This window comes from Chryseobacterium sp. FW101-FHT12H09, from assembly GCF_058790395.1.
Genome location: NZ_JBYTCP010000005.1, coordinates 436,295 through 551,637 on the forward strand (window position 1 = coordinate 436,295; position 115,343 = coordinate 551,637).

At 34.2% G+C, this 115,343-nt stretch carries 110 protein-coding genes, 8 tRNA genes, 1 other RNA gene and 1 riboswitch (2 of these 120 running past the window's edge); of the genes, 66 read left to right on the plus strand and 53 right to left on the minus strand.

The annotated features are described in order from the left end of the window. Positions 1–341, minus strand: the beginning of a protein-coding gene (locus tag AC3WRL_RS20975) for a trypsin-like serine peptidase (RefSeq protein ID WP_492331166.1). Its footprint begins 844 nt before the window's first position; only the first 341 of its 1,185 coding nucleotides appear in the window; the start codon lies at positions 339–341; its stop codon lies beyond the left edge, outside the window. 280 nt (positions 342–621) lie between these two features. Here AC3WRL_RS20975 and AC3WRL_RS20980 point away from each other — a divergent pair, with 280 nt between their 5' ends. The 14 genes from AC3WRL_RS20980 to AC3WRL_RS21045 all read left to right on the plus strand — a co-directional run bounded on the left by AC3WRL_RS20980 (position 622) and on the right by AC3WRL_RS21045 (position 12,579). Next, complete coding sequence (locus AC3WRL_RS20980; RefSeq protein ID WP_261509882.1) at positions 622–756, plus strand: hypothetical protein; 135 nt, start codon at positions 622–624, stop codon at positions 754–756. Positions 757–947: 191 nt separating this feature from the next. Beyond that, positions 948–1,226, plus strand: coding sequence for a co-chaperone GroES (locus AC3WRL_RS20985; protein WP_089027780.1), 279 nt, complete (start codon positions 948–950; stop codon positions 1,224–1,226). 97 nt (positions 1,227–1,323) lie between these two features. Continuing rightward, entirely contained in the window at positions 1,324–2,949 is a 1,626-nt protein-coding gene (groL, locus tag AC3WRL_RS20990; RefSeq protein ID WP_214828049.1) for a chaperonin GroEL, read from the plus strand. Between the two features lie 232 nt (positions 2,950–3,181). Further along, complete coding sequence (locus AC3WRL_RS20995; protein WP_492331167.1) at positions 3,182–4,174, plus strand: phosphotransferase; 993 nt, start codon at positions 3,182–3,184, stop codon at positions 4,172–4,174. A gap of 246 nt (positions 4,175–4,420) precedes the next feature. Then, on the plus strand, positions 4,421–4,627 hold the full coding sequence (locus AC3WRL_RS21000) for a hypothetical protein (protein ID WP_492331168.1): 207 nt from the start codon (positions 4,421–4,423) through the stop codon (positions 4,625–4,627). Beyond that, a complete protein-coding gene (locus AC3WRL_RS21005; protein WP_492331169.1) occupies positions 4,624–5,697 on the plus strand; it encodes a hypothetical protein in 1,074 nt (357 codons plus the stop codon). Before AC3WRL_RS21000 ends, AC3WRL_RS21005 begins: the two co-directional genes overlap by 4 nt. Positions 5,698–5,928: 231 nt before the next feature. Continuing rightward, positions 5,929–6,942: a hypothetical protein gene (locus tag AC3WRL_RS21010; protein ID WP_492331170.1), complete on the plus strand. Its 1,014-nt coding sequence runs from the start codon at positions 5,929–5,931 to the stop codon at positions 6,940–6,942. A 169-nt stretch (positions 6,943–7,111) separates the two neighbouring features. Next, positions 7,112–8,419 (plus strand): SMEK domain-containing protein, encoded by a 1,308-nt coding sequence (locus AC3WRL_RS21015; protein WP_492331171.1) that lies wholly within the window; start codon positions 7,112–7,114, stop codon positions 8,417–8,419. Positions 8,420–8,538: 119 nt separating this feature from the next. Next, positions 8,539–8,946 carry an XRE family transcriptional regulator gene (locus AC3WRL_RS21020; RefSeq protein WP_492331172.1) on the plus strand — a complete coding sequence of 136 codons (408 nt, stop codon included), beginning with the start codon at positions 8,539–8,541 and terminating at the stop codon, positions 8,944–8,946. A gap of 16 nt (positions 8,947–8,962) precedes the next feature. Further along, positions 8,963–9,727, plus strand: a complete 765-nt coding sequence (locus AC3WRL_RS21025) for a hypothetical protein (RefSeq protein ID WP_492331173.1) — start codon at positions 8,963–8,965, stop codon at positions 9,725–9,727. Between the two features lie 102 nt (positions 9,728–9,829). Then, the gene (locus tag AC3WRL_RS21030) at positions 9,830–10,921 is read left to right on the plus strand and encodes a Kelch repeat-containing protein (protein ID WP_492331174.1); all 1,092 of its coding nucleotides are present in this window, start codon (positions 9,830–9,832) and stop codon (positions 10,919–10,921) included. A gap of 57 nt (positions 10,922–10,978) precedes the next feature. Beyond that, the gene (locus AC3WRL_RS21035; protein ID WP_492331175.1) at positions 10,979–11,644 is read left to right on the plus strand and encodes a DUF4919 domain-containing protein; all 666 of its coding nucleotides are present in this window, start codon (positions 10,979–10,981) and stop codon (positions 11,642–11,644) included. Between the two features lie 44 nt (positions 11,645–11,688). Beyond that, positions 11,689–12,126 (plus strand): NAD(+)--rifampin ADP-ribosyltransferase, encoded by a 438-nt coding sequence (arr, locus tag AC3WRL_RS21040; protein ID WP_261509898.1) that lies wholly within the window; start codon positions 11,689–11,691, stop codon positions 12,124–12,126. A 75-nt stretch (positions 12,127–12,201) separates the two neighbouring features. Next, a complete protein-coding gene (locus AC3WRL_RS21045; protein WP_492331176.1) occupies positions 12,202–12,579 on the plus strand; it encodes a VOC family protein in 378 nt (125 codons plus the stop codon). Positions 12,580–12,602: 23 nt separating this feature from the next. On the opposite strand, the gene AC3WRL_RS21050 is transcribed toward AC3WRL_RS21045, so the two are convergent. Continuing rightward, the gene (locus AC3WRL_RS21050) at positions 12,603–13,010 is read right to left on the minus strand and encodes a winged helix-turn-helix transcriptional regulator (protein WP_492331177.1); all 408 of its coding nucleotides are present in this window, start codon (positions 13,008–13,010) and stop codon (positions 12,603–12,605) included. An 89-nt stretch (positions 13,011–13,099) separates the two neighbouring features. Between AC3WRL_RS21050 and AC3WRL_RS21055 the strand changes: the two genes are divergently transcribed. The 19 genes from AC3WRL_RS21055 to ribB all read left to right on the plus strand — a co-directional run bounded on the left by AC3WRL_RS21055 (position 13,100) and on the right by ribB (position 27,607). Next, the gene (locus AC3WRL_RS21055) at positions 13,100–13,480 is read left to right on the plus strand and encodes a nuclear transport factor 2 family protein (protein ID WP_492331178.1); all 381 of its coding nucleotides are present in this window, start codon (positions 13,100–13,102) and stop codon (positions 13,478–13,480) included. A gap of 66 nt (positions 13,481–13,546) precedes the next feature. Beyond that, positions 13,547–14,074, plus strand: coding sequence for a hypothetical protein (locus AC3WRL_RS21060; RefSeq protein WP_492331179.1), 528 nt, complete (start codon positions 13,547–13,549; stop codon positions 14,072–14,074). Between the two features lie 158 nt (positions 14,075–14,232). After that, entirely contained in the window at positions 14,233–15,189 is a 957-nt protein-coding gene (locus AC3WRL_RS21065; RefSeq protein WP_492331180.1) for a DUF2157 domain-containing protein, read from the plus strand. Beyond that, positions 15,179–16,252: a DUF4401 domain-containing protein gene (locus tag AC3WRL_RS21070; protein ID WP_492331181.1), complete on the plus strand. Its 1,074-nt coding sequence runs from the start codon at positions 15,179–15,181 to the stop codon at positions 16,250–16,252. The genes AC3WRL_RS21065 and AC3WRL_RS21070 overlap by 11 nt, the downstream gene beginning before the upstream one ends. Further along, the gene (locus AC3WRL_RS21075; protein WP_492331182.1) at positions 16,239–16,727 is read left to right on the plus strand and encodes a GDYXXLXY domain-containing protein; all 489 of its coding nucleotides are present in this window, start codon (positions 16,239–16,241) and stop codon (positions 16,725–16,727) included. Before AC3WRL_RS21070 ends, AC3WRL_RS21075 begins: the two co-directional genes overlap by 14 nt. Before the next feature lie 92 nt (positions 16,728–16,819). Beyond that, a complete protein-coding gene (locus AC3WRL_RS21080) occupies positions 16,820–17,482 on the plus strand; it encodes a DUF2461 domain-containing protein (protein ID WP_492331183.1) in 663 nt (220 codons plus the stop codon). A gap of 90 nt (positions 17,483–17,572) precedes the next feature. Continuing rightward, positions 17,573–18,151: a peroxiredoxin family protein gene (locus tag AC3WRL_RS21085; RefSeq protein WP_261509908.1), complete on the plus strand. Its 579-nt coding sequence runs from the start codon at positions 17,573–17,575 to the stop codon at positions 18,149–18,151. Between the two features lie 18 nt (positions 18,152–18,169). Beyond that, positions 18,170–18,715, plus strand: a complete 546-nt coding sequence (locus AC3WRL_RS21090; RefSeq protein ID WP_492331184.1) for a dihydrofolate reductase family protein — start codon at positions 18,170–18,172, stop codon at positions 18,713–18,715. A gap of 5 nt (positions 18,716–18,720) precedes the next feature. Further along, positions 18,721–19,074 (plus strand): DUF2200 domain-containing protein, encoded by a 354-nt coding sequence (locus AC3WRL_RS21095; protein WP_492331185.1) that lies wholly within the window; start codon positions 18,721–18,723, stop codon positions 19,072–19,074. Positions 19,075–19,169: 95 nt separating this feature from the next. Beyond that, positions 19,170–19,925 carry an SDR family oxidoreductase gene (locus tag AC3WRL_RS21100; RefSeq protein WP_214827966.1) on the plus strand — a complete coding sequence of 252 codons (756 nt, stop codon included), beginning with the start codon at positions 19,170–19,172 and terminating at the stop codon, positions 19,923–19,925. Positions 19,926–19,993: 68 nt separating this feature from the next. Continuing rightward, positions 19,994–20,341 (plus strand): YciI family protein, encoded by a 348-nt coding sequence (locus AC3WRL_RS21105; protein ID WP_214827964.1) that lies wholly within the window; start codon positions 19,994–19,996, stop codon positions 20,339–20,341. 14 nt (positions 20,342–20,355) lie between these two features. After that, the gene (locus AC3WRL_RS21110) at positions 20,356–21,591 is read left to right on the plus strand and encodes an RNA polymerase sigma factor (RefSeq protein ID WP_261509911.1); all 1,236 of its coding nucleotides are present in this window, start codon (positions 20,356–20,358) and stop codon (positions 21,589–21,591) included. Positions 21,592–21,780: 189 nt separating this feature from the next. Continuing rightward, entirely contained in the window at positions 21,781–22,362 is a 582-nt protein-coding gene (locus tag AC3WRL_RS21115; RefSeq protein ID WP_492331186.1) for a TetR/AcrR family transcriptional regulator, read from the plus strand. A 27-nt stretch (positions 22,363–22,389) separates the two neighbouring features. After that, complete coding sequence (locus AC3WRL_RS21120; protein ID WP_492331187.1) at positions 22,390–23,235, plus strand: sialate O-acetylesterase; 846 nt, start codon at positions 22,390–22,392, stop codon at positions 23,233–23,235. Between the two features lie 152 nt (positions 23,236–23,387). After that, entirely contained in the window at positions 23,388–23,888 is a 501-nt protein-coding gene (locus AC3WRL_RS21125) for a DinB family protein (RefSeq protein WP_492331188.1), read from the plus strand. Positions 23,889–24,053: 165 nt separating this feature from the next. Beyond that, positions 24,054–24,674, plus strand: coding sequence for a hypothetical protein (locus AC3WRL_RS21130; RefSeq protein ID WP_214827952.1), 621 nt, complete (start codon positions 24,054–24,056; stop codon positions 24,672–24,674). A 153-nt stretch (positions 24,675–24,827) separates the two neighbouring features. Next, on the plus strand, positions 24,828–25,613 hold the full coding sequence (locus AC3WRL_RS21135; RefSeq protein WP_261509915.1) for a hypothetical protein: 786 nt from the start codon (positions 24,828–24,830) through the stop codon (positions 25,611–25,613). A 131-nt stretch (positions 25,614–25,744) separates the two neighbouring features. Continuing rightward, entirely contained in the window at positions 25,745–26,524 is a 780-nt protein-coding gene (locus AC3WRL_RS21140; RefSeq protein ID WP_261509916.1) for an alpha/beta fold hydrolase, read from the plus strand. 215 nt (positions 26,525–26,739) lie between these two features. After that, a riboswitch (FMN riboswitch) is annotated at positions 26,740–26,865 on the plus strand. Positions 26,866–26,956: 91 nt separating this feature from the next. Then, positions 26,957–27,607, plus strand: coding sequence for a 3,4-dihydroxy-2-butanone-4-phosphate synthase (gene ribB / locus AC3WRL_RS21145; protein WP_214827945.1), 651 nt, complete (start codon positions 26,957–26,959; stop codon positions 27,605–27,607). 75 nt (positions 27,608–27,682) lie between these two features. On the opposite strand, the gene AC3WRL_RS21150 is transcribed toward ribB, so the two are convergent. Next, entirely contained in the window at positions 27,683–29,770 is a 2,088-nt protein-coding gene (locus AC3WRL_RS21150) for an outer membrane beta-barrel protein (RefSeq protein ID WP_492331189.1), read from the minus strand. A gap of 205 nt (positions 29,771–29,975) precedes the next feature. Here AC3WRL_RS21150 and AC3WRL_RS21155 point away from each other — a divergent pair, with 205 nt between their 5' ends. The 5 genes from AC3WRL_RS21155 to AC3WRL_RS21175 all read left to right on the plus strand — a co-directional run bounded on the left by AC3WRL_RS21155 (position 29,976) and on the right by AC3WRL_RS21175 (position 35,598). Continuing rightward, on the plus strand, positions 29,976–30,728 hold the full coding sequence (locus AC3WRL_RS21155) for a DUF3575 domain-containing protein (RefSeq protein WP_492331190.1): 753 nt from the start codon (positions 29,976–29,978) through the stop codon (positions 30,726–30,728). Between the two features lie 99 nt (positions 30,729–30,827). Further along, the gene (locus AC3WRL_RS21160; protein ID WP_214827935.1) at positions 30,828–31,505 is read left to right on the plus strand and encodes a response regulator transcription factor; all 678 of its coding nucleotides are present in this window, start codon (positions 30,828–30,830) and stop codon (positions 31,503–31,505) included. Next, on the plus strand, positions 31,502–32,770 hold the full coding sequence (locus AC3WRL_RS21165; protein ID WP_214827932.1) for a sensor histidine kinase: 1,269 nt from the start codon (positions 31,502–31,504) through the stop codon (positions 32,768–32,770). Before AC3WRL_RS21160 ends, AC3WRL_RS21165 begins: the two co-directional genes overlap by 4 nt. Positions 32,771–32,871: 101 nt before the next feature. After that, complete coding sequence (locus AC3WRL_RS21170; RefSeq protein WP_214827929.1) at positions 32,872–34,284, plus strand: porin; 1,413 nt, start codon at positions 32,872–32,874, stop codon at positions 34,282–34,284. A 21-nt stretch (positions 34,285–34,305) separates the two neighbouring features. Further along, positions 34,306–35,598, plus strand: coding sequence for an MFS transporter (locus AC3WRL_RS21175; protein ID WP_214827926.1), 1,293 nt, complete (start codon positions 34,306–34,308; stop codon positions 35,596–35,598). 61 nt (positions 35,599–35,659) lie between these two features. On the opposite strand, the gene AC3WRL_RS21180 is transcribed toward AC3WRL_RS21175, so the two are convergent. Next, positions 35,660–35,875, minus strand: coding sequence for a hypothetical protein (locus tag AC3WRL_RS21180; protein ID WP_251040529.1), 216 nt, complete (start codon positions 35,873–35,875; stop codon positions 35,660–35,662). Between the two features lie 393 nt (positions 35,876–36,268). Between AC3WRL_RS21180 and AC3WRL_RS21185 the strand changes: the two genes are divergently transcribed. From AC3WRL_RS21185 to AC3WRL_RS21215, 7 genes are all read left to right on the plus strand, one after another. Continuing rightward, positions 36,269–37,120, plus strand: coding sequence for an alpha/beta fold hydrolase (locus AC3WRL_RS21185; RefSeq protein ID WP_214827925.1), 852 nt, complete (start codon positions 36,269–36,271; stop codon positions 37,118–37,120). Continuing rightward, a complete protein-coding gene (locus tag AC3WRL_RS21190; RefSeq protein ID WP_214827916.1) occupies positions 37,120–37,593 on the plus strand; it encodes an RNA polymerase sigma factor in 474 nt (157 codons plus the stop codon). Before AC3WRL_RS21185 ends, AC3WRL_RS21190 begins: the two co-directional genes overlap by 1 nt. Next, on the plus strand, positions 37,580–38,173 hold the full coding sequence (locus tag AC3WRL_RS21195) for a hypothetical protein (protein ID WP_214827914.1): 594 nt from the start codon (positions 37,580–37,582) through the stop codon (positions 38,171–38,173). Before AC3WRL_RS21190 ends, AC3WRL_RS21195 begins: the two co-directional genes overlap by 14 nt. 73 nt (positions 38,174–38,246) lie before the next feature. Further along, positions 38,247–38,861, plus strand: coding sequence for a class I SAM-dependent methyltransferase (locus AC3WRL_RS21200; protein ID WP_261509921.1), 615 nt, complete (start codon positions 38,247–38,249; stop codon positions 38,859–38,861). 60 nt (positions 38,862–38,921) lie between these two features. Next, positions 38,922–41,285: a patatin-like phospholipase family protein gene (locus AC3WRL_RS21205; RefSeq protein WP_261509922.1), complete on the plus strand. Its 2,364-nt coding sequence runs from the start codon at positions 38,922–38,924 to the stop codon at positions 41,283–41,285. 22 nt (positions 41,286–41,307) lie between these two features. Next, positions 41,308–41,997 carry an aspartate/glutamate racemase family protein gene (locus tag AC3WRL_RS21210; RefSeq protein ID WP_214827907.1) on the plus strand — a complete coding sequence of 230 codons (690 nt, stop codon included), beginning with the start codon at positions 41,308–41,310 and terminating at the stop codon, positions 41,995–41,997. 105 nt (positions 41,998–42,102) lie between these two features. Beyond that, on the plus strand, positions 42,103–43,884 hold the full coding sequence (locus tag AC3WRL_RS21215) for a GEVED domain-containing protein (RefSeq protein WP_492331191.1): 1,782 nt from the start codon (positions 42,103–42,105) through the stop codon (positions 43,882–43,884). Between the two features lie 63 nt (positions 43,885–43,947). Here AC3WRL_RS21215 and AC3WRL_RS21220 read toward each other — a convergent pair whose 3' ends face one another. The 3 genes from AC3WRL_RS21220 to truA form a co-directional block, all read right to left on the minus strand. Further along, complete coding sequence (locus tag AC3WRL_RS21220; RefSeq protein WP_214827903.1) at positions 43,948–45,711, minus strand: ABC transporter ATP-binding protein; 1,764 nt, start codon at positions 45,709–45,711, stop codon at positions 43,948–43,950. A 207-nt stretch (positions 45,712–45,918) separates the two neighbouring features. Beyond that, positions 45,919–46,263, minus strand: a complete 345-nt coding sequence (locus AC3WRL_RS21225) for a hypothetical protein (protein ID WP_214827901.1) — start codon at positions 46,261–46,263, stop codon at positions 45,919–45,921. Between the two features lie 23 nt (positions 46,264–46,286). Beyond that, a complete protein-coding gene (truA, locus tag AC3WRL_RS21230; protein WP_492331192.1) occupies positions 46,287–47,078 on the minus strand; it encodes a tRNA pseudouridine(38-40) synthase TruA in 792 nt (263 codons plus the stop codon). A 49-nt stretch (positions 47,079–47,127) separates the two neighbouring features. Here truA and lpxK point away from each other — a divergent pair, with 49 nt between their 5' ends. The 6 genes from lpxK to AC3WRL_RS21260 all read left to right on the plus strand — a co-directional run bounded on the left by lpxK (position 47,128) and on the right by AC3WRL_RS21260 (position 52,705). Continuing rightward, positions 47,128–48,165, plus strand: a complete 1,038-nt coding sequence (gene lpxK, locus AC3WRL_RS21235) for a tetraacyldisaccharide 4'-kinase (RefSeq protein WP_261509924.1) — start codon at positions 47,128–47,130, stop codon at positions 48,163–48,165. Continuing rightward, on the plus strand, positions 48,137–48,952 hold the full coding sequence (locus tag AC3WRL_RS21240; protein WP_492331193.1) for a purine-nucleoside phosphorylase: 816 nt from the start codon (positions 48,137–48,139) through the stop codon (positions 48,950–48,952). Before lpxK ends, AC3WRL_RS21240 begins: the two co-directional genes overlap by 29 nt. A 106-nt stretch (positions 48,953–49,058) precedes the next feature. After that, positions 49,059–49,574, plus strand: coding sequence for a TlpA family protein disulfide reductase (locus AC3WRL_RS21245; RefSeq protein WP_492331194.1), 516 nt, complete (start codon positions 49,059–49,061; stop codon positions 49,572–49,574). A 14-nt stretch (positions 49,575–49,588) separates the two neighbouring features. Continuing rightward, positions 49,589–50,050, plus strand: a complete 462-nt coding sequence (locus tag AC3WRL_RS21250) for a GNAT family N-acetyltransferase (RefSeq protein ID WP_261509926.1) — start codon at positions 49,589–49,591, stop codon at positions 50,048–50,050. A 41-nt stretch (positions 50,051–50,091) separates the two neighbouring features. Further along, on the plus strand, positions 50,092–51,189 hold the full coding sequence (gene dinB, locus AC3WRL_RS21255) for a DNA polymerase IV (protein ID WP_492331195.1): 1,098 nt from the start codon (positions 50,092–50,094) through the stop codon (positions 51,187–51,189). A gap of 43 nt (positions 51,190–51,232) precedes the next feature. After that, complete coding sequence (locus AC3WRL_RS21260) at positions 51,233–52,705, plus strand: alpha-amylase (protein ID WP_492331196.1); 1,473 nt, start codon at positions 51,233–51,235, stop codon at positions 52,703–52,705. A gap of 294 nt (positions 52,706–52,999) precedes the next feature. On the opposite strand, the gene AC3WRL_RS21265 is transcribed toward AC3WRL_RS21260, so the two are convergent. The 4 genes from AC3WRL_RS21265 to AC3WRL_RS21280 form a co-directional block, all read right to left on the minus strand. Then, a complete protein-coding gene (locus tag AC3WRL_RS21265; protein ID WP_261509928.1) occupies positions 53,000–53,284 on the minus strand; it encodes a hypothetical protein in 285 nt (94 codons plus the stop codon). Between the two features lie 37 nt (positions 53,285–53,321). Then, complete coding sequence (locus AC3WRL_RS21270) at positions 53,322–53,579, minus strand: hypothetical protein (RefSeq protein ID WP_214827871.1); 258 nt, start codon at positions 53,577–53,579, stop codon at positions 53,322–53,324. Between the two features lie 307 nt (positions 53,580–53,886). Beyond that, positions 53,887–55,221, minus strand: a complete 1,335-nt coding sequence (locus AC3WRL_RS21275) for a carboxylesterase family protein (RefSeq protein WP_261509929.1) — start codon at positions 55,219–55,221, stop codon at positions 53,887–53,889. A 170-nt stretch (positions 55,222–55,391) separates the two neighbouring features. Further along, positions 55,392–56,294, minus strand: a complete 903-nt coding sequence (locus AC3WRL_RS21280) for a helix-turn-helix domain-containing protein (protein WP_214827867.1) — start codon at positions 56,292–56,294, stop codon at positions 55,392–55,394. A 131-nt stretch (positions 56,295–56,425) separates the two neighbouring features. On the opposite strand from AC3WRL_RS21280, the gene AC3WRL_RS21285 reads away from it, so the two are divergent. Together AC3WRL_RS21285 and AC3WRL_RS21290 are read left to right on the plus strand one after the other, a co-directional pair. After that, the gene (locus tag AC3WRL_RS21285) at positions 56,426–56,833 is read left to right on the plus strand and encodes a cupin domain-containing protein (protein WP_492331197.1); all 408 of its coding nucleotides are present in this window, start codon (positions 56,426–56,428) and stop codon (positions 56,831–56,833) included. Positions 56,834–56,863: 30 nt separating this feature from the next. Continuing rightward, positions 56,864–57,916 carry an NAD(P)-dependent alcohol dehydrogenase gene (locus tag AC3WRL_RS21290; RefSeq protein ID WP_214827863.1) on the plus strand — a complete coding sequence of 351 codons (1,053 nt, stop codon included), beginning with the start codon at positions 56,864–56,866 and terminating at the stop codon, positions 57,914–57,916. Positions 57,917–57,998: 82 nt separating this feature from the next. On the opposite strand, the gene AC3WRL_RS21295 is transcribed toward AC3WRL_RS21290, so the two are convergent. Continuing rightward, positions 57,999–58,373, minus strand: coding sequence for a winged helix-turn-helix transcriptional regulator (locus AC3WRL_RS21295; RefSeq protein ID WP_261509932.1), 375 nt, complete (start codon positions 58,371–58,373; stop codon positions 57,999–58,001). Between the two features lie 170 nt (positions 58,374–58,543). Between AC3WRL_RS21295 and AC3WRL_RS21300 the strand changes: the two genes are divergently transcribed. Next, entirely contained in the window at positions 58,544–59,428 is an 885-nt protein-coding gene (locus AC3WRL_RS21300) for an NAD(P)H-binding protein (protein WP_492331198.1), read from the plus strand. Positions 59,429–59,499: 71 nt separating this feature from the next. Here AC3WRL_RS21300 and AC3WRL_RS21305 read toward each other — a convergent pair whose 3' ends face one another. After that, positions 59,500–60,780: an alkaline phosphatase family protein gene (locus AC3WRL_RS21305; protein WP_492331199.1), complete on the minus strand. Its 1,281-nt coding sequence runs from the start codon at positions 60,778–60,780 to the stop codon at positions 59,500–59,502. 233 nt (positions 60,781–61,013) lie between these two features. Here AC3WRL_RS21305 and AC3WRL_RS21310 point away from each other — a divergent pair, with 233 nt between their 5' ends. The 5 genes from AC3WRL_RS21310 (at position 61,014) to AC3WRL_RS21330 (ending at position 70,571) form a co-directional block, all read left to right on the plus strand. Further along, the gene (locus tag AC3WRL_RS21310; protein ID WP_492331200.1) at positions 61,014–62,549 is read left to right on the plus strand and encodes a T9SS type A sorting domain-containing protein; all 1,536 of its coding nucleotides are present in this window, start codon (positions 61,014–61,016) and stop codon (positions 62,547–62,549) included. A gap of 10 nt (positions 62,550–62,559) precedes the next feature. Further along, on the plus strand, positions 62,560–66,168 hold the full coding sequence (locus AC3WRL_RS21315) for a hypothetical protein (protein WP_492331201.1): 3,609 nt from the start codon (positions 62,560–62,562) through the stop codon (positions 66,166–66,168). Positions 66,169–66,172: 4 nt separating this feature from the next. Beyond that, a complete protein-coding gene (locus tag AC3WRL_RS21320) occupies positions 66,173–69,598 on the plus strand; it encodes a DUF6443 domain-containing protein (RefSeq protein ID WP_492331202.1) in 3,426 nt (1,141 codons plus the stop codon). Beyond that, entirely contained in the window at positions 69,588–69,992 is a 405-nt protein-coding gene (locus tag AC3WRL_RS21325) for a hypothetical protein (RefSeq protein ID WP_492331203.1), read from the plus strand. Before AC3WRL_RS21320 ends, AC3WRL_RS21325 begins: the two co-directional genes overlap by 11 nt. Positions 69,993–70,205: 213 nt before the next feature. Next, positions 70,206–70,571 (plus strand): helix-turn-helix transcriptional regulator, encoded by a 366-nt coding sequence (locus AC3WRL_RS21330; protein ID WP_492331204.1) that lies wholly within the window; start codon positions 70,206–70,208, stop codon positions 70,569–70,571. 66 nt (positions 70,572–70,637) lie between these two features. On the opposite strand, the gene AC3WRL_RS21335 is transcribed toward AC3WRL_RS21330, so the two are convergent. The 8 genes from AC3WRL_RS21335 to AC3WRL_RS21370 all read right to left on the minus strand — a co-directional run bounded on the left by AC3WRL_RS21335 (position 70,638) and on the right by AC3WRL_RS21370 (position 76,993). Then, positions 70,638–71,492, minus strand: coding sequence for a GNAT family N-acetyltransferase (locus AC3WRL_RS21335; RefSeq protein WP_214827840.1), 855 nt, complete (start codon positions 71,490–71,492; stop codon positions 70,638–70,640). A gap of 326 nt (positions 71,493–71,818) precedes the next feature. Continuing rightward, complete coding sequence (locus AC3WRL_RS21340; protein WP_214827837.1) at positions 71,819–72,568, minus strand: T9SS type A sorting domain-containing protein; 750 nt, start codon at positions 72,566–72,568, stop codon at positions 71,819–71,821. 3 nt (positions 72,569–72,571) lie between these two features. Further along, complete coding sequence (locus tag AC3WRL_RS21345; RefSeq protein WP_214827830.1) at positions 72,572–73,099, minus strand: ankyrin repeat domain-containing protein; 528 nt, start codon at positions 73,097–73,099, stop codon at positions 72,572–72,574. Beyond that, on the minus strand, positions 73,096–73,641 hold the full coding sequence (locus tag AC3WRL_RS21350) for a YceI family protein (RefSeq protein ID WP_492331205.1): 546 nt from the start codon (positions 73,639–73,641) through the stop codon (positions 73,096–73,098). The genes AC3WRL_RS21345 and AC3WRL_RS21350 overlap by 4 nt, the downstream gene beginning before the upstream one ends. A 12-nt stretch (positions 73,642–73,653) precedes the next feature. Continuing rightward, positions 73,654–74,004, minus strand: a complete 351-nt coding sequence (locus tag AC3WRL_RS21355) for a c-type cytochrome (RefSeq protein WP_214827823.1) — start codon at positions 74,002–74,004, stop codon at positions 73,654–73,656. Between the two features lies 1 nt (position 74,005). Beyond that, positions 74,006–74,848, minus strand: coding sequence for a DUF5777 family beta-barrel protein (locus AC3WRL_RS21360; RefSeq protein ID WP_492331206.1), 843 nt, complete (start codon positions 74,846–74,848; stop codon positions 74,006–74,008). Positions 74,849–74,982: 134 nt separating this feature from the next. Then, positions 74,983–75,627 (minus strand): Crp/Fnr family transcriptional regulator, encoded by a 645-nt coding sequence (locus tag AC3WRL_RS21365; protein ID WP_214827816.1) that lies wholly within the window; start codon positions 75,625–75,627, stop codon positions 74,983–74,985. Positions 75,628–76,015: 388 nt separating this feature from the next. Then, entirely contained in the window at positions 76,016–76,993 is a 978-nt protein-coding gene (locus tag AC3WRL_RS21370) for a helix-turn-helix domain-containing protein (protein WP_214827812.1), read from the minus strand. Positions 76,994–77,203: 210 nt separating this feature from the next. Here AC3WRL_RS21370 and AC3WRL_RS21375 point away from each other — a divergent pair, with 210 nt between their 5' ends. The 4 genes from AC3WRL_RS21375 to AC3WRL_RS21390 all read left to right on the plus strand — a co-directional run bounded on the left by AC3WRL_RS21375 (position 77,204) and on the right by AC3WRL_RS21390 (position 81,425). Further along, on the plus strand, positions 77,204–77,662 hold the full coding sequence (locus tag AC3WRL_RS21375; protein ID WP_214827809.1) for a transposase: 459 nt from the start codon (positions 77,204–77,206) through the stop codon (positions 77,660–77,662). Further along, positions 77,649–77,975: a helix-turn-helix domain-containing protein gene (locus tag AC3WRL_RS21380; protein WP_214827806.1), complete on the plus strand. Its 327-nt coding sequence runs from the start codon at positions 77,649–77,651 to the stop codon at positions 77,973–77,975. The genes AC3WRL_RS21375 and AC3WRL_RS21380 overlap by 14 nt, the downstream gene beginning before the upstream one ends. A 28-nt stretch (positions 77,976–78,003) precedes the next feature. Continuing rightward, entirely contained in the window at positions 78,004–78,921 is a 918-nt protein-coding gene (locus tag AC3WRL_RS21385; RefSeq protein ID WP_492331207.1) for a hypothetical protein, read from the plus strand. A gap of 305 nt (positions 78,922–79,226) precedes the next feature. Beyond that, positions 79,227–81,425 (plus strand): T9SS type A sorting domain-containing protein, encoded by a 2,199-nt coding sequence (locus tag AC3WRL_RS21390; RefSeq protein WP_492331208.1) that lies wholly within the window; start codon positions 79,227–79,229, stop codon positions 81,423–81,425. A gap of 355 nt (positions 81,426–81,780) precedes the next feature. On the opposite strand, the gene AC3WRL_RS21395 is transcribed toward AC3WRL_RS21390, so the two are convergent. The 31 genes from AC3WRL_RS21395 to rpsU all read right to left on the minus strand — a co-directional run bounded on the left by AC3WRL_RS21395 (position 81,781) and on the right by rpsU (position 110,273). Further along, entirely contained in the window at positions 81,781–82,089 is a 309-nt protein-coding gene (locus tag AC3WRL_RS21395; protein WP_089027859.1) for a DUF3467 domain-containing protein, read from the minus strand. Positions 82,090–82,175: 86 nt separating this feature from the next. Beyond that, on the minus strand, positions 82,176–86,441 hold the full coding sequence (gene rpoC / locus AC3WRL_RS21400; protein ID WP_214827793.1) for a DNA-directed RNA polymerase subunit beta': 4,266 nt from the start codon (positions 86,439–86,441) through the stop codon (positions 82,176–82,178). An 80-nt stretch (positions 86,442–86,521) separates the two neighbouring features. Further along, positions 86,522–90,343, minus strand: coding sequence for a DNA-directed RNA polymerase subunit beta (gene rpoB / locus AC3WRL_RS21405; RefSeq protein WP_214827789.1), 3,822 nt, complete (start codon positions 90,341–90,343; stop codon positions 86,522–86,524). A 547-nt stretch (positions 90,344–90,890) separates the two neighbouring features. Then, a complete protein-coding gene (gene rplL, locus AC3WRL_RS21410) occupies positions 90,891–91,256 on the minus strand; it encodes a 50S ribosomal protein L7/L12 (protein ID WP_034710359.1) in 366 nt (121 codons plus the stop codon). 48 nt (positions 91,257–91,304) lie between these two features. Continuing rightward, the gene (gene rplJ, locus AC3WRL_RS21415; RefSeq protein WP_214827786.1) at positions 91,305–91,904 is read right to left on the minus strand and encodes a 50S ribosomal protein L10; all 600 of its coding nucleotides are present in this window, start codon (positions 91,902–91,904) and stop codon (positions 91,305–91,307) included. A 17-nt stretch (positions 91,905–91,921) separates the two neighbouring features. After that, positions 91,922–92,614: a 50S ribosomal protein L1 gene (gene rplA / locus AC3WRL_RS21420; RefSeq protein ID WP_214827784.1), complete on the minus strand. Its 693-nt coding sequence runs from the start codon at positions 92,612–92,614 to the stop codon at positions 91,922–91,924. Between the two features lie 11 nt (positions 92,615–92,625). Beyond that, positions 92,626–93,069 (minus strand): 50S ribosomal protein L11, encoded by a 444-nt coding sequence (rplK, locus tag AC3WRL_RS21425; protein ID WP_214827780.1) that lies wholly within the window; start codon positions 93,067–93,069, stop codon positions 92,626–92,628. Positions 93,070–93,337: 268 nt separating this feature from the next. Then, the gene (locus AC3WRL_RS21430; protein ID WP_214827777.1) at positions 93,338–94,006 is read right to left on the minus strand and encodes a hypothetical protein; all 669 of its coding nucleotides are present in this window, start codon (positions 94,004–94,006) and stop codon (positions 93,338–93,340) included. A gap of 8 nt (positions 94,007–94,014) precedes the next feature. Continuing rightward, positions 94,015–94,662, minus strand: a complete 648-nt coding sequence (locus AC3WRL_RS21435; RefSeq protein WP_214827774.1) for a hypothetical protein — start codon at positions 94,660–94,662, stop codon at positions 94,015–94,017. A gap of 14 nt (positions 94,663–94,676) precedes the next feature. Next, the gene (locus AC3WRL_RS21440; RefSeq protein ID WP_214827771.1) at positions 94,677–95,309 is read right to left on the minus strand and encodes a hypothetical protein; all 633 of its coding nucleotides are present in this window, start codon (positions 95,307–95,309) and stop codon (positions 94,677–94,679) included. Positions 95,310–95,643: 334 nt separating this feature from the next. After that, positions 95,644–96,186 carry a transcription termination/antitermination protein NusG gene (gene nusG / locus AC3WRL_RS21445; RefSeq protein WP_214827761.1) on the minus strand — a complete coding sequence of 181 codons (543 nt, stop codon included), beginning with the start codon at positions 96,184–96,186 and terminating at the stop codon, positions 95,644–95,646. 17 nt (positions 96,187–96,203) lie between these two features. Further along, entirely contained in the window at positions 96,204–96,410 is a 207-nt protein-coding gene (gene secE, locus AC3WRL_RS21450; RefSeq protein ID WP_172280674.1) for a preprotein translocase subunit SecE, read from the minus strand. Positions 96,411–96,422: 12 nt separating this feature from the next. Next, positions 96,423–96,493: transfer RNA gene (locus AC3WRL_RS21455), tRNA-Trp, on the minus strand. 54 nt (positions 96,494–96,547) lie between these two features. After that, positions 96,548–97,759: an elongation factor Tu gene (tuf, locus tag AC3WRL_RS21460; RefSeq protein ID WP_214827758.1), complete on the minus strand. Its 1,212-nt coding sequence runs from the start codon at positions 97,757–97,759 to the stop codon at positions 96,548–96,550. Positions 97,760–98,257: 498 nt separating this feature from the next. Next, the gene (locus AC3WRL_RS21465; RefSeq protein WP_492331209.1) at positions 98,258–99,343 is read right to left on the minus strand and encodes a hypothetical protein; all 1,086 of its coding nucleotides are present in this window, start codon (positions 99,341–99,343) and stop codon (positions 98,258–98,260) included. Positions 99,344–99,351: 8 nt separating this feature from the next. Further along, positions 99,352–99,912, minus strand: coding sequence for a hypothetical protein (locus AC3WRL_RS21470; RefSeq protein ID WP_214827751.1), 561 nt, complete (start codon positions 99,910–99,912; stop codon positions 99,352–99,354). Positions 99,913–100,106: 194 nt separating this feature from the next. After that, positions 100,107–103,205: an efflux RND transporter permease subunit gene (locus tag AC3WRL_RS21475; RefSeq protein ID WP_492331210.1), complete on the minus strand. Its 3,099-nt coding sequence runs from the start codon at positions 103,203–103,205 to the stop codon at positions 100,107–100,109. 50 nt (positions 103,206–103,255) lie between these two features. Next, positions 103,256–104,338, minus strand: a complete 1,083-nt coding sequence (locus tag AC3WRL_RS21480; RefSeq protein ID WP_214827747.1) for an efflux RND transporter periplasmic adaptor subunit — start codon at positions 104,336–104,338, stop codon at positions 103,256–103,258. A gap of 4 nt (positions 104,339–104,342) precedes the next feature. Next, entirely contained in the window at positions 104,343–105,584 is a 1,242-nt protein-coding gene (locus AC3WRL_RS21485; RefSeq protein WP_214827745.1) for a TolC family protein, read from the minus strand. Between the two features lie 77 nt (positions 105,585–105,661). Beyond that, complete coding sequence (locus tag AC3WRL_RS21490; RefSeq protein WP_214827742.1) at positions 105,662–107,026, minus strand: ATP-binding protein; 1,365 nt, start codon at positions 107,024–107,026, stop codon at positions 105,662–105,664. Next, a complete protein-coding gene (locus tag AC3WRL_RS21495; protein ID WP_214827740.1) occupies positions 107,027–107,707 on the minus strand; it encodes a response regulator transcription factor in 681 nt (226 codons plus the stop codon). A 135-nt stretch (positions 107,708–107,842) separates the two neighbouring features. Continuing rightward, positions 107,843–107,914: transfer RNA gene (locus AC3WRL_RS21500), tRNA-Thr, on the minus strand. Positions 107,915–107,954: 40 nt separating this feature from the next. Beyond that, positions 107,955–108,027: transfer RNA gene (locus AC3WRL_RS21505), tRNA-Gly, on the minus strand. A gap of 87 nt (positions 108,028–108,114) precedes the next feature. Further along, positions 108,115–108,195: transfer RNA gene (locus AC3WRL_RS21510), tRNA-Tyr, on the minus strand. 20 nt (positions 108,196–108,215) lie between these two features. Then, positions 108,216–108,289 (minus strand) — tRNA-Thr (locus AC3WRL_RS21515). Between the two features lie 88 nt (positions 108,290–108,377). Further along, positions 108,378–108,450, minus strand: a tRNA-Gly gene (locus AC3WRL_RS21520). A gap of 87 nt (positions 108,451–108,537) precedes the next feature. After that, positions 108,538–108,618 (minus strand) — tRNA-Tyr (locus tag AC3WRL_RS21525). Between the two features lie 16 nt (positions 108,619–108,634). Continuing rightward, positions 108,635–108,708 (minus strand) — tRNA-Thr (locus tag AC3WRL_RS21530). A gap of 108 nt (positions 108,709–108,816) precedes the next feature. Then, a complete protein-coding gene (locus AC3WRL_RS21535) occupies positions 108,817–109,107 on the minus strand; it encodes an HPF/RaiA family ribosome-associated protein (protein WP_214827737.1) in 291 nt (96 codons plus the stop codon). Continuing rightward, positions 109,104–109,991, minus strand: a complete 888-nt coding sequence (locus tag AC3WRL_RS21540; RefSeq protein WP_261513103.1) for a tyrosine-type recombinase/integrase — start codon at positions 109,989–109,991, stop codon at positions 109,104–109,106. Before AC3WRL_RS21540 ends, AC3WRL_RS21535 begins: the two co-directional genes overlap by 4 nt. A gap of 84 nt (positions 109,992–110,075) precedes the next feature. Next, on the minus strand, positions 110,076–110,273 hold the full coding sequence (gene rpsU, locus AC3WRL_RS21545) for a 30S ribosomal protein S21 (protein WP_045501128.1): 198 nt from the start codon (positions 110,271–110,273) through the stop codon (positions 110,076–110,078). 244 nt (positions 110,274–110,517) lie between these two features. Between rpsU and ssrA the strand changes: the two genes are divergently transcribed. Both ssrA and AC3WRL_RS21555 read left to right on the plus strand, forming a co-directional pair. Further along, positions 110,518–110,920: a transfer-messenger RNA gene (gene ssrA, locus AC3WRL_RS21550) on the plus strand. Positions 110,921–111,260: 340 nt separating this feature from the next. After that, positions 111,261–113,492, plus strand: coding sequence for a reprolysin-like metallopeptidase (locus AC3WRL_RS21555; RefSeq protein ID WP_492331211.1), 2,232 nt, complete (start codon positions 111,261–111,263; stop codon positions 113,490–113,492). Between the two features lie 127 nt (positions 113,493–113,619). On the opposite strand, the gene AC3WRL_RS21560 is transcribed toward AC3WRL_RS21555, so the two are convergent. Beyond that, a complete protein-coding gene (locus tag AC3WRL_RS21560) occupies positions 113,620–114,753 on the minus strand; it encodes an acyltransferase family protein (protein ID WP_492331212.1) in 1,134 nt (377 codons plus the stop codon). Positions 114,754–114,864: 111 nt separating this feature from the next. Between AC3WRL_RS21560 and AC3WRL_RS21565 the strand changes: the two genes are divergently transcribed. Next, positions 114,865–115,343, plus strand: partial view of an AraC family transcriptional regulator gene (locus tag AC3WRL_RS21565; RefSeq protein WP_492331213.1) — the 5' portion only. Its footprint extends 370 nt past the window's final position; only the first 479 of its 849 coding nucleotides appear in the window; it begins with the start codon at positions 114,865–114,867; the stop codon falls past the right edge of the window.

The following is a 115,343-nucleotide window of genomic DNA, read 5'->3' on the forward strand; positions in this document are numbered from 1 at the left end:
TCCGGAACAAAAGCTTCAGCTTCGGTCACTTTTATTTTCTCAGACTTGATTTTAGTCTGAAGTTTTTCCATAGAAATAATTTCTTCCGTTTTACCTGGAATCCCCCAGTCAAATGGGGAGATCTGATCTAACTGACCTAATTCCTTATTCAGTTTTGATACCGAAAGCTTTGCTGAATCTTTTACCTTTTCAGTGAGCCTAAAACTTTTGGCAGCATCTGTAATAAAAAGATTTCGATCCAATTCTTTAGTTGGACGTGGGTTCTCCTGTTCCAATAATAACTCCTTAGGAATTGGTGAGTCGGCTGGAACACCTTGAAAGATTTTTTTTAATTTTTCCATTTTTTTTAATTTTATGATGGTTTGGTTTAACAAAGGTGAAGCAATGCAACAGCAAATACTCTAGTGGTATCCCTGCTTTTACTCAGTACAATCCCCGCAATCGATCGCAGTATAATCCACAGGATATCAATTTATTATATTTTATTTTTTTTCTATGTAAAGAGAAAATTACTTATATTAGAAGAACCAAAAAACAAATACTGTTTAACTCGCTAAACAGATAGTCAAAAGTCCCAATTGACTTTAAATGTTTGGGGTCATCAAAACAAAATATTTACTTATGAAAAATGCTAAATTACTAAGCAGAGACGCACAAAAATCCATTCAGGGAGGTGCCGCGAGACTTGTTTGTTGCGAACGCGACGATAACGGAAAATGTACTCTTTGGATCGGACCAGGGCAAAATTGTCCTTAATCAAAAGACCATTACAGTTAAATACAGGCCGGAATTTTTCCGGCTTTATTTTTTATTGTTCTGCCAAAATTTCACACCCGAAATAAAACTCTGCCATTTTTAACTGTCAATGATGAACAATGAACCCTGAACTTCATTTGGCACACATTTAGAGAATTTGAATGCAGAAATAATTAAAAAAAAGATATATTATGTCAGTAAACTTTAAACCACTAGCAGATAGAGTTTTGATCGAACCAATCGCTGCAGAAACTAAAACAGCTTCAGGTATTATTATTCCGGACACTGCAAAAGAAAAACCACAAGAAGGTACAGTAGTAGCAGTAGGTCCTGGTAAAAAAGATGAGCCTACAACTGTTAAAGCAGGTGACAAAGTTCTTTACGGAAAATATTCAGGTTCTGAATTAAAATTAGACGGGAAGGATTACTTAATTGTAAAGGAAGGAGATCTATTAGGAATTATTGGATAAGATTCCAGATTTCAGATTTTAAACTGAATAAAAAATTAATTTAAAAATAATGCTTGGCGTCTAATATCTGACGTCTAACATCTAATATCTAAATAAAATGGCAAAAGAAATTAAATTCGATATTGAATCAAGAGACGCTTTAAAGAGAGGGGTTGATGCATTAGCAAATGCGGTAAAAGTAACTTTAGGACCAAAAGGTAGAAACGTTGTGATTGAAAAATCTTTCGGTGCTCCACACGTAACTAAAGATGGTGTTTCTGTAGCAAAAGAAATCGAACTTGAGGACAGAGTAGAAAATATGGGAGCGCAAATGGTAAAAGAAGTAGCTTCCAAAACCAATGATATCGCAGGAGATGGTACAACTACCGCTACTGTTTTAGCACAGGCTATCGTAAGAGAAGGTCTTAAGAATGTAGCTGCTGGTGCTAACCCAATGGATCTGAAAAGAGGGATTGACAAAGCAGTAACAGCTGTTGTTGCAAGTTTAAAAGCTCAATCTAAAGAAGTTGGAGATTCTAAAGAAATGGTGAAGCAAGTAGCTTCTGTTTCTGCAAACAATGACGAAACAATCGGATCTTTGATCGCTGAAGCTTTCGGAAAAGTAGGTAAAGAAGGGGTAATCACTGTAGAAGAAGCTAAAGGTATCGATACAACAGTAGATGTTGTAGAAGGTATGCAGTTTGACAGAGGATACCAATCTCCTTACTTCGTGACTAACCCTGAAAAAATGTTAGCTGAAGTAGAAAACCCTTACATCCTTTTAGTAGAGAAAAAGATCTCTTCAATGAAAGAATTGCTTCCAGTTCTTGAACCAATTGCACAAAGCGGAAAATCTTTATTAATTATCTCTGAAGAAGTGGAAGGTGAAGCTTTAGCTACTTTAGTCGTAAACAAATTAAGAGGTTCTCTTAAAATTGCTGCTGTAAAAGCTCCAGGATTTGGTGACAGAAGAAAAGCAATGCTAGAAGATATCGCGATCTTAACAGGTGGACAGGTTATTTCTGAAGAACAAGGTTTCACGATGGAGAACGTTTCTTTAGATATGCTTGGAACTGCTGAGAAAGTAACAATCGATAAAGACAATACAACGATCGTAAACGGTGGTGGTGAAGAAAGCAAGATCAAAGGTAGAGTAAACCAGATCAAAGCTCAAATGGAAACAACTACTTCTGACTATGATAGAGAAAAACTACAGGAGAGATTAGCTAAATTAGCTGGTGGTGTTGCCGTACTTTATGTAGGTGCAGCTTCTGAAGTTGAAATGAAAGAGAAAAAAGACAGAGTAGATGATGCACTTCACGCTACAAGAGCAGCTGTTGAAGAAGGAATCGTTGCAGGGGGTGGTGTTGCTTTAGTAAGAGCGATCACTGCTTTAGAAAACCTTACAGGAATTAACTCTGACGAAACGACAGGGATCAAAATCGTAAAAAGAGCGATAGAAGAGCCATTAAGACAAATCGTTGCTAACGCAGGAGGTGAAGGTTCTGTAATCGTTGCTAAAGTTGCGGAAGGAACTGGAGACTTCGGATACAATGCTAAAACTGACGAGTATGTAAACATGCTTGAAGCAGGAATCATCGACCCTACGAAAGTAACAAGAGTTGCCCTTGAAAATGCAGCTTCTGTATCAGGAATGCTTCTTACTACTGAATGTGTAATCACTGAAATTAAGAGCGCAGAACCTGCTATGCCAATGGGAGGTGGAATGCCAGGAATGATGTAACAGCGCAGCGTGTCGCTGAGACTATTTAATATACTAACCGCTCTATTTTATAGGGCGGTTTTTTTTGTTTAGATTATGGTTTCTCGTAAGGAAATAGTATATTTTGATTAATGATTTACAAATGGATAAAATTAAAACAATTTTAGCGCAATTGTATATTGGTGCAATGCGTAAATTTGGATGTTAATCCTCATTGTAAGACCGACCGCAATCATAGACAAATAAAGAATTAATGACAGAGAAATTTCCCACAATAAACAGCACACTTTCACCAAACGGACTTGGCAAACTTATTCAACAAAGATATGGGCTAAGTGAAAGAATCGAATGTAGCATATTTCGACTTGCAATGAACCATTTATACATTGTTCAAGAAGGTGAACAAAAATATGTTTTTAGAGTTTACACTTATGGTTGGCGGACAAAATTAGAAATTGAAGAAGAGTTAAGACTTTTACTTCACTTACAAGAAAATGACCGACAAGTTGCTTATCCAATAAAGGACAAATCAAACGAATACATTCAAGAAATTGAAGCGCCAGAAGGAAAAAGATTTGGTGTTTTATTTTCATATGCAAAAGGAATAAAGACCGCAAAATTTTCAGCTGAAACAAGTTTTCTAATCGGACAGGCATTAGCCAAAGTTCATCAATCAACAGAAGGTTTTAAACTAAATAGGTTGTCTTACAATAGTCAAAACTTGCTTATAAAACCTGTTTTAAAAACAAAAGAATTCTTTAATAAAAACATCAGCGAAATTGAATTTTTAGAAAAACTTTCTGCTTTTTTAATACTGAAAATCGACGACATTGACCAGCAGAAAATAAGATATGGAAGTGTACATCTTGACATTTGGTTTGACAATTTGCATATTGACAATGAGAATGAAATAACATTTTTTGACTTCGATTTTTGTGGTAACGGCTATTTATGTTTTGACATTTCTTACTTTCTATTTCAGTTGCTTGCGACAAATTTAAATGAAGAGGAATATCAATTAAAAGCAGACCGTTTTTTAAAAGGATACGAAACAGTAACAGAAATTAGCGACGAAGAAAAAAAGTTTTTGCCTTTTGCCTGTTTAGCAATTATGACCTATTACATCAGTGTTCAGTGCAACAGATTTGAATATTGGACAAATATTTTCCTGAATGAAGACCATTTGAAACGAATGGTCGGAAACTTAAAACGATGGATTGCTTACCATAAAATTGAAATAGAATAATGAGTGAAGAAAGACGAATCTGCTATGCCAATGGGAGGTGGAATGACTGGAATAATGTAACAGCGTGTCGCTGAGACAATTTAATATACTAACCGCTCTATTTTATAGGGCTGTTTTTTATTTAAATTATGGTTTTCCATAAGGAAATGTTATTAATTTAGTAATATATTTAATAATATAAAATTATAGACTATTCTAGAGCACATCTCGCTCTTACCAAAAAATATATTTATAAAATAAAACAAGATGATTAATCCAGAAAATTCGAAAGAAATTATAGATGAAGTAAAAGCATTAACTACTGAAATTTATACAGATGTAGCCACACCCGTCTTAGGAATGTTATGGGGCTGGGAAAGAATTGAAGAGCTTATCGAAGAACGAGTTAACAAAAATATAATTAAAATTCTTTTTTCTCCATCGTCTATACTTTCTTTATTCTATATTATATGAGGCATTTCAAAAAAATTACAATTTCAGTTATTATAATAGCAACATTATGTTTTATACTCATAACTTTTTTTACATATAATGTAATTTCAGAAGAACAAGAAAGAACATTTAAGCTTGATTTTATTAACAAATATGACATAATAAGTAGTTATGCTACCCTTATATCAGGATTATTAACATTTTTATCAATTCTATTTGTTATTTATGCATTAATAAGCCAAAAAAATGAACTGCTTGAAAAAGAAAATAGTGAAAGTAAATTGAAACAAAAAGATTTACTAGAACACTATAACGTATTATTATATTACTTAAAAACTCTTTTAGATTCTTTAGAATTATTAAATGAGAGTTTAAAAGAGTATATTAAATTTGAATTGAGAGACCCAACAATTAATAATGCCTTATTAATTGAAATAAATAAAAATTTTACTAGAATAGTTGACATGGATGTAAAATCAACATTCAAATCTTTCCAATATATATATAATACTCAAAATAATGAAATAGATTTTGTAAATCTTTATAAATATATTGACTTTTATAGTGAATTATATTTCTCCGTTAAAAAAGATTATGAGGATACTAAAAAATTTAAATATGATAAATTAGTCGAGTATGGATTCGAAGTTTTAGAACTTTACAACAAAAAAGCTGATATGATTGATAGTTATAAAGATGAATTTCCAACAATTTATTTACACAAACCTTGGGTAGAAAAAGCAAATAAATCGATTAATGATTATTATAGATACATTGATGATTGCGAAAGAAATAAACAACAGAATAATTTCGATTATATAAGTGAGAATATATTTAAAACCTTTATCGAATCAGCATTAGATTTAAGAGCTAGCATAGGCTATCAAGGACACAATGAAAAGGATATTTTAAGGATGACATCCACACTAAGAAAAAAACTTTTCTACATAAAAACTAGAATTTATAATAATGCTGAAACTTTAGAAAATATAAGAAGTACATATTTAGATGGAGATAGTCAGCATATTAAAAAATTTAGGGAACTTATTCAAAATATAGAAAAATCATCAAATGATTATAATTTAACTTGAAAACTATATTATAACATACCCACACCCCTGTCTATCGGACGATTGTATCGTGTGGCTTTGGCTTCTAGATTATATTATTAGAATGTTTAATTAATACTTTAACCACACGAAGGATTCGTTCGGTAGCGGGAAAATCATAGCTTTTTTTTATACTCTTAAAAATACCATTAGATAATATTCAATACACTTTATTAGTATAATACATAGATTTGTCTATTGAATAAAATATTTATGAAAAAAACTAATCAACCAAAATTAGCAAAGATATTTTCTGATTGTTCAGAAATAGCGAAAAGAAACACCAATGATTGCTATTTTCCTGGTTGCACTAATAAGTCCATAAATTCTCATATTTTACAAAAGAACGGAATTCTCTCATCAATTGCTATTGATAGTCATTTATGGAGTTATCAAGTTAACCATTTTGATGATGATTTATTTGTTTTCAAAAAAGTTGGAATTAATAAGATTTATACATTCTTAGGGTTTTGCAATGAACATGACACAAGCTTATTTAAAAAAATAGAGACAGGCACAATTGATTTTAATGATTATGAAAGTAGTTTACAATTTTTATTAAGAACATTATATAACGAAAAATGGCTAAAAGAAGTTGCAATAAAAATGCTTGAATGTTCCCTTGGTAATCCTGATATTGATGGAGATAAAGAATTTATAGAAGTAAACATTAACCAAAATAAAATTGGACTTGACGATTTAAAATTCTTGGAAGATGAAGTTTGGAAAGATATTAATACAAAGAGTGAAAATTTTGTTTTTCATTGGAATGAATTTTCCTTACAAGAATTCTGTTTGAACGCATTTTATACATATGACACTTCTGAAGAACGTTCGATCCATTTCAATAAATATGGCAAAGATATTGAAAGGTTATCACAAATATTTATTACTTTTTTCCCTTACAATGGTAAGTCCATACTAATTATGGGATATCATAAAGATGACGAAGAAAAAGTAAAAGGATATGTAATGACTTTTTTTAAAGAAACCGAAAAACGTACCTTAAGAAAAATAACAAACTTCGCATTATTTCATTGCGAAACTTGGGTAGGTTCTGAAAAATTTCATAGGAGAAATTTTGAAGGTATTGAAGAGTTATTTCCAAAATTAACAGACTATTCAATATTTAAAATAACAAATGAAAGAAGAATATTTGCTTTGAATATGTTTATAAATAATTTTAAAGTTGAAGCTGTAAAATGGACAAAGAGATACATAGGTTAACATCTTTAAAAATAAAATTCAAGATTAATACAAAATAAATAATTAGAAATATTTATCAGCTTATGTATTTCCAAACCCACATTTTTTAATAATTTAGTTTGAGGTAAGAGTGTTTGCAAATAATTCTTTTTAGATACATAAATTATAAAAAAATACACCTAAATATAAGATGCTTCAAACTGGAAAATTAATTGAGACTATTATTCAAAATTTAAATTATTTTCGAGAAGAAATAAAATCTAATTCAAAAATTGGATTGAATAATCAGCATATACACGCTGAAAATTTTGTCAAAAAAATTCTAAATATTGTTTTCGATTTACAATTAGAATCTTTAAATGATGGAACTGCTAATTTTCCAGGTTTAGATTTAGGCGATAAAAAAAACTCAATTGCATTTCAAATTACTGGTGATAAAAGTTCAAAAAAAATTAATAAAACAATTCTGAACGTCTTAAAAGAAAAGCATTATTTATCTTATAAACAAATAATGTTTTTTATACTTTCTAGAAAACAAAAAAAATATACCTTAGCGAACAATACATCTCCTCATTTTCATTTTGATGTAAATAATCACATTCTAGATTTTGATTTACTATTTGGTGAAATAAAAAATTTGGAATACAAAAAACTTAATAACTTATCGAATTTAATAGAAATTGAGCTTCCATACTTATCAAAAAATTCAAATTCTTTTTGTAGCGAATTACCTGAATTAATAATTAACATAGAAAATGATTTCAAAATAGATTTAACAGATGAAGAACTAGAAATATATTTAATGGAAATCTTCCATGAATTAAAAACTAGTTCATCCAATTTTCACAAAATAACAATAAGACAAGAATATTTTATAGAGGAAAAACTTGACACTCTAAACTCTCAAAATAAGACAATTGAGGTACGGAAAGAAATAGTTGAATTAAAATCTATATTGGTTAAACTTTCTGATTTAAAAAATGAAATTAACGAGAAAATTAGAATTTTTTATTTTTCTGAAAAATTTCCAATTTCAACAAACTATAAATTATTAGTATTGGCATTAAAAGAAATCATTAATAAACTATCTTATCCCCATTCATTAATTGATGAAACCACTTACAAAAATTATTTTAAAATAAATACGAATAAAAAAGCAGAAAAATTTAACGGCAATTATAAATTTGATATTTTTAAAGATCATTTATCTGGTAAAAGATTAGGCTGTTCAGTTTGGTTAACTCGTAAAGAAATCATCCAAATTAAAAATAAATTATCTTTCTTCAGTAACATAAAAGAGGAAGAGTTTTTCAGTAATTACTTACTTTTATTTAGTTTCGAAGAAATGGATTTTGATGAAAAAATCCTATCTACTAAAGTACTTCCTTCTTTTGTGGACAGATTTTTCGATTTTAGAAATAATCATTACAACTATATTAGCCGTAATGATTTCACTAGTTGGACCGATTTGATAAATTATAAAGTTGCATTAGGTTAATATAAAAAATATACTCACTCACTAGTGTAGTTATCTTGTTGCCGTCCTAAACACTCTCATTCCATTCATTTCCTATCCTCCAACTTTTACCTATATTTGTTTCTATAACTTACACAAATATGCAAAACAAAAAAATACATCAAGGCAGAAATATCAAGCGTTTTCGTGAGATGTTGGGCATTAAGCAGGATGCTTTGGCTTTTGATCTTGGCGAAGATTGGAACCAAAAGAAGATTTCACTTTTAGAACAGAAAGAAAATATTGAAGAGGATATTTTAGAAAGGATTTCCAACATCCTGAAGATTCCGGTGGAAGCTATTGAAAATATGGATGAAGAACAGGCGGTCAATATTATTGCTAATACATTTGATAATGGTTCTATACTTAATGGTATCAATTACAATCCTTCATTTCATCCTATTGATAAAGTTTTGAAACTACACGAAGAAAAAATTGCCCTGTACGAAAGAATGCTGAAAGAAAAAGATGAGATGATGGCAGAGTTGAAAAAACTAATGGAAAAATAGCACAATTTCTCTTACAATGATGAAGTTCAAATTTTTATTTCTGTTTATACTAATATCTATAAAATTTTTAGCAACCGGCCAGCAAACTAATTTTATCACAATACAAGGGAAAAAGTATAAACTACTGAATGATCCTTTAGAAAGTTATTTTGAGAAACATCCAGAAGATCATCCTGTTTATGGAGAAAAGTTTGTACGAAAAAATGAAAATGGAGATGAAACATTTTCAATGACTACCGCAAACCATCGTGGGTATATTGCTTATTTTGAAATAATAGATAATGAATTATTTCTGGTTGATCTTACAATAACGGACCCTGACAGTGATTCAGACATACAAATTTCAATGTTCAACAAAATTTTCCCCAATAAAAAAACTAAATTGAACTATTCGGGAATTCTTACTGTACCGAATGGAGATTTTATTGATTCTGATAATTTTGGTTTTTCAAGCTACTATTCAAGTTATCTCATTCTTACTTTACGCAATGATACCTTAACTAAAAGCAAAGAGTTACAAAACGAGGAGTACATCAAGTTTAAAATAAAGCAGTTCAAAGAATTTCAAAAAACTAAAGAATATAGAATTGCATATAAAAACTATCTCAAAAGTAACAAAGAGGACAAAGAATGGGATCTATCCTATGAAAACACCAAAGAATTATCAAAAGAAGAAATTAAAGAGATAAAGAAACAATATTCAAAGAAACCGACAAAAGATCAAATTGACAATTTTTTATTTATGATGTCGAATCTGGAAAAGGTGTATGTTGATTATTAACAATAACTTTATGAAAATATGAAATCAAAATTATTACTCCTTATATTTTTTGGCTCATTGTTAGCTCATTCACAAACGCTTACATTTCAAAATCTCAAAAATATGTCTGTAGGCAGAGGTGCCATAACCAGTGTAATCGTGAATGATAATATTTATGTAAGCAATGGGTATCAGGAAAAAGCAAGTGATGCAAAGTATATTGAGAAATACAATATCACTGATAACAGTTGGAGTGTTCTTAATTCTACTCTACTTCCCAAAAGATTTGCTAATTCGGAGACTTACAATAATAAAATTTATGTTTTTAATGGTTGGGGAAACAGCCATCTTGAAATTTTAGACCTTGCCACCAATACCATAACGAAGGGGGCTGTTAATCGTTCCTATACAGGAAATGCAGGTTCTGCAATCTATAATGGCAAAATATATGTGTTCGGTGGCAGCGGACTCAATGGAGCTGCAAAGACTGTATTTTCTAATAAATTCCAGTATTATGATATTGCTTCAAATACCTGGAATCCATTACCCAATATGCCCACAGCGAGAGAAGCAAAGGGCAAAATTGTTAATGATAAGCTTTATGTAATTGGTGGTTTTAATGGCACACCGTCTCGTCTGATCAATGTTTACGACCTCAACACTAATCTTTGGGTCGATCAATATACGATGCCTGCTGCTATATCCGGACACTCTTTAGCGGTATCCGGTGATAAGATTTTTATTGTAGGTGGTTTTAATAATCAATCTTTTCTGGCCTATTTTGATACTACAACTAATAAATTACATCAGCTATCATCCAATATGATTCCCAGAAGACACTCTGCGGCGGAAGTATATAACAATAAATTATACATCATCGGTGGAAGTACAACGTCTCTAACCAGTTCAGCTATTAAAAGCATACAAGTAGCAGATATTAGTGAAAATATACTCTCTGGAAAGATAACGATGGAAGATCAAGTATTGAAAACAAAAGCCTTCGTCAATGCCTATAGAGACGGTTTTGTAATCAGTAATAAAAATAATAGCAATCAATTTGAATACACCATTTTCTCAATAGATGGAAGACAAATCACCAAAGGTTTTACCTACTATAATAAAAATATAGATTTATCAAAAGTACGAAAGGGAACTTATATTTTTCGTTTTAAAAATGAAAAAGGAATTTTAGAAAGCATTAAAATTGTGAGATAATAAACCTACAGCTTCGCAAAATTTCCCACCTTTGTATAATTCAATAATGAAACAATAATGAAGCGAACAGTATATACTTTTTTCTTAAGTTTTTTATTTACTTATTCATTTGCACAGATTGATGTGAATCTGATCAAAAAAAATGCAACTGAAAATCCAAAAGATAATTATTATCCGTTATTGGAAAAATTCAAAGTTAATCCCAATGATCTGTCCCAGGAAGAGCTAAATCAGCTCTATTACGGAAGTAAATTCATTAAAAACGAATATAGCATAGGTGATTATAACAGTGATTATGAAAAAATATGGAAGAAGACTCAAAATAAATTATCAAAAATGAAGGCCGATAAAATAATCATTGAAGCCGAACCGAAGTATATAAAAAACCCTTTGAATAAATTTGTTTTAGAGGGAATGCTTTATCTATACACTGCAAGTGAGGATGAGAAAAAATTAAAAATTGTTAAGGAGCAATCGGATTTAATTAAAACCACTATTGAAAAAAGCGGAGATGGAAAATCGGAACAAACTCCCATTTGTGTTATAAATCCTGGTGATGTGCATGCTCAACTTGGCAAATTCCGTTTTATAGACCGAACTAAATTCGAACAAAAAACCAAGCAACTTGAAGATGGAAGTATTTTAAGTATATATAAAATGGGAGATGAAGTTTATTATGTAAAACTTGTTGGTGGATATTACTTTTCCAGCGACCGACTTTGAGCCATAAAATAAATTAATCAACCAATAGCTTATATATTAACACAATGGAAAATAACAAAAATGAACCGTTTACTAGTGATGTTTTAGACAATGGACCATTTTATCACGGAACGAAGGCAGATCTACAGATCGGAGATTTGCTGACTGCCGGATTCGGATCCAATTATTATCCTGAAATAATCATGAACCACATTTATTTTACCGCTTTAAGAAATGGCGCCGGACTTGCTGCTGCTTTGGCACAGGGTGATGGTCAGGAGCGCATATACATTGTAGAACCTACAGGAGCTTTTGAAAATGATCCTAATGTAACAGACAAAAAATTCCCTGGAAACCCTACCCGATCTTATCGTAGTAAAGAACCTTTAAAAATTGTAGGCGAATTGACAGACTGGATCAAACTGACAGATGAAGAGCTTCAAAGATGGCGGGAAAATATCGTGAAGATACGAGAGAACCCTAATGCTGAAATTATAAATTAACTCATTAAAATACGATAGCCATTCTGCCTCTTCAGAATGGTTTTTTGTTATATTTACGTTTATTAAAAAGAATCAATGAAGGCAACATTGGGCACGATAATATTGTATGTTAGAAACGTTGAATTACTTAAAAACTTTTATGTTGACAACTTTAACCTGAAAGTGACTGAAGAAGATCCTACCTGGGTTCTCCTTAATGCGGGAGCAATCAATATTGGTCTCCATACAATTGGAGAGCAATTTCTTAAAGAAATAGATGATGATTACAAGTTCGGCAACAACACCAAATTAGTTTTTGAAATCGATCTTGATATAGAATCGGCAAGGAGCGAATTTATATCAAAAAATATTCTCATGCGGGAAATCAAAACATTTGAGAATTATGATTTCTGGTTATGTGATGGAACAGATCCTGAAGGAAATGTCTTTGAGTTAAAGAGTAGAAAACAATAATAAAGGCTTATTCTATTCTGGAACTATTTAACCCTCGCCTTTAATACCTTGGTCAACTCCTGAATAGCTTCGGCTTTGTCTTTTTTGATTTTTTTCCCCAATTCTTTCCGTGGACAATTAGCATTGTACTTTGCCCCCCAATCCATTATCTCAATGACGATAGGCAGTAGATCAACTCCCTTCTTTGTTAAGCTATATATAAATTTTGACTTGTTAAGTGGTGATACTTCTTTAAGCAAAATTTTCTCAGACTCCAGAATCCCCAGCCTGTTAACAAGTATATTGGATGCAATCCGCTCTTCTGAATTTAAAAATTCACTGTAAGACATTTTACCTCTCAGCATAATATCTCTAATTATTAAAAGTGACCATTTATCTCCGAAAACATCAAGAGAACAACTAATTGGGCAATCCGACCTATGTTTATCCATAAAAAATATCTTATTGCATAATGCAATAACTTTTATATATTTGTACTTGCATAATGCAACAACAAATATAACCACAAAATTTTAATAAAATGGAAAATCAAGCAACAACAAGACAACTTCTTGAAATTTACTACAAAGGTTTTGCTGAAAAAGCAAACTGGGAAAGCACGATAGCCGATGACTTTGAATATATTGGCGGTGATATGAACAACACAACCCCTATCGTTGGAAAGCAAGCCTATATTGAAATCATAAAGCGATTTTCTCAGCGCTTTGAAGCAATGAGCGTAAAGGAAATGATAATTGAGGGGGATAAAGCAAGTGTTATTGGTAACTATGACTTTCAGTTCCCAAATGGTTTTAAAATTAATGGGAATGTTTCAGAAAATTGGACGGTAAAAAATGGCAAACTGCAATCTTTAACCCTTTATTTTGACACCCTGACTTTTATGGCAAACCTGAAACCATAACTTTCGATTATTGAGTGGAACGAAACGGTAGAATTGCTTAGCTTTAGCAAATGAATTAATTTTTTAATGAAGATAATAATTACAATCAGCTGTATAGTTTTGGTGTTGACTTTTATTTACTATCCTGCTTTCGACAGTGTAGGAATATCTTACTTCATTACTTTTTCTTGCTTTGTTGCGCTTTGTTTTTCAATTGCTAAAGTATATGCTCCTGATGATAAAGAGGTTTATGCTTCTGTTGAAAAAGAGGCCGATAGATTAGAGAAGTTTGATGGGGAATTTCAATATATAAATGACGGATTTTACCACAAAAATAAGAACCCATTGGAACTTATCAAGTGGGATGAAATTGTTTCAGTACATTCATTTAGTATTCCAGTTCCGGGTAGTAGCAGACAAACAGGCTTAGAAATAATTACCTATAAAAAACATTATGAATTGAATAGTGAAACCCCGGGAATGAAAAAATTAACCAATGAATTGTCTGATCATCTTCCAGATTGGCACCTCGATGCTCCTACTATTAGAGTCAATAATTATGGACTTGAAAAAACAAAACTGTACGAACGAAAGGATGTCGAAAGAGAAAAATGAAGAATAAGTTTTCATTTTCCAAAGTACCTTTCCTCTCTCTTGCCTTACTACACTCATAAAATCACAATTTCAATTCCTCTTAATTTTTTTGTAGTTTCGTTCTATTGACTCCTGACGAAATAAATCTTTTGTATAAGGTTCAATTAAAAAAAACATCCATGAAAAACCTGCAACGGGAAGATATCCAAATTATCAGCCGCCACAGTAATGTGACCGAACAGGGCATTGAAAGAGCCTTAAAAGAAAACATTTACAATGATAAAGAAACATGGCAAAAATTCCTCCGCCTTTTCCTTATCACTCTCGGTATTGGTTTTACGACAGCAGGAATCATTTTCTTTTTTGCCTATAACTGGGCGGATCTGAATAAATTTATAAAACTTGGATTGATCGAAGTACTCATTGTAGCAACGACCATTATGGTCTTACTTCCAAAGATAAAAAGTGGAACCAAAAATATTATTCTTACGGGTTCTTCATTTTTGGTAGGGGCTCTATTTGCCGTATTCGGACAGATTTATCAGACAGGTGCCGATGCCTATGACTTCTTTTTAGCCTGGACCTTATTTATAACGCTATGGGTTATTGTTTCCAATTTTGCTCCGTTATGGCTGCTGTATATTGTTTTAATCAACACCACATTTTTTTTATATACAGAGCAGGTTGCCAAAGATCTGCCTGAAATCCTTGTTATTACATCATTGTTTTTGTTTAATACAGCAATACTTATTGCATCCGTTCTATTGGATCACTATAAAAAGATTGAAAATATTCCGAAGTGGTTTACCTACATTCTGGCTTTAGGATCGGTTACCTTCGCGACGATGGGAATTGTTTTTGGAATCTTGGATGATAATCCACCTTTATTTCCCCTTTTGATTTCAGCTGTTATACTGGTTTTTGCCCTTGGAATCTGGCACGGAATACGTTCGAAAAATACATTTTATCTTTCAATCATTCCATTGAGCCTTATCATTATCATTACCATCTTATTATTTAAAATATCAGATGAAATGATCATGTTTTTAATTGTCGGCATATTTATCATTGTAAGTGTTACTTTGGTTATTATGAGTCTGCTTAAACTTCAAAAAAAATGGACCAATGAGAAATAAAGAAGAGATAAAAGAAGTATTGGATTATTTCCAAACAATGGATGATAAAGAATTGAAATTTGATGAAGAAGCTATTTTAACCGCATATCAGAAAAAAGAAGATCATCAGTCTTTAGCCATAAAAATCCTATCCATTTTTGGTGGAATTTCAGCAGGTCTTGTTTTTCTGGGAGCGTTGTTTATTACGGGGATATATGATTCAGATTCAGGATTATTAGCATTTGGAGTAGTGGCTATTATTGGAGGTGTCTTCATTAATAAGTTCTTTGATAAATTAATTATTGATACCATCAGTGTTTCGTCTTATATTATTGGGTTTATTCTTTTAGGTGTAGGTATGTTTAAAATGGAAGCGAGCGAAAATACGGTGTGCTTTCTGTTTATTCTGATAGCCATTGCATCATTACTGATCGTTCGGAGTTATATTATTTCCTTTATTTCGGTATTGATCATTAATGGATCTATTTTAGCACTACTCCTACTCAATAACAATTTTTTTGGTATTCAGATGTACACTTGTGTTCTTGCCATCATGGTAACTGTTGTGTTCCTGAAAGAGGCAAAAATAATTTCTATCCATCCAGCATTTTCAAAATTATACAACCCTGTTCGTATAGGACTGATTTTTTCATTCCTTGGAGGATTGGTTCTTCTTAATAAAAGTGACATTCCCGATATATCAATAAACTACCTTTGGATATCATCGGCAGTGATTATCCTGACCATACTATATGTACTTTCCTACCTTTTTGAAGTATTGAATATTTCACAAACGAAACAAAAGGCCGGAATATATATTGTAAGCACGGTCATATTGCTATCTACCCTATTATCTCCAGGGGTATCGGGTGCTCTTTTAATTATTCTTCTAAGTTTTCTGGTCAACTATAAAACCAGTTTTGTTATTGGCATTATTGCCTTCATTTGCTTTATTTCACAATATTATTACGACCTTCATTTTACACTGCTTACCAAATCTATATTTTTATTTTCGTCAGGTGTTTTATTTCTGGGTCTTTATCTATTAACTCACAAAAAACTGACATCAAATGAAAAAGTATAAATGGATTATTATCGTACTAAACCTCATCGTCTTACTGATCTATTTTAATTTTTCAGTATCTAAAAAGGAAGCCGTCCTAAAAGACGGAAAGTTGGTTCTTTTACAGCTTGCTCCGGTTGATCCACGTTCTTTAATGCAGGGTGATTACATGAGTTTAAGGTATCATATAGCACAAAATATAAATATGGATCATATTCCTAAAAGAGGATATTGCGTTGTTCGTCTTGATAAGAATGGAGTCGCAGATAGAGTAAGGCTTCAAAAAGAGACAACACCACTGAATAATGGTGAATATCTTATTAAATATTCTTCACCTGAACAGTGGACCATCAATATTGGAGCAGAATCTTTCTTTTTCCAGGAAGGACAAGCCGAAAAATATGAAAATGCCAAATATGGTGGTGTGAAAATCGATGAAAACGGCAACAGCGTGTTAGTGGGACTTTATAACGGGCAACTAAAAAACATAAAATAAAAACGTTATCACACAAGATTACAAAATATATGATCTGACTACAGATCAAGAAACCTACTTAAACTTTTAATTTCCAGCATTTATATAACATCATGAAAAAGGCACTTGAATTTCTTAAAAAGATCAATGAAAATAACAATCGCGAATGGTTTAATGAACATAAGCATGAATATGATTTAGTTGTAAAAGAAAACAAAGTCTTTTTTAATGAGATCTATAGTGAGCTACAGCAGTATGATAATTTAAAAGGCATCCATATTTTCAGGATTTACAGAGATGTTCGTTTTTCTAAAGATCAATCTACGCCTTATAAAACTAATTTCGGAGTTGGATATTCCCGTTCAAAACCTATGTTAAGAGGCGGGTATTATATTAACCTGGAACCAAATAACAGCTTCGTGGGAGGTGGATTCTGGGGTCCTGAGGCTAAAGATTTGCTCCGTATCCGCAAAGAATTTGAGCTCAATACAACAGAAATTGAAAAGATAATGTCTGATGAAACTTTTATAAAATATTTCGGAGAAATCAAAGGTGATGCCGTAAAAACGGCTCCAAGAGGTTTTGATAAAAATCATCCTGCCATTGATCTCATCAGAAAAAAGCAATATGTTGTGATGCGAAAATTCACGGATAAGCAGGTTCTGTCTGGTGATTTCCAGAAAGAAGCCATTCTGACCTTATTAGCCATGCGGCCTTTTTTTAATTATATGAGTGAAGTTCTTACAATGGATTTAAACGGAGAACCTTTATTTTAAAAGTCAGCTCACCTGTTATCAAAGCCTTCCTGTTTTTAGAAAGTCTTTTTTGTTATATTTACTCTCATTTAAAATTCTAATATAACCAGCATGAAAAAAATTTTAGCCCTTTTTGTGATTTTATCTATACTTTCCTGTGAAAGCGAAAAGGAAAAAAAAGAAAGAATTTTTAAAGAATTCCAAAAGGAGGCAAAAGAATTGAAAAAAAATCAGATTGACTTCTTTCTTAATGCAAAGCCCAAATATTTTTCGGCTAAAACAATTAATGGAAGTGTTTTCAATTCACAAAATTATAAGGGTAAAAATCTGGTCATTTTTGTTTACGATAAATCTTATCTAAAAAAGAGTGCATCTTATGATATGCCAGAAGAGTTTAATGCGCTGTATAAAGAATTTAAAAACGAGGCCAATTTTATTGGTATTGTAGAAGGATTTATAGAAAATGAAAAAGAACTAAAAGATTATCTGAGCCAGTCAGATATTTTGTTTGAACAGATTGACAATACCAAGTCATATAGTAAATCCGAAAAATTAAACTACAACCTGTTTTGCAGTCCGGCAAAAATACTCATCGACACCAATGGAAAGGTGATCCATTCTTCTTGTGGTGGTGGAAACAATTCAGAAATCGAACGAAAGCTGGACAGCATAAGATCTGCTGTAAAATAATTAATTTTATCTTTAAAAATGAAAAAAGTAATATTAGATCTGGCGACTACTTTAGACGGATTCATCGAGGGACCGAACGGTGAAATCGATTGGTGTATTATGGATGATGATATGGATTTCAATGGTTTTCTTTCAAGTATAGATACTATTTTTTACGGGAGAGTGAGCTATGATGCCTGGGGAAATTATCAGGCTGGTGAAAATGCAACTCCAGAAGAACAGAAACTCTGGGAGGCCGTTCATTCTAAAAATAAATTTGTGTTTTCCAGTCAGGACAGAGAAGATAAAAATGCCATTTTTATTAATACGGATATTGAAACAAAAGTTTCAGAGATAAAAAATCAAGGCGGAAAAGATATTTGGCTGTATGGTGGTGCCAGTCTTATTAAAACTTTTATTCAGCATAATTTGATTGATGTCTACAGAATATCTGTTCATCCTATTGTCTTAGGAAGTGGGAAACCTTTATTTGAAGATCTGAACGAAAGATTACATTTAAAACTCATGACAACCAATGTCTTCAAATCCGGAGTAGTACAGCTTATTTATGAACCTGTAAAATAAAATTCATGCAAAATAACGACAGAGTTTATAATATGTCTTTTGCAGGAGTTTATCCTCACTACATTCAAAAAGCAGAAAAAAAAGGACGTACAAAAGAAGAAGTTCATGAAACTATTTTCTGGCTGACTGGTTATAATGAAAAAGATCTTCAGGAAATACTAAATAACAAAACCAACTTTAGAGATTTCTTTGAACAGGCTCCTCTGATAAACCCTAATGTTTCCTTAATAAAAGGCGTTATTTGTGGCTATCGCGTTGAAGAAATTGAAGATGAGCTGATGAGAAAAATTCGTTATCTGGATAAGTTAATTGATGAATTGGCGAAGGGAAAATCCATGGATAAAATTCTGAGACGATAAAATATTTTTAAATTTCTAAATAATTTTTCTCCATCTTTTGTCCAATTTCGAAAACTCGATTGTCATTAGAGTATAAACCCATAAAATTATACATAATGAAAATCACAGTAATTGGTGGTACTGGCCTTATCGGTAGCAAACTTGTTAGTAGTCTTAAAAATTTAGGTCATGAAGTTTTAGCGGCATCTCCCAATTCAGGAGTCAATACCTTAACAGGAGAAGGCCTTGACAAAGCTTTGGAAAATGTAGATGTTGTGGTAGACGTTGCCAACTCTCCTTCTTTTGCAGACGATGATGTCATGAAATTCTTCAAAACATCAGGTGAAAACTTAATTGCAGCAGAAAAAAAAGCAGGTGTAAAGCATCACATCGCTTTATCGGTAGTAGGGACAGACCGTCTACAGGAAAGTGGATATTTCAGAGCAAAACAGGTTCAGGAAGATCTTATTAAAGAGTCTGGAATTCCTTACACGATCGTTCACTCTACTCAATTTTTCGAATTTGTTGGCGGTATCGTTCATTCCAGTACAGTTGATCACAAGATTTTAGTTTCTCCAGCATTAATCCAGCCTATCGCTTCAGATGATGTGGTAAAATCAATGACTGAAGTTACCATCAATCCTCCTAAAAATAATACCGTAGAAATCGGAGGTCCTGAAAAAATAAAACTGGATGATTTGGTAAGAAAATACACATCGATCATGAAGAATCAGGATGAAGTAGTAACAAATCCGGAGGCTACTTATTTCGGAGCTCCATTAAATGACAGCACTTTAGTGCCAAATAACGATGCAAAATTAGGAAGTATCCGTTATGAAGAATGGATTTCAAATCCTGAAAATCAGAGATAAGATCCAAGCAGGATTTTTTATTATTAAATTTATAAAGTAAAATACATTTTATTTAAAATTACAACATCATGAATGAGTTTTTAATCGCCATACACCGGGATATTATTAATAAAGACGCAAGTCCTTCACCAGAGCAAATGCAGGCTTCTATTCAGCCTTTTCAAGACTGGTTAGGAAGTATTGCCGCTCAGAATAAACTCGTTTCTCCACCCAAAAGATGGGACCTTGGCGGAAGAGTGGTAAAAAACGACACTGTTATTAATGGACCTTATGCAGAAATCAAAGAATCTATTGGCGGGATGTTCATCATCAGAGCTAATGATTATGATGAGGCGGTAGAAATAGCAAAAGGCTGTCCTATCCTTCAATGGGGAGCCAGTGTAGAAGTTAGGATGGCAATTCCACCAGCGCAATAAATTATTAAAATTTAATGCAGGAGCATTCATTAATACCCAATTTATTCAGAACAGAGTACCGGAAAATTGTTTCGGTGCTCTGTTCTGTATTTGGCATCAATCATATTGAAATTGCAGAGGATATTGTAAGTGACACTTTTCTTACTGCTACTGAAACCTGGAGTATTAATGGGATTCCGGAAAACCCTACCGCTTGGCTCTACACTGTTGCCAAAAACAAAACCAAGAACTATTTTAAAAGAGATGCTTTGTTTCAACAAAAAATCTCAGATGAAATCAAATATTCAACTTCTGATCAGGAAGAATTTGAAATAGATCTTTCCGATAAAAATATTATTGACAGTCAGTTGGCGATGATGTTTACAGTCTGTAATCCTTCTATTTCAAAAGATTCTCAAATTTCATTAGCCTTAAACTTACTTTGTGGATTCGGAACCCAGGAAATTGCCGATGCTTTTCTGGTTAATAAAGAAGTGATCTATAAAAGATTGAAACGGGCAAAAGAGAAACTAAAAGCCCAGGGAATAAAAATTGAACAACCTTCAGTTGTTCAGATTCATTCAAGCCTGGAAACAGTTCTTACGACTTTATATTTATTATTTTCAGAAGGCTACTATTCAACATCACAAAATGCTATTCTAAGAAAAGACCTCTGTCTTGAAGCGATACGGTTAACATTATTACTTCTTAAAAACAAGCTTACCAATACTCCATCTACTCACGCATTATTATCTCTCATGTATTTTCATTCCTCAAGATTCAATGCGAGGATTAATGATAAGGGTGAAAGTATTTTATACGGGGAACAGGATGACACTTTATGGGATCTGGAATTGATTAATAAGGGGATTAAACACCTGAACCAAAGTGCTTCAGGAAATTCTTTAACCAAATTTCATTTGGAAGCAGCCATCGCCTATTGGCACACAAAGAAACAGGATCAAGATGAAAAATGGGAAAATATTCTGCAATTATACAATCAGCTTTTACAGGTTGAATATTCTCCAATGGCTGCTCTCAACCGAACTTTTGCCTTTGCAAAGGTGAGAGGAAAAGCTGCGGCAATTATTGAGGGCGAAAAGCTGGAACTCATTGACAATCCTTTTTATTATTCCCTTTTAGGACATCTTTATACCGGTATTGATGATTTAAAAGCGATACAACATTTTGAATCGGCCATAAAGCTTTCTAATTCGCAATCCGTTATGAAAACCCTGAAAAGGTATATTGATACTTTGAAAAGAAAATAACGTCATCTAATAGATATTTGTTCTCTTAAGTAGTTTTGAAAACCCATTATTTGATTTTTAACGCATACGCTCTTTGCATATATTCTAAAATACTATACATTTGCATTTATAATTAAATGAATATTCATTTAATTATAAATAACTGATAATAAAATAAATATGCGTAACCGGGATTCTACCAAAGAAAATATGATTAAGCAAAAGGCTATTGAAATTATTGTAAAAGATGGATTGGATGGTTTTACGATCAACAAATTGGCGAAAGCATGCAATATATCTGTAGGTACCCCTTATGTATATTATAAAGATAAAGATGACCTCATCGTTAAACTGGTTATTGAGGAAGGAAATAAAATGGAAACACTGATCAATGAAGGATTTGATCCGGCTTCTTCTCTTGAAGAAGGACTGCGTGTACAGTGGACGAACAGATATCATTATGCTATCAAAAATCCCCTACTCCTTCCTTTCTTTGAGCAGATCAACAATTCTCATTACAGCCAGCAATTTGTTCAAATGTTTAATGAAAAACCAGGGATGTTTATGAGCGAATTCAAAAACAATCTTTTAAATTTTATCTCCAATACGGTGCAACGGGGAGAAATGGAAGAAACTCCATTTGAAATTTACTGGTCAATTGCTTTTGCTCCATTATATACCTTATTACGTTTTCATCAACAGGGAAAGAACATTAGCGGATTACCTTTTGTCTTAACCGATGAAATGTTATGGTCAACTTTCAACAAGGTTTGTAAAGCCTTAAAAAATTAATAAAAGAATCATAATTCAATACGCACAATGACACATTCATTTTTAATGATCGGACAATCCAATATGGCAGGTCGGGGGTTCCTGAAAGACGTTCCTTCTATTCATGACGAAAAAATTAAAATGTTAAGAAACGGAAGATGGCAGATGATGGCGGAACCTATTAATTTTGACCGATCTACTTCAGGAATCAGTCTGGCAGCTACTTTTGCTTCTTCATGGCGATTATTTCATAATCAGGAAGATGATATTGCATTAATTCCATGCGCCGATGGAGGTACAAGCCTGGAAGATTGGTCTGTAGAAGGTCCGTTATTTCAAAATGCAGTTTCTCAGGCAAAAGCTGCACAAAAAATAAGTAACCTGAGTGGAATTCTCTGGCATCAGGGAGAAAGTGATAGCTATGGACAAAAACATCAGCTCTATAAAGAAAAATTAAGTCTGATTATAGAAACCTTGAGAAAAGAACTTAATGCTCCGGATATCCCTCTGATCATTGGAGGATTGGGAGATTTTTTACGAGACGGTATCTATGGTCAGTATTTTAATGAATATAATGAAGTCAATGCAGCTTTAATTCAATTCGCAGAAGATCATGATCACACCTACTTTGTATCTGCAGAAGGTTTAACAGCCAATCCCGATAACATTCATTTTGATGCTATTTCTCAAAGAAAATTTGGAATCAGGTATTTTAGAGCTTTCGAGCAAAAAAATCATATTCTGGGAAGATTACCAGATGAAGATCAAATTATAGAAATGATCAATAACCGTCCACTGACGAAAAATGAAAAGCATGAATTGCTCCAATTTCAACTAGCAATGGGGGTTATAGAGGTGGAGGAATTTCAATCCCAATTAGCGAAACTTAATTGATCAATAGATCTTACTAATCATAAGAAATAATAAATCCGGTCTTTTTTCAGACCGGATTTTATTTTATACAAACTCAATTAATATTTTATTTATTTTTATTTTGAAATAATATATTTCAACAAACAAAAACAACATCAAAAAATAAAATAATTATGAGCTTAAAAACATTAGTCACTAAAAGTGTTCAGTACAACAATTGGGTCGTTAATAAATACATTGATTGGCTTTCTGCCAAATCGGATGAACAGCTTAATCAGGAGACGATCTCAAGCTTTCCGACCATCTTAAAAACATTACATCACATCTGGCAAACTCAGCAATACTGGTGGAGCCATATTGCCGAAAACAATGATTTTGATTTTGCTACAACTTCAGCAGTAAATACTAAGGAAGAAATTTTCAGTGCCATTAAAAACAATTCCGAAATGCTGTTGAAGTATGTGGAAAGCCTGTCTGAAGAAGATTTAACCAAAAATGTAAAAATAGAATCTCAGTGGTTTCAGTGTGATTTCTCCAAATATGAATACATCCAGCATGCCATCATTCATGGAACTTATCACAGGGGACAAATCGTAACCATGGGGAGAAATGTCGGAATTACAGATGCACCGATGACCGACTACAATTTTTGGAATATTTATAAAGATCAGTAATAAGTGAAATTATTTATTCCAATAAAGACTAACTTCAAACTAACCATTCTAAAATTTAGGATGGTTTTTTATTTTCTGAACAAACTAAAAAGTACACAAAAGAGTAATTGATTCATAATCATGGGCAGGGTAAATTTGGTATATAAATTAATAAAACAAACGACCATGAAAACACTATTTAAAACATTTTTTATCTTGCTAGTCTCCATTAATCTTATTCAGGCACAAGATCCACCAAGGAGTTGTGAGCATTCAGTAAGTTTATTCGACGCCATTATAAAAGGAAAGATAACGAGCCAGGTTCGTACAGCACATCAGTATTATATGAACAGTTCAGATCCAAATGCAGGAAGCACCTACGAAGAAAGAACTGCTAATTTACAGAAGGAAATAGCCAAAACATTTCAGGCTTTTATGAAAGTCCGCAGAGAGGAATACAGAAAAACTATTTGTCATTACTACAAAACAGATTGGAATAAACCAGGCAACAGCAGCTATAGAACGCTAACCGTCCAACCCGGGTTCTATCTCTTGGTCAATACTCTGAAGCGTACAACAAATGGCGACTGGAAAGGAGGCCCAATATGGCAGCCCGATTCAACTGCTCCCACTTCAATTAGATGGAAAACCGGTGGGCACAGGAGAAGTGAAACTTTTGTAGATATCCAGGCCATGTATGGGGAAAGTTATATAAAAACAACGATTGTTAATGAATTAAACCTGGTACGAAAAGAACTTAATGACCTTGGTATACCCACTGAAATTCCCCCATTCCTCGAAGAATAAACCGTTGAACTTTAACTCTGGAGAATTATCTCAATAAGAATTTCACTAATATCAATATAAAACTGTTCTGATTTTCAGGACAGTTTTTCATTAAGCACCAATCAAATATGTATATTTGAATATAATATACATCACTATCTGTCCCCGCACAAAATGAAAAAAAACCTACTCCTTACTTTCACTTTTATATATACTCTTTATTTCTCCCAGAATAAAATTTCGCTTTCTCACGCGTCCCAGTATGATGATTTTATTGAGATCGGAATAGAAATAGACAAACCAGTCAGTAAATTTGATTTAATTGATCTGGATACCTTAATTATCAGTGATACTAAGAACAATATCCTAAAAGAGAATTGGGAATATCCGCTAAATTACAACTATAACAATGGCATCACCAAAGTAAGACGTTTTTACATCCCGGATAAAAAAATTAAAACCGCTGATATAAAGGGTGTATTTAACTATTTTACACCTTCTAAGGAAACCAATACTTACTTTGATTTGGGTACCCTTAAAGATATCAAGCGAAATGTAAATCTCATTGATAGGAAAATTACAGATAAAAATCCATACCTCCATTTCAGTATTGTTGATTCCACAGAGATCAAAAAAGTTTTTCCTGATTTCGAATATAAAGAGGGTGATGAGAAAGAATACAAAAAAATTAATTTCAAAGATTTTGATTTTATATATGCCTACAGATATAATAATAAACAAAAATTAGTTTATTTCTTTAATGATAATCCTGCCCCCGGATACCACACCTTCACCATGAGAGATAAGAAGACAAGAATTAATTATATTCTAATCAAATTAAAACGTGATATCACTCCTTCCGAACTGGGTAATGTCAGAATTGAACTGATGATAGAAAATGAAAAGTCAGTGAGAAAAATACCTTTTGAATTGAAAAACGTAGTTATTGAGAAGAAATAGACATTGAGATAATTAAGTTTGAAATTTGGCAATTAAAGTATAGATTATTTCAAAAATACATGACCCATATTAGAAAAAAAATTCCCAAATTTATATTCTTAGAAAATAATACAACCATTTTACTTATACCAATGGAAAAATACGCAACATCTTCGGACGGTCAGAAAATTCATTACAGAGAATCAGGTAAAGGAAATATTTCAATTATTTTTGTCCATGGATGGTTGGGCAATGTGGATTGGTGGATCACTCAAGTAGATTATTTGAAGAATCAATTCAATATCATACAAATTGACCTGGCCGGACATGGAAAGTCAGACAAATCAAGGCAAAACTGGACGAGTGAACAATATGCTGATGATATCAAAGCAGTAGCCGATCAGATCGATTCACAAGATATTATTCTTGTAGGGCATTCGATGTCGGGTGCATATGTTCTTGATGCTTCTTTGAAAATTCCTGCAGTAAAAGCACTTATTTTAGTGGATACGCTGAAAGATCTTGATGAATACTTTAATGAGGAGATGGCCGAAGAATTTTTATTTGTACACTATCGAAATGATTATAAGAACGCAGTTGAAAATATTCTTCCGCAATATCTTTTTGTTGAATCGACTCCAGGTACAGTAAAGGATAGATTACAAACGGAGTTTCTACAAAACACGCCAGAGATGGCTATCAATCTTCTTAAACCATTATACAAAAGGGACTTCAGAAACGTTGCAAAACAAATTCAGATTCCTGTAAGGGCTATTAATTCTGATGGATCACCAACCAATACAGAGTCGAACAGAAAGTATTTTAAAGATTTTGATTATATAAATATGGCAGGGGTTGGTCACTACCCTATGCTTGAAAAGCCGGATGAGTTTAATATAATCCTTGAGGATGTCATAAAGCACCTGATTTAAAAACGTCCGTTTCAATAAAACCAAATAAACCGTTCCAATTCTTAGAGCGGTTTTTATTTTTAAATCTATTCTAAATTCTTTAAGGTACATTGATAAAAAGCATGAAAAATATTTTCTCCATTTCAAAAACTTCCCGAAATTAGCAGTCTGTGCGTTAAATACAAAATCAATGAACTAAAGAACAATTAAACAAACATACAGTAAAACTTAGTATAAGTTTTCTTCGGGGCAGGGTGTAATTCCCTACCGGCGGTTACAGTCCGCGACTCCTTTTTTATTAAAGGACTGATTTGGTGAAATTCCAAAACCGACAGTTAAAGTCTGGATGGGAGAAGAAAATGAAACGATCAATAAGGCTACCTTATGGACTTATTGTGTTGTATTTCATTTCCATGTACCGAAGTGTATTTTAACTTTTTAAAGTAAAATAACATGGAAAAATTATTAGAAAAATTCGGAGTTTCCTCCAGAGAACGTGTAGAAAATGCACTTTTAAAATTACAACAAGGTAAAGGAATCCTTTTAGTAGACGATGAAAATCGTGAAAACGAAGGCGACATTATCTTTCCTGCCTCCACCATTACAGAACAGGATATGGCACTTTTGATCCGCGAATGCAGCGGCATCGTTTGCTTGTGTATTTCTGAAGAGAAAAGCAAACATCTAAATCTCCGTCCGATGGTGGAAGCCAACAACAGTAAAAATCAAACCGCATTTACCATTTCTATTGAAGCTAAAGAAGGTGTTGAATCCGGCGTTTCAGCAAAAGACCGTGTGACAACGATCAGAACTGCTGTGGCAGAAAATGCTTTAGCAGATCACATTGCAAGTCCGGGGCATGTCTTTCCTTTAATTGCTAAAAAAGATGGTGTTTTCGAAAGAAGAGGTCACACTGAAGGCAGTGTAGATTTAGTAAAAATGGCTAACCTTGGTGACGATGCTGTACTTTGTGAACTCACTAACGAAGATGGTTCTATGGCCAGACTTCCGGAAATTGTAGAGTTTGCGACAAAAAGAGAAATGAGTGTGGTGACCATTGAGGATATTTATTCATATCGTAAAATGATGATCAGCCAGAACTAAACCAGAATAATTTAACGCACAGAAAATCTCCCACGACTTTGTCATGGGAGATTTTTATTGTAAATAGAATGATCATTAGAAAGTCGCTGCAGGAGCGGTTGAATTATTCAGTTTTTTCTCAAGATCCGTTTTCTTACCCCTAGAAAAATCATAGCTTAATCCCAGAACAAACATCGATTTATTGTTCATGATCTGACCAACCTTTGAATAGTTAACCAAACTTTCAGGAAGGCTTTTTGTTTTATATTCCGAAGGCATTCCTATCCAGTACATTCCCGTAGAAAATGTCCAGTCTTTATGTTTATAACTGACAAAAATGTGATTCTGGTTTTCGTTTGAATTAAGAAACGCTCCACTAAGCATATAAACAGGAATATTCAACTGATACTGTATTGAGAATGACTTATACTCTGAAGATAGCTCCAGGTTATTGGCTATATAATTGTTTTTGATCAATGCTCCTTTGCTGGTTCTTACCGTTTCTGATGAAGGAGCAACCATCGCTTTGATCACGAGAAGGTTGTTTCCAAAAGGTTTATAGGAACCCGTAAGCTGTATACCATACTGTTTCGAATTTTTTGCATTCTCATAGGTAAGAGCATAACCTCCAAAAGTGTCATCTAATACATAAAACTGATTAATGGTACGGCGCGTATCCGAATAAAATAAATTGGCATTGAAATCAAAATGCTTATTATTTAATGAATAAATCAGGTTATTTCCCCATGTCAACTGTGATTTAAGAAATGGATTTCCTTTTTGCACAATATTGGGTGCCATCTGAACGACATTACTACTTAATGCAGCACTCCATGGACTTCTTGGTTTATAACTACTGGTCAAACGCAGACTCTGATTTCCTTTCAGCTGATATCCTAAAATGATTTTAGGTGTAACAGACCACTCATCAAATGTAGTTTCGGCACTTTTATTATGAATATTGGTAAGCCCTGCTCCGATTCGATATGAGAATTTTTTAATCTTACCTGAAAATTCTGTATAAAAATACTGTTCTAAATAATTCACCTTATACTGTGAGAAACCTGCAAGGTTTTGGAGATCATTCGAGATTGATGTATTGGAAATACGATAACCTGAAGAAAGTTTTCCTGCTTCAAAGTCATGCGTGTGGGCAATTTCTCCAACAAAACCGGTTTGTTTAGTGTTAAGGTTCATATCATTGTCAAAAACAGGATTCCCAGTATTGGTAACCCATTCTTTTGTAAATTCGGATGTATCGGTTGTAAAGTGGGAACCTACAAGATTCACACTTAATTCATCTTTTTTACTCAGGTTTTTGGAGAAATAAAGATCAAGCGTTGGGGTCACATAATCTGTAGAACCTCTTTTCATCATCGTATGATCCTCCATTAAATTATCTTTTGAAAAAGAACTTTCTCCATTGCCTTTAACGAAACTATTAAGAATATCCATATTCAATTTTGCCTGAAATGAATAATTATCGGGAACCATGCGGGTGTATCTCAAAGCAATATTTTGATCGGTATATCCAAAATGATCTTTTTTATTTTCATCTGAAAGATAATGAGTATTATCCAGCTGGTAGTCGTAGATACTATGTACTTTTCTGTTATTATAATCTCTTAAATTAATAGAATATTCTAACCCGAAGTTATTTTTACCTTTGGTAAAATTGGCATAGGCTGATCCGTTCACAAACCCGGTATTCAAGGCTGTTCTGGCATCGGCTCCAAAAACATATCCCGTCTCGTTAGACCGGGTAATGATATTAATCACCGTATCTGCTCTTGTTGCCCATCTTGCTGGTGGAATATCATAGTATTCTACTTTTACCACTTCACTTGGTGCCACACTTCGGATCTGCATATCCGTGGCCTCAATTCCATTGATGAGAAATAAAGAGGTTCCACCTTTGGTGCTTTTAAGCTTATTTTCAACAGGGTCGAGTTGCAGCTCCGGTAATGTCTGCAGGAGATCTTTTGCATAGCGGGCTTTGTCTAAAGCATCTTTATCAAAGGTATAAACAGCCTTATCGGCAAATTGTTTTTTACGCTGAGATTTAATAATTACCTCCTGGATTTCGGCGGTTTTCGTTTTATCGATAGTATCATTTGTTACGGCCTCTTGCGAAAACACAAAAACCCCACAAAGAAAAAACACAGCACCTATGGTCTTTTTCATATCAGAATTGGAATAATATAAATAGAACAAGCAGGATCAGAAATTCATTACATAGTAATCGAATCCTAATTTCTATTAAAAGCTTATAAAACTTAAAATGAAGAGCTTATTTTTACTCAATTTTGCTTTTTGATTAATTCTTGCCCGTTTTTTGCTTCAACTTTTACGAACACCATCGCCTAATATTTAATGAAAATTTAAAGTCATGAAAAAAGGTCTTTTACTCTTCTTTTCTTTCCTTATTTTGAAAGTTTATGGCCAGGAAATCAGTGAATCTCCGTCGAACAAAATGAACATTATTAAAACCAATGTAACTGCATACGCCGTCAGAAATATTAATTTATCTTATGAAAGAGCTATTAATCAATGGTTTTCTATTAATGTTGGATTTGGGACAATGCCTGAAGGAAAAGTTCCTTTCATTAATGCATTTCTAAAAGACAAAGATGAAGACCGTTTCCAAAATCTGCGAGTTAAGGCTACCAATTTCACCGTAGAGCCTCGTTTCTATCTCGGAGCAGGCTACGGAAAAGGCTTTTATGTTGCTCCTTATTACAGATATTCTAAAGTAAGTTCCAATACTTTTGATTTCTATTATGATTTTAAACCTGTTAATGGAGTTACTTATCAGATTCCATTGCAAGGAACCGGAAGTACTAACGGTAACAGTGGTGGATTGATGGTTGGGGTTCAGTTTTTTCTCACCCGAAGCCAGAATTTAGTTTTAGATCTCTGGATTGCCGGAGCACACTACGGCAGTGGAAAAGGTGACTTTAGCCTTAGCAGTGATTTTTTACTTACCCCTGAAATGCAGCAGCAGCTTAAAAAAGAGATCGAAAACCTTGATATTCCTTTCGTAAAATATACCGTTGAAACCAATGCCAAAGGAGCTAGAATAAAAGTGGATGGGCCTTGGGCTGGTTTTAGAAGTGGACTATCTTTGGGATATGGGTTCTAACAATATGAAAATGACCCCCTAAGAAACCATTCTCATTTTTTAGAATGGTTTTTTTATATCTTTAAGCCCGCAATAATGTATTTTGATTAATATTTTCACATGAAAATCCTTATCATCGAAGACCATAAAGATCTGGCTACCAACATTACAGACTATCTTAAAAAAGAAGATTACGTCTGTGAAGTGGCTACCAATGCAAAAGAAGCTTTAGAAAAAATTGAGCTTTTTGAGTATGATTGTATCCTTTTGGATCTTATGCTTCCCGACGGAAATGGATTGGAAATTCTTAAACATATTAAAAATGATGCGCCGGAATCAAGTGTTATCATTGTTTCAGCAAAAAACTCCTTAGATACAAAACTTACAGGCTTGGATGATGGAGCTGACGATTATATTACAAAACCATTCTCACTACCTGAATTACATTCCCGAATAAAGGCCGTTCTCAGAAGAAAAACCCCGGAAGCCCATCGTATTCTCAGTTTCAATGAATTTACAATCGACCTGGAATCCAAGGAATGTAGAGTCAATGACCAATTGCTGAATCTGACAAAAAAAGAACTGAATCTACTGATCTACTTCATCAACAACCAAAACAGGATGCTTTCCAAGCAAGCCATTGCCAGCCACCTTTGGGGAGATTACACCTATAGTGTTGATAACATAGACTTTGTATATCAGCATTTAAAGAACCTTCGGAAAAAGATTATTGATGGTGGTGGTAAAGATTATTTACAGACCGTTTATGGATTGGGTTATAAATGGATTGACAAATGAATTTAAGTTTTCGTTTTGCAAGAGCATTTACCATCTTGGTATTTTTCGTCCTTACGACGGGATTTACAATTCTATATTTTGCCTTTGAAAGAGCTACTATGCGTTCTGCCATTCTAAAGCTTGAAGATCTGAATGTTTATGTCGCCAAAAAACTGGAGCAAGACTCTGCTTATGATTATCTTAATTCTCACCATCGGCAGACTCAGGTTAAAATCCTTCCCGCAAATTATAAGAATACCAAAGAAAAGATTATTGAAGAAAAATACATCTGGAATAAGAGCGTACAATCTTATATCAACAAAATTACGGTGATCACCTATCCAGTAATTCATCAAAAAAGATATGCAATAACAAGTGTCCGATATATTACCATCATAGAAAATCATTTCCTCATAAGCATCATTATGGTTGTTGCATGGATTATGGTCTTTCTTATTATTCTGACCATTATTGTAGGAGTTCTGGTTTCTAAAAAAATTCTTGAACCTTTTTACCATGCTATAGATGAGATCAAAAAGTTCAGTCTGAAAGACAATCGTTCTATGAGCTTAATGAAAACACAGACGGAAGAATTTAAATCATTAAATACCTTTCTACTTAAAATGTCTGAGAGTTCAAAAAAAGATTATCACTTATTAGAGGAACTTTCAGAAAATACTTCTCATGAATTACAAACCCCTTTGGCCTCTATTAAAGGGAAGATAGAATTATTGATGGATAGTGATCTTTCCGAAAAGCAACTCCTTACGCTTTCTTCAATGAATGATGAGCTGGATAGACTTTCTTCCATTAATCAATCCCTTATTCTTTTAGCCAAGCTGGAGCATTTTGAAAAAAATGATTCACATCATATTAATTTTTCAGAACTGCTTACTGAAAGGCTTTATTATTTTGAAGACTTATTCGAAATTCAGAATCTTACACTGACGAAAGAAATCCAGAAAGAAGTTTATCTTAATTTTGATGAAAACTTAGCCATCATCGTTATCAATAACCTCATCAATAATGCTAAAAGACACAATATTGAAAATGGAAAGATCGCTGTAACACTTACAGAAAGCTATTTTCAGATTTCAAATACAGGAAATCCGCCTACTATTCCTACTGAAGAATTGTTCAAAAGATTCAAGCGTGGAAATCCAGATCAAAACTCGATTGGTATCGGTCTAGCGCTCGTGAAGAAGATTTTGGAGATTTATGATTCTGAAATCTCTTATCATTTTGAAAACAATCAGCACATATTAAAAGTCAATTTCACAAAATAAACGACTGAATTTCAAAAACATAACAACAAATATTGAATTTTGATTAAAACTTCAGAAATTCTTCAGAATTTATCTATTGTTTAGGTGCAAATAAAGCATCAATGAAAAAACTTCTCATTATTTTAGGTTTAGCTGCTATACAATATACCTATAGCCAGGATACTCTTAAAGTCGATAAGAACCCTGAAGAAATTGTGACTGAAAAAGATCCTTTGGATATCGGCGAGCTTAAAATCAATCTGAATTCAAAAGGAGACAAATGGCTGAAATTTGGTATTTCGAGTCAGATTTGGCTACGTAGTATTGATAATAACCCTGGAACTTTAGTGAATGGGGTTCCTCAAGAACAAACCTATGATGCCGGAATCCGAAGAATGAGATTAACGATTCAAAGTCAACTGACACCGTTTTATTCTATCTTTTTACAAATGGGAATCAACAATCAGTCTTTTATTTCGGGAGGTGGAACGGGTACTGGAAATAATGGTGCCGGAAAAAAAGCCCCATTCTTTTTTCACGATGCTTATAATGAATTGGCCATTATTCCGAGAAATGATTTTCAGACTGGAAAGCCCAATAAAAACAATTTGTATCTGGGAGCAGGACTTCACTCATGGAATGGTGTCAGCAGATTAACCAATGCAAGTACTACGAAAATGCTGGCTGGTGATATTCCGGTTTTTAATTTTCCTGCTATAGAAATTGCCGATCAGTTTTCAAGACAATTTGGTATTTTCGTTCATGGAGAATTTGATAGATTAAATTATAGATTTAGTGTGAACAAACCTTTTGCAACTAATTTAAAACCTGCTATTGGAGGACCTGCTGTAGATAATAATCAAAGTGGGAAATTGTCTTATTCAGGATATGCATTTTATCAGTTTTTTAATAAAGAAACTACCGTAACCTCTTTTCTTCCCGGAAATAATCTTGCAGCTAAAAAAATATTAAACTTTGGAGCAGGCTTTTATACCACTAAGGATGCCACTCAATCTCAACCTTCAGAAAATGTTTTTGAATCTCATGATGCCAATGTTTTTGGCGCAGATGTTTATTCAGAACTTCCATTAGGAAATAAGAATAAGGAAATGGGATTAACCTTATATTCTGTTTATTATAATTACAACTATGGTCCGAATTATTTAAGGGTAAGCGGGCTTCTGAATCCAGGTACTCCAGATCCACAATTTACAGGACAAAAGGCATTAGAAGGAGCAGGAAATAACAGAGTTTTGATGGGAACAGGAAATATCTGGTTTTCTCAAGTGGGTTTTGTTCTTCCTAAATTCAGTAAGATCCTGAAAGTACAGCCCTTCTTTAACTATGCATTGAAAGATATGAAAGCGCTTAACCAAAGTGGAAGCTATTATGATGTGGGTGCCAATTTCTATTTATATGGTCAGAATGCAAGAATAGTTGCGCAATACAGCAGCAGACCACTATATGATCTGACATCGAAAACAATTTTTGACAGAAAAGGAGAATTCTTATTGTCTTTGCAAATTATACTTTAAAAAATTTAATATATTACCCCTATGAATACGACTCAAATTACAACCGCCCAAAGGATCAAAGCCATCGTTGGTGGTTCCATTGGAAATCTTGTAGAATGGTATGATTGGTATGCCTATGCAGCCTTTGCCATTTATTTTTCCAATTCATTTTTCCCGGATTCGGATCTTAATGCTCAACTGATGAATACTGCAGGGATATTTGCAGTAGGATTTCTAATGCGTCCTATTGGAGGATGGCTTTTTGGAAGTATTGCCGATAAGATCGGAAGAAAAAAAGCAATGACCCTTTCCGTTTTACTGATGTCATTTGGTTCTTTGCTTATTGCCCTTACCCCGACCTATGAAACCATAGGTATTTTGGCACCCATCTTACTTTTAATTGCTAGATTATTGCAAGGGTTAAGTGTAGGTGGAGAATATGGAGTTTCAGCAACGTACCTCAGTGAGATGGCCACCGAAGACAGACGGGGCTTTTATTCAAGCTTTCAATATGTAACGCTTATTGGTGGTCAGCTGATTGCACTGGGAATTCAGTTGGTTTTACAAAAATTGCTTTTAACGGAGGCACAGTTGGAAGATTGGGGTTGGAGGATACCTTTTATCATCGGAGCAGCCCTATCGATTATCGCTTTATATTTACGGGCTAACCTTCATGAAACGGAAGCTTTTGAAAATAAAAAGGAAGTAAGCGATAAGAAAAAAGGAACTATTACTGAGCTTCTTAAACATCCCAAAGCTCTTCTTACTGTTGTAGGGTTAACTTTAGGAGGAACATTAGCTTTCTATACCTACACTACCTATATGCAGAAATTCCTTGTGAATACCGTTCATCTCACAAAAGAACAATCTACACTGATCTCTTTTATCTCCTTATTTATTTTCGCATGCCTCCAACCGGTTTTTGGTGGCTTATCAGACAGGATTGGAAGAAGACCATTGCTTTTAGGATTTGGAATTTTAGGAACCCTTTGTACTGTACCCCTGCTTACTGCCTTGAGTACAACAACTTCCATGTGGGGTGCATTCTTTTTAATTATGATCGCTTTAATTATAGTAAGTGGTTATACTTCGATTAATGCTGTAGTAAAGGCAGAACTTTTCCCATCCGAAGTACGGGCACTTGGCGTTGGTCTACCTTACGCTTTAACAGTCGCTATTTTTGGAGGAACGGCAGAATATATTGCTCTTTGGCTTAAACAATCTAATATGGAGTCTTACTTTTATTGGTATATCACAGCGTGTATATTCTTTTCATTGGTTGTATATGCCCGAATGAAAGACACCAAAGAAACATCAACATTAAATAAGGATTAAATACATATCCCATTAATAAGACGCGCCACAGAAATTCTGTGGCGCGTCTTTTATTTTTATTTTAGCTATAAGCTTGTCTGAATTTGACGATAAGATCATCTAAATTGTGACGCTGCACATAGATTGTTTTCACCTCCTCATATTTGGGAGACTTATAAAATACTTCATGAAAGTCCATGCTTCCATTTCCTACTTTTACTACTTTTTGTACTTCGATATTCAATTTTCTCAATTCGTCTTTTAGAACTTGAAATTCGTCTTGTATATTGTTCATCATATTTTTGGATTTAATTAAAAAAACGGCTACTTTATTTACAACACCCCCACTATCTTCATGGGGCAATTATAAATTCTTACTAAATTTAGTGAATTTTCTAATACAAACACTAGGTTTCACTAAAATTTTATTAATTCCTATACGATGCAAAAACTATACCTATTATTATAGGGATTACATAATATTTTTAAAAAAACCGAAGTTAACTTACAGGAAATGAGGACTAACAACCAAAACTTGACTTTACTTCATTAAATGTGATTTTAAAATTTCCAGAATCCAAGGGCATTTCCAAGCATTTCACATAATATTTTAAATTAATTTAAAAATTTTGTAACATTTTAAAAGGTGTCGTATCTAAAAGATAAATTAACCATTAAAAATTAGAAAAAAATGAAAAAACTAACTTTCTTAGCCGTGATATTATTATTTCTAGCATTATGTGCTAATGTATTTGGACAGATAAAATCATTTCCATTTGAGGTAAAAAAAACAGGACAGGGGAAACAATCATTAATTTTCATTCCAGGTTTTGCTTCTTCAGGTGATGTATGGAAAGAAACAACAGCAAAATTCGAAAAGAACTTTACATGTTATACATTAACAATGGCAGGATTCGCAGGAGTAAAACCACAGTCTGACGCTACTTTTAAAAACTGGGAAAGTAAAATTGCAGAATATATTGCAGATAATAAGATCGATAAACCCATTATCATTGGCCACAGTATGGGTGGCGGTCTGGCATTGGCTCTTGCTGCCGACTATCCAACATTAATCGGCAAAATAGTAGTGGTGGATGCTCTACCCTGCTTATCAGCATTAATGAACCCTTCTTTTACATCTAAAGAAAATAATGATTGTTCCCCAATGATCAGTAAAATGACTGCTATGACAGATGAACAGTTTCACCAAATGCAGGTAAAATCCATTCCACAGCTTTTGGCAGATACTACCATGCAGGAGACTGTTATTGGTTGGAGCGATCGATCAGACCGAGAAACTTTTGCTAAAATGTATTGTGACTTTTCAAATACAGACCTAAGGGAAAAAATAAAAACCATTCAGTGTCCTTCCCTTATTTTATTAGAATCTTATTTTGCTAATTTTAAGCCAGCCATGGAAGATCAATATAAAAATATGAAAAATGCTAATTTACTATACTCTACAAAAGGATTACACTTTATTATGTACGATGATAAAGAATGGTATTTCACCCAATTGAATAATTTCTTATTACCAAAGTAATGGCATTTGAAGAGATTTATCAGCTGTATTGGCAAAAAATATTCCGCCTATGCATGGGATATGTGAACGATTCTGATTCTGCCCAGGATCTGGCTCAGGAAACATTTATCATCGTCTGGCAGCAACTTCCAAAATTTAGAAATGAATCCAGTATTGGAACCTGGATATTCAGGATAGCTTCAAACAATTGTCTGCGACAGATTGAAAAAGAAAAGCGGTTTACAAAAGGTGATCTGCCCATCAATCTGGAGGAGAAAAAACAAGAGTCTTTGGAAACCGAAATACAGCTTCTTTATCAATTTATTTCAGAACTTCCGGAAACAGACCGTATCATCATTTCTTTGGAATTAGAAGACTTAAAACAGGCGGAAATAGCTAATATCGTTGGACTTTCAGAATCCAATGTAAGAGTAAAAATTCATAGGATAAAAGAAAAATTAACTCAAAAGTTTAAGGAACATGGAACCCACTAATATAGATTTTAAAAACATCTGGCAAAAACAAAAGGTCAGTGAGCCCAATTTTGAAGATTTGCTACGAAAATTAAAACAGTTTAAAAATAAAAGTTTGCGGAAATTGATCATTACAAACATTTTATTACTGTTGACAAGTGTCGGTATTGGCTTGATCTGGTATCATTATCAACCCCAGATGATCACTACAAAAATTGGAATTGTTCTTATTATTTTGGCTATGGCTATTTATCTATTTGCTTATAATAAACTATTTTCACTTTTCTATGTAACTGACAGCACGCAAACGAACAGCGAATATTTACAAAGTCTTTATGTACTGAAAAGCAAACAGGGATTTATGCAAACAACGATGATGAATCTGTATTTCATCATGTTATCGACCGGAATATGCTTATATATGTATGAATATGCTTCACGAATGACTATTTTCATGGCTGTTTTCGCTTATGGGGTTACCTTGATCTGGATAGGATTTAACTGGTTTTATGTAAGACCAAAGACTATAAAAAAACAACAGACCCAACTTAACGAATTAATTAAAAAATTTGAAGATATCAACAAACAACTAAAAGACTAAAAATAGTTTGATTAAAATATTTTCTTTCATGATGTCTTTTGTAATTTAGTCCCTGCTAAAAACATCATTACTTATGGGCTCGCCAACGAATAAAAATCACTGGGACACAGTATATGAAACTAAAAACCCTGATCAAGTAAGCTGGACGCAGGAAAGACCTGAAACTTCACTCAACTTTATTGCTTCTTTTGGACTTGGAAAAGATGCTAGAATAATTGACATTGGCGGTGGCGACAGTAACCTTATTGACTGTTTACTTGATGAGGGATATCAGGATATTACTTTACTTGACATTTCTGAAAAAGCATTGGAAAAAGTAAAAATCAGATTGGGAGACAGAGCAAAAAAAGTAACATTTATTGCGACAGATATAACAGAATTCAAGCCAGATCATCACTATGACATTTGGCATGACAGAGCTACTTTTCATTTTTTAACGGAACAAGAACAAATTTTGAAATACCTCAGCATTACAGAAAAAAATGTAAAAGGATTTTTAATATTGGGTACTTTTTCAAAAAATGGACCGACAAAATGCAGTGGATTGGAAATTAAGCAATATGATGAAGAATCTATGACAGGACAATTTGAAACTCATTTTGAAAAAATAGAATGTACTTCAATAGATCATACTACTCCTTTCAATACGATTCAAAATTTCACATTCTGTAGTTTTAAAAAACAATAGCAGGACACATTTCGTTATAATGTTTCTCGTTCTCGCTATTTTTCAAGTAATATAATCAAAATGAAAAATTTTCTTCTTGTCTTTTTTTTATCTGTATTTTCTTTGTTTTCTGCTCAGGATTCGATAAAAGCCCCAACACCTATTACAAAAGATACAAAATTCGGACTAGCACTCAGTGGGGGTGGCGCCAAGGGATTTGCACATCTAGGAATATTAAAAACGATAGATTCACTCGGTATAAAAGTAGATTATATTACCGGAACCAGTATGGGTGGAATTCTTGGTGGGCTTTATGCAATGGGATACAATGGAGATCAGTTAAAAAAAATGGTGTATGGCATGAACTGGAAAAGGATTCTAAGTAATAAAATTCCATATAACCAGGTCAATATAAGTGAAAAAGATGAGTACAATAAATATATCCTTGAATTTCCCGTTAATGATGGGCGCCCTTCTTTGCCAAGTTCTTATATAGAAGGTCAGTACATGAGTGAAGTACTTAATACGCTTACTTTTCCTGCAAAACATATCAATGACTTCAGCAAACTACGTATTCCTGTAGAGCTTACCTCATCGGACATTGTAAATGGAGGATTGGTTATGCAGAAAAAAGGGTCTCTCGCATTGGCTATACGTTCTACATTGGCTATACCCGCAGCTTTTGCGCCCGTTTATATTGATGGAAAACTTCTTGTAGATGGAGGACTTGATAGAAATTTTCCCGTAAAGGAAGTAAAAGATATGGGCGCTGATTATATTATCGGTGGTTACACGGGATTCAGGCTTTTCACAAAAGAAGAAATCAAGAACCCAATGAAAATGATCTATCAGACTCACGCATTTCATTCTGTTCAGGACTTCAATGAACAAAAGAAAACCTCTGATATCCTCGTCGATTTTGTAACACCGCTTAATGATTATACCACCAAGGATTTCAGAAAATATAAAGAGATCATTAAAATAGGTGAACAGGAAGCTAAAAGACATCTTCCTGAATTTGTAGCCCTTGCCAATGAACAGCGAAGACTGGGAATTATTTATGATCATCAGCTTATCGAAGAGGTAAAAAAGCCAACTATACAATTTACATATAGTGAAGACAATGGTACACCAATCACTAATCTATCAGAAATTGAAGCAATAAAAAGCCTGATGGGATTAAAGGAAGGCATATATTATGATGCAAAAACAATTAATGCAGCAATTGACAGAGTTTTTGGAGTGCGACAGTATGATAGGGTTTATTATACCTACACCGATTCTGAAAATGGATTAATTATGAATATTTTCGTAAAAAGATCGGCTCCCAGCAACCTAAAATTAGCCCTTCATTACGATAATGAACAATCTGTAGGGATTATATTAAATTACACTTACCGGGATTATGCGGAAGGAAAATTTCGAGCATTGGCTACTGTTGATATTTCAGAACGTTTTAAAGCACGCTTACAGTTTCAGAAGTTTCTGGATACTGATTATCACTGGTGGGTAAGTATGGAAGGGAATATTTCATTTTTAAAAAGTAATGATCTCCTGCTAAGATTTTCTGATAACAATGACGCAGAGAATAATTTGTTTTTTCCAAATTATATTTATAGAAACATCAAGGCTAATACAGCCATAAATTATTCTATCCATCCAAATACAATGGCTTCATTTGGATTAGAGTTCAATGCAGAAAAGCTGAACAGATCTGTCGACAGAATTAGTCAGACCTTTACCGATTTATACAGCAAAAAAGTCTACTATCACACCAATCTCGATCTATTCTTTAAATTTAATCAAAACAGTTTTAATACAAGGTATTATCCAACCTCAGGAAATAATTTACAGTTTATTACAAAATACTATTTCGGAGATCAGCACGATTTATACGATCTAAAGGAAATACAGCCGCAATTATATGAATATTTAAACCCGGGAACTGATGGATATTATAAACCGAAGAATCTTATTACTTTAACCCTTAATGAGAATTATATCATTCCCATCAATAAAAAGGTATCTGTAAAGGCAAGTGCTTTTTTAGGAACCAATTTTTCACCTCAGACTTTAGGATCTTCAGAAGGTATGCCTTACCTATTTCTGAACCAGAAATTTAACCTTGGTGGAAGTGAATTTAATTTTGATGGTATGAGTCCTGAATTTAATGGTTTCAGACAAAAAGAGGTTCCCATAAATTCTGTTGCGAAAGTTGGACTAGAAGTTCAATATAGATTTTACCATAAGTTATATCTTACCCCTTCTTTTCATTATGCAGCGATTAGTGATGAGCTTTCTCCTTTTAAAAGTAATGCCAAGCTAATTGGTTATGGACTAAATCTTGGTTATGAATCTATTTTAGGACCTATTAACTTCAATATATCAAGAAATGATGCTCTTAATTTCTGGAGGGCTTATTTCAGTATTGGTTTTAAATTCTAATTTTCACCTTAGCAATTAAAAAATGAAATTAAAGAAGATCGGATTGGTAGGCGGAATCAGTTGGGTATCCACCTTAGATTATTATACATTCATTAATGAGGGAATCAATAATAAGTTGGGTGGATTAAACTTTGCCGAATGCATCATTTACTCATTGAACTTTGGGGATATCCAGGAAAAAACCTGGGAAAATTCTTATGAACTTCTGCTTAATGCCTGCGAAAGCCTAAAGAAAAGCGGTGCTGAAGCAATTGTTTTATGTGCTAATACAGCCCATTTATTTGCTGATAAATTAGAAGAACAGATTCAATTGCCATTCATAAACATCATCTCTGAAACTGCAAAATCTATTAATAAGGCTGGCTTGAAAACCATAGGACTTTTAGGCACCAAATTCACGATGGAAATGGATTTTTACAGCACTAAATTAGAAAGCTTTGGAATACAGGTACTGACCCCTGAAACACAAGAAGTGCGAGACTATATTCAACATACCGTAAAGGAAGAATTGGGAAGAGGAATTGTAAACCATCATACTAAAGAAAAATATCTGGAGATCATCCAGGATCTGATTAAAAGAGGTGCCGAAGGAATTATTTTAGGCTGTACAGAAATTCCTTTACTTCTTAACCAAAATGATTTTTCAATCCCTGTTTTTGACACTACAAAAATTCATTCTGAAGCCATTATTGAATATGCAATATCTTCCTAATATCACCTCTTAGGCACTTCAGAGGGCTTTTAAATTATTTCCCATAGTATTGATATTTTTGTTTAATTTTAATAATATTTTATTAACACCATTAACAAATATATTATGAAAAAACTATTATTCTCTGTTATTCTTGGTTTCTCGTGCACTACTTTTTATGCACAGAAAACCGAGTTAGTAGAATGCGGAACCGATGAATTAATGCGAAAACATTATCAGAGATTTCCGGAAGAAAAAGCCAGAGACAATGCTTTTAATTTAGAATTATCAAAACTGATCAAAAGTGGAAAACTAGCATCAACTATCGACAAAAATCAAGTCTATGAAATTCCTATCGTAGTTCATGTCGTAGGCGACGGAAGTGCTATAGGTACGGTAAACAACAAATCCGATGCTGATATTATTGCTTGGGTAAATTACACGAACGGTGTTTTCGCAGGAAATTCCTCCAGCGGTATGTCACCTTCCAGTGCTATATTGCCTGTAAAGTTTGTTTTTGCTAAAATCAGCCCCAGTTGTGCAACAACGAATGGAATCAACAGGATCAACGCATCAAATCTCCCTAAGTACGTAAGTGGCGGCGTAAATAATGACAATACCACCAATGCCGTAACTGCATCTGAAATTACAGCCATGGGAATGTGGGATACCAGCAAATATTACAATATCTACGTCGTTAAAAAATTAGCATCCAACTCTGGAACTCTTAATGGTTTTGCCTATTATCCTGGCGGAAGCAATGATTATGCATTTATGTCCACCAGTGCATCTGCTGTTAATGCCCAAACATTGGCACATGAATTTGGACACGCCCTAGGACTTCGCCACACTCATGAAGGCTTTAATGACTCCACTGGCGCATGTCCCACCAATACAGATTGTACATTACAGGGAGACCTGGTATGCGATACAGAACCTATGAAGAGCCTCTATCATTCTTCTGTTCCTTTTACGTGTCAGACAGGACAGATCAATCCTTGTACAAGTCTAACCTATGCAGGAGGTGAAAGAAATGTAATGTCTTATACTTTCTGTTTCAGGGATTTATTTACCAACGGCCAATCTGACAGGGCAACAGCACAGCTTTTACAATACAGACAATCACTTATAAATTCTCCTGTAGGTAATGCAACTCCTCCTAACAACACGGTATCTTTAACAACAGCTTGTGTACCGACAGCCATTACCAATCCAGGAAATTTCAATATCGGAATTACATCCGTTAAGTTTGGAAGCATTAATAATTATTCAACCAATTTTAAGGCCGTATCTAACAATTTCTATGAAAATTTCACAGGAAATTATTGCTTAGGCGTATCAAAAACATCCATACCTTCAGGCTCTCCAACAACCCTCACGGTTGCTCCCGGAGCAAATAACCCACATATAATTAAAGCATACATCGATTATAATAATGATGGCCAGTTCAATGAAACAACAGAATTGGTTCTTAACCAGAGTAATATAGCAAGTGGAGCTACTGCGACTGCAGCTGTTACTCCACCATCGAACGCTGTCGTTAATAAAGCTTTAAGAATGCGTGTGATCGGTGAATATAATGGTACTGCGGTGACTTCATGTTATACCCCAAAATATGGACAGGTGGAAGATTATTCAGTTATTATTCAGCCCCGAACTTTATCCACTAAAAATAATATGATTGAAAACAGGACAACTATTTCCCAGATAGAAAATACAGTCCAAATAAATAGTGATATAAAAATTGTTTCACTCACCATCTATGATTCTTCAGGAAGAATGCTGATCAACCAAACCAACATCAGATCAACTGAAGTAACGGTTCCAATTAATGCTAAAAATGTTGTCGTTATAGTACGTGCAACACTGGAAAATGGAAAAGTGATCACCCAAAAATTAAGATTCTAAAAACACAAAAAAAAGAGAGCTGGTTTTCAGCTCTCTTTTTATATCTATTAAATTCTATTTATTTTATTTTGAAGCTTCACTCTCTGCTTCCATTTCAACCTCATGCCTCAGCTGAGCTTTATACAAAGTAGAATAATATCCATTTTTATTAAGCAATTCCATATGCTTTCCCTCCTCAACAATTTTACCATGCTCCATGACAATGATCTTATCTGCTTTCTCAATTGTTGAAAGCCTGTGGGCAATGATAATAGAAGTTCTGTTTTTGGTAATTTTTTCGGTTGCCCTTTGAATCAGCTTCTCACTTTCATGGTCAATAGAAGATGTAGCTTCATCAAGGATAAGAATTTTGGGATCTGATAAATAAGCCCTTAAGAAAGACAACAACTGTCTCTGACCTAAAGATATCGATGAACCTCTTTCACTTACTACATAATCATATCCACCCGGAAGCTGCTGAATAAATTCATCTACTTCAATCTCTTTAGCACCTGCTTTTATTTTTTCTAATGTAACAGAATCATCTCCGAATGCAAGGTTTTCAAAGATACTTCCGTGGAATAAGAAAACATCCTGCAATACCACCCCTATATGACTTCTTAGATTATATAGCTCATAATCTTTAAGTTCCACATCATCAATAAAAATTTCCCCGGAATTAATATCATATAGTCTTGTGATCAAACTGATGATCGTAGATTTTCCAGCTCCAGTAGCTCCCACAATCGCTACAGTTTCTCCAGGATTTACTTTAAAATTTATTCCTTTTAAAACTTCCTGTTTCTCATCATAGGCAAAACGAACATCTTTAAACTCGATTTTACCATCAAAATGATCTTTCTTAATGGTACCATGATTAGGCATTGCATAATCTTCATCCATTACCCCCAAAACCCTTTCTGCTCCAACAATTCCACGTTGAATATTATTAAAACGATCCGCTATTTGTCGCAACGGACGAATCAACATTGAGATATATTGAATAAACGCAATAACTACCCCTGCACTAATTGTAATGTATCCACCATAAAAAAGAATGAATCCGATAAATAATGAAGAAATAAGTTCTACTACAGGAAAGAATAATGAGAAAATGAAAACAGTTTTCAATAAAGCGCCTTTCAGCGTAATATTGATATCATCAAATTTTTTGAATTCTGCTTGTTGCCTGTTGAAAACCTGAATAATGGGCATCCCTGCTAATCTTTCCTGAACAAAAGAGTTTTGGTTCGCTGTCCATGTTCTTTCATCTCCAAAAGCTTTTTTCAGTCTCTTTTGAAAGAATCTAGTGATCAAAACCATTAAAGGGAGAATTGCAAGGGTAATATAACTCAAATGAACATTGGTACTGAACATCATCACCAATACAAACACAATTCTCAGTATATCTCCAAAAACCATCAGGAAACCATCTGTATATACAGTAGCAATGGTTTCAACATCACCAACAGCACGTGTTACCAATTGCCCAATTGGAGTTTTATCAAAAAATGATGTCCTGAAATAGATAAGTTTAGCGTATAGCCTTTCTCTTATATCCCTGATTACATTCTGAGAAATATAGTTGGAGAAATACACCAAAAAGAAATTTAAAACAGTTTCAGCAAAAACCAATCCCACTAAAATGTAGATATGCTTCATCATTAAAGCTTTATCCTGCAGTTTCGTGATATCGTTATCTACAACCTGCATTGTAAGATAAGGTCTGTAAGTAGAAACTATTGATAGTATAATAGAAATTATTAGGGTAAGGATAAACCAAGAACGAAATTTCATTCCGATAAAGAAGAGCCTTTTAATAATTCCCCAGGTATCTTGTTTTTTCATTGTACAAATTGAAGAAAGAATTCAATTAAATTCTTTGCAAAAATAACACTTTATAATTTGAAAGCGGGAACAACTTATTCAAATAGTAATAGAAAATTTCTGATACCTATTATTTAAAATATGAATATCCTGTCATTACATATTCGTCATTTTCAACCCAAATATCCATCACACATACGATGGATAAATACAATGACAGATAAGTATTTATATATTTTCTTTAATGCCTATTTCTTCAATCTCTAAACTAGGTTTCTTCATAACTTCTTTCTTAAACTTTTTTTCAAGAAGTTGATAAATACCCCAGACCGCAACTATAGCAAATATCCAGCTTATAACATTAACCAGTGTAAAACCACTATAGTTATTATCTTCCAGAGAACCGGGATTCGTAATCGCAGTATAAACGCCGTAGCATAAAAGAAACACTACCTGAAATCCCAAGTAGATACCAATCGCCAAAAGCCCAAAATGCCATTTTGTTTTTCCAAATTTCTCGGCCAGCCCCGCGTAATATCTATAGGCTCCTATCAGAATAAAAATTGACATCATAGTTATTATTTTTTAGTTTTATTTTAAAATTCGTAGCCTACATCAACAAGAAAGAGACCCTGAGCCGGAGCAGAAGTTCCAGCAGAATTACGGTTTTTATCTTCAATAACTTTTCTTAAATCTTCGGGTTTTATTTTTCCGGCACCAATCTCTACCATTGTTCCAACAATTGCCCGTACCATATTTCTGAGAAAACGATTGGCAGAAACAGTAAACTTTAATTCATTCCCGTTTTGCTCCCATTCTGCTTTATACATTTTGCAGATATTGGTTTTATTATCTGTTTTCAATTTAGCAAAACTTGTAAAATCTTCGTATTCAAATAAAATTTTACAAGCTTCATTCATCGCCTCCACATTTAAAGATCTTCTCCACATCTGCCATGCAGAATCTATTGTAAAAGGATTTTTTTCCAAAGAAATATAATACTCATAAGTTCTATAAGTAGCATCAAATCGCGCATGGAAATCATCTTTTACCGGAAAAATTCTTTTAATGGAAATATCTGGTGGAAGAAAGCTGTTTAGTTTATGGGAAAGCTGATCATTTAAAACTTCTTCAGTATCAAAATGAGCAAACATTTTTTTAGCGTGAACACCAGTATCCGTTCTTCCGGCACCCGTAATTTTAATTTCTTCCCTTAAAATTGTGGAAAGTGCTTTTTCTAATTCTTCCTGTACAGAATTAGCATCCGGCTGGATCTGATAACCGAAATAATTTTTCCCGTTGTAAGAAAACTCTATAAAGTACCTCAATGTAATAGAATAACTCCACAAAAATACTTTAATTTTATTAAATATTTGTTGAAAAGTCATTGAGAATATTAAACAAAATCCTCTTGAAAATTACTATTTTTGCAATCGTATGAAAAGATGGTACCTTTATCCCTTCTCTGTAGGTTATCATTTGGTAACGGGTATCCGAAACACAATGTATGATCTGGGGATCTTTAAATCTACGAAATTCAAAACACCGATCATCAATGTCGGTAACTTGTCTGTTGGCGGAAGTGGAAAATCACCAATGGTGATGTACCTTGCCCAATATCTATCTAAACATTATAGAACCGGTGTTCTTTCACGCGGCTATGGCAGACTTACAAAAGGTTATGAAATAACGAATTATGACAGCAACTATAAAATGGTTGGTGATGAAGCTATGCAGTTATTCGAACGTTTTAAGAACCGGTTTGTAATTGCCGTTTCTGAAGAAAGAGTTCCTGGTGCTAAAAAAGTGATTGAGGATATGGATCTCGATGTTTTGGTGCTTGATGATGCACTGCAGCACAGAGCGATCAAAGCTGGTTTCAATATTTTGATGACCGATTTTAATGATCCTTATTTTAAAGATCATCTTCTTCCTGCAGGAGACTTAAGAGAATCGAGAGGCGGAGTAAAAAGAGCAGATATCATTATGGTCAGTAAATGTCCTGATGAATTGACTGAGGAAACCAAACAGTATTACATTTCGAGAATAAGACCTGATCGTTATCAGAAAGTATTCTTTTCATCTATCGGATATGACGAAAATGTATATGGGAAAGAAAAAATGCTTCCTGACAACAACCTTAATTATTATGATATTCTTTTAATTACAGGAATTGCAAATCCAAAACCTCTATTAGAACATTTGGCTAAATTTTCCAATAGAGTAAAACATCTAAAATTCAGGGATCATCATAATTTTTCTGACGACGATATCAAAAAAATTGTTGCTGAATATAAAAAATTAGGTGAATACAAATTAATCCTTACAACGGAAAAAGATTATGTCCGTTTAAAAAGCTTTGACTATCTTAGAGATATTGTTTACTACTGGCCTATCAATGTGATCATTGATAAAAAGGAAGAGTTTAACCAAATCATCTTAGATTATGTTAGAAAAAATCACGGAAACCGTTAATTTCATTAAAAATATTATTCGGGATACCCCTGAATTTGCTATTGTTTTAGGATCGGGATTAGGAAAACTACAGGATGAAGTTGAACCTATTCATATATTAGAATATAAAGACATTCCCAACTTTCCTCAAACTACCGTGGCTGGTCATGAAGGTCAATTAATTTATGGAATTTTAGAAGGTAAAAAAGTTTTGATGATGAGTGGTCGTTTTCATTATTATGAAGGCTATTCTATGGAAACTGTTGTATTTCCTATCCGTGTTTTTCATCTATTAGGAATCAAAAACCTTCTTCTTTCTAATGCTGCAGGAGGAGTAAATCCCAATTATAATGTAGCAGATATTGTAATTTTAAAAGACCATATCAATATGATGCCTGAGCATCCTCTTAGAGGCAAAAACATTGATGAATTCGGACCTCGCTTTGTTGATATGAGCGAGCCTTACAATAAAAAAATGATCGCTGTAGCAGAAAAGGCAGCTTCTGAACATAATATTAAAATTCATCAGGGAGTTTATGTAGGTCTGCAGGGTCCAACTTTTGAAACGCCTGCAGAATATGGAATGATAAAAGCGATAGGTGGTGACATGGTGGGAATGAGCACCGTTCCTGAAGTCATCGTTGCCAAACATATGGATATGAATGTCTTTTGTGTTTCTATTATTACCGATCTTGGAGGCCCGGATGTTGCTTTCGCTGTATCACATGAAGAAGTTCTGAATGCAGCCAACAAAGCAATGCCTAATGTAATTACGGTTGTAAAAGGCTTGGTTAAAAACTTTCAATAATTCTTTTATTGAATTTTCAAATTTCTTAAATTTTTTCTAATTAATACAGAAAGCAATTCATAACTTCGTTTCATTGTTTAGATTTGTAAAAAAAATGAAATTGAAAATGAAAAAGCTATTCTTATTTTTTATGTTAGGAAGTTTTGGACTTTCTTATGCACAGCAAACTCCAAAAGTTCTGAAAACCAGTTTTTCTAAAGAAGCTTTACAACAAAAGCTTGAAAATGAAGACGGAAAAAATATTACGATGCAAGATATTCTTGATCAGCATAAAGGGAAAGTTGTTGTGATTGATTTCTGGGCCGGATGGTGCAGAGATTGCCTGAAGGCACTACCAAAAGCTCAGGAATTGGAGAAAAACAATCCGAATATAGATTTCGTATTTCTTTCATTAGAAAGATCTAAAGAGGGTTTTGATAAAAGCCTTGAAAGATTTGATATGAAGGATAAAGATAATTACTGGTTTGCAACGGGATGGAAAAATGATTTCAATAACTATATTGACCTCAACTGGATCCCAAGATATATGGTGATTGACCAAAAATCTGCAATTGCAAAATACTATGCGATCACACCGGAAGATCCTGAAATTCAAACTACCATAAATAAGCTTTTACAATAGAATAATATACTGTTATGACTATAAGAGAAGCTACGAAAGAAGATTTGAAAGTTCTTTTAGAATTTGAACAAGGTATTGTTGATTCTGAAAGACCTTTTGATAAAACTTTAATTGATGGTGAAATCCATTATTACGATTTAAATTTTTTGATTAGTTCAGAAGATGCTTTATTAGTTGTCGTTGAAAAAAACAACGAAATTGTTGCCTCAGGATATGCCTTGATCAAGGAAACACAAAAAGATTACAGCAATTTTAAAAAATATGCCTACCTCGGTTTTATGTTTGTAAAACCCGAATATAGAGGCCAGGGAATCAATCAATCTATTGTTGATAAATTGATTGAATGGTCAAAAGAGAAAGGAATGTATGAAATAAGGTTAGATGTATATGATAAAAATGAATCGGCAGTAAAAGCTTATGAAAAGGCCGGTTTCGAACCCCTGCTTCTTACGATGAGATTAAAAAAAGAATCTTAATTCACTGAAAAATAGAAATAAATGAATCCATATCTTTGTATATGGATTTTTCTTTTCCCATCCGCAAAATTATTCATGTTGATATGGATGCATTTTATGCTTCTGTAGAGCAGCATGATAATCCTGCACTTCGGGGGAAGCCCATCGCAGTAGGCGGTGAACATCGCGGGGTTGTTTCAGCTGCAAGTTATGAAGCAAGGAAATTTGGAGTCCGTTCTGCCATGCCCAGTAAAACGGCAAAAGAAAAATGCCCCCATCTTATTTTCGTTCCGCCACACTTCGCACGATATAAGGAAGTTTCAAAAAAGATCCGAGAAATCTTCCATGAATATACAGATTTGGTAGAACCTTTATCTTTAGATGAAGCTTATCTGGATGTCACTGAAAATAAAAAAGATATAGAATCTGCTAATGAGATCGCAAGAGAGATCCGTCAGAAAATATTTGAACAAACCGGCCTCACGGCTTCAGCAGGAATTTCTGTCAACAAATTTTTAGCAAAAGTAGCTTCTGATATTAATAAACCCAATGGCCAGAAAACAATACATCCTGATAAGATCGAAAGTTTCCTGGAAGAATTACCTGTAGAAAAATTTTATGGAGTTGGAAAAGTGACTGCTAATAAGATGTTTACTTTGGGGATTTTTAAAGGAAAAGATCTAAAGAAGAAAACACTTCCGGAACTTGTCAGTCTTTTTGGTAAATCAGGAAGTTACTATTATAATGTAGTCCGTGGCATTCATAATTCTGAAGTTAAACCTCATCGAATTCAAAAAAGTGTAGCTGTAGAACGTACATTTTTTGAAGATCTTTATGATGAACAGCAGATCAATGAAAAATTAAAAAGCTTAAGCGAGGAATTACATCAAAGATTACAAAAGAATAATATTCTTGGAAGAGCACTTACTTTAAAGATAAAATATAAAGACTTTTCGCTTTTTACCAGAAGTATGACAAAAGAAGAATATTATATTTCCGATGAAGAATATTTCAAAACAGCCCAAAAGCTATGGGAACTTAGACCTTTTGATAAACCGGTCCGTTTACTGGGATTATCCCTCTCCCACCTTAATACGGAAGAAAAAAAACAAATCTCCGTTCAACTAAAAATCCCGTTTGAAGAGTTTGGAAATCAATAGTTATAAATTTTCACTACATTGTAGTAAGTAAACCTTATAATGTATGAATTCAACAATGATTCAGTTTTTTCACTGGTACTCAGATGGAAATCAAATGCTTTGGAAGGAGGCTCAAAATCAATCCGAATATCTTGCAGAATTAGGAATTACATCAGTATGGTTTCCACCAGCTTACAAAGGAACAAGCGGCGGGTATTCTACAGGATATGACGCTTATGATCTTTTCGATCTCGGAGAATTTGATCAAAAGGGAGGAATTCCTACCAAGTATGGTATAAAAGACGACTATATAAAAGCAATTCAGGCTTTAAAAAAACAGAATATCCAGGTTATTGTTGATATTGTTTTAGGACATAAGGCAGGGGGTGATGAGCTTGAAAAATTCAAAGCTGTAAAAGTGGATGAAAACAATAGGGAAAAAGTAATTTCTGATATTATTGAAATAGAGTCTTATACTAAATTTACCTTTCCCGGAAGACATAAAAAATACTCTGATTTTGAATGGAACTTTACCTGTTTCAGCGGTGTAGATTATGCGGAAGGAATGGATTCTCATATTTTTAAAATACAGTCTGAATATGGAAATGACTGGGAAGAGATGATAGATGATGAAAAAGGAAATTATGATTATCTGATGTATAATGACATTGAACATCGTAATCCTTTTGTTCGTGAGGAACTTAATAGCTGGGCAAAATGGTATTTTGATCAAACTGATTTTGATGGAGTGAGACTGGATGCTTTAAAACATATTTCTTTTGATTTTTATAAAGAATGGCTTACGCTGATCCGGTCCAACTCAGGGAAAAATATTTTTGCTGTTGGAGAATATTGGGCGCCGGGATACTTACATCTACTTCAAAAATACATTGACGTCACGGAAGGATGTATGAGTTTGTTTGACAGCTCTTTACAAAATAATTTTCATAATGCGTCTAAAGAAGGAGGTTCTTATGATTTAAGAAAAATATTTGATGAGACCTTGACCCAGGCAGATTCTTTACATTCGGTAAGTCTTGTTGATAATCATGATACTCAGCCACTACAGGACCTTGAAGCTCCTGTTGAAGAATGGTTCAAACCGATCGCATATGCTTTGATCCTATTAAGAGAAGATGGGTATCCATGCGTATTTTACCCCGATCTCTATGGTGCTCATTATGTTGATAAAGACAGGGAAGGGAATGATCAGGAAATTTTCCTGAATAAGGTAGATGGAATTGAAGAATTACTGAAAGCCCGAAAGGAGTATGCCTATGGGATTCAAAAAGATTATTTTGAAGATTCCAATTGCCTGGGATGGATTCGTGAAGGAAATGATGAGCATGCAGGCTGTGCCATTGTTCTAAGTAATAAAGAGGCCTACAATAAGCCCATGGAAATGGGTGAAAAATATATTGGACAAACTTTTTACGATTTACTCGGCAGATTCGACGAAAAAATAATCATTGATGAGAAAGGCTGGGGAAATTTTCCGGTTCCTGCAGGAAATGTAAGTGTATGGATCCCTCAATAAATTTTCAAAAAAGAGCATACATGGCAGGAAAGGTTATTCCTTCTGTCATGTATGCTTAAAAGTGGAATCTTTTAATTAGTTTGTAGATCCTAACACTGTATATATCTACAGTTCCATATGTCCGTAGCCCATTCGCAACATTGGTTGTCTTCGTTTGAAGTACAACAAACCTTACCCCGGGTAATGTCTCCTGCTTTTATAGTTTTAAGTTCCTGTCTGTCGAGCTGTCGAACACGACGCTGTTGTAAAGTATTATTTTTCATTTTGAAATATTTTTGATTGATAAAGTAAAGTTTAATCGCTGAAACAGAAATTCGGACAAGGATCCGAAGTCACATAATTGTAAGTCCCACAATAGCAGGTATGTGTTGACCCTGTGCCACCTCCACCTCCTGTACTACCACCAGTGGAAGGATTATAAGGTACACATCGTCCATTATCACATATCTCACCAGAGCCACAGCCACCCTCTCCAGGGCCACCTCCTGAAAAACAATAAGCAGGCTCTCCGGGAGATCCGGCCAGTAGATTCTTTAGTGTATCTCTACTCAGTTCATTCCATTGAAATTTGGTATTCATGATCTTTTAATTTGGTATTAGTAGTTACTTTTTTGGTTTATGTTGTTTGTTCAGGATCTGGTCCACCTAGACCACCACCAGTTCCTCCTCCGCCACCACCAGAGCCACCTGTACCAGTACCTCCACCGGAACCACCACTACTTCCGGAAAGTTCACATCCATATAATCCACATACATAAGGATAAAGACATTCCTCACCTCCTCTGGCGGATACATTAGTACAGCCTTCACCACCAGCTAGTACTGTTTTCAGAGCTGTTCTGCTCAACTGTTTTTGAAAAAGTTTTGTTTTCATATTTATTACATTTAAGACTTGATTACTCAAATATAACAAAATATTAAACGTATTATTGAATAAAAATCACTAAATAAAGAATTAAAGCTACCAAAAACACATTTTGATTTCTTCTTTAAACACAAATCTTTAGCACAAATGTTTACAAATAGATTTTGTAGACCTATCAAAAGTCTCATTCTATTGGTTACATTTCTGACATCTTTTAATTCAAATGCAATGGCTTAGATTTTTAAAGCTCAGTATTCCCAAATAAATATCGGTGTGATTCGTGAAATCATTAGTGTTATTTGTGTTTAGATCTAAACTACATTCTTTGGATTTTTAAGATCTCCGGTTTTTCCGAATCATCGGAAATATGCCCGTTCCGAGCAAACTCCGCCCACAATGCTCTTAGTTTTCTTCCGTTTTCATGAATATACTCCCAAGGAATATCTTTTAATAATCCTGCAGATCTCCATGCACCTTCATTTCCAAATAATAAGGGTAAGTCAATGCTATGAGCTGCGCCGATATGATTCGTTTCCAGCGTCGAGTAAATCCTGAATAAATAAACATTACCTCCCGCCAACGCATAATTCTCAGCAAAAAGCTCTGCTGGTTTCCCATAGATCTTTTCTGTGGTTAAATGAACTGTTTTATTGATGAGTTTCTGTCCAAAACCCTTACCGAAATAGGTATTTAATGCTTCAGATGTTTTAAGGTAAAAAGCGGTTTCATCATTATTTAATCCTATTAAAACATCAAATTTATTTGCCCTGGTATTCCATCTTTCTTCTGCTTCATCTTCTCTGCATAAAGGTGGAAATCCATATTGAAGGCCAAATGGCATTACCGCTTTCAGTCCGTATTTTATGACAGAGGGAACTTCTTTTTTGTATGCTAACATCATTTTTAAAACATCAGCTTCATTTTTTATGCCGTCTGTTCTCCTGAGAAATTCAGCAGACATTTTTTGCCTGCCATGACGAAGTCCTAATGGTGCACTTTGAATAATAACGCGTTGGAATAATCCTTCAATACCGTCTGAGATCATTAAATGGGCAATCACATCACCTCCGGAAGACTGTCCAAAAAGGGTAATATTTTCTGCATCGCCACCAAAGCTTTCGATATTCATTTTGATCCATTTTAATGCTTCAATGACATCAAACAAACCAAGGTTTGCAGGTCTTTCTTCATTCCCTCCTAAAAACCCAAACATCCCTAACCGGTAAGAAACTGAAACAACGATAATATCCTGTTCTTTCACCCATTCACTGGCATCTGAAGTGGGAATATCTCCACAGCCTATTTCGTGGGAGCCTCCATGAATCCAAACAACAACAGGGAGTTTATTTTTTTCACCTTCAGAACGAACAACAGAAAGATACTGTGTAGATTCATCCACTTCAAAGTTGTCAAGATTGGTATGTCCAATCATTTTTTCAATAAGAGGGCTAATGCTCTGTGGACAAACAGGTGTTTGATCCGGGAAAATAATTTCAGCAGTTGATGGCTGAATAGGAACAGGCTTTTTAAATCTTTCGGAACGGGCATAACGGATACTTCTGGCCCTGATAACGCCATTTTCTCTAAGTGCTATTATTCTTCCGAAAGGAGTTTGAAAGACATAAGTGCCGATCTGCTGCTGTGATTTCATCTCAAAAAACTTCTTTATTAAAATTAAAGCAGTTTTTTTTAAATCTCGAATTTATTTGAAAGAAAATGACTATTCTTTTAATTTACTTAAACACAAATGCCACAGATTTTTTAGCACAAATGTTCACAAATAATAAATATAACAATTAGTGCTATTAGTGTCAAAAAAGATTAATTCAACGATTTATATTCACTGGGAGACACTCCCACCTTAGCCTTAAACAACCTCGTAAAATGTTGTGGATATTTGAATCCCAGATCATAAGAAATCTCACTGATTGACTTGCCGGGATTAAAAATCTCCTCTTTAGCGACATCGATCAGTTTATTATGAATAAATTCCTGAGCTGAAACACCCAATTCTTTTTTAATTAAATCTCCGAAATAGTTGGCCGAAAGATTAAGTTGTTCTGCAAAATAATTAACCATTGGAAATCCAATGCTTTTAGGCTTATCAGATTTCAAGTATTCATTCAGGAGATTTTCAAATTTACCAATAACACCTTGGTTAATATGATCTCTAGTGATAAACTGGCGATCATAAAACCGCATACAATAATTTAAAAATAATTCAACATTATTAACGATTAAAGATTTGCTATGTTTATCGATAGACTGTTCTAATTCAAGTTTGATATTTTTAAAACATTCAAGAACAATTTCCCTTTCCTTCTCAGAAAGGTGTAAAGCTTCATGAACATCATATGAAAAGAAAGAATAATCTTTGATGTTTTTACCCAGATTGGTTCCCTTTATTAAATCGGGATGAAATATCAGAGCATATCCTCCAGGCTGGGTATACGTTCCATCATTGTTGATCCCATACACTTGTCCGGGGGCTATAAAAACCAATGTCCCCTCCTGATAATCATAATTATTCTTTCCATAATACATATCTCCACACATAACATCTTTTAGAAACACAGTATAAAAACCATAACTCCTTCTGTATTGGGAAATAGGATCTGATTTAGAAAAATCTACAATACTTACCAAGGGATGTAAGGTCTCATGATTCATCATTTTATTATAATCCGAAACACTGCTAATTATCTGAACCTCTTGATTTTCCATAAAACACCCTTTTAATCTTATCCAAAATTACCACTTTCTATGCTACTTTTTATAAGGTCTGTAAAATTGGTACATGTTTCTGTAATCTGTATAAGTCCCGTTTGATTAAAAGTATCGACTTTTGTATTGTTATGGAAACATCAGAAAACAAAAACATTTTTCCCAAAGGAGAAAAAGCACCTTCCAAATATTTTTCGGGAGGAACAGCCTGGGTACAAATTCTAAAGCCTAATACAGACGAACTAAATTGCCAGATCGGAAATGTAATCTTCGAAGCTGGCTGTAGAAATAACTGGCATTCTCACGGTGGCGGACAAATTTTAATTGTAACTTCAGGAACCGGTTATTATCAGGAAAAAGGAAAGCCTATACAAATTCTAAATCCCGGCTATGTCGTGAATATCCTTCCTAACATCATTCACTGGCATGGTGCCAGTCCCAATAGTGAATTTACCCACATCGCTGTGAATCCAAATACTCAGAACGGTATTGTGGAATGGATGGAACCGGTAACCGACGAAGAATATAACAATTTATAAACTAAAACATAACTTAAAATTAAAAATCAAATGAACACATTCACTGTAAAAGCTTACGGAGCAGAGTCTACTACGGCAGATCTGAAAGAAATGAATATCGAAAGAAGAGAAATAACTCCTAATGATGTAGAAATCGAAATTCTATATTGTGGGGTTTGTCACTCTGATCTTCATACTGCAAGAAACGATTGGGGCGGAACTATTTACCCGGCTGTTCCGGGACACGAAATTGTCGGAAGAATCACAAAAACAGGAAGTAATGTTTCTAAATTTAAAGTTGGAGACCTAGCAGCAGTTGGCTGTTTAGTTGATTCTTGTGGAACATGTGACAGCTGTAAACAAGATTTGGAACAATATTGCCTAAACGGATTTACCGGAACCTACAATGGAAAAGATGTACATTTAGGAGGGCATACTTTTGGTGGTTATTCTCAAAAAGTAGTGGTAGATGATCACTTCGTATTAAAAGTACCTGAAAATTTAGATCTGGCCGCTGTAGCTCCTCTTCTTTGTGCTGGAATTACAACTTGGTCTCCATTGAGACACTGGAACGTAGGACCTAACTCAAAAGTGGCTGTTGTAGGATTGGGAGGATTAGGACACATGGCTATTAAATTAGCCAAAGGACTGGGAGCTGAAGTAACTCTATTTTCAAGAACTCCTGGAAAATCTGAAGATGCAAAACAATTAGGAGCAGATCACGTAGTGATTTCTACAGAACAGTCTGAAATGGATTCTGTAAAAGGAAAATTTGATGTGATCATCGATACTGTTCCTTACGTTCACGATGTGAATCCTTATGTAGCCACTCTAAATATCAGTGGAACATTAGTTGTTGTTGGCTATTTAGGTGGATTGGAACCCATCTTAAATACAGTTCCAATGATCATGGGAAGAAAATCGGTAGCAGGTTCTGTCATCGGTGGAATTGCTGAAACTCAGGAAATGCTTGATTTCTGTGGTAAACACAATATTGTCTCTGAAATCGAAATAATCAAAATGAACGAAATCAACGAAGCTTATGAAAGAATGTTGAAAAGCGATGTTAAATATCGTTTTGTCATTGATATGCAATCTTTGTAATTCTTCGGATATTTTTTAATAGAAAGGCCCCTCAATTGAGGGGCTTTTTTGCTATACTTTTAATTTTCTCTTAACGTTTTAATTACACTGGTTTCCAATTGTGCTCTCCTTTCATATCCTGAAAAGCCCAATCTGCCATCGCATCGATCACAGGAGCCAGTTTATTGCCTGCTTCACTTAGCTCATACGTTACATGAGGTGGAACAACAGGCTTCGCCGTTCTAATGATTAAACCATCAGCTTCCAATTGTTTTAAATGCTGGATCAACATTTTTTCTGTTACTTCGGGAATGGCTCTTTTTAGCTCACTGTATCTTTTTCCTCCTGTTGACAACTGAAATAGAATAATAGGTTTCCAAAAACCACCAATCTTTTCCATAACGTACATTACGGGACATTGATCCAGTATATTTCGTCTGTTTTCCTGGATGGTTGAACTTTCTTTAATTTCTGCCATGATACATACTTTAGGGTAAGTACTTGTATAAAAGTAAGTACAAATATAACTTTGTTCTCAGAAATAAAAAAATATTTACATATGAAATCGCAATCACTTGATCAATTCATAAAGACTAATCAATATTCAACGATTACATATGACCATTAAAAACAATAAAAATTTTACATATGAAAATTATAATCACAGGTTCATTAGGAAATGTAGCCAAACCATTAGCTCAACAATTAATTACAGAAGGACATGATATTACTGTCATCAGCAGTAATGAATCTAAAAAAAATGAAATTGAATCATTAGGTGCAAAAGCAGCTATCGGCTCTATTACAGACTTAGATTTCTTAAATAAAACATTTGAAGGTGCAGATGCCGTTTTTGCCATGACCCCTCCAAATATGGGTGGTGTAAATATTGTTGAAGAAACTGCAAATGCAGGAAAGAATTATGCAGAAGCAATCAGAAAAGCAAACGTGAAGAGACTTGTCATGTTAAGTAGTGTAGGTGCAGCTTCTCCAATAGAAACTGGTCCTATTAAAGGTCTTCACCGTATCGAAAAATCATACAATGACTTAGAAAATACAGCTATCACTTTCTTACGTGCCGGATATTTTTACATCAATTTTTTCAATGATATTCCATTGGTTAAAAATGCAGGAATCATAGGTGGCAATTATCCGGAAAACGCAAGCATTCCGTTGGTACATCCAACAAATATTGCTAAAGCAGCGGCAGAAGAACTGGTTAAAAGTCCTGAGGGTAAAAATATAAGATATGTCGTAAGCGATGTGCGCACTCCATCAGATTTTGCTGCCGTTCTGGGTTCATCGATTGGAAAACATGAATTGCCTTGGGTAGAATTTACAGATGAAGAATATTTGAACGGAGCACTTCAGGGAGGCCTTCCCCAGGAAATGGCTGAATTATATACCGAAATGGGGAAAGGAATGAGGACGGGAGTGGTACAGGCCGATTTTATTGAGCGTGGCTCACCTGTTTCAGAAGGAGTTAAATTAGAAGAGTTTGCGAAGGAATTTGCAGTTCAATTTAATTCCTAGATTTTTTATCAATAAAACAGTTTCGGCGGACCAAAGGTCCGCCGAAACTTTATTTTAATCGGATCTTAATCTTATTTATCTTTTAAAGTTCCCTTTAAAACTTTCAATTTACCATCAATTGGCTGGTCATTTTTCAATCCCAAGATTTCAGTCACTAAAGGATAGACATTCACATTGGTAAATTCATCAATAACCAGATTATTTTTGAACTGTGGGCCCCAGGCAAAGAACGTTGCTTTCATCTCCGGAACAAGTCTTGGGTTATATCCATGTTTTCCAACCGATGTCTTCTTTCCTTTTTCTAAAAATATTTTAGGAGCTCTCGGTATTAAAAGAATCTGTCCTATTCTGTGATATTGATCATCTTTAGCTCCAAAATGCATGTATTTAGGAAGCCTTTTATCTAAGTAAACTTCGTAATCGTCAGTTTTCTTTGCTTTAAGTTCGTTATAAACTGTTTTAGTTTCTGCGGGATTTTTTACCACAACCCTTAACAAGGTCTGAGAATTAAAGAAATCGAATCTTTCTTTATTAAAAAGCATCTCAGGGATTTCTAAAGGAGTCCCTCCATCTACTTTTATCATTCCATGATCAGAAACAAAAATGAAATTTACATTTTTTAATCCCAGATTATTTACTTTCTGAACCAGTTCTCCGATTGCATTATCCACCAGATGAACGGCTACTTCCGTTTCCTTAGCATCAGGTCCAAAATGATGTCCGCTTCCATCTACTTCCGGAAAATATAATGTAATAAAATGCGGCCTTTTATCCATTGGCAATTTTAACCAGTTAACCACTTTATCCACTTTTTCAGAAGGAGTGAACTTTTCATGATAAGGATAATAATAGGTTGGCCTCTTTCCTCCTGCATCACTCGCAGAACCTACCCACATCATAGTGGCAGAGATCATCCCCTGTTTTTCAGCCAGCCCCCAAAGTGGAGTTCCACCATACCAACTTCCATCTTCAGCATTCTTTTTATCACTCATCGCATAAAACTCTTTCCTTTTATAATCGTAGAAAAAGTTATCAATTAATCCATGATGTGCAGGATACAATCCCGTGATTAAACTCCAGTGATTTGGAAATGTAATACTTGGATAACTTGGAATCATTGCTTTGGCCTGAACTCCATTAGTAGATAATTTTAAAAGATTCTCAGCATTATATTTTTTAGCATAATCATACCGGAAACCATCTGTAGAAATCATAATCACATATGGCTTTGTTTGAGCATCTACACTATTATATCGATTAGGGATAACGACCTGTGTCGTATCAACTGGTGCTTTCTGAGCAAATTCCATTACCGAAATAAAAAGGAGTAAAATTTGTATTCCTCGCTTCATTATAAAATTTTTGGCAAAGTTACATCCTATGTTTTTCTCTGAAAAGTTTAATAGATTAAAAGTATATTAAAGAATACTTGTTATTACGACAAGTTCTGTCGTTTCAGAGAATTAGCTTTGTGTAATTAATGAAGATTTTAATTAAATCTTATTCATAAATCTTTCCGCCGTGAAGTAAAAAGATTACTTTTGCGGAGTTATAAAATATACTAATATTCAATTAAATATAAGGCATGAAAAAACTCTACATGAGTGCACTTTCACTGTGCATGATGGCTGTATCTGCCCAGCAGGTCATTTGGCAAAAAGATATTAAATCCAGTACACAGGATTTCTTAAGTCAGGTTACCACAACCATAGATCAGCAATATCTAATCACTGGAAGCGCAATTCAGCCTTCTAAAGTTCAGAAAGAAGCCAAACAAAATAATGGCTACGATTTCCATTTGGTAAAACTTAACCAACAAGGTGATCAGGTTTGGGAAAAATACTTCTCAGGACAAAATCATGACTATTTATCTGCTACAGTGACTACTCAGGATGGAGGATCACTTTTGGGAGGTACCTCGTACTCAGGGAAAGGTCTGGATAAAAAAGAAGATTCCAAAGGTGGATCAGACATTTGGTTGATCAGAATCAATGAATTCGGTGATGAATTATGGCAGAAAACTTTAGGAACTTCATCTGATGAAGAAGCCAGAGCTGTTATTCAAACAATCGATCTTGGATTTTTTGTGGCAGGTAATGTTCAAAACTCACCTAAAGGCTATGGCTCAAAAGATATCTTAATCATTAAACTTGATAAAAACGGAAAAGAAACCTCACAACTTATTTTAGGTGGAAAAGAGCTTGATGAGGTAGAAAAAATGATCCCTACGAAAGATGGTGGAGCATTATTAGGTATTTATTCCAGAAGTAATATTGGTGGATCAAAGCAAACTGACAATTTTGGAGAAGGTGATTACTGGATCATCAAACTTGACAAATCTGGAAAAGTAGAATGGGAAAAGAATTATGGCGGAAAGGGCGATGATCATTTAAGAACTCTCGCTTTAACCTCAAATGGATATATCATTGGAGGCGAATCAAGAAGTGAAAGATCAGGAAACAAAACAGTAGGAATCGAGGAAGGAACTGATGTTTGGTTAATCTCTTTAAATGAAAGGGGCGATGAAGAGTGGCAGAAATCCTACAACTTCAAAAACAGAGATGTTTTAATGGGAATGAGTGTGATTCACTCGGCAGATGATAAAACAAAAGGAATTCTATTAGGTGGTTATACTCAAGCAGAAGGAAGAATAGAAACTGACGATGAGAAATTCTGGATGCTATATCTGGATCAAAACGGAAATGAACAGTGGAGGAAACATGTGGAAGGGGAGTCCAGAAAGAGAGAAGAAAGATTATCTGATATCAAACTCAACAGAGATGGTTCAATCATCTTGGCAGGAACCAGTGCAGAGGAATTAGGAAAGGAGAACTGGAAGATTATCAAACTAAGTGACAAACAATTGGATCAGTTAATAGAGAAACAAGATATCAAGATTTATCCAAATCCGGTGTCAGATTATGCCTATGTGGAAATTGGTTTTGACTTTAAAGACGCAGATATCATATTATATGATATGGGTGGAAGACAATTGCAGAGTTTGAAAACGAAGAATAAAGTAACGAAGATCAATACTCAGGCATTGATACAGGGAGCATATTTGATAGTCATCAAAACAGATACTAATAAAACGGCTAATGCTAAATTAATTAAGAAATAGAACATAAATAATGAAGAAATATTTTATAATAATTTTAACATTTATATATAATATCGGATTTTCACAGATTTACAAAAATCCAAATAATATATTTCCTTACACCCCTGAAACAAGCAGCCTTTTGAAATATCAGGAAACACCTGTTTCCAATTATACAGGAATTCCAAACATCTCTATTCCAATATATACTATGAAATCAGGAAGTGTAGAAGTTCCAATCAGTTTGAGTTATCATGCAGGCGGAATCTTGGTTTCTGAAACAGCAAGTACAGTAGGTTTAGGCTGGTCAATTAGTACTGTAGATCCAATTACAAGAAAAATTAATGGGTTAGTTGATGAAAATGGGGTGATGGAAAATAATGCTGATAATATAGACAGTTTTTTAAATAATAATCTGCTTAATCAGCAAAATTTATTACATGCGGTCAGTAACCCACAAAACAATTTACCTCTTTCAGATCTTATGCCAGATCAATTTAATTTATCCTTAGACGGTTTTTCAGGAAGTTTTTTTTACAATCCAAAAAATAAAAAAATAGTGACATTTCCTATGGCAGACTTGAAGATTGATTATAATAAAAGGGGCACTCAAATAAAAATAATTGATACAATAAATGTTATTACAAGCAATGGAATTAGATATACATTTGGCGGTGATGGGACTGAAACATTTTTCAACACTGCTTCATATTCCAGTAATTTCTATGGTGCTAACGCTTGGAAAATAAAAAAAATAAAGGGAATTGATAATAACATAATTAATTTTTCATATTTATCTCACAATATTATCAAAAGAGTTATTACACCACAGACAAAGCTTTTTCCATATACTCTTTATTTATCATCCCTTGGATGTACTCCTGTTAGTTCAGGTACGGGTATAAATCCTGTTGAAACTGACACACAGTTTTCATCAATGGAATCACTTCTAGAAAAAATAGAAACTTCAGATGCGACTGTGAATTTCATTTATTCTAACAGGTTAGATTTCAATGATTTAAAAAAACTAGACAAAATTATTGTTAAAAACAAATCGGGTCAAATAATTTCAGAAAAAAGATTTAATTATGGGTATTTTGAAACTATTCCAGAAGCTGCAGGAGTTTCGGACTCTACTGAAGATGTTACCAAAAGATTGAAATTACTATCTTATCAGGAATGTGATAGAGACGGAAAGTGTACAACCACTTCTTTTGAGTATTATGAACAAAATAAAATGACACAGAGGAATTCTTATTCTTCTGATCATTGGGGATATTTTAATGGTAAGCTGAATAATTATGGCTATCCTAATGTACCTATTAAATATTATAAGCCCATGGGGACTTCATTTATAACTGTTGACGGATTTACAAAAGATCTTGAGTCTCCAATAGTTAGAATAGCCAATAAAGAAGTTGACCCCATATACACACAGACTTTTTCTTTAAAATCTGTTACTTATCCCGAAGGAGGAAAGAATGAATTTATTTATGAGCCTAATACAGCTAGCTCTCTATTATATAGGCCAAATGATGAACATTACTTTTTAAAAACAAAGAAAGTACTTGAAAAAGGTGATTTTTTTATGATAAGTGGTAGTGTAGAAGGATCAGATATTAATTATTCTCAGCCGCCAACAATAATCAATAACTATACGAAAACTTTTGTGAGAGAAATTGATCTTACAAATTATGATAAGAAGTTAAATCTAAAAATAACACGAGCTTCCACTTTCAAAGCTTCCACTTTTTCAAATTTTTTAAATAGTAACTATCTATATGCACTGTTAAGTATTTATTATTTTGAGAACGGGGTTAAAAAATATTGGATTTCAGATGTTTCTTTAGATAGTGAAACTACCTTGGATTTTCATCAATATAATAATCAAAATGTCCCTACTCAAAAAGTATATGCAGAAATTAAGCATATATATTGGGGAGGATTAAACCCTACAGGTAATATATCTAATTATATGTATTTTTATTCCCAAGTTAGTTTTAGCTGGGAGGAATCTGATCCTAGTGCAGTGGATGCTCCTATTATACTTGGAGGCGGAATACGTATTAAAGAAATTAAGCAGTATGACAATGGTCAATACAAGTATTCTACAAAATATTCTTACACAAAGGATGGGAATCCTCTGCTTTCAAGCGGAATTTTATTTGATATCCCAATGTATACTAAAAATAACAGAAGGGGACTCATCACCAGCGGAAGCTGTAGTGGTAGTTCAGGGGGCCCAGTTGGTGTGGGTAAATCGGTGGAGGATGCTATTGAGCTTTCAGTAAACCCTGTAATTACAGGAATGAGAACACAAGGAAAAACCATTGGATATACTAATGTCGAGGTGATAAAAACCGATGCCAATAATAATCCAAAAGGAAGAGAAGTATTTCAATATTATGTAGAATCTCCATTACAAACAGGAGATAATTTTCTCGCTACTAATGAAAGCACTTCAGCAAGGTACGAGTTTATGGAAAGTAGAGACTGGAGAAATGGACAATTATTAAAATATTTGGCCTTCAACAATACAAATGATACCATAAAAACAGTAGAAAGAAGCTTTTATCTTTCAGGAGCACCTAAAGCAACAGCTAATTATCTACAAGAGAGAAATGTAAAGATGATCTTATACAATTTAATTTCACCAGTTGACTATGTACCAGGAGCTATTACACTCAGAGATTATGGAGCACCAGGATCATTTGCAACTGAATTATCTATAAACGGCGTATTCCCTTCTTATATTGGAATGAATACAAATCTCAGTCCTGCACCTTTTCCTATATTTGTTAAGCATAATGATGCATTTTTATTACAAAAAGAAACCACATCTGATTATTTTAGTAATGGTAGAAAGAAATCGAGGTTAACAGAATATTTTTATGATGAACCACTTTACCCCACTAAATTGACTTCAAAAAAAGAAACTTTCTTAGGAGAAAATGTTGCATCAAATACTTATTTAAAATATGCATATGAGAAAGGGAATCAGTTAATGATTGATAAAAATATAATAGATATTCCATTAGAAACAGAAACTACACAAATTACAAATGGAATTACAAAAACTTTATCAAAAATAGAAACTATTTATCCAACAAGTCAATCAGAGGCTAATACTAAAACATCAGGATTAGTATTACCAACTTCTGTAAAATCTTATGACTTACTAAATACCACAAATGGGTCTACCGAAGTTACTTATGATAAGTATGATTACAAAGGAAACATTCAACAATATACCACAAAAGAAGGAATGCCAACTACTATTGTTTGGGGATATAATGGAAGTCAACCTATTGCAAAAATACAAGGTGCTACTTATGACCAGTTAGTGAGTTTAGGACTTATTACTGCCATAGTAAGTGCTTCAGATTCAGACGCAGCTAACCCTGCTAATGAACCAGCACTTATTACTGCATTGGATAACTTCAGAAAGAGCTCAGGTTTATCTGCTTATCAGGTTTCCACTTATACTTATGATCCATTAATTGGAGTAACAAGTATTACTCCACCTTCAGGAATTAGAGAGGTTTATATCTATGATACTGCTAACCGATTAAAAGAAGTGAGACAGGATTCTAAAACAGGGACTCTTGTAAAAGAGTTCAAGTACAATTATAAAAACTAAGACGATGAAAAAGATACTCATTCCAATAGGAGCATTGCTCCTGGCAAGTACGGCTCATGCCCAGCTTTCTCCTACAGAAAACTATGTATATTCAAAAACCTATCTTGATTATAATACGAGTAACGTAGCTACTAAGATTTCAGAAACGGTTCAGTATTTTGATGGACTGGGAAGACCCAAGCAAGTTGTTAATATAAAAGCTTCTCCCACAGGAAAAGATGTAGTAACTCCTATCGAATATGATGGTTTTGGAAGACAGGTAAAAGATTATTTACCAATTCCACAGGCTAATACATTAAATGGAGCAATTGTTCCCAATCCTTTAACTAATGCTACCCAGCCAGCCATTTACGGTCAGGAGAAGATCTATGCTGAAAAGAAGCTTGAAGATTCTCCTTTGGACAGGCTGTTAGAGCAAAAACAAGTTGGAACAGCATGGAATGATAAACCTGTAAAGTTTCAGTATGATGCCAATATCCATGAAGACTATGTTAGAAAATATGAACCAACAACAACATGGGATCCAACAGGGAAAATGACAGTAACTACTCTTCAGTTGCTTCAGTATTTCCTACCTAATAGTCTCTATAAAAACACCGTTACTGATGAAGATGGAAACAAAACCATAGAATTTAAGAATGGAAGAGGGCAGGTTGTATTGGTGAGAAAGGTAATCAGTGCTACAGAAAATGCCGACACTTATTATGTTTATAATGAGTATAATCAGTTGGCCTTTGTGATTCCACCCGGCTCACCAGCCACACCCGATGATACAGCATTAAATAATTTCTGTTATCAATATCGATATGATGGAAAAAGCAGACTGGTTGAGAAAAAGCTTCCTGGTAAAGGATGGGAATATATGGTGTATGATAAAGCAGACCGATTAGTAATGACTCAAGATGCTGTTATGAAGCCATCAGGGAAGTGGTTATTTACTAAATATGATAAATTTTCAAGAGTAGTTTATACTGGGATAGCTAATATTGGTGCTCAGTTTGTAAGAATTCAGGTTCAAGATAGTGTAGATTATTATATCAATCAGGGACAACCTTCTAATGAAGATCGTAATACGACAGGATTTACAAATAGTGGAATGTCTGTGTATTATGGGAATGCAGTATATCCTACTACCATAGATAAGGTTTTAAGTGTTAACTACTATGACACCTATCCTGCATACAGCTTTAATCCTACTTTTCCGTCTAATGTTTTTGCCCAAACTGTTTTAACCGACAATTCTTCTGCAAACTCTGTAAGCACAAAAGGTCTTCCTGTAATGAGTTTGGTTAAAAATATAGAAGATGATAACTGGACAAAGAACTACACTTATTACGATACAAAAGGAAGAGCGATCAGCTCTCATTCCATTAATCATTTAGGTGGATATACTAAAGCCAGCTCAGATCTTGATTTTTCGGGAACAGTTAAGCAAACTTTAGTAAGGCATACAAGGTTAGCCACAGATACAGAAAGATCAATAAGGGACGTGTTTACTTATGATACCCAAAACAGGCTTTTAACTCATACCCATCAAGTGGGTACTGGAACCATTGAATATCTTTCTCAAAACAAGTACAATGAACTTTCTCAGTTGGAATCTAAAAAAGTAGGTGGTAGTATAGCAAATCCACTTCAGCAGGTAGATTACAAATACAATATCAGAGGCTGGATGACCCAAATCAATGATCCTACTACTTTAGGAAGTGATTTGTTTGGATATGCTATCAGATATAATAATCCCATTGACCCAGGAGGTCAAGCTAGTTTTAATGGAAATATAACAGAAATAGACTGGAATACAAAAAGTGATAATACTTTAAGAAGATATGATTATTATTATGATACTTTAAATAGATTTAATTATGCTCAATATAATAAGCCTAATTCAACTGTCGTAACAACAGGATCATATAATGAAGGGCTCTTCTATGATTTGAATGGAAATATAAAAGGTATGTCAAGAACTGGCCAACAGGACACTAATACCCCAATTGTTATTGATAATTTACAGTATACTTATTCTGGAAATAGACTACTTTCAATCAAAGACCTTTCACAAAACCTTTCAGGCTATCCTTATTTAGCAACTCCGAATACTATTAGTTATGATGATAATGGAAATATGATAGATCACTTGGATAAAGGCATCAATAAAATCAATTATAATTTCCTTAATTTACCTAACAGCATAAAAAAAGGCACCGGAGTACAGGGAGCCACAACCAACTACATTTATAGAGCAGACGGTACCAAACTTAGAAAAAACTTTATAGCTGGATTAACAAATTCTCAAACTGATTATTTGGACGGTTTTCAATATCTCTTAAATGATTCTGGATTTGGTTGTGTAGGCTGCCCTCTTCCTGCTGTTGAACTGCAATTTGTTCCTACATCAGAAGGTTATTATGATTTTGTAAAAAATAAGTACATTTACAATTATACTGATCATCTAGGAAATGTTAGAGTAAGTTATCTTAAGGGAACACTGGGATTAGAGGTCATTGAAGAAAATAATTATTATCCATTTGGATTGAAGCATGAAGGATATAATGGATTAGCCGGAAATCCTGCTTATCAGTATAAGTACAACGGTAAGGAGCTGCAAACAGAAACTGGAATGTATGATTATGGAGCGAGATTTTATATGCCGGATATTGGAAGATGGGGAGTTATTGATCCATTGGCGGAACAATATCGTAGATGGTCACCTTACAACTATGCAGTAAATAACCCTATCCGATTTATAGATCCAGATGGACGCGGTGTTGAAAAATTTGATGAAAAAGCTGAAAAGATAGCTAAAGGAATAGAGAAGAATATAGATAAGCAATTAGATAGATTGAACAAAAGTGATGCAAGTGATAAAAGTGACAGAATTGCTGAATTAAAAAAGTCAAAACAAGATATTTCCGATATGAGAAATGATGAAAAAAATACATATTCATTTGCAAAATCTAAAGATAATCCAAGTGGAGGTGTTCCTCAAACAGTAAGGACAGGAGAAGGACAAATCACAATGTATACAGATGATTTTGATAAACAAATACATGAATCAAGACATGGAGGACAAATAGCAAGAGGTGAATATGATTTTAATACAAATGGCAGTTTAAAAAGTGGATCTTTTGGTATTGGTCAAGAAATAGATGCCTATAGAGCTCAATATGCTTATGCGGGAGAATTGAAATTTCCTACTCTTCCCAGGGGGACATATGAGTTTATAGGTAATTCACAGGTTGCAAGTGTAAATCGAGAATTGATGAATACAAATCAATTACCTATAGGAGCTCAAATTAGTACAGTAAATAATATTAATGGTGTCAATGCCGCAGCTGTTAAAAGTATGGTGGAAATTTTTCAATATCCTGGAAATACTAAACCTAGTATTCCTGCTGGAAATTATTTAAGAGATGTTTATGGGTTTTAAAAAATATTATCATTTACTATTTTTATTTCTTTTCTTAATTGTAAGTTGTAAATCTTTTAGTAACAAAACAAATAATTACAACAATACTGATTATCGAATAGAGCTTAAGATATTAGATAAGAAAAATGCTACTTTAATAATTAAAGATAGTACGGGGGATATTTGTAAAGCATTATCAATAAAATATACAACCAAAGTTGATTATATTATTTCATATGAAAACAAAACATTTAAACAGAAAAAAAATAAAATTATTAAATACTTTTTTGAAGGAGCGAACATCAATTGCGTTCTAATAGATAATAAATGTGTAAATTTTTCCGAAGCAATAACTACTCCCTTTTCCTCTTCTACAGATTTGCTTTTTAAAGATTTTTCTATGAAAAGAAGATGATAAATGATTGTGTTGCTAATACCTCCCCCTGCCGCACGAATCCTTCGTGGTATTTTATTCTAAAGTCCACGTCGCAAAGTTTATAACTTTGAGTTAATAATAAAATAAACCTGCTCAATAAGCGGGTTTGTTGTTTGTTCTGAGAATTATGACCAAATCTAGATTAAAAAGTTTGAATTGTTTATATTTGTACAAAGCACATATAAGATCATTATGGAAAAGCTAAGAAGTTTAAGAAAGCAAAGAGGATATACTCAGGAATACATGTCAAAGATCATTTCAACAGATGTTTCTAATTATTGCAGGAAAGAAAGTGGAGATGTGAGAATATTTGATGATGAATGGGAAAAGCTGGCTAAAGCTTTAGAGGTTCCGGTTGAAGATATAAAAGAAGAAAAGCCCTCAAGTATCATCCAGAATAATGACAATCTTACATTTAATGATAGCTCGGGTAACTATAATTATTATTGTAGTATTCCCAATCATGTTTTAGATCATTTAAATGACTATATTAACTTACTTAAAGAGCAAAATGAGTCTCAGAAGAAAGACTTGGAAAAGTTTAAATCTGGAAAATAATCTTTGATCATTTCTACTAAAAATATAAATGAAAGAATGCTGTTTCTATAGAAGCAGCATTCTTTTTTATGATTCAATATTAATATTATTCGCCATCTCAAACTGAGACACCCAATTTTCAAGACCCATTCCACTAAGAAAATGAGACGTATTTTCTGAGGAATCATCCACATTATTAACAACGGTCACCGATCCAGCACTCATCTCTCTTATCACCTTAAAAAGTTTCGCCCCAATCCCCATTCTCCTATTTTCTTTATTAACAGCCACCTGATATACTTTTCCTATCGCTGGATTAAATATAGCATAACCTACAAGCTCAGTCATTTCGTATGCTCCCAAAATAACCAAGTCATTTCGCATCTGGTCAAGGACAATTACCGAACTCTGCCATGAGGGTTCAATATCCCAGAAAGACTTGAACGTTTTCCATTGGAAGTGATCCAGCTGTTGCACATTGATCTCAGAAGATGTTTCTTTAGTTTCAATATTTCCTTTAAAACAAAGCAGTTTTCGAGAAATCTTAAATCCTAGATTGGTATATGCTCTGATGGCAGGTTCATTTCCTTCAATAACTTCCAGAGTCAACACATCTGTATTTCTATCTTGTAGTATTGGAATAATATAATCATACATCTTTCTTACCAATCCCTGTCCACGGTATTCAGGAGTAACCCCAGTTCCTGCATTATACACAATTCGTTTTCTATCTTCTACTTTTTCAGCATGCAGAATAAAACCAACAATCTGATCATCCTGAAATGCGCCAACTGAAAAATTCATATCTATTTTTTCTGCATTAATTTTTGATGTGAGCTGCTCCAAAGTCAAATGAAAAGGAACCAAATAATCAGAAAAAGAAAGATTAAATACTGATAAAAGGTCTGTTATATTGAGGCTGACTAAATTTCTAAACTCCATTTAAATTATTTTATATGTACTAAAATTACTGAATTCATATGAATTCGTGCTGTGGATGATCGTGTTATAATACATGATTTTGAGCAGGTCTTTGTAAAATAATCTCAAGTGATTTACAGCAGATCTCAATACATTTTTCTTCTGAACTAAGCTCGCACGATTACATCCTGTATTTCGAAAAACACTCGATCTCACAATTGATATTCTCACCTGAACATACATCAAAAAATACCATCTCTTCCCAATATGGTTTAAGCTCAGGTTTCCACAAAAATAAAAATACCTCTATTTCTAGAGGTATTATAAATTAAAGAATTATTTTTTTCTTATTCTTTGATCAATTTTTCGAAAGATAAAGTTCCGTCTTTAGAAGTGATTTCAAAATAATAGGTTCCAGATTTTAAATCAGAAACGCTGATATTTTCACCATTCAATTTTACGGTTCTCACTTTTCTACCTGTTGTTTCATAGATATCAATAGATTTTATTCTGTCAGCATTTTTGAAGTTCACTGTTTCTTTTGCAGGATTTGGATAAAGAACAATTTTCTTATTTTCAGCAATAACTTCCCCTGTTCCTAAAGTTCCTGCCATATTTAATGTTGCATAATCTCTATTTCCACCACCGTGATAACTTAAATTCAAAGTATTATTTCCTTTGGCATAGAAAATACTAATAGTCCCTGCTGCATTTGGAATTGCCGTATCACCCGCTCCCCCAGAAAGAGATCGGGTTGCAACTACAGTTCTTATTCCTCCTGAAGTTGTATTAGTTGTTACGGTCCAATCCTGAGAAGCATCTGCAGATGGCATAACCCCTACTCCATTAAAGGTATAATCTCTATTGGCAGAAGAATTATAAATAAATCCATCAGCTCCGCTTGCCATTCCACTACTTCCAAAGCCAATTCCCATAAAAGCATTATCATTTCCAGTAAGGGTCATTGTCACTAAACTTGGAGTAGTATCCAACTTTATTGTCATTCCTGTTGTCGTGAGATTCACAACACCCGAGCTAAATTGCGCTCCGAGAGAAGCTGCCAGAGCCATTGTTAATGTTAGTAAAACTTTTTTCATATATTAATTTTTTAAAAGGTTAATGATGTCAGTATTGTTTGTTTTAAGTGCATATTCAAATGGAGTCATTCCCATTGAATCTTTTTTAGATTTATCAGCTTTATATTTAAGCAATAATTCTATTAATTCTTTATTTCCGAATTTAACAGCCCAGAATAAAGGGGTAGATCCTGTTGTGTCCCCAATATTAGGATCAGCATTCTTTTTTAATAAATACTCTACCAAATCTTTATTATATTTGACAGAAAGTCCTGCTAAAGCAGTTCCTTCCTGACTTTTATAATTAACGTCTTTCACATTGTCCATCAAAAACTTAGCCACTTCCAAATTGCCTTTATAGCATGCTAAAATCAGAGGAGAGAAGCCACTTTCATTGGTTTGGTTGATAACATCCGGATTCTGTTTCATCTGTTCTTTAACTTCAGCTACAGTTCCACTTCTGGCAATATCAAAAATTGATTTTGCTTTTTCCTGAGCAGACACAAAAGAAAAGCTCAGGAAAACACTTAGAATAATAATTAGTTTTCTCATTGTTTAACCAGTGTATAATTGTATTCAACATTGATACTTTCAGCAATTTTTTTCGTAACCATTTTAGGAATGGTCACATTAAAATCGGCTGGCTTCGCTACAAAACTTCCCTGCATGTATATCTTTCCGTCTTTTGAGGAAATTGTTGCTGTAGAAGAAACCGGTTTATTTACCCCATGGAAATTTAATATTCCCTGTACTGTATATTTTTGCGGTGTTGCAGACAGCTTACTTTTATCAAAATTGGCAATCTTTCCTGTAAAAGTTGTTTTGGGATATTTTGCCGTTTCTGCATAGCTTTCATTGAAGTGTTCTTCCATTAATTTTACTTTAAAATGGAAATTCTTCACTATTGATATAGATGCCATATCACCCGTATCTGTATTCACAACAACGATGTTGTTATCATCCTGGGCATACACATCTTCGAATAGTGGTACAGATGCTTCAAAAGTTACTTTGCCTGTTTTAGAGCTGTATTTTTGCGCTAAAATCAGATTACTAAAAAGTAACGAAACCATTATGAGTGTTAATTTTTTCATATTAAAATTGATTTAATTTTCAATAAGTCCATCAGCTTTCCATTTGATAAAAATATTGATTTGTGATTGTGGTAACGATCCTCCCTGCGGCATTTTCTCAGGATCTCCAAGTGGTCTTTGTATCCTATTTAACATATCATCTATACTGGCTTTCACCAGATCATAATTGGTAAATGGCTTATAGGCAGCTGGACCATTTACAGAATGACAACTGATACAATTGGCATCAATAATTGGTTTTATATCTGTTGTGTACTTTACCTGTTGAGTGATTGGCGTATTATCTGAAATCTCTTCGTATGTTCTGCTTTCACAAGAAATAAGTAAAGCCGTCGATGCTATGATGTATATTAACTTCTTCATCTTAAAAAACTCTATAAAGATTAAAACCAAAGTAAATATGTCCTTTTCCCCAGTTTCCAACAGCATTGGAAAGATAACCTATATCAGAATTGAGCTGGGAGTTGCTAAATACCAGCTGGAAAACATGGCCTCCTGTCTCGATATCCATGCCTAATGATAAAGGATTTTTATAAAAACTATGATTGTCAAAATTCACAAAATATTCAGCATTGATAGAGATCCTTTTAGAAATTTTGTAACGTCCTCCTAATCCTGTTAAGAACTGATTTTTATCTTCATTTTTAGGTTCGTAAAGGTTCTTATGAATGTATGAGGGAGTTAACTGTAACGAAAGTTTATCATCAAATCTTCTGGAAATTAAAGCCTGAGTAAGATAAGAAAGTCTGTCGCCAAAATGAAGCCCCGGATAATTATCCTTATCAAGATCAGTATTCAAGGCCAATACATTGTAACCAACTACATCAACAGGAAAACTTTCGTTTTGTTTAAGGACCTTATATTTAGCGCCTAATTCAAAAGTTTTCTGATTGGTTTCTCTGGATAGGTTTAGAGATAGCCAATCGGTAATCCCATAAATAGCTCCTAATTTAGTAGAAGCTTCATCCAGTCCAAAGAAATTTTTGAATCCTGTACTGATGTCACCAAAACGGTGCGCCACCACAATGTACCATTCATTTTTAGCAGCAAGTTTTGTAGATTGTCCTGTAACAATCTGCAGGGCCTTAAAAGCGGGCTGCGAATTTTCTGTGTTTGCTTTAATGGTGTCAATATCTTTCAGCAAATCCTCCTGTGAAAAGGCAAGAGTTGAGGATAATATTGACAAAAATAATAGAGTTTTTGTCATACAAATTTTAAAAAATATTAGTATGGCAAACTTATAGAGTTATCAGTTCAAAAATGTGTGATAAAAGTCACCTAACAAATTGTATTTATCAATTAGCTTATTAAAAAAAACTATTAAAACAATTTTTATTAGAGTTAGCTAACATTTTCATGAATAGCAATTCTAATCCCCTCTTTTCCCTGAAAGATCTCACCTTCATTTTCTATCTTTTTCAGGACTCTGCTTACGACCTCCCTGGATGTCCCAAGGTTACTCGCAATTTCTCTATGTGTTAATTTTATAGGATGATTCCCTGTTATTGAAATTTGTTGTTTGATATAATTAAGTACCCTTTTATCCAACCTATGGAATACGGCTTCATTCACCATATTCATTACGTCTATAAATCGCTTATCATATTCCTGATAAAAAACTCTGTTAATTCCAGGAAAACGAATGAGCCAATCGTGCATTACAGAAACAGGTATTAACAATACTTCAGATTCTTCTTCGGTGATTGCATAGATTTTACTGATGTAATTACTGAAGATAGACGAAAATGTCATCACACAGCTCTCATTAGGTCTTACATAATAATAGATCAGTTCCCGTCCATCATTCAGACAGTATACCTTCACAGATCCTCTAATCATAAAAGGGATATACTTAATTTTCTCTCCTTCTCTGATCAATTCAGTCTTTGCTTTGATTTTATCTGTAATACCGTATTCATGCACTTCATTTACAAAATCATTACCTAGAAAGCCGAATTTATTAACAATAAATTGATGATCGATCATATATTATATCAAACTAATAGAAGACAAATATATAAAATGAATTGGTGAATAAATGTTAAATTTTTATTATCCGCATTCAAATGACGAATATTTTACTCTATTTAAAGTAATACTAAATAAAAAAAATTACACCGCTCAAATTCGTAATCATAAATTACTAATCGAATAATAATTTATCAAAATATAAACTATCATAAATTATAGTGATAAACACAGCAATTCTGGAATAATTAAAATTATACATAAAAAATGCCTCAATAAATTGAGGCATTCTGATTTATTTTAAGAAAAATCTTATGCTTGTACATTGTTACCTTTAAAACGAAAGGCTCAACTTCATTAATTTTCCCTAACTTCCATTTTGAGTTGTATTCTTCATCTGAAAAAATTAGAAAGACCTAGATTTAACTCTTTTTTTCTCTAAGCTTTGTATTACATATTCACTTGGCGTAATCCCTTCTATCTGTTTAAATACCCTATTGAAAGTAGCCTGATTGCTAAATCCCGCTTCCGTATAAATATACATAAGGGTCACCTTCTGCAAATCACTTTCATTGATAAGATTTTTGACATAGTTAACTCTAAACGTATTTAAATAACTATTAAAGTTCTTATACCCTTTGTAACGGATAATTTTTGAAATATAAGTATAATTTACATTTAAATGGGTACTTACTATTGATATAGTGAGATTCGAATTTTTAAATAATTCTTCATCCCTCATACACCTTTCCAGCTGTTCTGCTATTTCTTCATTAATCATATCATCTTTCCTTTCTATCTTCTCTAAAACAGTTACTTTTTGAACTTTAATGCGATTACGACCTAATTCCTGCTCCTGAATTTCCAATAAGAATTCCAATTTATTGATTTCGTTATTATAAATCAACAACATCATGATGAAAGTAAAATTAGAAACAAAAGCAATAGTATCAAGAATAATAATTTCTCCACGAGAATAGTCTCTAAATTGAAAATTAAAATAGTAATAAACAACAAAAGAAGCTAGTATATTGGCAATGATATACACAGAATAGGCTATAGCAACTTTTTTTGAGAAAAATATGTAAGCCATCAGTGGCAAAGGAAATAACCATGCAAAAGTTACCACTGTACTTTCCCAATGTACAAGCATGCTAAAAAAAAGATACAAGGGAAGTATAATCAGATAGGCATGTACCATTTTATCTGCAAGATATCTTTCTCGCATCATTAAATAGCCATAAGATAAAAATATCAGCCCACCTATATTATATAAAGCCATGACTGTATCATCTATAAAAAATCTAATCCCAATCTCTAACAAGACAATGCTGCTCATCAAAATGAAATACTGGTATATAAAACGACGTTTAAGCTCTTCCATTTTTACCTTATAAATTATCATTAGTGTTTTATCTAAATATTTTTCAATTTTATTTCATGTAATATACTGATTTTAAATACATTAAATAAAAAATAAATTTATTTTCAAATTTAATTTATATCCCATATAACTGATTTACAAAAGTACATAATTTTACAAAAAACATACAAGGAAAGCAAAAAAAACAAAAAAACACTATTCAAAAGATAAATGAATCACCCTATACAACAAAACTTTAAACATATCCATATAGGTCAATACCTAAAGATTAAAGTTGAAGAGCTTCAAGTCCCAATGGCTAGGATCTGTAATTTTCTAAATGTCTTAGAAGAAGAAGTAGAAATAATGTATCAATCTGAAAGTATAGACAGTCGGCAATTATTGAGATGGAGCAAATTACTGGAGTATGATTTTTTCAGGTTGTATTCCCAGCATTTAGTACTCTACTCACCACCTTCAAAGCAAGGGTTGTCCATTACTGAAAATAATAAAAAAAGCAGACTGCCAGTTTTTAAAAAGAATATTTATACCCGGGAAATAATCAATTTTATTTTAGAACTGATCAGCAGTCAACAAAAAACAAAGCAACAGATTATAAATGAATACAGAATCCCTAAAACCACACTCTATAAATGGATATCAAAAAACACCAAATATGAACAACCCTAATTACAATAAAATTTATAGTGATCTGATTGAAAAAGAATTTCCTGAAAGAAGGAAAGAGCTCAATCCATTATTATCCAAAGAAATAAAAACTTCTCTTGAATTTATTGAAATACACAGAAGTATTTTCACTCATCAGACCAAAGAAATGCATGCTTTTAATCAGAAACTTCATTCTTATGATCAGATAAGTATCCAAAAAATTATAGAATATCAGAGAGTGAACAAAATCAATAATATACAGACCTCTAAATTATTTGGAATAAGCCGAAATACACTTGCCAAATGGAAAAGTCAATTTCCATTATCACTATAAAGGAACAATTAATTTTAAACACAAAGCAATGAGAAAAAAAATCTATTATTTAGCAATTTGTATAATTTATTCATTATCGATGGGCAATCTGTCCGCTCAGATCGGAATAGGAAACAGCACTCCAAGGGGAGCACTTGATATCAACAAACCTACCACCAATAATATGGGACTTGTACTGCCTATTAATGCAGATCCTAATAATCTCATCAACCCAATAGGTGGCTCTGTAGCAATAGGAACCATTATGTATGATTCTACTCTCAGCTGTGTCAGGGTTTTTAAACCATCAGGCTGGTCCAACTGCTTATGTGATGATTGCAAAAACACAGATCCTGCTTTCACATTAACCTGCGATGGAGCTCTTGCAGGAATCTATAAACCGGGAATTAGCAGCTCGGGAAGCAAAGTAATTAACTACACAGCCGGCCAGGGACAATCTTACGGAGCCATCAGTATTGCATCTACAGGTGTTACCGGCCTTACTGCTACAGCACCTGCAGGTACCATGGCAAATGACAGTGGCACCATTGCACTCAGCATCAATGGTATACCAAGTGGTGAAGGTATTGCTAATTTTGCGATAGCCCTGAGAGGACAAACGTGTCATTTCCAAATACAAGTAACCTCCGCTAACAACTTTGCTTTCAAGTGTGGAGAAGCTCAATTCTTCGGAAATACTACTGTAGGCGGAACGTCTTCAGGGCAACTAAGAATCCCCTATATCAATGGTAATGGTGCAAACTATGCTGGTGGACAAATATTTAATTCAACTGGAGTTACAGGCTTAACTGCCACCTCTCTTCCTTCAACACTTGATAACAACAATCCTCTTGATTTCACAGTAACCGGAACTGCCAATCAGCAAGGCTATGCTGTTTTCAATATAAGCATTTTAAATTCAGTACCATGTGCAGCTACGATCCAGGTACCCATTGAAAATCATTAAACCAAAAGTATTAAAAAGATCAGAATTCAAGTGATCTATTTCATTGTACTATTTTTCACAGATTTGATCATAGATAAGATACAAGTCAACATTACACCATTCTGAATAAAGTATGGCAATAGAATCTTCTTGAAAAATAAATATTAAAAAACATAGATGAATTGTATGGGTGTACTATGTTTATATGCTACAGCTTTCAACAGAAATAAAGCATTACCCTCACATGCATTTTTGTTGGCAACCTTAGAAAAATCACCTGTACAGACTAAATTATTATACAATTTTTTAACCTAAAAATTTCAGTTATGAAAAAAATCATTTTTTTGTTAGCTGCTTCAGCGCAATCGCTGGCAATGGCTAATGACATCCATTTTGATAACAAAATGGAAACATCAAAATTAACGGCAAGCAGATTCATCATGCCTTCAGGAATCTCATCCTCCAGCGTTAATTTTCTTAATTCAGAATATTACGCTAATGTATATTCTACAGGAACTCTGGCTGTACCGTACACTGGGGGAGCTTATTCGGCAATGAGTATAGCATCCCAAGGAGTAACAGGATTAACAGCCGTAGCCAATGCCGGAACTGGGGGGAATATTACGTTCAATATAAGTGGAACTCCCTCTGCCGTAGGTACAGCATACTTCTGGACCGTTATCAATAATACTCCTGTTCAATTCCAGGTTACTGTAAAAGAAGCGTTAAGCAGCGAAAGGGTAGCCTCTTTAGACTGTTCTTCTGCAACCGTTGTCGGAACTTTTTCTGCAAACATGCCAAGCGCAGGAAGCAAGGATATTCTATATACAGGAGGTAACGGACGTCCTTATTTAGAGAAACAAATAATCTCTACCGGAGTAACCGGATTAACTGCTGTATTGAATAGTGGAACATTGAACTCCGGTAATTCAGTTCCGGGAAAACTTTCACTTCAAATTTACGGTGTTCCAAGTAGTGCAGGAAAAGCTTATTTCACAGTATCTTTTGGTGGACAAAATTGTACTTTCTCTGTAGATGTGACCGATGCTGACGGAAGTGTTCTTTCTTTAAACTGTGCTGCATCAGAAGCAACCGGATCATTTATAGTAGGCGCTAATAGCAATGGTGCAAAAATAGTACAGTATTTCTCTGGTAATGGAAAAGCTCATGCTCCGCAAGTGGTACATTCTACTGGAGTAACAGGGTTGACCGCAGTACTTACTGCCGGAGTATTGAACTCTGGTAATGGTAGCATTACTTACCAAATTTCAGGTGTTCCCGCTAGTGCAGGTACTGCAAATTTTGTAGCAAGAATAGGAAATCAAACTTGTACATTTTCTGTAAATGTAAATAATTATGCTAGTATTACAAGTTTAAACTGTGCTGGTGCATTAACGGGTACTTACAGAAAAAACAGCTACACCGCTAACGGAACTAAGGTAATCAGCTATCAAGGAGGTGTGTCAAGTACTTACAATCAAATGACTATTAACTCTACAGGAGTAACAGGATTAACCGCAGTAGCACAAGCTGGATTATTAAATAACGGTTCCGGTACTATTACTTATAAAATTACAGGAACACCTCAATCAAGTGGCACAGCTACATTCACTGTAAACATCGGAAATAAATCTTGTACATTTAATGTAAGAGTAGAGGACGAGATCTTCAATGCGAACTGCGCTTCTGGCGATTTCGGTTTTGATATCTCCGAGAACCCTAATGCTCCTACCATTCTTACCATCGGGGGAGAGCAGGTAAGAGTATATAGAATAACGTCATATACAAGACCATATACAGCGCCTTGTACACATCCATATGCCAGGACTTCACAAAGTGGAATAATTATGAATGAACCATGCAAAATATTCAGAACAAAGACCTTTATTAGGAGTATGACGTTAGTTTTTGACAGACCGGTTAATAATATTGGGTTCAAATCATCATGGTATGATGTAGCAACTGATGATGCGATAATACAAACCAATGGAGGTGGAACTTTAGAAATGAAAGGAATAACAGGTAATTCTTCATTAATCACGAACAGTAATGGAAATTTCCTGAGAACTGCAAGATCCGCAACTAGAGAAAGAAACTCATCAATTGCTTATATCATTTCATCAACTATGCCGTATACTCAACTTACTATAACTGGAGGTGATATTATGGCAGTATTTAATGGATGTAGCGCAAGAGTAGAAGACGGTAACGATGGCACAGTTTCTAACAGAATGGCGTCAGTTTCAGCAAATGCAATGAAAAATGATATTGAAACAAAAACTGTTACAACCAAGGAATCAACGACATTAAAATTATATCCAAACCCAGTAAAAGATTTCCTTAAGGTTTCTCCTATCAAAGGGAAAGCTTCATATCAAATCTTTAATTTAGGAGGAAGACCAGTCGCTTCTGGTACTGTTTCAGAAGATACTGCAATAGATGTTACAAAACTTATGCAAGGTACTTACATCCTTACAGTAGAAGATGCTGATGGAAAGCATAGCAATAAATTTTTAAAAGACTAATTTTTAATGTCTATTTAAATATAAAAACTGTTTAAAAATTCTATACTGAAGAATAGAAAAATCATAAAACAGCAAAAGATGGCCGGAAAAATCCGGCCATCTTTATTTTATAGATCAATTTTATATCAAATAATCCGTGATATTAGTAGAACTTTTTAGCCTGAAATATGATATGTAATCGGATCAGTATTTACTTACTGGGAAAAAAAGGCAAAAATACAACCATAATATTTTTATGTACCCCATCAGAATTTTAGATATTTTTTTAAGGTTAATTTTTATTATTAATCTTACATGATATAATAAAAAAATGCCTCAATAAATTGAGGCATTCTGATTTATTTTAAGAAAAATCTTATGCTTGTACATTGTTACCTCCTAAAACGAAAGGCTCAACTTCTTTGATTTCTCCAAATTGTTGCTCGTAGTTAGCGATGTTTTGTTGAAGAGCAGATAATACTCTTTTAGCATGAAGAGGAGCAAGAATGATTCTTGATCTTACTTTAGCTTGTTGAACACCTGGCATTAATTGGATGAAATCCACTACAAACTCAGATGGAGAGTGGTTCACTAAAGCTAAGTTAGCATAGATACCAGCAGCTACCATTTCATTCAGTTCGATGTTGATGTTTCCGTCTTGTGGATTTTGATTTTGATTGTCCATGTTTTCTTTAAATATTTTTTTGTTTAAAAAGTTTCAGGCCTCTAATTTAAAATTTAAACTTGAATCCTGAAACTTTTATATACATTTTAGTTAATATCTTCGAATTCTTTTTTAGAACCTACGATTACACTCTGATACTCTTTAAGACCTGTACCTGCAGGAATTCTGTGTCCTACAATTACATTTTCTTTAAGACCGCTAAGGAAATCTACTTTCCCAGCAACTGCTGCTTCGTTAAGAACCTTAGTGGTTTCCTGGAACGATGCTGCAGACATGAATGACTTGGTTTGAAGAGCTGCTCTTGTGATCCCTTGCAATACAGGCGTTGCTGTAGCAGGAAGTGCTTCTCTTACTTCTACCAGTTTTTGATCTTCACGTTTCAGTTTAGAGTTTTCATCTCTTAGTTCTCTTGCTGTAATCATCTGACCTGGTCTGAATTCTTTTGACTCACCAGCTTCAACAACTACTTTAAGACCAAATACTCTGTTGTTCTCTTCTAAGAAATCGTATTTATGTTCTAAAGCTCCTTCAAGGAATTGAGTATCACCTCCGTCAACGATAGATACTTTTGTCATCATCTGTCTTACGATAATTTCAAAGTGCTTATCATCAATTTTTACCCCTTGCAGACGGTAAACTTCCTGAATTTCATTTACAAGATATTCCTGAACCGCAGTTGGACCTTTAATTCTTAAGATATCATCTGGAGTAATAGAACCATCAGAAAGCGGAGAACCAGCTCTTACGAAGTCATTCTCCTGAACCAAGATCTGATTAGAAAGTTTCACTAAGTAAATTTTTCTTTCTCCTGTCTTAGCCTCTACAATAAGTTCACGGTTACCTCTCTTAATTTTTCCATAAGAAACTACCCCATCAATTTCTGTAACAACCGCTGGGTTTGAAGGGTTTCTTGCTTCGAATAATTCGGTTACTCTTGGAAGACCTCCGGTGATATCCCCTGCTTTTGCAGATTTTCTTGGGATCTTGATCAAGACTTTACCAGCCTTAATTTTTTCACCATCATTTACCATTAAGTGGGCTCCTACCGGTAAGTTATAAGCTCTTTGCTCAACACCTTTAGAGTCTACCACCTTCAAGGTAGGTACGGCTTTCTTATTTCTAGATTCAGAGATTACTTTCTCTTCGAATCCTGTTTGTTCGTCAATTTCCAACTGGAATGAAATACCCTGAATAATATCTTCGTATTCTACTTTACCAGAAGTTTCAGCAATGATAACCGCGTTATACGGATCCCACTTACAGATAATATCACCTTTCTTCACTTTATCACCAGGTTTTACCGCCAATACTGAACCGTAAGGTACGTTAGCGATCATCAATGGTGTTTTAGTTTCGTTATCAGCGACTAATCTAAATTCCGTAGAACGAGATACTACTACTTCAGCAGTGTTTCCGTTTTCATCTTCAGAAGTAATTGTTCTTACTTCATCCATTTCAACGATACCATCTCTTCTTGCTACGATTGAAGGATTTTCTGATACGTTACCTGCAGTACCCCCTTGGTGGAAGGTTCTCAATGTTAACTGAGTTCCCGGTTCACCAATTGATTGTGCACCAATTACACCTACCGCTTCACCCATGTGAATTACTTTACCTGTTGCCAAGTTTCTACCGTAACATTTAGCACAGATACCTTTCTTAGCTTCACAAGTTAATGGAGAACGAACTTCAACAGCTTCTAAACCTGTTTCTTCAATTCTCTTAGCTAATTCTTCATTGATCACCTGATCAGCCTCAGCAATTAACTCATCTGTTTCAGGATCATAGATATTATGAAGAGAAACTCTACCTAAAATTCTTTCAGAGATCTTCTCAACGATCTCGTCATTTTTCTTCAGGGCAGTAACCTCAGTACCTCTTAAAGTACCACAATCTACTTCTGTAACGATAACATCCTGAGCTACGTCTACTAATCTTCTTGTTAAGTAACCTGCATCGGCAGTCTTAAGAGCGGTATCCGCAAGACCCTTACGTGCACCGTGGGTAGAGATAAAGTACTCTAAGATCGAAAGACCTTCCTTAAAGTTTGCAAGGATCGGGTTTTCGATGATCTCCGCACCAGTAGAACCGGCTTTCTGCGGTTTTGCCATCAAACCTCTCATCCCTGATAACTGACGGATCTGTTCTTTAGACCCCCTCGCACCAGAATCAAGCATCATATATACAGAGTTGAATCCACCTTGATCGGTTTTCATTCTGCTCATGATCATCTCAGTTAATCCAGCATTTGTGTTTGTCCAAACGTCAATTACCTGGTTATAACGTTCTGTATCTGTAATAAGACCCATGTTATAGTTGGCTCTAATTTCATCTACAGTTCCGATTGCCTGAGCGACCATTTGTTTTTTCTCAACAGGAACTACAATATCCCCAAGTGAGAACGAAAGACCACCTTTAAATGCGTTCGAATATCCAAGATCCTTCATTGCGTCCAAGAACTTCACTGTTGTAGGGAAGTCAGTATCTGCAAGAATTTTACCGATAACGTTTCTTAATGATTTCTTAGTTAGAAGTTCATTAATATATCCTGATTGTTTAGGTACAATTTGGTTGAACAAAATTCTACCAACTGTCGTTTCAATTAATCTAATTACTAATTCTCCATCTTCTTTAACCGGTAGTCTACATCTTACCTTAGCATTTAAAGAAACTTTACCTTCTGCATAAGCAATTTCTGCTTCCTCAGGAGAATAGAATGCAAGACCTTCACCTTTTACTTTCATATCTTCTGTAGAACTCAATTCTTTAGTCATGAAATAAAGACCAAGAACCATGTCCTGAGAAGGTACTGTAATTGGAGAACCATTAGCAGGGTTCAAAATATTCTGAGAACCTAACATCAATAACTGAGCTTCCAAAATCGCTTCTGGGCCTAACGGTAAGTGTACCGCCATCTGGTCACCATCGAAATCGGCATTGAAGGCTGTTGTTACCAACGGGTGTAGTTGAATAGCTTTACCTTCGATCATCTTAGGTTGGAAAGCCTGAATACCCAATCTGTGAAGAGTAGGTGCCCTGTTCAATAGAACCGGGTGGCCTTTCATCACGTTTTCAAGGATATCATAAACTACAGGTTCTTTTCTATCAATAATTCTCTTCGCAGATTTTACTGTTTTTACAATCCCTCTTTCAATTAGTTTTCTAATGATAAATGGTTTGTAAAGTTCTGCTGCCATATCTTTAGGGATACCACATTCGTGAAGTTTTAGGTTTGGACCTACAACAATTACCGAACGCGCAGAGTAATCTACCCTTTTCCCTAGTAAGTTCTGACGGAAACGACCTTGCTTACCTTTCAATGAATCTGAAAGTGATTTCAATGGTCTGTTTGATTCAGATTTTACTGCTGAAGATTTTCTTGTATTATCGAATAGTGAATCTACTGATTCCTGAAGCATACGCTTCTCGTTTCTTAAGATTACTTCTGGAGCTTTGATCTCCAATAGTCTCTTTAAACGGTTGTTTCTGATAATAACTCTTCTGTAAAGGTCATTTAAGTCAGAAGTAGCGAAACGTCCTCCATCCAATGGAACCAATGGTCTCAGTTCTGGTGGTATTACAGGAAGTACACGCATGATCATCCACTCCGGTCTGTTGATCATTCTAGTATTTGCACCTCTCAATGCTTCTACAACGTTCAATCTTTTAAGAGCTTCAGTTCTTCTTTGTTTAGAACCTTCATTGTGAGCTTTGTGTCTCAAATCGAAAGACAATGCATCAAGATCAATTCTCTTTAATAATTCTTCTACAGCTTCAGCACCCATTTTAGCGATGAATTTGTTTGGATCAGAATCATCAAGATATTGATTTTCAACAGGAAGAGTTTCCATGATATCAAGGTACTCTTCTTCTGTTAAGAATTCCATTTTATCAAAATCAGAACCATCTAATTTTTTAGCAATACCTTGCTGAATTACTACGTATCTCTCGTAGTAGATGATCATATCTAATTTTTTAGAAGGAATACCTAAAAGGTAACCGATTTTGTTTGGTAAAGAACGGAAATACCAGATATGAGCGATAGGAACAACAAGATTAATGTGTCCAATTCTCTCTCTTCTTACTTTCTTCTCTGTAACTTCAACCCCACAACGGTCACAAACGATCCCCTTATAACGAATTCTCTTATACTTTCCACAAGCACATTCGTAATCTTTAATTGGACCAAAGATTTTTTCACAGAACAAACCATCTCTTTCAGGCTTATGCGTTCTGTAGTTAATAGTTTCCGGTTTTAGGATCTCCCCTCTTGAATCCTGAAGAATGGATTCCGGAGAAGCTAAACCGATGGTTATTTTATTAAATCTACTTGATTTATTTTTATTTGACATTTTTTAGATTTTAGATTTTGGATTATAAATTTTGGATTTAAATTCTGAACTGATCAAAATTCAACACTCAAAATTTAAAATTATTCCTCTAGTCTTACATCAAGTCCAAGTCCTTGTAACTCGTGAAGTAATACATTGAATGATTCCGGAATACCTGGTTCAGGCATAGATTCACCTTTTGCAATTGCTTCATAAGTTTTTGCTCTACCAATCACGTCATCTGACTTCACAGTCAAGATTTCTCTCAAGATATTTGATGCTCCGAATGCTTCAAGAGCCCAAACCTCCATCTCTCCAAATCTCTGACCCCCGAATTGAGCTTTACCTCCTAACGGCTGCTGAGTAATTAATGAGTAAGGACCAATAGAACGTGCGTGCATCTTGTCATCTACCATGTGTCCTAGTTTCAACATATAGATTACCCCTACTGTTGCAGGCTGAGTAAATCTTTCTCCAGTACCACCATCATAAAGGTGAGTGTTACCAAATTTAGGAAGACTTGCCTTTTCAGTATATTCAGTAATCTGATCAAGAGTTGCTCCATCGAAGATTGGTGTAGCGAACGTCATTCCTAATTTCTGACCAGCCCATCCAAGAACTGTTTCATAAATCTGTCCGATGTTCATACGAGAAGGTACCCCAAGTGGATTCAATACGATATCTACTGGTGTTCCATCTTCTAAGAATGGCATATCTTCTTCACGAACGATTCTCGAAACGATACCTTTGTTACCGTGACGTCCTGCCATTTTATCTCCTACATTCAGTTTACGTTTTTTAGCAATATAAACCTTAGCTAACTTCATGATACCTGCTGGAAGCTCATCTCCGATAGAAATTGCAAATTTCTCACGGTTTTTAACCCCTTGGATATCGTTGAACTTGATTTTATAATTATGAATTAATTGTTTGATCAATTCATTTTTATCATTATCAACAGTCCAATCTGCACCGCTAACGTTAACGTAATCTTCAACTGAAGTCAATAATTTATGAGTAAATTTCACTCCTTTTCCGATAATTTCCTCGTCAAGGTCATTAGTAACCCCTTGAGAAGTTTTACCGCTTACAAGTGTATTTAATTTTTCAATTAAAGTATTTCTCAACTCATCAAACTTAGCCTTGTAAGTGTTTTCAATTTCTTCAAGTTTAAGTTTTTCTTCAGTTCTTTTCTTTTTATCTTTAATATTTCTAGAGAACAATTTCTTGTTGATAACAACACCTCTTAATGAAGAATCTGCTTTTAATGAAGCATCTTTTACATCACCAGCTTTGTCACCGAAAATCGCTCTAAGAAGTTTTTCTTCAGGAGTTGGGTCAGATTCACCTTTAGGTGTGATCTTACCGATCATAATATCACCAGGCTTTACTTCAGCACCAATTCTGATCATCCCGTTTTCATCAAGATCTTTAGTTGCTTCTTCTGAAACGTTTGGAATATCTGCTGTCAATTCTTCCATACCTAATTTGGTATCACGAACTTCAAGAGAATATTCATCCACGTGGATCGAAGTAAACCAGTCTTCACGAACTACTTTTTCATTGATTACGATCGCATCCTCAAAGTTATATCCTTTCCAAGGCATGAACGCAACCACTAAGTTTCTACCAAGAGCCAATTCTCCGTTTTCAGTAGCATAACCATCACAAAGTACCTGTCCTTTTTCTACAGTTTCACCAATTCTTACGTTTGGTCTCAATGTAATAGTTGTACTCTGGTTGGTTTTTCTAAACTTAGTCAGTTTATATGTTTTCGTAGCAGATTCGAATGATACTAAATCTTCGTCATCGCTTCTTTCATATTTAATAGTAATTTGATCAGCATCTACATACTCTACAGTACCATTACCTTCAGCATTGATCAAAATTCTAGAATCTTTCGCAACTTGTTGTTCCAGACCCGTACCCACGATTGGAGCTTGTGGCTTCAATAGAGGAACTGCCTGACGCATCATGTTTGATCCCATCAATGCACGGTTCGCATCATCATGTTCCAAGAATGGAATTAATGAAGCTGAAATACCAGAGATCTGGTTTGGTGCAACATCGATAAGATTAACTTCAGATGGCTCAACTACCGGATAATCTCCATCTAGTCTCGCAATAATTCTTTCAGTTAAGAATTCACCATTATCATTCAATTCAACGTTTGCCTGAGCAATAACTTTATCTTCTTCGTCTTCTGCATTCAGATAAATAGGAGCAGCATCAAGATCGATCTTACTGTTCTCTACTTTTCTATATGGAGTTTCGATGAAACCTAAGTTGTTAATTTTAGCATAGATACCTAAAGAAGAGATCAAACCAATGTTTGGTCCTTCTGGAGTTTCAATCGGACAAATTCTTCCATAGTGAGTATGGTGAACGTCACGAACCTCGAAACCTGCTCTTTCTCTTGATAAACCACCAGGTCCTAGGGCAGAAAGTCTACGCTTGTGCGTGATCTCTGACAATGGGTTGGTTTGGTCCATGAACTGAGAAAGCTGGTTGGTACCAAAGAATGAGTTAATAACTGATGTTAAAGTCTTAGCATTCACCAAATCAAGAGGAGTAAAGATCTCGTTATCTCTAACGTTCATTCTTTCTTTAATCGTTCTGGCAATTCTTGAAAGACCTACACCGAATTGTCCTGCTAACTGCTCTCCAACAGTTTTAATTCTTCTGTTAGAAAGGTGGTCAATATCATCTACCTCTGCTTTTGAATTTACCAATTCAATTAAGTGTCTTACAATAGCGATAATATCTTCTTTTGTAAGAACTTCAGTTGTTGTAGGAATATTAAGACCTAATTTTTTGTTCAATCTGTAACGTCCTACTTCTCCTAATGAGTATCTCTGCTCAGAGAAGAATAATTTTTCAATAATTCCTCTAGCTGTTTCCTCATCTGGTGGATCTGCATTTCTTAACTGACGGTAAATATATTCTACTGCTTCTTTTTCAGAGTTAGTAGGGTCTTTCTGTAATGTATTCTGGATGATAGAGAATTCATTGCTGTTTTCTTTGTGGATCAAGATAGATTTCACACCAGCATCAAGAATAAGATCTAAATGCTCTTTTTCAAGAACAGTTTCTCTATCCAGGATAATTTCATTTCTTTCGATAGAAACAACCTCACCAGTGTCTTCATCTACGAAATCTTCGAACCAAGTGTTCAATACTCTCGCAGCTAATGTTCTTCCCTCCACTTTTTTAAGAGCAGCTTTAGAAACTTTCACTTCTTCCGCAAGGTCGAAGATCTGAAGGATATCTTTATCAGATTCAAATCCGATAGCTCTTAATAAAGTAGTTAATGGTAACTTCTTCTTACGGTCAATATACGCATACATTACGCTATTGATATCCGTAGTAAATTCCATCCAAGATCCTTTGAAAGGGATAATTCTTGAATAGTAAAGTTTAGTTCCGTTTGCGTGGTAAGTTTGCCCGAAGAATACACCAGGTGAACGGTGTAACTGCGTAACGATAACTCTCTCAGCACCATTGATGATGAAAGAACCACTAGGTGTCATATAAGGAACCGGACCTAAATATACGTCCTGAACTACTGTTTGGAAATCCTCGTGCTCAGGGTCTGTACAATACAACTTAAGTCTTGCTTTAAGAGGAACGGAATACGTTAAACCTCTTTCTACACACTCGTCGATTGAATAACGTGGAGAATCTACCAGATAATCTAAGAATTCCAATACGAATTGGTTTCTTGAATCTGTAATTGGGAAATTTTCCTGGAAAGTCTTATGCAGACCTTCTTTTTTCCTGTCTTCAGGAAGGGTATCAAGCTGGAAAAACTCTTTAAAAGACTCTAATTGGATATCCAAGAAGTCAGGAGTAATAATTTTTCCTTTCGCTGATGAGAAATTAATTCTCTGATTTCCCCTAGTTGTTACTGTTGTTTTACTCATAAAACTTTTAAGAAGGGTTAAAAAATATTTTGATTTATAAAAAAATATCAGGAACAGAAGAAAGAAAATAGAGAAAAGATAAAAGACTTCAAATGTTTGGCGCTATTAGAAATAGTCTTTATTCTTTTTTCTTTATTCTAAGAATCTGATTCCTAACTGCAACACTGGTATATCTTTTCACAGCGTAATGCAAAATATTCTTAATACTTTTGAGGCAGAAATTTCGTAACACCTATAAACATAAAATCCCCTTCATCATTATGAAAGAGTTGATTTATAATATTTTATAGATTTACAAACAATTATTAGCGCCAAAAGAGGAGCAAAGGTACAAAAAGTTATCCACATTCACAAGATTTATTATGTAATGTATTAACGTAAAATGTATTAATGATTTCCAGAATGTGAATTAATTTTAATAAAACCTTTAACGATGCTGCTAAAAGCATTCTCAAACTTAAAATTAATACTGGAAATATATCTAAAAAGAATCAATAAAAAAAAGCCCGAACAAATGTCCGGGCTTATATTTGTAAGATAAACTGAATTATTTTACTTCTACTTCAGCACCAGCTTCTTCAAGTTGCTTCTTAAGAGCTTCAGCTTCGTCTTTAGAGATACCAGTTTTGATTGCAGCAGGAGCTCCATCTACGATATCTTTAGCTTCTTTAAGACCAGCACCAGTTAAATCTTTTACCAATTTAACGATAGCTAATTTAGATGCACCTGCAGCCTTAAGAATTACATCGAATTCAGTCTTTTCTTCAGCAGCTTCTCCACCACCTGCAGCAACTACTACAGCAGCAGCAGCTGGCTCAATTCCGTACTCATCCTTAAGGATAGTAGCTAATTCATTTACGTCTTTTACTGTTAAGTTTACTAGCGTTTCAGCTAAATTTTTTAAATCTGACATTGTTGTAATGTTTTTTGTTGATTATTTTATTTAATTTTTTGAGTCTAATTATTCAGCACTTGGAGTTTCTTCCGTGCTTTCTGCTGCAGGAGCTTCTGGAGCTGCTTCAGCAGGAGTTTCTTCAACAGCAGGTGCAGCAGCTACTTCTTCAGCTTTCGCTTCTACTGTTTCAGGTTTGTTTTGAAGAGCAGAAACAACTCTTTGAATTGGAGATTGAAGTAATCCGATGATTTCACCAATCATTTCTTCTCTAGACTTGATGTTAGCAAGTGCAGTTAAGTTTTCGTCTCCAACATAGAAAGTTTCCTGAAGGTAAGCAGATTTTAAAGCCGGCTTATCTTCTTTCTTTCTGAATCCCTGGATTAATTTTGCTGGACCGTTTGCAGTTTCTCCAACCATTAATGCAGTATTCCCTTTAAAAGTCTGGAACATTTCAGAGTAATCTACTCCTTCAATCTGCTCCATTGCTTTTTGTAAAAGTGTGTTTTTTACCACTTTTACTTTGATGTTTTGTTTGAAAGCCTGTCTTCTGAATTCTGAAGACTTAGCAGCGTTCAACCCATCTAGATCTGCTACGTATACTACTTTTGCATCCTGAAGCAAGTCTTTGATCTCTTGTATTGCTACAACTTTTTGGTCTTTTGTCATTGTCTTAAGGATTTATATTAGTTAACAGATTTAGTATCAATTGCAATACCCGGGCTCATTGTAGAAGATAAATAAATACTCTTCACATAAGTTCCTTTAGCAGCAGTTGGTTTCATTTTAACCAATGTCTGGATTAATTCCTGAGCATTTTCTCTTAATTGAGCAGCATCAAAAGATACTTTACCAATACCTGCATGGATAATACCATATTTATCTACTTTGAAATCAATTTTACCTGATTTCACTTCAGTTACAGCTTTTCCTATTTCCATAGTTACTGTTCCTGATTTAGGGTTAGGCATCAAACCTCTTGGTCCTAATATTCTACCTAAAGGTCCTAATTTACCCATAACAGCTGGCATAGTAACGATAACGTCAACATCAGTCCAACCATCTTTTATTTTTTGTAAATATTCGTCAAGACCTACATAATCAGCACCAGCTTCTTTAGCTTCAGCTTCTTTATCTGGAGTTACAAGAGCTAATACTTTAACATCTTTACCAGTTCCATGAGGAAGAGATACTACACCTCTTACCATTTGGTTTGCTTTTCTTGGATCTACACCCAATCTAACAGCGATATCTACAGAAGCATCAAATTTTGCAGTGTTCACTTCTTTTACAAGAGCTGAACCTTCTTCAAGATTATATACTCTTCCTTTTTCTACTTTGCTTAAAGCTTCCTTTTGCTTTTTTGTTAATTTTGCCATTTCTCTAAGTTTTAAGCGTTAGCTGGTTTAGTTCCTGTTACTCTCAATCCCATAGATCTAGCAGTACCTGCAACCATAGAAAGAGCAGAGTCCAATGTAAAACAGTTAAGGTCTACCATTTTATCTTCTGCGATTTTCTTTACTTGATCCCAAGATACAGAACCTACTTTGTTTCTGTTTGGTTCTCCGGAACCTCCTTTAATTTTTGCAGCATCCATTAACTGAATTGCAGCTGGAGGAGTTTTAATTACGAATTCAAAAGATTTGTCTTCGTATACAGTAATTACTACTGGCAAAACTTGACCAGGCTTATCCTGAGTTCTTCCGTTAAATTGTTTACAAAACTCCATGATGTTTACACCGGCAGAACCTAATGCAGGACCTACTGGTGGAGACGGGTTTGCAGCCCCTCCCTTCACCTGAAGCTTTACCATTTTAAAGACTTTTTTAGCCATTTTCTTTTTTTTTAATTGAATAATTAATGAGTTTGGAAGCATTTATTATTCAGCAGGTTACCGCACTCACATATAGTAAACCTACTTTTCGGACTGCAAAATTATAAAATATTTTTGAAATAGCAAATGGAATTGATTGATTTTTAGAAAGTTTTTAATATTTTTTACAAACAAGTGTACTCAACCTTCCCGATAAATTTTGCTATAAAAGAAAAAAAGCCATATCCTATTATTGGTATATGGCTTTTTATATGGTTTATCTTTTTATTTAAAACCCAGACGGTTTATTAATCGTCTCCGTAGATCCATCTTTACCACCAAGATCAGTATTGATGTCATTTATATTCTGCTTGGTGATCAATCGCTTATATACCATCAGATAAAATTCCACTGTAAAGTCGTTGTACACTCTTGATGGTCTGGCCGAAGTAAAGGCAATTAATTTACTATTTGTAAATCCTGCTTTTAAATGCCATGTCCCGTTACTTTTAAATGCAATTACATTAGGAGATCCTTGTGCATTATCATCAATTCCGTTATCTCCATAATCAAGAGCGACACTCGTACTCCCGTCATTTAATTTAAAAGAGTAATTATGTACAGTTACCAAAAAGTCATTTGCATTTATTTTGGTATCGTAATCTGTAATTCCAGAAGCAGAAACCCCAGTAAGTGATAATTTGATATAATTGAATAATCCACTGGTTTCCAAATTCGGATCGTATATCTGTAATGAGTTTTGAGAAGTCGCTAAAAAGTGTCCTCCTGTTGTGGTTGGTTCGCCTGGATTTCTCATATATAAAGAATTCGTAAGAGAATTACCATTAACATCCAGTGTTTCAGTAGGAGTTGTAGTTTTAATACCTACATTTCCTGTTTGAGCCTGTAGGATCATCCCCATACAAGCCATAATGATGATATAAATTTTTTCTTTCATAATTTTTGTTATTGAAGTCCTACGGGTGTATTTGTGGATACTCCTGAATATCCAGGAGATGCTGAAGAAGAAACTGAGCCAGTAAAAGTTCCCCAATCCTTAATCAATGATCTTTCATAAACATTCAAAGTAAGGGTCCAGGTTCCATTTTTTGATCCTACAGTTCCCGCTCCTTTAAAAGCCAGGTTAATACCATGATAAGTTTTTCCTCCGCTGGTAACTTGGGTTATTTCAGTTGAGTAGGCACCATATGATTTAGGAGTAGTAGAAGTATTTGATGCTGAAACCGCATCAGTAAATACGGCACCGGTAATTGCTACTACATATTTATTAACCTCTAATCCAGTGTTCAAATTAATAACTTCATCCAGTTTAACGTTTTTCAAAACCACATTATATGCATTGACCGGAGCTACATCTCTTAGAGAAATGTCAAGCATCTTAACTTTACCTACAGGAGTAGTATCCTTTGATCTTGTAAGCAGAAAATAGTTTCCTGTTGCTGGCGAATTCGTTGTATCTATAATATAGGATTCTACTAGTGTACCACCAACCACATCTAAAGTTCCCTGTGGTGTATTTGTATTAATTCCTAGTTGGGCCTTAACGCCACAGAACGCATAAGCCATAAAAAATAGTATGGTAATTTTTTTCATTATGTGAATGTTTTTTATTGAATTAAAGGAGATGCAGCTACACCAGTAGTGGAAGTGGCCATCGCTTGTGTTTTATTGATTTCTTTTGCGTAGGCCCTATCAAAAACTAGTAAGTTAAGTGTCCATACCCCAGCTGGTAAATTTGCTGCTGGAGCGAAACCCTGATAGTCAGCCTTCACCTTCCAGGTGCCTGCATTATAATAAGCATATATTTGAGGTACTGGTGTAATCCAATCTGGACTATTCGTTCTTATTGGCTGAGTAAATCCGAAAGAAGAAATGACAACAAGAAATTTATCCGAGTTAATTTTTGTGTCATACTGATTAACCCAATCTTTATCTGTCGGGTCACAGGTGATCTTATATTGGATAATATTGATAGGTGCAGGAGAATTGGGTACAAAGGTGTCATTATACGCTGTAATTTTGTTTTCCGGTGCGGGAGACTTAATGATAAAGGTATAATTTTCATTAGAACCCAATTTTTCGATTGGATCTTTAAAAACCATTCCAGAAGTTTTCATTGTCCCGTTTACAGATAATTCTTTTTCAGGCGTTTTTGTATTGATCCCTACTTTACCAGTAACCTGAGCATTCATCAGTGCAATAGTACTTGTACAAAGTACTATCGAAATAATTTTTGTCATTGAAGTATGTGTTTATGTTTGTGTTTAAATTCCTGACAAAGAATTCTAAAGAAACAGTTAATTAAACCAGTGTATAAGTTTAAAAATCAGAATAATAGAACTCATTTGTGTTTTTCGAAAGTATAGTTTACAAGAAGTGTGCCATAGATAAAAAATATTTTTTATCTAAATATTTAGTTTTAATTAAATTACTAATAAGACATTACTATTAAAGCGTATAAAATAAATAAAAAGTTTTAAAATAAAAACATCTTAGCATTAAAATACTATGATGAATCTGACTTAAAATAAAAAAACCACTCAGATGAGTGGTTTTATATTATTGAGAGTATTTTTATACTTTTTCTACTTGCATATAGCTTAACTCCATTGGAGTCTTTCTACCGAAGATTAAAACAGAAACTTCAATTTTCTTTTTATCTTCAAGAATTTTTTCAATTGTTCCATTGAATCCGTTAAATGGACCATCGATCACTTTAACATTCTCTCCTACTACATATGGAATTTCAAGATCAGTAGCAAATTCTGATAACTCATCCATTCTTCCAAGCATTCTGTTAACCTCAGATTTTCTCATTGGAACCGGATCACCTCCTTTGGTTAAGCTTAAGAAAGATATAACTCCTGGAATATTCTTAATAACGTGAGGAATCTCTCCCATTAAATCTGCTTCAACCATTAAGTAACCAGGATAGTAAGGTCTTTCTTTAGGAACTTTTTTACCATTCCTTAATTGAATAACTTTTTCCATAGGAATAACCACCTGAGTAACGTACTGCTCAAACCCTAAACGTTTGATTTCTGTCTCAATATAGTTTTTCACTTTATTTTCCTGTCCGCTGATTGCTTTCAGCACATACCATTTCAATTCGCTCATTATGGGAAAATACTTTTTTAGTTGAACACATTAATTAGCATTCCTATTATGTTGCTAATTGCTTTTGAAAACAATTCGTCAACTCCAAAGGTAAATAACGCCAGAATAACTGTTGCAATAGTTACTACAATTGTAGATGATTGCAGATCAGCCCATTTTGGCCATTCAACTTTATGTCTGAATTCGTTATAAGAACCTTTTAAAAAATCGATAAATGAACTCATAATTATTATTTGCACGGGCACAAGGATTCGAACCCTGATCAACGGTTTTGGAGACCGGTATCCTACCATTGGACGATGCCCGTAGAAAAAGCTTCCGTAAAGAAATTCCTTACGGAAGCTTTATTTATTTTAAGATATTAATCTAAGATTTCAGTAACCTGACCAGAACCTACTGTTCTACCTCCTTCTCTGATCGCAAATCTAAGACCTACGTTAAGAGCGATTGGTTGAAGTAATTCTACAGTGATCTCTAAGTTATCACCAGGCATTACCATTTCTACACCTTGTGGTAAGAAGATCTCACCTGTAACGTCAGTAGTTCTTACATAGAACTGAGGACGGTATTTGTTGTGGAATGGAGTGTGACGTCCACCTTCTTCTTTAGAAAGGATATAAACAGATGCTTTGAATTTTTTGTGTGGCTTCACAGAATCTTTCTTAGCGATAACCATACCTCTTTTGATGTCAGTTTTTTCAATACCTCTCAACAATAGACCTACGTTGTCACCAGCTTCACCTCTGTCTAGGATTTTTCTGAACATCTCAACTCCTGTAATTGTAGAAGTTAATTTTTCATCACCCATACCTACGATATCAACTGGATCTCCAGTATTGATAACACCTGCCTCTATTCTACCAGTTGCTACAGTACCTCTACCTGTAATAGAGAATACATCTTCAATAGGCATCAAGAATGGCTTATCCATATCTCTTGTTGGTTGCTCGATCCAAGTATCAACAGCATCCATTAATTCTTCTACGCTTTTGAACCACTTATCTTCTGTGTTAACAGGAGTTGCAGTAGCTGCAGTAAGTGCACCTAGTGCAGAACCTTGAATTACAGGAGAGTTATCTCCGTCAAAATCATAAGTAGATAATAAGTCTCTAAGCTCCATTTCAACAAGCTCTAATAACTCAGCATCGTCTACCATGTCAACTTTGTTCATGAAAACAACAATTCTAGGTACGTTTACCTGACGACAAAGTAAGATATGTTCTCTTGTCTGAGGCATTGGTCCATCTGTTGCAGCACATACTACGATTGCTCCATCCATCTGAGCAGCACCAGTTACCATGTTTTTAACATAGTCGGCGTGACCTGGACAGTCAACGTGAGCATAGTGTCTATTTTCAGTTTCGTACTCAATGTGAGCAGTATTGATAGTGATCCCTCTTTCTTTTTCTTCTGGAGCAGAGTCAATCGCAGAGAAGTCTTTTTTCTCAGCAAGACCCTTGCTAGCTAATACAGCAGAAATAGCAGCTGTAAGAGTAGTTTTACCATGGTCAACGTGACCAATAGTACCAATGTTCAAGTGTGGTTTGTTACGATTAAACGTTTCCTTTGCCATGATTTAAATTATTTATTTATTGTTTATTCAAATTTTCGGTGTGCAAATATAATGAATTTTTAAATACTAAAATCTTTTTTCCTAAAAAATTTTAATATTCAAATCCAAAGAATTACAAACCTTATATACTTCGATGTATTGAAGTGCAAATTTACACAAATTTCTCGATAGAAAAAATCATTGGAAATCTTTTCATTAAAATCTAAACTATCTGATTAATTCTGAATATTATAGAGAATTGAAAATTGTTCATTCATATAAAAAAGTACTAGAAAAAACGACATTAATTTTGACATATACCAAGTAGAAAATCAACAAAATAGCTTTATTTCCTCTTTAGATAATTTGCAACTTATTTCTTTTAATAAAACAAAAGCCTGTCAACAATTATTGATAGGCTTTAATTAATATATTTAACTTAAGATAAAGGTAAATTCCTATTAAAATTTTAGATAAGAATTATTTCATCACATTGAATCGCTGGTTTATGTCAAGCTATCAAGCATATTTTCTAAATGATCTGATAAGAAGGTAAATTCCAAACAGGAAAGCTCCCCCTAATATAATTAAGGATGAAGCATAAATAGAATCAAACAATTCAAAGAATTTATTTAGAATATAACTTACACAATTAAAATCGAAAACTACAATAAGTAGCAGATATAAAGCAACAAAAGCAATACCCCAAAGTTTATATCTAGGTTGAAATACTGTTTTCAACAGCCTTTTTAATTTTGTTTTAAAATTTAATGGTATTAATTGCGAGGGAATAAAAAGCGCATAGAAACCTATAGAATAGGTAAATGATATATTAAACATCAGCAGCACATTTAAATGAAAAAACAATGTAACCAATATCATCAACCTAAAGAATTTAGGTTTCAAAAATGCCACCAGAAAAATAGTTTCAAAAAACACGGTACAATAGTCTAAAAATTCCCAAAAAAATTGAGAGTTGATTTTATCATAGGTATCTGACATAAGATCATCCCATCCAATACCATATCTGTATTGATAAAAAAACACCTGAGTACTTTGTATATCAGTATTAAGCCAACCTCCTAAAATTTTTGCAAGACCTGCTGTAAAAATTCCAAATCCAAGAAGCATACTTAATAAAAACATAGGCCATGATTTAGAAAGTATATCAGTTTCTCTTTTGGGCTCCGGAAAAAAACTATAGGTCGTATTCCAGGGCGAAAAAGCCATAATTATTATAGGGAGAGCATAAACAAAAGTGTGATTTATTTTTCCAAAAGAAAAGGCATAATTACTGCTCACAATATAGACCACCATATATAGTATTGCAAATATCCTGGGCTTCAACCCTATTAAAATCAATAAAAGACATAAATACATACTGTAATAGCATCCAATAAAAAACCATTCCGGAGGTACATTATCTGTAAATGATAAAATACTTATTGGTGGATGCATTGCACTATTGGGAATACTATATACCCAGCTATCGTTTGATATTCCCATCCATAATAAATATAAAGAAAAAAATATCCTATAGAAAGCCAAAAACTCATCACTCGGATTGTAGCTTGTGAACGGCAGTTTTTTTATTTTTTCAATCATTGTGCTCATTAAAACTTGAAATTAATCAGTGTGTCCCTGGTTACCCTATTCGTTAATTGTTTAGTCGTTATATCAAAATCTTTATTCTCATTAGTGACTAATATCTGAGCTACCTCCTTGTTTGGGAAGTTTTCTCTAAGCTTTTTTACAACAAAAGCTTTGCTTTCCTCTAAATTGATTTTCTTAATATTTCTATTGAGAATAGACTTTTTTAGTATATACAATCTTTTTTTGTAGGGCGGTAAGGAATTGACCCTTGCATCAAGTATGGGATATTCTGTGGGAAAAAGAAGATTTTTAATGAGCGTAATTTGTATCGTTCGCGGGATTTTATTTCCTAAATAATCGTTTTGCGCTACAATTGTATCAGTTTTGTCTTTAAAATAAACTTTGGTAGTCGTTTTAGTAAATACAATATATTTTTCTTCTTTAATAGGTAACGAAGCAAATCCAGGAAAATTAAATGAGGGATAGGTTTCTTCTAAACTTATTTTAAAAAACAATTGCAGGGGTAATAGTATACAAAAGCCTACAAATACGAATAATACGGTATTCTTATAGCGTTTCATGTGAGGGATTTCTTGTGTTTTTAGTGGGAAACGGTTTACTTGTGCGCAAATATACTTTATTTTTTAAACTCATTATCATGAAATAAATGATTCCGATAAAAGAATTAAAGTTCTACCTATAATAAATAAAATAAAAAGATAAGTTCGGAATAAACCTATCCCCAACTTATCTTTTTATTTTAAAAATCGATCAACTATATATGTTCCGATTTTTTCGTTCTGTTAAAAATCCAGAAAATAATTGGGAAAATAAGCAATGTAAGTACTGTCGCAGTTATCAGTCCCCCAATAATAACAATTGCCAATGGCTTTTGAGATTCGGAACCTATACCTGTAGAAAGTGCAGCAGGCAAAAGACCAATGGAGGCCATTAAGGCAGTCATAATTACCGGTCTGGTTCTGGATTTCACCCCAGTGAATATTGCGTCATCCAGGTTTAATCCATTTTTAATATTCTGATGAAACTCTGTAATTAGAATTACCCCATTTTGGATACAGATTCCTAAAAGTGCGATCATTCCTACTCCTGCTGATATCCCAAAATTCATTCTCGTAACATGAAGAGCAATTATACCTCCAATCAGTGCGAATGGAACGTTCGCTAAAACTAATAGAGAATCTTTTATATTTCCAAAAAGTATAAACAATAAAAAGAAGATCATCAGAATACTTACCGGGACTACTTGTGCCAATCGATGTGATGCTCTTTGTTGATTTTCAAACTGACCGGTCCATCCAATTGAATAGCCATCGGGAAGTTCAATCTTGGAAACTTTTTTCTGAGCATCAGCAATTGTTCCCCCCAAGTCACGATCACGTATTGAAAATTTCACACCGATGTAACGTTTAATATCATCCCTATAAATAAAGGCGGCACCATTATCTTTTACAATATTGCTTATTTCTTTTAAAGGTATTTTCGCCCCATCCTGAGTGGGAACCATCAATGCCGCAATATCATTTTCGTCTTTTCTATATTCCTGAGAATAACGAAGTCTTATTGGAAATTTCCGTTCACCATCAAACATTTCTGAGGCAGTTTTACCACCAAAAGCCATTTCCAGAACCGCCTGTGCATCAGCCGGCATTACTCCATAGGCTGCCATTTTATCTCTATCAAGCACCACACTAACCTCTGGCTGACCAATATTTTTAATGATTCCGGGATCTTTAACCCCATCCACATTTTTTATTTCTTTTAAGACCTCCGCTGCTAAACGATCTAAAGTCTGCAGGTTATCCCCATAAATTTTGATTCCGTTTTCAGCCTTAAATCCGGCTACCGCTTCCGCAACATTATCAGAAATTGGCTGCGAATAATTAAAAGTAATTCCTTGATAATTTCTTAGTTTTCCATCGATCTCTTGGATCAGTTCATCATAAGAAATCTTTCGCTTCCAATCTTCCCGTGGTTTCAGATTGACGGCAAACTGTACAAATCCAAATCCATTAGGATCTGTTCCATCATTACTACGTCCTGTCTGTGCCAATACGTCGGTAACTTCAGAAAAGCTCATAATGTCTTTTTTTAGGAGATCTGCAGTTTTTAAAGATTCTTTCAGTGAAGAACTCATCGGCATTTCTGCAGTGATCCATAATGACCCTTCATTAAGCTGGGGTAAAAATTCAGTTCCTAAGAATTTTCCCGAAAATAATGTAGCGACTAAGAAAGAAATAGAAACAATTAAACTTAATTTTTTATTTTTAAAAGTATAGCTGAATCCTTTTTCAACAATCCTATCCCAGAAATTTACAAATGGATTATTCTTTTCTCTTACATTTTTATTTAATAGAATATGAGAAAGAACGGGTACTAATGTCAAAGTAAATATTAATGCCCCCATCAAAGCAAATCCTAGCGTAAAAGCCAAAGGTGAAAACATTTTACCTTCAACTTTCTGGAATGAGAAAATTGGGATTAAAGAAGTAATGATAATTAATTTAGAAAAGAATATTGCTTTTCCTAAACCTGTTCCGGTTTGTTTTATCCACCCACCTTTTGCAAGCTTATTGAATTTTTCCATTCCATATTTTTTGGCTTTATGGTCAAGCATAACAAAGATACCTTCCACCATGACGACGGCTCCATCGATAATAATTCCGAAATCGACAGCTCCCAATGAAAGCAAATTAGCACTCATACCCGCCAGCTTCAGACATAGGAATGCAAACAATAAGGATAAAGGAATAATAATAGAAACTATTAATGTCGTTCTCCAGTCTGCCATGAATATTAAAACCATGACAGTTACCAGTACAATGCCTTCAAGTAAATTATGCATTACGGTTTCTGTCGTAAAATCCATCAGGTTATCACGATCATAAAAAGTAACCATTTTCACATCCTTTGGAAGGATTTTTTCATTCAGCTCCTTGATCTTGGCTTTAACACCTACCAATACCTCGCGGGGATTCTCTCCTTTCCTCATTACCACAATCCCTTCCACCGTATCTTCATGGTTGTTTAGCCCCGCCTGCCCTACTCTTGGCATAGAGCTCTCGTGAACATTGGCGACATTTTTTACCAATACAGGATTTCCACTTTCATTCTCAATGGTAATATTTCCAATATCTCCGATAGATTTTACCAAGCCAATACCTCTTACCACATAAGCCTGACCGTTCTTCTCTATCACATCTCCACCTACATTCAGATTACTTTTTGTAACAGCATCATACACCTGAAGTGGTGTCAGATTATATTTATCCAAAGCTCTCGGATCAATGCTCAGTTCGAAAACTTTATCCTGGCCTCCGAAGACATTGATATCTGCTACACCCGGCACTCCTCTCAATGCTCTGTCTACTACCCAGTTTTGTAGTGTTAATAATTCCCGTGAATCTTTCGTTTTACTCTCTAAAGTATATCTGAAAATTTCACCTGTTGGTCCGTAGGGTGGTTGTACTTCGGGATCTACCTCATCAGGAAGGCTTATAGTTCTTAGTTGGTTATTCACCTGATTTCTGGCAAAAGTATCGTCCACCCCATCATCGAACAGAATTTTAACAATAGAAAGACCAAACATAGTGGTACTTCTTACACTTGTTTTTTTCTGAACCGGACTCATTGCTAATTCTATTGGTGTGGTAACAAAGCGTTCTACTTCTTCTGCGCTTCGTCCGTTCCACTGGGTAATAATTACAATCTGGGTATTGGTAACATCAGGAAAAGCTTCAATAGGCATATTTTTGAAACTTATAAACCCTGCAACAGCCAATATTGCTACCCAAATAAAGGTAAATGCTTTATTTTTAAGTGAAAAAGAAATTATATTTTTAATGAATTTATTCATAGTATTTTAAATTGATGACCTAGAAAAGTCGTTTAAAAAAAGACTTTGATTTAGTTGTTAAGAGAACGATAAATCAACAATTGATTTTCAGTAATGACTTGTTCTCCATCCACTAACCCATCAGATATATAAGTGGTATCTCCCACCTGTTTTAAAACTTTGACTTCTTTAACTTTTAAATTAGTTCTGGATTTAAAAACAACAACAAAGCTTCTGTTATCATCGAAAATTACCGCTTTGGAAGGGACAGTTAATGCCATATTATTTTCTGAAGTAGAAACTTTTATGGTAGCCTTACTATCTGGGATCAGCAATCCGTTTGCATTATCTAAAACAACTCTGGCTTGCATCGCATTGGTTTGAGGATCAATAATTTTGAATATCTTATCAATCTTTCCGTAGAATATTTTATCAGGATAAGAAAGTGTAGAAACCTCAGCTTTCATTCCAAGACTAATTTTATCAATGTCAGATTCATTAACGTTCATAATAGCCCAAACATTAGTGGTATTGGCAACATCAAAAATATTGTCACTTCTATCTGTTCTCAACTGCATATCCTTATTGATATTCTTCTGAACAATAAATCCACTGATGGGAGCTAAAACACTATAAATATTTCCTCTCTTTACATTATAAACCGTGCTTATTGCACTTGCTCTCTGCATTTGGTCCTGTGCTTTTTGCAATTGACTTTTAGCTTCAAGGACATCTCTTTCTGTATTTAGTTTGCCTTCATACATTTCTTTGGCAACACGAACATTATTTTGAGCAACTACCAAATCTGTTTTAGCATCGCTTACATCCTTTTGTACTTCAGCAAGCTCCGTACTTCTGATGGTTGCCAGAACCTGACCTTTTGTTACATGGTCTCCAAGTTCAACATTTACACTCAAAACATTTCCTCCTACTAAAGGATAAACATCTATATAGCTGTTTTGATCTGCAGATATTTTTCCGTAAAAATTATAATTGTCTGCGATATATTTTTTTTCAACTTTTGCTAAAGCGATGGATTTAAGCATTGTATTGCTTAGTTCAAATCCTTTTGGTTCTACAACTTTCGTTTCTTCCTTCTTAGAGCAAGATAATGATGCAATGGCCACAAATAAAGCAATTATATATTTTTTCATTTTTTTAATAGAAGATTTTAGTTTGTACTAATTGATTAAGCTGTTCAGCCGATTGGATGATATCATTTTTCATGTCATATATCTGAAGAGCCGTTTGTCTGTAGCTTTCCATAAAGTCAGTAAATTCAATAAGACTTACATTTCCGCTTCTGAAATTTTTAAGCATCCCATTATATACAAGATCAAGATTATTAAGATCTGTCGCTTTTATTTCGGCTAACTGATCATATTGGCTTTTCCAGGTTCTGTATGAAGCCTGTACTTTTGTTTCAAGATCCAGTTTTTGGTAATCAGCATTTTTCTGATTCTGCTGAATAGCATAATTTGCTTTTTCAACATTTCCCTGATTACTTTTCCATAAAGGCAATGGAATACCTACCATCAAATTAATTTCATTTTTGAAAGTCCCTCCATTCTGATCCCAGCCTGCTCCTACATTAAGGTCGGGAACATTTAAAGACTTCTGCCATTGGGCAAATAATTTACTATTATCAATCAATTTTATGTTGTATTGATAGTCTGCATTATTTTCCAATGCCTTTTTCTTTAATTCCTCCTCATCACCAAAAGGCTGTGTGGCAAGAATTTCCTTAGCCTCAGAATCCGACAGCTGCGGTTCTATATCTTCTGTAATTCCTGTTAGGACTTTTAGATTTTGCTCTACTGTGAGAATATTTTTATTGATCTCTACCTTATCATTGTTCAGCTGAATAACGATACTTTGTAATCTTACCTCGTCTTTAAGTGATACATTTCCTTTTGCAGACTGTACTTTGTAAGCACTCAGAAGCTCTTTCATGTATCCCAACTGCTTGTTGGTGTTTTCCAGTTTTAATTTTTCAAAGTAAAGATTGTAGTAAGTGGTGTGTAATTGTGTTTTAAGATCAACTAAAAGTTGAGAAAATTGAAATTGTGCCAGTTCCTTATTCGATTTCGCAAAAGCAATCTCATTCTTTTTCTTTCCACCCATGTAGATCAGCTGAGTTACCTGTGCCCCTTTAGCGTTTCCAACATCAAATACTTTTTTCTTTTCAGGATTATAAGCATTGATTTGTCCACTTAGTTGCGGCAGTTCCCAGATCTTGGCCTGTAAAATATCAGCATCCGCCATATTGATATTATACTGTTGGGCGAGAAGTTGAAGATTATTCGTCTGGAAAGCATTTTCACAATCCAGGAGTGACATTTTCTGTTGTGCTGTCATGAATGAGGAAATGACAACAAACAGTCCTGCAATTTTGTTCATTCTTTCAATTTTATGATACAAAAGTGCTAAGACACGATTAAAACGAACTTAAATGAGGCTTAAAAAAAAATTAAATTTTAGTTTTTGAAGGTAACACTAAACTTGTTTACGTTTTCTAATGGTGAAGAATAAATGATATCAGCTCCGTGGTATTCTAAAATTCTTTTTACAATACGAAGTCCTAATCCGGAGCCGGAAATATGCTGGGAATTGTGTCCCCGCATAAATGCCTCAAATAGTTTTGACTGCTCATCCTCTGAAATAGTATTTCCATGAGAAATAACATCCACAATCAGTTTTGAAGTAGTTTCTGTAATAAGAACATCCACTTCAGTATTATCTGAATATACCGCTGCATTTTTGAACAGGTTGATAAACACGATATCTAGCAATGATTGTATTCCTTTAATGGTTAATAGTGCTTGTTCTGAAGTTTCTTCAGAAATTAAAAAATCCATTTTCAGATCCGGATAACTTTTTTCTACGGTTTCAAAGGAACTGAATATAACTTCATCAATTCGTACTTCCTCATACAAACTCTGAATATTCTCTTTGTCAAATTTGGTAAGAAGCAGCAAGGAATTGGTCAGATCAGACAACTGATATACATCTTTCTGAATCTGTTTTAATGAAGATAGTGTCTCAGGAGAATGTTTTTCAAATTTAATCAGATTCTCCAACTGGAATGCCATCCTTGTGATGGGGGTTCTTATTTCGTGCGAGGCGCTCGCTGTGAAATCTTTTTGAGATTGAAATACGTCATTTAGCCTTACAATCATCGTATTGAATGACTGTGCCAGAATGCTAATCTCGTCTTGAGATTCTTGTACGGGAATTTGTGTAGTCAGTTTGTGGGCTGTAACTTCGGATATTTCTTGATTCAATTCTTCTAATGGACGAAGAAACTGTCCCATAAAATAGTAACTGAAAAGACCAATCAAAAGTGTACTCATCACATAGGCAGTGATAAGTAGATATTTTAAATAGTTCAACTTTGATTTCCCATTGCTGTCAAAAGCGCTGGTGAGAATATAGTAATTTTCTCCACGGATGTTTTTTAATGCTGCATATATTTCAGGAACTGTCTTTTCTGTATAGATCATTTTTTTCTGATCCAGCTCCTTTAATAAAGCGGCATCCCAGGTGACATTCCGATCTTTTATGGTACTGTAGATCAACTCCTTTTCTGCATTAAAGATCAGGATCTTTTCATTAAGAAGGATATTATCCGAATTTTCATTAAAAAAAATGGGTGCTTCCCTTTCGAAATCTTTAGATTCTGAGATAAAATGAGATGTAAATTCTAACCTCTGTCTGAATCTCTCTTTAAATTCATCTCTTCTAAAATCATTAAAAGACATGTATATTATAACCATCACAATACCGAAAAGTAATGAGAAGGCAATACTTAAATTTAAAGCGATCTTCCTTTTTAACGACATTTATAGTGGGCTTAAGTAATATCCAAATCCCGATCGGGTATGAATAAGTTTAACTTTAAAGTCTTTATCTATTTTCTTTCTTAAAAAATTGATGTATACCTCTACGGTATTCGTATTGGTATTAAAATTATGCTCCCAAACATGTTCTGTGATCTGTTGCTTGGAAACCGTCCTTCCCTGAGCTTCGGCCAGATAGGCCAATAATTGAAATTCTTTCAAAGTAAGGGTAATTTCATTTCCGGCTCTGAAAACTTTTTGCTCTGTTTTATTAATGATAAGATCATCAATCCGTACAATTTCCTGATCTGAAGTATCTACAGGCATTTTTCTTCTCAACAGAGAATTTACACGTAAAAGCAATTCTTCAAACTGAAAAGGCTTTACAAGATAATCATCCGCAAGTCTTGTGAAGGCATCTTTTTTATCAGAAAGATCTCCGTACGCCGAAATAATGATAATGGGTGTATTTTTATCAAAAGAACGAATCGTCTGGCAGACATCCAACCCGTTTATCTTGGGAACATTAATATCAAGAAGATATAAATCGTAAGAATTGTTTTTTATCTGGCGAAGGAAAGTTTCACCGTCATAAATTTTATCACAGGTAAAATGATTTGATTCCAAAAATTTACAAAGTTCAGCTGAGAGAATAAGATCGTCTTCTAATAAAAGTATATTCATCAAAAAATATTTATACGAATTTAACGAAAATTTTTATGATTGTTGATTAAAATCATCAACAGATGATTTATATGTTTCTTTGAATTTAATTTATTTCCAAAAAAAAATCCCGAAAGAATCCGGGATTATTACGAGAGCCAACTACGGGACTTGAACCCGTGACCTCTTCCTTACCAAGGAAGCACTCTACCGCTGAGCTAAGTCGGCATTAAGCAAAAAAATCACACTAAAAGCGTGATTTTCTTTGAGCGGAAGACGGGGGTCGAACCCGCGACATTCAGCTTGGAAGGCTGACGCTCTACCAACTGAGCTACTTCCGCAATTTTGTTTCCAAAACTATTGGTAAACGCTGTGCAAATCTATAAAAAAGCTTTTAAATTTGCAAGTCTTTTTTCTAATATAAAATGTGGGAAGAGCAGGATTCGAACCTGCGAAGCCGAAGCAACTGAGTTACAGTCAGTCCCATTTAGCCACTCTGGAATCTTCCCTCATGTTTTATATTAAATTGAGCCTCCAGAGGGATTCGAACCCACGACCCCGAGATTACAAATCACGTGCTCTGGCCAACTGAGCTATGGAGGCAATTTAAACTTTCTGAAGCTTTTCGAAGACTCTATCTTAAGCTGTATCAGGTTTAAAAAAAATCACGCCTTATGGTGTGATTTTACTGAGCGGAAGACGGGGGTCGAACCCGCGACATTCAGCTTGGAAGGCTGACGCTCTACCAACTGAGCTACTTCCGCAATTTTGTTTCCAAAACTATTGGTAAACGCTGTGCAAATCTATAAAAAAGCTTTTAAACTTGCAAGTTTTATTTTCAATATAAACAGTGGGAAGAGCAGGATTCGAACCTGCGAAGCCGAAGCAACTGAGTTACAGTCAGTCCCATTTAGCCACTCTGGAATCTTCCCTAGTTTATATTAAATGAGCCTCCAGAGGGATTCGAACCCACGACCCCGAGATTACAAATCACGTGCTCTGGCCAGCTGAGCTATGGAGGCATATTTTAAAAAGAATTCAAAAGATCACTGTTCCCTTTTTGCGAGTGCAAATATAGAACGGATTTTTTGAATTCTCAAATTTTTCGTTAACTTTTTTAAAAGTTTTTTCTATGCGGTTTCTTTTTTCTTGATTAATAGCTTCTTAGCAGTATCAACACATAGATCCAAACTCTCTTCAAAACTTACACTTGTCTTTTTTACTACGATATCGTCTCCTGGTACGGCCAAAATAATCTCGGTCGTTTTATTCGATTTATCCGAATTATTTTCAACTTTCAGGAATATTTTACATTCATGAATTTTGTCATAAAAGGTTTCAAGTTTGCTTACTTTTTTTTCGATGTGTGATTCTAATGGTTCGTGTGGAGTTAAACCAATTGATTGTACTGTGATCTTCATAATTCTTCTTTTTTAGACGCTCTTGGATGAGCCTGATTAAACACTTTTTTCAATTGTTCAATATTAGCATTTGTATAGACCTGCGTACTTGCAAGACTGGAATGACCTAATATTTTTTTTACTTTAGAAATCTCTGCCCCATTATCTAAAACGTGTGTAGCAAAGCTATGTCTCAGAATGTGAGGACTTCTTTTTTGCTTTGAAGTTATAAGACTAAGGTACTTATTTACGACTACATAAACAAACTTTTCCGACAGTTTTTTACCCTTCTTATTGACGAAAAAATAGGATTTATATTCTTCATCAGGTTTTCTTAATTCTAAATAACTTCGAAGTAAATGTGTTAAATCTTCAGCTATGGGAACATATCTTTCTTTATTCCCTTTACCTATAATTTTCAACTCATTTCCATCTAGGTTTACATTCTCAAATATCAAGCCACAAAGCTCCGCTTTACGAATACCTGTCTGATATAAAACCTCTATGATACAATGGTCTAAAACATCATGCCCATCTTCAAAAAATGCATTATCAAGCACTTGCATTTCTTCCTGAGAAATAGGAATCTGTTTTTCGGCGTAAAATTTAAGTGAAGAAATACTTTCTGTGGGTGAAACTTTAATTTCACCAATCTTTAAAAGAAAAAGATAAAAGCTGCGAAGTGAGGAAAGTTTTCTGTTGATACTTCTCTTGGAGATATTATTTTCGCTTAACGCAACTATAAAATTCCGGATTACTTTTTTATCAGCTTTGGAAATATCTTCAGAAGATTCTGTTTTAAGGAAGAAATAAGAAAAATCTTCAAGATCTTTTCTATAACTTGTAATAGTATGAGGTGAATACCTCTTTTCGAACTCTAAATATTCTAAATACTTATTCAGCATCACGTCTGGAGTGAACATAAAAAATTCACTCCTCAAATATAAGTATTTAAGAAGTGAATTTAGTATTTGTTTAAGAAAAATTTCTTAAGCCTGCTCTTCTTTGCTAAGTGCTCTTTGCTTGTAAGCAGCTTTTAACTTAGATTGTCTCAAAGTTACAGAAGGCTTGATAAACGCTTGTCTTGATCTCAATTGACGAACTGTACCCGTTTTATCAAATTTTCTTTTATATTTTTTTAATGCTCTGTCGATGGATTCACCATCTTTTACTGGAATTATTAACATATATTACATCTCATTTTGGATTGCAAAACTAGGACTTTTTTTCTTAATGTGCAAAATTACTCTCAAATTATTTTACATTTTTTATACGAAAACCAATTGTAACACCACTCAAACCTTGATTTTCTTAAAAACAGTAAATTGGAACATTGCTTTAAAACCTCCCAAACAGAGATCATTCAAAGGCATCGTTAAAAAACCGTTCATATTTGAACAAAAATCCTTACTTTTGCATTCACTTTAACATGGGGTTGACTGGTTTCGACAGCAAGACCAATGGGTAAGTAAGCATGCAGAGAACCGTAGCGCGATCTCTTAAATCCCTTGCTACAAAATTTTAACTGGCAACGAAGAGTTCGCTCTTGCAGCTTAATATCGAAGTTTAGTAGATTCAAGCGCTTTCCCGAAGATTTCAGTAGGGAAGCAAGATGTCTCACAAATGCTCTGTTTTGCGGCGTTTGATCCTGAGATATAGGAATGCAAAAATAAGGTTTTAGATACTTTGGCTAAAACTCGAAAACCTCAGAAGATAAGCTGGAAGTTGGGTGTCTGCTCTCTGCCTCCAGTCGAAAACCAATAGTAGAATAAGCATGTAGAAATCTTATGTATTGCTTGTTTGGACGAGGGTTCGAATCCCTCCAACTCCACTAAAGATACAGCTCCTCGTAAACATTGATTTACGAGGAGTTTTTGTTTCAAAAGACAGAAACAAGTGCAATATCCCGCTAAAAATTACTGATCATAACAAGGTCAACTGCCTTAAATTAATATTTTCAACATATAAATATTATTGAGGATTTTATTTTAAAATAACCCAAAAAAGGCAGTTTCTAATAAAAAAAATCATAATAATATGTTTTTATTATAATAATTATGCAAATTTAATTACTTTTATAGCTATTTATATTTTGAATTAAAAATTCCATAAATCAGGATTTTTTTTCATTTTACGAAATAACACCACCAAACACCATATTAAATATATTAACTATGAAAATTAAACAATTACTTTATCTGGGGATATTTATTTTATCCATTTCCCTGGGAAAGGCACAGGATTTTTTCACCACGATCAGTGAGAGATCCATTAAAGCAGACCCAAAAAACAGAACGGTTCAACCCGAAAAATCATTGACATACACATTGAATGTGTCTGGAATGAAAAGCTATTTCAATTCGGTTCCGGAACTGAGAGACAATGAGCGTAAAGACAACGCACCGATTATTGTCCTGCCTATGCCTGATGGGACGAAAGCAAAATTCAGAATCTGGAAGTCTTCAGTAATGGCTCCTGAACTGGCTCAGAAATTCCCTCAACTGGTTACTTTCACAGGACAGGGCGTAGATGACCAATATGCTACTATAAAATTGGATTTTACAGAGTTAGGGTTTCATGCTCAAATAAAATCTGTAATAACTGGTGATACCTATATTGATCCTTATGCAAAAACTAATATCAATGATTATATTGTTTACAAAAAGAGTGATTTAATTGATAGAAATCCAAGAATTTGCGGAACAAAAGACGAGGAAATAACACCCGAAAAAAAAAGCGTTCAGAAAAGCGTTACTCCAAGCGTAGGTACTCAAATTAGAATTTTCAGATTTGCAGTAGCTTGTACCGGTGAATATGCAAAGGCTGCAACAGGATTAGCTACACCTACAGTTGCTCAAGCCCTGTCTGCCATCGTAACCTCCGTAAACAGAGTAAATGGAGTATACGAACAGGAAGTAGCTGTAAGGTTGATATTGGTTCCTACTGAAACCAACGTTATCTTTACCAACCCTACTACAGACCCTTTTACAGGCAATAATGATGCATATACCTTAATAGATGAAAGTCAGGCACAGATTGATGCATTAATAGGAAACGCCAATTATGACATAGGACATACCTTCAGTACAGGAGGTGGCGGACTGGCCGGATTAGGAGTTATCTGCAGCACCGGTAACAAAGGAAGCGGCATTACCGGATCATCCAATCCTGTTGGAGATCCTTATGATATCGACTATGTTGCCCATGAAGTTGGACATCAGTTCGGCGGTCCTCATACTTTTAATGCAATAACAGGAAATTGTGCAGGAAACCGCAGTGCTTCAAATGCTGTAGAACCGGGAAGCGGAGTTACGATCATGGCTTACGCAGGTATTTGTGGTTCTGTAAACGACCTTGCACCAAACAGTATTCCTACTTTTCACACCAAATCATTCCAATCGATCACCACGAAAGTTCAATCAACAACATGTCAGGTGACAACGCCGGTTGCCAATACAGCTCCTGTTGTGAATGCAGGAAATGATTACACCATTCCTAAAGGAACTCCGTTTAAGTTAACAGGTTCTGCTACAGATGCACAAAATAATGCACTTACCTACTCATGGGAACAAAATGATGTAGGACCTGCAGGAAACTGGAATGCTCCAACTGGAAATGCTGCTATTTTCAGATCATTTGTCCCTGTCACTGTTCCTTACAGATATTTCCCAAAAATTACTGATGTAATTAATAATACGGTGACCAGAGGAGAGATCTTGCCATCTTATGCAAGAACCATGGAGTTCAGATTAACGGTTAGAGATAATAACCCAGGCTGTGCAGGGGTTGCAAACGATGATGCAATAGTTACAGTGGATGGAAATTCTGGGCCATTTACAGTTACCGCACCAACAACTGCTGTAACATGGACGGGCAATACTACTCAGACCATCACATGGAATGTAGCGAATACAACTGCTGCACCTGTGAGCTGTGCGAATGTAAGTATTTTACTTTCAACAGATGGAGGTCTTACTTATCCTACCACAATTATCGCTTCTACTCCAAATGATGGTTCAGAGACGATTATAGTTCCTAATGTAACTACAGCACAAGCAAGAATTATGGTTGCAGGACAGGGTAATGTGTTTTATAATATTAATCCTGTTAATTTTGCGATTGATAAGGTATTAGGTGTTAGCGAAGTAGTAGGAAGTAAAGATGTATTTGTAGTATATCCTAACCCAAGTAAAGGACTTCTGAATATTAAATTTACCAACTCCAATGAAAACTACGACATCATGGTATATGATGCAAGCGGAAGAGTAGTATTTAGTAAGCTGAATAATACATTAGACGCTGGCAAGGTGGGCACTTTCAATTTAGCTCACTTAATGACAGGAGATTATGTGATTAAGATTAAAACTAAAAATATGGAGAAATCCGTAAAATGGGTTAAAGAATAAGAATATCTAAATCCATCAGTTTAATAAAAAAAGGTTGTTTTCATTGTAAAACAACCTTTTTTATTTTTATAATTAAATGATATAAAACCCATTGGATCATCAATATCAGTTAGAACCGAAACACTATTTATTGAAACCTTTTCACAAGCCACTTCCGTACAGGCACATCATAAAATCTCATATACAGGTAAGCCATTATAATAGAAATAACGACAGTCAGTAAACCAAAAATCCATGATCGGGGTTCTGCCAATGTATGTTTTCCATTGGCAACCCATGCATAATAAGTGTATGCCAACGGAAAATGAGTAATATAAATAGGATATGAAATATCACCCAGCCACTTACAGAATTGATGGGTATTTTTATTTAAAATTTTCCCTCCTGCTCCCAGTAAAATAACCACCGGAAATAAAATCATTAATGCAAAGCATTCATATAAAGCATTCTGCCAATGAGCATCATTTCCCCCCAGTCGTGGAATAGCCAATATGACCATCAATAAAACACTTGTGGTAAAAAAAGCATTTTTCGTCAATTTCAATTTGGCCGCTCTGGCTAAAAATATTCCCATTAGAAATGGAAAGGCCAACCTTATGAAACCAATTCTCAACTGCTTGGCATCATCAATAGACCAACCTCCGATTATATCGCCACTGGGATTAGTGAATGCATAATGAATGGTAAATGCTGCCGAAACCAAAACTAAGATCCCTAATACGATTTTTGAAACCTTCCGTAAAATGAGGGCGTAAAAAATATTCGCGATGTATTCATAAAATAATGACCAAGCCGGACCATTCAGTGGATGCATTTCATTCCAACCTCTGATATCAAGACCCTTTCCTACTGGAATTACTGTCATCCCAATGAACATTACCAACAAGAGCTTCCATACCGGAGTTGTTGAAATACCACCCCATCCCATTCCTTCCGAGTGTTGGAAATAAAATAAAACCGCTCCTACCAACGAGCCAATAATGATCATAGGCTGCAACCTTATCAAACGGCGTATAAAAAAATCTTTCATTGTCATCTGACCCCATCGGTTATCATAGGCATAGCTGATTACATAACCCGATAACATAAAGAAAAAATCTACCGCTAAATAACCGTGATTAATAATCTGTTTCGTATGATCACCATTCGAATACACTTCAAAAATATGAAAGAATACCACCATAATGGCAGCTACTCCACGTAATCCGTCAAGAATTTCGTAGTGAGGTTTAGAAGAGGAAATGGGTAAGGTTGAGCTCATATATGGATTATAAAATTTGATACAAAAATATAGGTTCGTAGTTTAAAATACTTGTTCTATATTTTTTAATCATTGTCTTATATTTACATAATTGATTTTATTATCATATAAATGAAGCAAAATTTAAAATATTATCCAAATATCAAAACCAAGAGGTTTCACTTTGACCATGTACATATCAAATGGGATCAGCAGGTTCCACTCCACCAACAGGAAACGTGGGAACTGTCTTATATCATCACTGGAAGCGGAGCCAGAATTATTGGCGATGTCGTGGAAAATTTTTCAAAAGGCGAGATCATATTGATTCCACCTAATATCCCACATTGTTGGTCTTTTGATGAATCTGTTCATGACCGTGAAGGCAAAATTGAAAACATTACCATAGTTTTTGAAAGTGACTTCCTGAAAAACTGCACCCTGATTTTCCCTGAGCTTTTTACTGCTATTTCTGAACTTCAAAACAATGAAAATGCAGTTTCATTTACAGGAGAACCCTTACAAAAACTTCAGGTTTTAATGACTTCAATGATTCATCAGAATGATATTGAGCGGATATCTTCCTTCATTATATTATTAGAGCTGATTTC

What these genes read in the sequence shown, in the direction of transcription:
- AC3WRL_RS20980 (WP_261509882.1), top strand. Translation starts at nt 622, where the DNA reads ATGAAAAATGCTAAATTACTAAGCAGAGACGCACAAAAATCCATTCAG.
- AC3WRL_RS20985 (WP_089027780.1), top strand. Translation starts at nt 948, where the DNA reads ATGTCAGTAAACTTTAAACCACTAGCAGATAGAGTTTTGATCGAACCA.
- groL (WP_214828049.1), top strand. Translation starts at nt 1,324, where the DNA reads ATGGCAAAAGAAATTAAATTCGATATTGAATCAAGAGACGCTTTAAAG.
- AC3WRL_RS20995 (WP_492331167.1), top strand. Translation starts at nt 3,182, where the DNA reads ATGACAGAGAAATTTCCCACAATAAACAGCACACTTTCACCAAACGGA.
- AC3WRL_RS21000 (WP_492331168.1), top strand. Translation starts at nt 4,421, where the DNA reads ATGATTAATCCAGAAAATTCGAAAGAAATTATAGATGAAGTAAAAGCA.
- AC3WRL_RS21005 (WP_492331169.1), top strand. Translation starts at nt 4,624, where the DNA reads ATGAGGCATTTCAAAAAAATTACAATTTCAGTTATTATAATAGCAACA.
- AC3WRL_RS21010 (WP_492331170.1), top strand. Translation starts at nt 5,929, where the DNA reads ATGAAAAAAACTAATCAACCAAAATTAGCAAAGATATTTTCTGATTGT.
- AC3WRL_RS21015 (WP_492331171.1), top strand. Translation starts at nt 7,112, where the DNA reads ATGCTTCAAACTGGAAAATTAATTGAGACTATTATTCAAAATTTAAAT.
- AC3WRL_RS21020 (WP_492331172.1), top strand. Translation starts at nt 8,539, where the DNA reads ATGCAAAACAAAAAAATACATCAAGGCAGAAATATCAAGCGTTTTCGT.
- AC3WRL_RS21025 (WP_492331173.1), top strand. Translation starts at nt 8,963, where the DNA reads ATGATGAAGTTCAAATTTTTATTTCTGTTTATACTAATATCTATAAAA.
- AC3WRL_RS21030 (WP_492331174.1), top strand. Translation starts at nt 9,830, where the DNA reads ATGTCTGTAGGCAGAGGTGCCATAACCAGTGTAATCGTGAATGATAAT.
- AC3WRL_RS21035 (WP_492331175.1), top strand. Translation starts at nt 10,979, where the DNA reads ATGAAGCGAACAGTATATACTTTTTTCTTAAGTTTTTTATTTACTTAT.
- arr (WP_261509898.1), top strand. Translation starts at nt 11,689, where the DNA reads ATGGAAAATAACAAAAATGAACCGTTTACTAGTGATGTTTTAGACAAT.
- AC3WRL_RS21045 (WP_492331176.1), top strand. Translation starts at nt 12,202, where the DNA reads ATGAAGGCAACATTGGGCACGATAATATTGTATGTTAGAAACGTTGAA.
- AC3WRL_RS21050 (WP_492331177.1), bottom strand. Translation starts at nt 13,010, where the DNA reads ATGGATAAACATAGGTCGGATTGCCCAATTAGTTGTTCTCTTGATGTT.
- AC3WRL_RS21055 (WP_492331178.1), top strand. Translation starts at nt 13,100, where the DNA reads ATGGAAAATCAAGCAACAACAAGACAACTTCTTGAAATTTACTACAAA.
- AC3WRL_RS21060 (WP_492331179.1), top strand. Translation starts at nt 13,547, where the DNA reads ATGAAGATAATAATTACAATCAGCTGTATAGTTTTGGTGTTGACTTTT.
- AC3WRL_RS21065 (WP_492331180.1), top strand. Translation starts at nt 14,233, where the DNA reads ATGAAAAACCTGCAACGGGAAGATATCCAAATTATCAGCCGCCACAGT.
- AC3WRL_RS21070 (WP_492331181.1), top strand. Translation starts at nt 15,179, where the DNA reads ATGAGAAATAAAGAAGAGATAAAAGAAGTATTGGATTATTTCCAAACA.
- AC3WRL_RS21075 (WP_492331182.1), top strand. Translation starts at nt 16,239, where the DNA reads ATGAAAAAGTATAAATGGATTATTATCGTACTAAACCTCATCGTCTTA.
- AC3WRL_RS21080 (WP_492331183.1), top strand. Translation starts at nt 16,820, where the DNA reads ATGAAAAAGGCACTTGAATTTCTTAAAAAGATCAATGAAAATAACAAT.
- AC3WRL_RS21085 (WP_261509908.1), top strand. Translation starts at nt 17,573, where the DNA reads ATGAAAAAAATTTTAGCCCTTTTTGTGATTTTATCTATACTTTCCTGT.
- AC3WRL_RS21090 (WP_492331184.1), top strand. Translation starts at nt 18,170, where the DNA reads ATGAAAAAAGTAATATTAGATCTGGCGACTACTTTAGACGGATTCATC.
- AC3WRL_RS21095 (WP_492331185.1), top strand. Translation starts at nt 18,721, where the DNA reads ATGCAAAATAACGACAGAGTTTATAATATGTCTTTTGCAGGAGTTTAT.
- AC3WRL_RS21100 (WP_214827966.1), top strand. Translation starts at nt 19,170, where the DNA reads ATGAAAATCACAGTAATTGGTGGTACTGGCCTTATCGGTAGCAAACTT.
- AC3WRL_RS21105 (WP_214827964.1), top strand. Translation starts at nt 19,994, where the DNA reads ATGAATGAGTTTTTAATCGCCATACACCGGGATATTATTAATAAAGAC.
- AC3WRL_RS21110 (WP_261509911.1), top strand. Translation starts at nt 20,356, where the DNA reads ATGCAGGAGCATTCATTAATACCCAATTTATTCAGAACAGAGTACCGG.
- AC3WRL_RS21115 (WP_492331186.1), top strand. Translation starts at nt 21,781, where the DNA reads ATGATTAAGCAAAAGGCTATTGAAATTATTGTAAAAGATGGATTGGAT.
- AC3WRL_RS21120 (WP_492331187.1), top strand. Translation starts at nt 22,390, where the DNA reads ATGACACATTCATTTTTAATGATCGGACAATCCAATATGGCAGGTCGG.
- AC3WRL_RS21125 (WP_492331188.1), top strand. Translation starts at nt 23,388, where the DNA reads ATGAGCTTAAAAACATTAGTCACTAAAAGTGTTCAGTACAACAATTGG.
- AC3WRL_RS21130 (WP_214827952.1), top strand. Translation starts at nt 24,054, where the DNA reads ATGAAAACACTATTTAAAACATTTTTTATCTTGCTAGTCTCCATTAAT.
- AC3WRL_RS21135 (WP_261509915.1), top strand. Translation starts at nt 24,828, where the DNA reads ATGAAAAAAAACCTACTCCTTACTTTCACTTTTATATATACTCTTTAT.
- AC3WRL_RS21140 (WP_261509916.1), top strand. Translation starts at nt 25,745, where the DNA reads ATGGAAAAATACGCAACATCTTCGGACGGTCAGAAAATTCATTACAGA.
- ribB (WP_214827945.1), top strand. Translation starts at nt 26,957, where the DNA reads ATGGAAAAATTATTAGAAAAATTCGGAGTTTCCTCCAGAGAACGTGTA.
- AC3WRL_RS21150 (WP_492331189.1), bottom strand. Translation starts at nt 29,770, where the DNA reads ATGAAAAAGACCATAGGTGCTGTGTTTTTTCTTTGTGGGGTTTTTGTG.
- AC3WRL_RS21155 (WP_492331190.1), top strand. Translation starts at nt 29,976, where the DNA reads ATGAAAAAAGGTCTTTTACTCTTCTTTTCTTTCCTTATTTTGAAAGTT.
- AC3WRL_RS21160 (WP_214827935.1), top strand. Translation starts at nt 30,828, where the DNA reads ATGAAAATCCTTATCATCGAAGACCATAAAGATCTGGCTACCAACATT.
- AC3WRL_RS21165 (WP_214827932.1), top strand. Translation starts at nt 31,502, where the DNA reads ATGAATTTAAGTTTTCGTTTTGCAAGAGCATTTACCATCTTGGTATTT.
- AC3WRL_RS21170 (WP_214827929.1), top strand. Translation starts at nt 32,872, where the DNA reads ATGAAAAAACTTCTCATTATTTTAGGTTTAGCTGCTATACAATATACC.
- AC3WRL_RS21175 (WP_214827926.1), top strand. Translation starts at nt 34,306, where the DNA reads ATGAATACGACTCAAATTACAACCGCCCAAAGGATCAAAGCCATCGTT.
- AC3WRL_RS21180 (WP_251040529.1), bottom strand. Translation starts at nt 35,875, where the DNA reads ATGATGAACAATATACAAGACGAATTTCAAGTTCTAAAAGACGAATTG.
- AC3WRL_RS21185 (WP_214827925.1), top strand. Translation starts at nt 36,269, where the DNA reads ATGAAAAAACTAACTTTCTTAGCCGTGATATTATTATTTCTAGCATTA.
- AC3WRL_RS21190 (WP_214827916.1), top strand. Translation starts at nt 37,120, where the DNA reads ATGGCATTTGAAGAGATTTATCAGCTGTATTGGCAAAAAATATTCCGC.
- AC3WRL_RS21195 (WP_214827914.1), top strand. Translation starts at nt 37,580, where the DNA reads ATGGAACCCACTAATATAGATTTTAAAAACATCTGGCAAAAACAAAAG.
- AC3WRL_RS21200 (WP_261509921.1), top strand. Translation starts at nt 38,247, where the DNA reads ATGGGCTCGCCAACGAATAAAAATCACTGGGACACAGTATATGAAACT.
- AC3WRL_RS21205 (WP_261509922.1), top strand. Translation starts at nt 38,922, where the DNA reads ATGAAAAATTTTCTTCTTGTCTTTTTTTTATCTGTATTTTCTTTGTTT.
- AC3WRL_RS21210 (WP_214827907.1), top strand. Translation starts at nt 41,308, where the DNA reads ATGAAATTAAAGAAGATCGGATTGGTAGGCGGAATCAGTTGGGTATCC.
- AC3WRL_RS21215 (WP_492331191.1), top strand. Translation starts at nt 42,103, where the DNA reads ATGAAAAAACTATTATTCTCTGTTATTCTTGGTTTCTCGTGCACTACT.
- AC3WRL_RS21220 (WP_214827903.1), bottom strand. Translation starts at nt 45,711, where the DNA reads ATGAAAAAACAAGATACCTGGGGAATTATTAAAAGGCTCTTCTTTATC.
- AC3WRL_RS21225 (WP_214827901.1), bottom strand. Translation starts at nt 46,263, where the DNA reads ATGATGTCAATTTTTATTCTGATAGGAGCCTATAGATATTACGCGGGG.
- truA (WP_492331192.1), bottom strand. Translation starts at nt 47,078, where the DNA reads ATGACTTTTCAACAAATATTTAATAAAATTAAAGTATTTTTGTGGAGT.
- lpxK (WP_261509924.1), top strand. Translation starts at nt 47,128, where the DNA reads ATGAAAAGATGGTACCTTTATCCCTTCTCTGTAGGTTATCATTTGGTA.
- AC3WRL_RS21240 (WP_492331193.1), top strand. Translation starts at nt 48,137, where the DNA reads ATGTTAGAAAAAATCACGGAAACCGTTAATTTCATTAAAAATATTATT.
- AC3WRL_RS21245 (WP_492331194.1), top strand. Translation starts at nt 49,059, where the DNA reads ATGAAAAAGCTATTCTTATTTTTTATGTTAGGAAGTTTTGGACTTTCT.
- AC3WRL_RS21250 (WP_261509926.1), top strand. Translation starts at nt 49,589, where the DNA reads ATGACTATAAGAGAAGCTACGAAAGAAGATTTGAAAGTTCTTTTAGAA.
- dinB (WP_492331195.1), top strand. Translation starts at nt 50,092, where the DNA reads ATGGATTTTTCTTTTCCCATCCGCAAAATTATTCATGTTGATATGGAT.
- AC3WRL_RS21260 (WP_492331196.1), top strand. Translation starts at nt 51,233, where the DNA reads ATGAATTCAACAATGATTCAGTTTTTTCACTGGTACTCAGATGGAAAT.
- AC3WRL_RS21265 (WP_261509928.1), bottom strand. Translation starts at nt 53,284, where the DNA reads ATGAATACCAAATTTCAATGGAATGAACTGAGTAGAGATACACTAAAG.
- AC3WRL_RS21270 (WP_214827871.1), bottom strand. Translation starts at nt 53,579, where the DNA reads ATGAAAACAAAACTTTTTCAAAAACAGTTGAGCAGAACAGCTCTGAAA.
- AC3WRL_RS21275 (WP_261509929.1), bottom strand. Translation starts at nt 55,221, where the DNA reads ATGAAATCACAGCAGCAGATCGGCACTTATGTCTTTCAAACTCCTTTC.
- AC3WRL_RS21280 (WP_214827867.1), bottom strand. Translation starts at nt 56,294, where the DNA reads ATGGAAAATCAAGAGGTTCAGATAATTAGCAGTGTTTCGGATTATAAT.
- AC3WRL_RS21285 (WP_492331197.1), top strand. Translation starts at nt 56,426, where the DNA reads ATGGAAACATCAGAAAACAAAAACATTTTTCCCAAAGGAGAAAAAGCA.
- AC3WRL_RS21290 (WP_214827863.1), top strand. Translation starts at nt 56,864, where the DNA reads ATGAACACATTCACTGTAAAAGCTTACGGAGCAGAGTCTACTACGGCA.
- AC3WRL_RS21295 (WP_261509932.1), bottom strand. Translation starts at nt 58,373, where the DNA reads ATGGCAGAAATTAAAGAAAGTTCAACCATCCAGGAAAACAGACGAAAT.
- AC3WRL_RS21300 (WP_492331198.1), top strand. Translation starts at nt 58,544, where the DNA reads ATGAAAATTATAATCACAGGTTCATTAGGAAATGTAGCCAAACCATTA.
- AC3WRL_RS21305 (WP_492331199.1), bottom strand. Translation starts at nt 60,780, where the DNA reads ATGAAGCGAGGAATACAAATTTTACTCCTTTTTATTTCGGTAATGGAA.
- AC3WRL_RS21310 (WP_492331200.1), top strand. Translation starts at nt 61,014, where the DNA reads ATGAAAAAACTCTACATGAGTGCACTTTCACTGTGCATGATGGCTGTA.
- AC3WRL_RS21315 (WP_492331201.1), top strand. Translation starts at nt 62,560, where the DNA reads ATGAAGAAATATTTTATAATAATTTTAACATTTATATATAATATCGGA.
- AC3WRL_RS21320 (WP_492331202.1), top strand. Translation starts at nt 66,173, where the DNA reads ATGAAAAAGATACTCATTCCAATAGGAGCATTGCTCCTGGCAAGTACG.
- AC3WRL_RS21325 (WP_492331203.1), top strand. Translation starts at nt 69,588, where the DNA reads ATGGGTTTTAAAAAATATTATCATTTACTATTTTTATTTCTTTTCTTA.
- AC3WRL_RS21330 (WP_492331204.1), top strand. Translation starts at nt 70,206, where the DNA reads ATGGAAAAGCTAAGAAGTTTAAGAAAGCAAAGAGGATATACTCAGGAA.
- AC3WRL_RS21335 (WP_214827840.1), bottom strand. Translation starts at nt 71,492, where the DNA reads ATGGAGTTTAGAAATTTAGTCAGCCTCAATATAACAGACCTTTTATCA.
- AC3WRL_RS21340 (WP_214827837.1), bottom strand. Translation starts at nt 72,568, where the DNA reads ATGAAAAAAGTTTTACTAACATTAACAATGGCTCTGGCAGCTTCTCTC.
- AC3WRL_RS21345 (WP_214827830.1), bottom strand. Translation starts at nt 73,099, where the DNA reads ATGAGAAAACTAATTATTATTCTAAGTGTTTTCCTGAGCTTTTCTTTT.
- AC3WRL_RS21350 (WP_492331205.1), bottom strand. Translation starts at nt 73,641, where the DNA reads ATGAAAAAATTAACACTCATAATGGTTTCGTTACTTTTTAGTAATCTG.
- AC3WRL_RS21355 (WP_214827823.1), bottom strand. Translation starts at nt 74,004, where the DNA reads ATGAAGAAGTTAATATACATCATAGCATCGACGGCTTTACTTATTTCT.
- AC3WRL_RS21360 (WP_492331206.1), bottom strand. Translation starts at nt 74,848, where the DNA reads ATGACAAAAACTCTATTATTTTTGTCAATATTATCCTCAACTCTTGCC.
- AC3WRL_RS21365 (WP_214827816.1), bottom strand. Translation starts at nt 75,627, where the DNA reads ATGATCGATCATCAATTTATTGTTAATAAATTCGGCTTTCTAGGTAAT.
- AC3WRL_RS21370 (WP_214827812.1), bottom strand. Translation starts at nt 76,993, where the DNA reads ATGGAAGAGCTTAAACGTCGTTTTATATACCAGTATTTCATTTTGATG.
- AC3WRL_RS21375 (WP_214827809.1), top strand. Translation starts at nt 77,204, where the DNA reads ATGAATCACCCTATACAACAAAACTTTAAACATATCCATATAGGTCAA.
- AC3WRL_RS21380 (WP_214827806.1), top strand. Translation starts at nt 77,649, where the DNA reads ATGAACAACCCTAATTACAATAAAATTTATAGTGATCTGATTGAAAAA.
- AC3WRL_RS21385 (WP_492331207.1), top strand. Translation starts at nt 78,004, where the DNA reads ATGAGAAAAAAAATCTATTATTTAGCAATTTGTATAATTTATTCATTA.
- AC3WRL_RS21390 (WP_492331208.1), top strand. Translation starts at nt 79,227, where the DNA reads ATGAAAAAAATCATTTTTTTGTTAGCTGCTTCAGCGCAATCGCTGGCA.
- AC3WRL_RS21395 (WP_089027859.1), bottom strand. Translation starts at nt 82,089, where the DNA reads ATGGACAATCAAAATCAAAATCCACAAGACGGAAACATCAACATCGAA.
- rpoC (WP_214827793.1), bottom strand. Translation starts at nt 86,441, where the DNA reads ATGTCAAATAAAAATAAATCAAGTAGATTTAATAAAATAACCATCGGT.
- rpoB (WP_214827789.1), bottom strand. Translation starts at nt 90,343, where the DNA reads ATGAGTAAAACAACAGTAACAACTAGGGGAAATCAGAGAATTAATTTC.
- rplL (WP_034710359.1), bottom strand. Translation starts at nt 91,256, where the DNA reads ATGTCAGATTTAAAAAATTTAGCTGAAACGCTAGTAAACTTAACAGTA.
- rplJ (WP_214827786.1), bottom strand. Translation starts at nt 91,904, where the DNA reads ATGACAAAAGACCAAAAAGTTGTAGCAATACAAGAGATCAAAGACTTG.
- rplA (WP_214827784.1), bottom strand. Translation starts at nt 92,614, where the DNA reads ATGGCAAAATTAACAAAAAAGCAAAAGGAAGCTTTAAGCAAAGTAGAA.
- rplK (WP_214827780.1), bottom strand. Translation starts at nt 93,069, where the DNA reads ATGGCTAAAAAAGTCTTTAAAATGGTAAAGCTTCAGGTGAAGGGAGGG.
- AC3WRL_RS21430 (WP_214827777.1), bottom strand. Translation starts at nt 94,006, where the DNA reads ATGAAAGAAAAAATTTATATCATCATTATGGCTTGTATGGGGATGATC.
- AC3WRL_RS21435 (WP_214827774.1), bottom strand. Translation starts at nt 94,662, where the DNA reads ATGAAAAAAATTACCATACTATTTTTTATGGCTTATGCGTTCTGTGGC.
- AC3WRL_RS21440 (WP_214827771.1), bottom strand. Translation starts at nt 95,309, where the DNA reads ATGACAAAAATTATTTCGATAGTACTTTGTACAAGTACTATTGCACTG.
- nusG (WP_214827761.1), bottom strand. Translation starts at nt 96,186, where the DNA reads ATGAGCGAATTGAAATGGTATGTGCTGAAAGCAATCAGCGGACAGGAA.
- secE (WP_172280674.1), bottom strand. Translation starts at nt 96,410, where the DNA reads ATGAGTTCATTTATCGATTTTTTAAAAGGTTCTTATAACGAATTCAGA.
- tuf (WP_214827758.1), bottom strand. Translation starts at nt 97,759, where the DNA reads ATGGCAAAGGAAACGTTTAATCGTAACAAACCACACTTGAACATTGGT.
- AC3WRL_RS21465 (WP_492331209.1), bottom strand. Translation starts at nt 99,343, where the DNA reads ATGATTGAAAAAATAAAAAAACTGCCGTTCACAAGCTACAATCCGAGT.
- AC3WRL_RS21470 (WP_214827751.1), bottom strand. Translation starts at nt 99,912, where the DNA reads ATGAAACGCTATAAGAATACCGTATTATTCGTATTTGTAGGCTTTTGT.
- AC3WRL_RS21475 (WP_492331210.1), bottom strand. Translation starts at nt 103,205, where the DNA reads ATGAATAAATTCATTAAAAATATAATTTCTTTTTCACTTAAAAATAAA.
- AC3WRL_RS21480 (WP_214827747.1), bottom strand. Translation starts at nt 104,338, where the DNA reads ATGAAAAAATATATAATTGCTTTATTTGTGGCCATTGCATCATTATCT.
- AC3WRL_RS21485 (WP_214827745.1), bottom strand. Translation starts at nt 105,584, where the DNA reads ATGAACAAAATTGCAGGACTGTTTGTTGTCATTTCCTCATTCATGACA.
- AC3WRL_RS21490 (WP_214827742.1), bottom strand. Translation starts at nt 107,026, where the DNA reads ATGTCGTTAAAAAGGAAGATCGCTTTAAATTTAAGTATTGCCTTCTCA.
- AC3WRL_RS21495 (WP_214827740.1), bottom strand. Translation starts at nt 107,707, where the DNA reads ATGAATATACTTTTATTAGAAGACGATCTTATTCTCTCAGCTGAACTT.
- AC3WRL_RS21535 (WP_214827737.1), bottom strand. Translation starts at nt 109,107, where the DNA reads ATGAAGATCACAGTACAATCAATTGGTTTAACTCCACACGAACCATTA.
- AC3WRL_RS21540 (WP_261513103.1), bottom strand. Translation starts at nt 109,991, where the DNA reads ATGCTGAATAAGTATTTAGAATATTTAGAGTTCGAAAAGAGGTATTCA.
- rpsU (WP_045501128.1), bottom strand. Translation starts at nt 110,273, where the DNA reads ATGTTAATAATTCCAGTAAAAGATGGTGAATCCATCGACAGAGCATTA.
- AC3WRL_RS21555 (WP_492331211.1), top strand. Translation starts at nt 111,261, where the DNA reads ATGAAAATTAAACAATTACTTTATCTGGGGATATTTATTTTATCCATT.
- AC3WRL_RS21560 (WP_492331212.1), bottom strand. Translation starts at nt 114,753, where the DNA reads ATGAGCTCAACCTTACCCATTTCCTCTTCTAAACCTCACTACGAAATT.